Raw genomic sequence first — 115,343 nt, forward strand, 5'->3', positions numbered from 1 at the left:
AGCCCTCGGTCACCGGCGCCTCGGCTGAGGACGACCTCGTCGGTGGCCTTGAGCGCTTCGGCGCCGGCGTTCCCGGCCTGGCCCGCGGTCAGGTCGAGCAGGCGGATCGGCGGGCCGAGCTGGACCAGCGTCGGGACGTATTCGGCTTTGTCGACCTTCCAGCGTTCGCCGTCCCGCACGAACCGGAACCGCGCGGCCGCGCCCTGTTCGGTCGACCCCCTCGGCTCCGAATGGCGGGCGACGCTGTTGCCGAGGCCGTAGGCCACCCACTTGCCGTTGATCTGCTCGAAGGGCTGCACGACGTGCGCGTGGTGGCCGATGATCAGGTCGATCGAGTCTTCGGCGAGCAGTTTCTTCGCCAGTGAGCGCTGTTCGGCGGTCGGGTCGTGCTGGTATTCGGTGCCCCAGTGCAGGCTCGCGAGGACGACCTGCGCGCCCGCCTTCCGCGCGGCCTTGGCCTCGGCGATCACGTCTTCGGCGTCGATCTGGTTGACCAGCCAGGGTTTGCCCGCGGGCACCTTGATGCCGTTGAAGCCGTAGGAGAAGGAGATCTGGGCGACCTTGACGCCGTTGACGTCGACGATCAGCGGTTTCTTCGCCTCTTCCGCCGAACGCGCCGAACCGGTGTGCTTGATCCCGGCCTCGTCGAGTTCGTCGAGTGTCCTGGTCGCGCCGTCGACCCCCTGGTCGATCGTGTGGTTGGACGCGGTCGAGCAGGTGTCGTACCCGGTGTCCTTGAGCGCGGCGGCGATTTCGGGCGGCGCGCTGAACGACGGATAGCCGCTGTACGGACCGCCCTTCGGCGCAAGCGGGGTCTCGAGATGGCAGATGCCGAGGTCGGCCCCGGAGATCAGCGGTTTGATCCCGGCCAGCAGGGGCCGGTAGTCGATCTTGCCGCCGCCGTCCTCCTTCGCCTGCTCGGTCAGCGCGGGGTGGATCAGCACGTCACCGGTCGCGACCACGGTGAACGACCCGTCCGGCGCCTGGCTCGCCGTCGGCGCCTCGGCCGGGGCGGGCGGCGGCTGCTGTTCCGGAGCGCTGCTACACCCCGCGAGCAGGAGGGCGGCGCCGAGGAGGGCGGTGGTCTGACGGGCGCGGGAGCTGAACATCGGTTCCCTCGATCGGGTGAAGGTCTCTCCATCCTGCCTTACGGCCGGTCACTGGACAGCGTCACGCCCGATCGCGGACCATCGCTGCCATGACCGCGCGCCCCCGGTTCGGCCTGATCGCCTTCGTCGTCGCCGTGTTCTGGCTGACCGCGGCCTGCGGATCGTCGCCCGGCAGAACGACGGCGGACGGCGCCGCCGGGGCGATCGCGAACGCGATGACCGACGGCGACAATCCCGCTTTGCTGGCCTTGACCTGCCCGCGCACCCCGGACAAGCCCGCCGCTCCCGACGAGCTGGTCTCCGGCGAAACGCCGGTCGGCGTCGGCAGCGTGGACCAGAAGGGACAGGCCGCGATGGCGGTCCTGAACGACCAGCGGAACGAGAAACGCGCGTACGGCGCGCTGCTGATCGAAGGCGACGACGGGAACTGGTGCATCTTCGGCTTCCGCAACTGCCCGCGCGACGTGAAGGTGACCAGCGCGAACTTCGTGACGGTCTGCCGCGGCTGAGCCGGGACGATCTCCCGTGATCAGACGGACGACACGCGTGATCAGGCGGACGACACGTGTGATTGGACGGACGACTCGCGAGTTCGCCGTCTGATCACGGGAGCCTCAGGCCAGGCAGTCGCCGGGCTCGCCCCGGCGCAGCGCCGGATCGTCCTGCGGAAAGGTCCGCGCCACCCCCGGCCCGCTGGTGCGCGTCTCGAACCGGACCGTCACCCGCCCGTGCCCGGCGCCCTGCACCCATCCGGTTCCGTACGTGTCGTGCACGACGTCGTCCCCGGGCCGCCAGCTCGACGACACCGCGGCCACCGGCGCGGGCGCTCGCTCGACAACGGGTGCCTCGGCGGCGGCCGGCACGGAAAGGGTGAACAGCGGATCCTGATGCGGCACCGAAAGCCCGGAGAACGCGACCCCGGCCAGCCGCACCCCGCCGAACTCGGCCGGATCGATCAGCAGTCGTTCCGCCATCGAGGCGAGCTGGTCGAATTCGTCGGTGGGCGAGGCCATCGTCTCCGAACGCGTCACGGTGCTGAAGTCGGTGTGCCGCAGCTTCACCACCACGGTCCGCGCGACGCGTTCGGCGTTGACGAGGCGCCGGTGCGCGTGCACGGCGAGGTCGCGGACCTCGCGCCGCAGGCTCGTCAGTTCGATCAGGTCCCGGTCGAAGGTCGTTTCGGCGCTGACCTGCTTGAGTTCCGCGCGATCGGACACCGGCCGGTCGTCGACGCCGGTGGCCAGCCGCCGCAGGTCCCGGCCGACCACACTGCCCAAAGTGGACACCGCGTCGGCGTCGGAGAGCGCGGTGAGCTGACCGAGCGTCCGGACGCCGATCGCCCGCAGTTTCCCCTCCGCCACCGGGCCGATCCCCCACAGCACCCTGGTCGGCAGCGGCGCGAGGAAGTCGCGTTCGGTGCCCTGGCCGACGACGAGCAGCCCGTCCGGTTTCGCCAGATCCGACGCGACCTTCGCGACCTGCTTCCCCGACGCCGCCCCGATCGACGCCACCAGGCCGATTTCCGACCGGATGTGCTCCCGCAGGCGCGCACCGAACGCCCGCACCTCGTCCGAGGAGGCACCGGCGAGTGACGGCGGTTCCGCGAAGGCCTCGTCGAGGGAGATCCGTTCCAGCACGGGCGCGTACGTGGCGACGAGGTCGAAAACCTGGGTGCTCAGCAGTTCGTACAGTGTGAACCGCGGCGGCAGGATCACCCCGTTGGGCGGCAACAGCCGCCGGGCCTGCGACATCGGCATCGCGGATTTGATCCCGTGTTCGCGCGCCTGATAGCTCGCCCCGGCGACCACGCCGCGCGGCCCCGCGCCACCGACCAGTACCGGACGCCGCGCCAGGGTCGGCCGGGTGAGCTGTTCACAGGAGGCGTAGAACGCGTCCATGTCGAGGTGGATGACCCACCGGTCATGCCCGCCCATCGCCCGGCACCTCGAGAAGACGATGCAGGGCCTTCGTGTACTCCTCGAACGCGGCCCGGCCACGGGTGGTCAGCTCGACGAGGGTCACCGGCGTGCGGTGCTCGAACGCCTTCGTGATCTCGACGTAGCCGGCGTCCTCGAGTTTGCGCAGATGGGTCGACAGGTTGCCCGGTGTCATGTCCAGCAGTTGCTGCAGCCTCGGGAAAGTGATGCTGTCCCCCGGCCCCAGGCTCGACAGCGCCACAGTGACCCGCAGCCGGGCCTGCGCGTGGATCACCGGGTCGAGCTGGGGCAACCCGTCTTCGCTCATCGCGCCCGCACCAGGAAGACCAGCGACGCCACCAGGAAGCCACCGCCACCCGCGAGGCTCAGCACGAGGAAGTTGTGCGGTCCGCCGGCCAGCACGCTCGCCGCGCCGCACGCGATGATCCACACGCCGAGGCCGTACTGCAGTCTGCTCTGCCACAGCATCCCGCCGGCGAGGTACATCAGGCCGGTCAGCATGAGCGAGGTGCCGGACCACAGCAACGGGATCAGCTCGGTGTCGAGGCCGAGGCGGATCAGCGCGGTGTTCACCACCGTCAGCCCGCCGAACGCGATCAGCCAGCTCCACCCGTACATCGCCCCGACGAGCCGGGACGGCCCGCGCACGCCGCGACCGGCCCGGATGCCGTAGATCGCCGAATACACCATGGCCCCGGCGAACGCGGCGACGGTGATCGCCCCGGCGGCCCACAGCGGCATCAGCGCGGTCGGCGGGGCGGAGAGGTAGATCAGCCCGAAACCGAACAGCCACACCAATCCCCAGACGGCGAGCAGTACCGCCGGATTCGGCCCGATCTCGCGCCGGGTCTTCTCCGACTGCGTGGCGATGAGCGCGAGCGACTCCTCGGGCGTCATCGGCCGCTCGTCGCCGTCCCGTTCATCCTCCACCACCTCGGAAAACTAACACGGGTTCACAGTCTCGCCGTGTCGAGCCGGAACCTCGCCATCACCACGAGCGCGGGGACCACGAGCCACGCCGCGAGCACCGCGACGGCGGTCAGCGTGCCCGAACCGCCGAGCACCGGCGCGCGGCCGATCTCCCCGAGCCAATACGTCGGCATGAGCTGCCCGGCGGTGTTCATCCAGCCGGGCAGGACCTGCAGCGGGATCCACAGCCCGCCGAACATGCCCAGCGGCAGCATCAGCGCGCCGGTCACGGCCTGGACGGTGTCACCCTTGCCGAACAGGCCGATCATCAGGCCCAGCACCGCGAAGGGCAGCGCCCCGAGCCAGAGCGCGCCGAAGATCGTCAGCCACTGGCCGGTTTCGAGCCGGATGCCGCGGATCATCCCGGCCGCGAAGATCACCAGCAGCACGGGCAACGCGACGAACAAACCCGCCGACACCTTGACCATCAGGTATCCCGGCGCCCGCATCGGTGTCAGTCGCAAGGTGCGCTGCCAGCCGTCGGTGCGCTCGGTGGCGACGCGGGTGCCGGTGAACAGCGCGGCGGTCATGGCGCCGTACGCGGCCATGTTCACCATGGTCACGGTCGCGGTCGAGACCCCCGGAGCGATGTCCCGGGCGCCGAAGATCCCGCCGAACAACAGGAACATCGCCAAGGGCATGCCGATGGTGAACAGCGCGAACTGCGGGCTGCGGACGATGCGCTTGATCTCCAGCGTCAGGTAGTTCAGGTTCATCTCACGGCTCCTTCGGCCTCGTCGGCGGTCAGCGCGATGAAGGCTTCTTCCAGTCCCACAGCGGTGATTTCGATGTTCGAGGCGAGCGGGAACTCGCGCAGCAGGCCGCGGATGGCGGCGTCGGAATCGGCACAGTGCAGTTCCGCGTGCCCGGCGCGCAGCACCGCGCGCGACACCCCGGGCAGCGCGGCCAGCTCGGTTTCGGTGGCCTGCGGGACAACGGCACGCAGCACGCGTCCGGCGACCGCGGCCCGGACCTCGCCGACCGGACCGTCCGCGACGACCCTGCCGTGCCGCATGAGCACGACGCGGTCCGCGTAGTCCTCGGCCTCGGCGAGGTAGTGCGTCGCGAAGAGGACCGTGCGGCCCGTCTCGGTGTACTCGCGCATCGACGCCCAGAACCGGCGCCGCCCGTCGACGTCCATGGCCGCGGTGGGTTCGTCGAGCACCAGCAGGTCCGGATCGCCGACCAGCGCGAGCGCGAACCGCACCCGCTGCTGCTCGCCACCGGAAAGCTTTCCGCAGCGGCGATTCGCGTACTCGGTGACGCCTGCCCGCTTGAGCACCTCGCGGACCGGCAGCGGATTCCGGTGCAGCGAAGCGAACAGGCCGACGAGTTCGGTGACCGTGGCGTCCCGCAGCAGCGTCCCGTTCTGCGCCATCGCGCCGACCATCCCCCGGTCCATCGCCTCGCTCGCGCCGAGCCCGGCGACCCGGACCTGGCCGGCGTCCGGTCTGCTCAGGCCCAGCAGCATGTCGATGGTGGTCGATTTGCCCGCACCGTTCGGCCCGAGCAGCGCCACCACCTCCCCCGGCGCGGCCCGCACACTGACGTCGTCGACGGCCAGGACGTCGCCGAAGCGCTTGACCAGCCCTTGGAGGCTGAATGCGTCCGCCATGACTTTCCCCCTTCGAGCACTCTGAACCACAAAGCTCACCCGCACTTTGTAACACAAAGTCCCCTGTCACGAAAACCCCAGAAGTCCGTGAAGGCCTCCTTCCCTACGCTCAAGGTAGGGAAGGAGGCCTTCACGGACTGGCGTTAGGCGGGTACCTGGGAGGTAGCCGCGTCAGGGGCCGAAGCGGCAGCGGCGGGCGCCGGAGGCGGCACCGGGAGCGGCAGCGGCGCGCATTCGACGTCGGCCGTCCGCCCGGGTTTGCGCTCGGGCAGTGCCCCGGTCGCCAGGTAGTCGGCGATCCGGTTGTCGACGCAAGCGTTTCCGCGCGGGGTGATGGCGTGGCTCGTGCCGCCCGGTTCACCGATCAGGCGAGCGCCAGGGAACCGGCTGCGCACTTCGAGGCTTCCTTCGTACGGCGTCGCCGCGTCGAGGGTCTCGCCGATCATCAGCACACTTGGCACCTTCGAGCCGTCGACCTTCACCGGCTTGGCGGGCTTCACGGGCCAGTACAGGCAAGGCCCGTTGAACCAGGCGTTCTGCCACGTGAAGTACGGCGCCTTCTCATACGTACGCCAGTTGTCGCGCTTCCACTGCTGCCAGCTCGGCGGCCACTTGACATCCGTGCACTGGACGGCGAGGTAGACGGCGTACCCGTTGTCGTCACCGCGGCCGCCGAAGGCCTCGAACAGCCCCTTCATCGTCTGCCAGTCGCCCTTGTTGACGAACTTGGCGAGCGCGTCACCGAGCAGCGTCCAGCGCAACTGGTAGTACGACGCCTGCTGGAAGACGTCGAGGAACTCGTCCGGCCCGATGTAGCCGCCTGCCGGAACCGCCGCCAGCTTCTTCAGCTGCTCGTCGAAGACCTGCTTCACCGCGGCCTGCGTCTTGCCGAGGTGATAGACATCGTCGTGCGACGCGACCCAGCCGAACCAGATGTTGAGGTTGACGTCGAAGGCCACGTCCTGGTTCAGGTTGGCCTGGTACCAGACGTTACGTGGGTCCACAGTGGAATCGAGGACCATCCGGCGGACGTGCTGCGGGAACAGCGTCCCGTAGACCTGGCCGAGATAAGTGCCATAGGAGTACCCGTAGAAATTCAGCTGCTCCACGCGGAGCGCCTTGCGGATACTTTCCATGTCCTTGACCGTGTCGGTCGTCTTCATGTTCTCCAGCAGCGCGCGGCTGTTCTTCGCCACGCACGCGTCGGCGTAGGACTTCGAACGCCGCAGCCAGGTCTTCTCCAGCTGCCGCGTCGTCGGCACGTAGTTCGGCCGGTTGTAGTCCATGTAGTCCGGGATGCACGAAAGCGCGGGCTTGCTGGAGCCGACCCCGCGCGGGTCGAACCCGACCCAGTCGTAGGCGTCGCCCGCGTGGTTCGGCACCCGCGTCCCGCGGGTGGCGAGCAGCAGCCCGGAACCGCCGGGCCCGCCCGGGTTGGTGAGCATGACGCCCTGGTACTGCGCGTCGGGTGTCTTGTGCTTGACGCGGCTGAGCGCGAGCTGGATCTTCTCGCCGCGCGGCCGCGAGTAGTCGAGCGGAACGGGCAGATAGCCGCATTCCGCGCCGGCGTTGATCAAAGTCTGGTCGGTACAGGCGCCCCAGGTGATCGTCTCCGCGGGTTGCGTCTCTTCCGCGGCGACGGCGGGCGCGGTCACCGCGACCGACGCGAGCGTGGCGACGGCCAGCGCGGTGGTGAGCAGACGTCTCAAGGTTTTTCCCTTTCCCTCCAAAGGTGAAAGCCCCGAAACCCTATCCACGTCAATGACCTGCGGAAGCCTTCCGGCGAAGGTCCCTACCAACGGCGGGTCCCGATCGCGGCAAACCGGGCAACCGGTTAATCGGTTGGGCGGTCTCGCGGGGCAAGCTAGGATCTCGATCATGATCTGTCACATCCGTATGCGCACCGCCTGAGACGGCGTGACCGCCGGGCCACCCGCGATCGGGAGGCCCCTTTTCTGCGCGCCGTCTGACGTCCCTTCACGGATTCGGACTTCGACATCATGCAGAACAAGCACATCGCCATGATCGGCAGCACCGCGCCGAGCCACATCTATCCGTCGCTCGCGATCATCCGTGAGCTGGTCGCTCGCGGGCACCGGGTCAGTTACGCCGTGGGCGAGCCGCTCACCGGGTTGATCGAGCCGACCGGGGCCGAGGTCGTCTCGCATCCGTCGATCCTCCCGCTCGGTGAGCAGGCGGCGTGGCCGGAGGATCCGGCGTCGCAGATGCGGGTCTTCCTCGACGAGGGCATCCAGGCGATGCCGGTGCTCACCGATTTCTACGACGACAACCGCCCGGACCTGTTGCTCTACGACATCGGCGGCCTCCCGGCTCCGCTGCTGGCCAGGCGCTACGACGTTCCGGCGGTGCAGCTTTCCCCGACGTACGTCGCTTGGGAAGGCTACGAAGAGGACATGGGCGAGATCCTGACCTCGATCCGGACCTCACCGTCCGGAAAGGACTATTTCGCCACGTTCACCCGCTGGCTGAACGAGAACGGCATCGAAGCCGACGCCTGGGACTGGATCTCCCATCCGCCCCAGGTGCTCGCGCTCCTGCCGAAGGCGATGCAGCCGAACGTCGAACGCGTGCCGTCGTCGGTCCGGTTCGTCGGCCCGGCGCTGGACCCGGAGCGCCTCGCCGACCGGAGCTGGACCCCGCCGTCGAGCGGCAGGAAGGTCCTGCTGATGTCGCTCGGCACGGCGTTCACCGACCAGCTCGACCTGTTCCGCGCCTGCGTGGACGGGTTCCGCGACTCGGACTGGCACGTGGTCGTCTCGATCGGCCAGACCGATCCGGCCGAACTCGGGCCGCTGCCGGAGCACATCGAGGTCCACCAGTTCGTGCCGCAACTCGCGGTGCTGGAGGCCGCGTCGGCGTTCATCACGCACGCCGGCATGGGCGGTAGCACGGAATCGCTGTGGTACGGCGTGCCGACCGTCGCGATCCCGCTGGCCACCGACGGTTTCGGCAACGCCGCGAAACTGGCCGAACTCGGTGTCGGTGAGCAGCTCGCGGCCGGCGAGGTGACGGCTTCTTCGCTGCGGGCCGCGGTCGAGCGGGTCGCCGGGTCGCCCGAGGTGGCCGCGCGGCTTGCCGAGGTCCAGGCTGAGACGCGCGGGAACGGCGGCATCGACAAGGCCGCCGACGCCGTGGAGTCCTTCCTCCGCTAGGCCCTCGTGAGTGGTAAGGACGGTTAGAACCGTCCTTACCACTCACGAGACGATCAGCCCCGGATCTCGTTCAGGTAGTTGTAGATCGTGTACCGCGTGACGTCGAGTTCCCCGGCGAGGTGGTCCACCGAATCCTTGATGAGGAAGAACCCCGCCTCGTCCAGTTCCCGGACGACGGCCGCCTTGTGCCGTTTCTTCATCAGGTCCACCGGGATCCCGGCCTTCGCCACGGCGCGCCCGACCAGGAACCGCTGCAGGCTGTCGACGTCCGGGGGGAACGTCTCGGGTTCGTGACCGTTGGCCTTCGGCGCGCCGTCGGACAGCCGGTTGACGCACAGGCAGCCGATCGCGACGCCGTCGGCGTCCCGCAGGAACAGCGTCGACGAGCGGATCGCCCGGCCGTCGGGGCCGTGGGTCTCGTAGTTCGTCAGGTCCTGCGTTGTGCCGCGACGGACCAGACCCAGCAGCAGATCCGTCATCGGCCCGCCGACCGTCCGGCCGGTGAGGTCACCCGCGATGGCGACGATCGAGTCCGGCAGCCTGCTCAGATCGTGCAGCAGGACTTCGTTGCCCGGCCCCAGCATCGCCGCGAGCGCGTGCACCGCCGGGACGAGCGCGGTGAGCAGATCGCCCGAGGCCGCCGACGTGACGACCGGCGCTTCGACCACCGTGACCGGCTTCTTCAGCCGTTCCAAGGCTGAACGCACCTGTTCCGCCGCGCTCGCCGGAGTCGACGCGTGCGGCGACAGCCGGACATGTTCGGGCCGCACGGTCGCGGCGATCCCGGCGTTCGCCAGCGCGGAACCCACTTGTTCGGCCGCGTGTCCCGGCAGTGTGAAGGCGAGGATGCCCGCCCGCCGGTCGACGGCCGAAACCACGTGCCCACCAACGGATTTCACGACTTCTTCGAGTTCGCCGACCCGTTCGGCGATCCGTCCGGCGATGGCTCCGACGCCCGCTTCCTCGACCAGCTCCAGCGCGGCCGCGAACGCACCCGAGGTGATCGGGCTCAGATTCGAGATCGACCAAGCGGCCGCGGTGTCGTCGGCCGGATGGATCTCGTCGTCGAACAGGCCGGGATCGCGGGCGCCGGTCCAGCCGGACAGGATCGGCTCCATCCGTTCCAGCGCGCGGTCGGACAGCACGGCGAACCCGGTGCCCCAGCCCGCCCGCAACCATTTCTGCCCGCCGACGACGAGCACGTCCGCGACCTCCCACGGCGCCTCGGTCACCCCGAAGCCCTGGATCCCGTCGACCACGAGCAGCCGGTCCCCCACCACCTCACGGAGCGCCGCGAGGTCCGCGCGGTACCCGGTCCGGAAGTCGACCGCGCTCACGCTGACCAGCGACGTCGCCGGTGTCAGCGCCGCCTTGACCGCGTCCGCGGTGACGTTCCCCAGCGGCAGCCGCCGCACGGTCAGCCGTCCCGCCTGTTCGGCCCGCGCCCACGGGTAGGTGTTGGCCGGGAACTCCGCCGCCGACACCAGTGCCTCGCCGCCGGGGGCGTTGAACGCCGCCTGGAACAACCCGAGACTGGTGTGCGGCAGCAGCACGGTGTGGTCGGTGTCGCTGCCCGAAAGCCGCGCCGCGGCGGCTTTGGCCCTGGTCTCCTGCCGCATCAGGTCGTCCACAGTGGATGGACCCGCTTTGGTCGAGGCGTCGAGCAGGCTCGCCGTCGTGTCGAGCACGGCGTGCGACGGCGGACCGAACCGCGCGAAGTCGAGGTACCCGGCCGGTTCGTCGAACTGCAGCAGGTACCGCGGGGAGATCCGCGTCATGCGAGGACCCGTGCCAGGAACTGCTTGGTCCGCTCGTGCTTCGGCGAACTCAGGATCTCCCCCGGCGGCCCGGTCTCGACGACCATGCCGTCGGCCATGAACACCACCTCGTCCGCGGCCTCGGCCGCGAACCCCATCTCGTGCGTCACCACGACCATCGTCATCCCCTCCGCGGCCAACGTACCCATCACCGCCAGCACCTCGCCCACGAGTTCCGGGTCGAGCGCCGACGTCGGCTCGTCGAACAGCATCAGCTTCGGTTTCATCGCCAGCGACCGGGCGATCGCGACCCGCTGCTGCTGCCCGCCCGACAGCTGCGCCGGGTAGGCGTCCGCGCGGTGCGCGAGGCCGACCCTGTCGAGCAGTTCGAGCGCCTGTTCCTTGGCTTCGTCCATGGGGACACCGAGCACCCGCACCGGCCCTTCGACGACGTTCTGCAGCGCCGTCCGGTGGCCGAACAGGTTGAACCGCTGGAACACCATGCCGATGTCGCGCCGCTGCCGGGCGACCTCGCGTTCCTTCAGCTCGTACAGTTTGCCGTCGCGCAGCCGGAACCCGATCGGTTCGCCGTCCACCCAGACCTGACCGGCGTCGATCGTCTCCAGATGGTTGACACAGCGGAGGAAGGTGCTCTTCCCCGCACCCGACGGACCGAGCAGGCAGACCACCTGTCCTTTGTGGACTTCGAGGTCGATACCGCCCAAGACCTCGGTGTGGCCGTAGCTCTTGCGGACGCCGACGGCTTTGAGCAGCGGCTCAGACACGTTCACTCCTCACCAGCGGCGCGGTGCGCAAAGCCTTGGCTGCGCGGGAGAACGGACTCTTCGACCGGTCCTCGGCGTCGAAGGCGCGCTCCAGATAGTGCTGCCCGACCCCGGCGACGGTCACCACGACCATGTACCAGACCGCGGCGGCCAGCAGGGTCTCCATCACCAGCAGGTTGTTGGACGAGATGTTGTTGGCGGCATGGATCAGTTCGGTCACGCCGATCACCGACGCCATCGACGTCCCCTTGAGCATGTTGATGAAGTCGTTGCCCGTCGGCGGGATGATCACCCGCATCGCCTGGGGCAGCACCACGCGGCGCAGTGTCGCGCCCGGTGACATCCCGATCGACTTCGCCGCCTCGGTCTGTCCACTGTCGACACTGTTCAGCCCGGCGCGGACGATCTCCGCCATGTACGCGCTTTCGTTGAGCGCCAAGCCGAGCAGGGCCGCGGTGAACGCGGTGATCAGCACGTTGGTCTGCTCGTGCAGCAGGTAGCCGCCGAACGGCAACGGGATCGAGATGAATTCGAAGACCAGCGCCAGGTTGTACCAGATCAGGATCTGCAGCAGCACCGGAAGCCCGCGGAACAGCCAGATGTAGCCCGCCGCGAACCAGCGCGCCACCGGATTCGCCGACCGGCGCATCAGGGCGATCACGATCCCGATGACGATCGCCGAACCCTGCGCGATCACCGCGAGCAGCACGGTGTTGAGCAGACCGACCGCCATCACCCGGTACCACAGGAATTCCGGCACGGAGTCCCACTGGATCTGCGCGTTCGCGAGCGCGATCCCCAGCAGCACCAGCAACGCGAGGATGACGACGGCGCTGACCCAGCGGCCCCAGTGCCTCAGCCGGACGATCGGCAGCGGCTCAGCTTCCGCCATTGAGCTTCGCCTCCTTGACCGCGCCCTGCTCGACGCCCCAGGCCTGGAGGATCTTGCCGTAGCCGCCATCGGCGATCAGGGACTGCAACGCCTTCTGGATCGACTCCGCGAGCGGCTTGTTCTCCTTGTTGACGCCGATTCCGTACGGTCCGCCGTTGATCGGCTCGCCGGGGACGACCTCGAAGAACTTGCCTTCGCCCGCGGTCCGCGAGATGTACACCGCGCTGGGCAGGTCGTTGAGGATGGCGGCGACCCGGCCGGTGCGGAGCTGGTTCTGGTTCTGGGTGTCGGAATCGGTCGCGGTCACGGTCAGCGCCGGTTTGCCAGCCTGCGCGCACTTGCCGTTCTGCTCTTCGGCGAACTTCTGGTGGCTCGTCCCCTGCACGACCGCGACGTTCTTGCCGCACAACGTGTCCGGGCCGGAGATCTGGTCGGGATTGCCCTTGCGGACCATGATCGTGATACCCGAGGAGAAGTAGTCGACGAAATCGATCTGCGCCTGGCGGGTCTTGGTGTCGTTCATCGCGGCCATCGTGAGGTCGACGCGGCCTGACTGGAGGCTGGTGATCAGCGAACCGAACGCCATGTCCTGGTGGTGCACGGTGACGCCCAGCTTCTTGCCGATGGCCTTGGCGAGGTCGACCTCGTAGCCGATCGGGGTCTTGCCGTCGGCGGCGTAGAAGTTGTTGGGCGCGGACTGCAGGTTCGAGGCCAGGTGCAGCATTCCGGCCTGCGCGTACTTCGCGGGCAGGGTGCCGGCGACGGCGGTGTCCTTCTGGACGGACTCGATCAGCGCCGTCGTGTCCGGGATCGCGGCGGGAGCGCCCGGAGCAGCGGGTTCCTGGCCGCCGGCTCCGTCGGGCCCGCCTCCGCAGGCCGCGGTGACGAGCGCGGCCAGGCCGGTGAGCACGGCCAGGCGCCAGGTTCGGGTCAGGGTGAGCGGCGTCGACGGCATGACGGACCTCCACGGGGGCTTCAGGTGGTCGCCGACGTTACAACTGGCTGTTGAAGGGGTCAACTCACAGTTGAAATCCTGTCCGGTGGATGTCCGTTTCGCACGTGAAGGCCCCCTTCACGCGGCTGAGCCGAGGGAAGGGGGCCTTCACGCGAGTCAGGTCAGACCGCGATGTAGTTCCCCGAGAGGATGAGCAGGACCTGCAGGGTGATGCCGGTGCCGTAGTAGTCCTTGGCGTTCGGCGTCCAGGTCGTGATCGAGGTCCACAGCTTGTCGAGCCAGGCCTGGCTGCCCGGGTCGTTCATCGCCGCGATGGCGAACGACGCGGTGAAGCAGGGGTGCTGCCCCGTCTGCCCCGGGATCTTGGCACCCGACAACAGATAGCCGGTGGTGATCTTGGCCGGGTCGCCGCCGGTGTTCTGCTGGATCCAGGTGTTCATCTTCCGCACCTGCCCCTGCGCGGGGCTGCCCGAGACGGTGATCCCGTCGACACCGAGCCGCCACGGGTCGCGGCAGGCGTTGTAGCTGTATTTGTCGTCCTTGCCCTCGAGGAAGTCGAAGGGTGCGGGCTTCGGCGTGGAGTTCGTGTTGACCACGAAGTCCGGGATCAGGCCGGTCTTCGGCGCGTACTGCTGCTGCAGCTGCGTGACCGCCTTCTCCTGCCGGGTCCGGACCTGACCCCAGAACGAGTCCCCGGTGACCTTTTCGAACGCGCGAAGGTGACCCGGCATCCAGTCCGAGGAACGCGAGCTGTTGATGTACTTGCCGCTGTCGGCCCAGTCCGCCAGCCGCATGAACTTGGTGGTGGGGTGCACTTCGCTGCGTTTGATCGCCTTGATGATCCGCAGCGCCTCGGCCTTGTAGTTCACCGAACCGCCGCTGCCCCAGACCTTGTCGGCGAGGAGCAGGCCGTACGCGATTTCGAGGTCCCCATCGGTCGCCGAGTCGACACCGTTGACACTCGTGCAGCTCTCGTTCTGCTCGGCGGCGTGCAGGTCCTTGTCGATCGACGAAGGGTGCGCCTTCACGAACTTCAGGATGCCGTCGAAGACCGTGCGCGCCTGGGGGTCCTTGCCCGCCATCATGGCCGCGATGGTCATGCCGTAACCCTGGCCTTCGGCCACGAAGGCGTGGTCGGCGTCCGGCGCCTTGACCGCGTAGGTACCCGCCCCGCACTTGGTGGTCAGGAAGTTCTTCTTCCAGTAGTCGTAGTACTTGGCGAGCGCCGCGTCCTGCGCCGACTGGGACACGGACGGGCGCAGAACGCCCGGCAGGTAAGGGGTCCCCTGAGTGGTCACCGCGGTGGCGGGGGCGGTCGTGGCGACCAGCCCGGCGGTCAGCGCGGCCGCGGCCAGCACGGTCCGAACGGTCTTTCTCATCGGCTCCTCCGGAAACGTCGTTGATGGCGGCGGCGCGTTTCGAGAGTGACACCAGGGTCGGCCAAAAACAAGAGAGTTAAGAAAGTTTCCTTACTATTACCTCAAAAGTCGTCTTGGTGAACGGTGGCCTAGCGTAGGCCGCATGACGATCGACCTGAGCGCGCGCGGCGAGTCCTTCCGGGACTTCTGGACCGAACGGCATCTCGCCACCCTGACCACGGTCCGTCCCGACGGCACCCCGCACGTCGTCGCGGTGGGGGTCACGGTGGACTTCGAGGCCGGGATCGCCAGGGTGATCACTTTCCGCTCGTCCAAGAAGGCCCGCCTGATCAAGGAAGCGGGCGAACAGGGCATTCCGGTCGCCGCCTGCCAGATCGACGGGCCCCGCTGGTCCACTTTGGAGGGACGCGCCGTGCTGCGCGAAGACCCGGAGTCGGTACGCGACGCCGAGAACCGCTACGCCGCCCGCTACCGGCAGCCCAAGCCGAACCCGGAGCGCGTGGTCGTCGAGATCACCGTGACGCGGGTGCTCGGCAACGCCTAACCCGCGAGCACGAGCCGGGTGTATTCGTCGAGGATGTCGCCGAGATCGGTGAAGCCGCCCGCCGAGGCCACCTGCTGGTACCCGACCAGCATCGCCAGCCCGAGCGAGGTCACGACCTCGGCGCGGCGCCGGTCGGGGATCAGCTCGGCCACCACCTTCCCGACCGTCTTGACCCGGGCGTCGTCGACGCGTTTCTGCGCCACGCGAACGGTTTCGTCGTTCGCCGCCCAGGCGCGGATGGCCGCCTCCGCGCGATGCCGGAGGCCGCGCGTCAGGCTCATCAGCGCGGCGAAATCCGCCTCGGGGCCACCGGAACCGAAGTCCAGTTCCCGCAGGATCCGCACCTGCCGTTGCGCCCAGAATTCGAGCAGCGCGCCGACGAAACCGGGCCAGCCGCCGAAATGGTGGTAGAAGGATCCGCTGGTCACGCCGAGGCGTTTGCCGAGCGTGCCGACGTTGAGCCCGGCGAACCCCGACTCGGCGAGGATGTCCAGCGCCGCGTCGAAGTACTTCTCGCGGCTGACGATCGACGGCATCAGACGGCGCGCTCCCGCCCCTCCCAGTAGGGGCGCCGCAGGGTGCGTTTGAGGATCTTGCCGGTCGCGTTGCGCGGCAGCGCCTCCACGATCTCGACCGTCCGCGGGCATTTGTAGTGCGCCAGGCGTTCCCGGCAGTACTCGACGAGTTCGACGGCGTCGACCTCCCGCCCTGGCGCGGGCGCGACGACCGCCTTGATCTGTTCTCCCCAGCGCTCGTCGGGGATACCGATCACGGCGACCTCGCCGATCGCGGGATGTTCGGCGATGATCCGTTCCACTTCGGGTGAGTAGACGTTCTCGCCGCCGGTGATGATCATGTCCTTGACCCGATCCTCGATGAAGACGAATCCGCCGTCGTCGACCCTGCCGACGTCACCGCTGCGGACCCAGCCGTCGACGATCGTTTCGGCGGTCGCCTCGGGTTTGCCCAGATAGCCCGCCATCGCCTGATCGGTGCGGAACCACAGCTCACCAGCGGTCCCCGGTTCGGCGTCTTCGAGGGTCGCCGGGTCGACGACGCGCATCTCCACCCCGGGCAGCACCGTACCCGCCGACGCCAGCCGCTCCGGCCGGGCCGGGTCACGATGCGCCTCCGGATCGAGCGCCGTCACCACCCCCGAGAGTTCGGTCATGCCGTACACCTGCACGAACCGGGTGTCCGGCCAGGCCGCGAGCGACTTCCGCAGCAACGGGAGCGGCATCGGCGACGCACCGTAGCCGAGGTACTTCAGCCGCGAGAACGCGGCGACGGCCTGCTCCCCCGCCTGCATGATCCCGGCGACCACGGCGGGCACCAGGAACGCGTGCGTGACCCCTTCGGCCAGCGCGCCCAGCAGCGACTTGCCGTCGGGCTCGCGGGTCATCGTCGTCGGTTGCCCGTAGTGGAAACCGATGATCGCGTAACAACTCCCGCCGACGTGGAACAGCGGCATCGCGACCAGATTGCGGTCGCCTTCCCCCATCGGGAACTGCGCCCCGGCGTTCCTGCTGTGCGCCAGCAGGTTCCGGTGGGTCAGCACCGCACCCTTGGGAAAGCCGGTGGTACCGCTGGTGTAGATGATCAGCGCACCGTCGTGTTCGCCGACCTCGGGTGCCACTCCGGCGGGGGCCGCACCGGCCAGGAAGCCCTCGTACTGGTCTTCTTCGCCCCCGACGACGATCACGCGCTCGACCGACGGCAGCCGATCGCGCAGCGCCTCGACGGCGGGCAGTGATTCCGGGCCGGCGAAAACGATCCGCGCGCCGCTGTCGGCGAGGACGTACGCGAGTTCCTCCGGGGCGAGGCGCCAGTTGACGACCGCGTTCGCCGCCCCGAGCGAGGACGCGCCGAAGGTCACTTCCAGGCAGGCGGGCGTGTTCTTGTCGACGAAGGCGACCCTGTCGCCCCTGCCGATCCCGGCGGCCGCCAGCGCGCCGGTGACCCGCCTCGCCCGCTCGTCGAGCTGGGCCCAGGTGAGCTTCCGTCCCTGGAACGAGAGGGCTTCCCGCTCGGGGATCGTCTTCGCCCAGTGCGCGAAAAGTTCACCGAGAAGCCGTACATCCGGACGCGCGTCGTCGGGCATACCGGACCCCTTTCGCCTGGTCAGAGCCACCATAGAGAGGTCTATGGTGACTCGGTGACCGGCAGGCGTCAAGCCACGAACAGGCTGAGCAGTCCTTCGACCGACCGCACGATCACGCGGGCGGCCGCGCGTTCGGCATGCGCGGCGTCGGCCCGTTCCGCCTCGTGCCGCCAGCGGACGAGCGCGCTTTCCGCGGCCGCGTGGATCTCGGCCGGATCCGCGTCGGGTTCGAGACCGAGCCGCTCGGTGGGCGCCGGCCCCTGCGCGCCGAGCAACCGGACGGCCTCCTCGGCGAGCTCTCCGGACAACGCCGTGCGGCCGCCGCGGATACCGGCGATGAGCCGTAGCTCCCGGAAGTCGTGCGCCGCCGCGGCGAAACGCTCCACGCGCGCGGCGAGCCGGTCGCCGTGCGGAAGCGGTTCCGCGGCGAGAAGACCTTCCAACCGCACTACCGCCGTGCGCGCTTTCAACGCCTCGGCCCGCGCGACGAAGCAGCCCGCCAGCGTGTCCCTCAGGTCGCCGAGACCGCTGCGGTGCACGAGTTCCGCCGAGAGTTTCAGCCTGCTGTCGCAACCCGTGCGGATCAGGGTGATCGCCAGCCGGACCCCGTAGAGCCCGAACCGCGCCACCAGATGCTTCCTCGATTCCGCCGGGACCCCCACCGGGAATGGATCGTCCACAAAGGAATCGACGGACAGGAGGTACCGCTCGAGCTCCGGCCGGGAGACCGACGCCAGCGCGCGGAGCACCTCGAATTCGTCGTCCCGCAGCGCCCGCCCCGCGTAGCCGAGTTGGCCGGCGACCGCGATGACTCCTTGGAATCCCGCGCAATCCGGGTTCTCGCGCCAGGCCCGCCGCGCCAGCTGTTTCGCGGTGAGCAAGGCGTCGATCCGGCCCGCGCCGACCTCGTCCGCCCTGCCCAGCACCAGTACGGAGTTCACCGCCGTCTGCCGGGCGAACGCCGAACCGCCCACCGGCCGCGTGCCCGCGAGTTCGTCGGGTTCGAGATGACGCACCAGGCGCACCGTCGCGTCGACGTGCTCGGCGGGCGACGGGGTGTCGAACAACTCGATTTCACGCAAGGACCGCGTCGGCCATTCCGCGAGCGCGGAGACCAAAGTGGACTTTCCGGTTCCCGGCGTTCCGGTGAAACCGACGCGCAGTGGTTCTTCCAGCCGCTCCAGGCATTCCCGCAGCATCGACACCGCGTGCGGGCGTTCCCGGTAGTGCGCCAGGGCTTCGTTCAGGAGTTCCCGGACGTCCAAGGCGGTGCTCACGCCGAAAGCTCCCGGCGCGGGGTGGCGCCGGTGCCGAGCGTCCCCGCCTTCCGGTGCAGGGCGGCCAGCCGGTCGATCTCCTTCTTGACCCGCTGGGTGCGCCGGTCCCGTTCGGCGGAGCCGGCGATGATCAGTTCCCGTTGCCGCGTCAGCTCTTCGGAGAGCTGGTCGGAGACCGCGGCGAAATGGTCACGCAGGCGGCGCTGCACCTGACGGACCTCGTCCTTGACCTCCTTGCTGAACCGGATGAACACGTCGTCGACGTGGCGCTGCGCGGCGGCCTTCGCCAGCGCCTGACGTCGCTGCAACCGCGTCCCGCCTTCGTCCCGCACGCTCTTGGTCGCGAACGCGACACCGGCGCCGAGCGACACCGGGTTGATCAGCGGCAGCCCGGCGAGACTGGTGACCAGGCCGAACATCAGCACGCCACCGTAGGAACCGCGCAATCCGGTGAAGAGTTTCTGCCCGATCTTGAACCGCTCGATCTTGGGCGCGCCGACCTCGGGAATCGAGTCCACGCCGGACCCGGTCAGCGGCAGGTCGGGCGCATGGCCGTAGTGCGGCCCGAAGGTCGAAGCCACGGCTTGGGCGATCCACTCCGACCGGTCGGACACCCAGTTGTAGTTCGTCTCGACGGCCTCGGCGAGGTTCTCTTCCAGCCAGGTCTGGAAATCCGGCCAGATCTGCACGGGATCGCCTTCGTCGAAGGTGCGGTCGATATGCCGCACGATCATCCGCGTCCGCTCGCGCAGGTCGTACTCGGCGTCGGAGATCAGGTCGGTGATCTCGTCCGACAACATGTTCTGCCAGCGGACGTTCTGCCGTCGCAGTTCCTCGGCGCGCCGTTGTGCCTGGTGCAGCAGGGTGACCTGGTCGACCCCGTTGTCCTGCGAGACCGCGTTGAGCCGCGTCTGGAGTGTCTCGACCAGTTCGACCGCCGCCGCGCGCACGCTCACCGCGGCGGCGAGCGCACGGGTGCGCTCGATCGGGCGCGCGGCCTGCTCCCCCACCCAGTTCAGCAGTTCCGGGAAACCGGACCGTCCGTTGAGGACGGTGTCGCCGGCTTTCGCAGCGGCCTGGCGCACCGTCGCGGACACCGGGAAGACGTCGGCGACGACCCCGGTCTCGGAGAGCGCCGCGCGATCGCGGGCGGCGAGTTCCCGCCAGTCCGGGCTCACGTCGATCTTGGTCAGCGCCAGCACCAGCGCGGGGCACCAGGTGCGGATATGCCGTGCCAGCGCGAGTTCCGCGGGCTGGAGTTCCTGTGTCGCGTCGGAGACGAGGATCACCGCGTGCGCGTCGGCGAGGACGTCGAGGGTGGCCGCCGTGCGCGGGGACCGGGGATCCCCGATCGCCGGGGTGTCCACCAGCACCAGCCCCGTGCCGAGCAGTTCGCGCGGCAGGCCGACTTCCACCCGGCGCAGGGAGCCGGGCGGCCGGACCTCGAGTTCCTTGGCCAGGTCACCGACCGGCACGCTTTCCCTGGCATGCCCGACCAGGGTCGCGGCGGGATCGGCGGCGTAGCCGATCTCCGTGGGAACGGCGGGCGTACTCGCGTCCCCGACCGCGCAGACCGGCGCGTTCAACAGCGCGTTGAGCAGGTAACCCTTGCCCTGCTTGGGAAAACCGACCACCGCGATCCGGGTGCCCGGCGCTCGCTCGTCTCGTCTGCGCCGGAGTCTTTCGGCCAGGTCGGCGCGGCCGTGGGCGGCACAGGCGTCCAAGGTCTCGTTGAGCACGTCGAGCCAGGCGGGGGCTGTCACGGGGATGCAGTGTTCCCTTAACCAAGCGCGGAATCAATGTGGCATGGGCCAACATGCCGTGCGGGCCCCGCGACCTGGTGCGGTCGCGGGGCCCTGACACAGAGCTGAAAAATGTTCGTATCAGCCGATGTGGATGTCGTTGTTCGACGCGATGTCGCCGGTACCGATGGTGACGTCACCGATGTTGCCGATGGTGCCGGTGACGTCGGAAACGGTGTCGTGGACCTCGGAGACGCCCGCGTGGTTCGCGACGTTGGCGACCTCGTTGGCCACGTTGCCCGAGACCGCGCCGGTCACGTCGCCGTGGTTGTTGGCGACGTCACCGTAGTTGTTCGCGATGTCGTGCACCTTGGTGGTGACGTCGGCGACGTCGACGTGACCGATGGTGCTGGTCAGGTCGCCCACCTCGGACAGGAAGTCCGGGGCACCGCCCGCGACACCGTCGGCGCGCGGCAGGTCACCGGTCAGGTCGCCGACGGCCGGGACCGAGTCGACGGCCGGAACCTGGACGGCGTCCACGGCCGGGACCTCGGGGGCCAGGCCGGTCGCGGTGTCGACGGCGCCGGTGGCGAGGTCGCCGGCCTGGCCGACGGGCGCGGCGTCGAGGCCACGGGAAAGGTCGTCGGTCAGGCCGAAGCTGCCGACGGTGTTCTGCGCGAGGGCGGTCACGCCGGCGGCGGCGTTCGACACGTCGGTCACGTCGGAGACGGCCGGGACGGCGGGCAGGCCCGGGACGTCGACCGGCAGGTCGCCGACGGCGGGCACGGCGGGCAGGCCCAGCTCCGGCAGACCCGGCACGGCCGGGAGACCGGTCTCGGGCAGGGCCGGGAGGGCGTCGGCACCGGGGATGGCGACCGGCAGGCCGGCGGTCAGCGCGGTGAGCTGGTCGATCGCGCCCTGGACGCCGTCGGCGCATTCGCCGTCGGTGCCGTCGACGGCGTTCGTGACGCCGCCGAAGCCGGCCAGGTTGTCGGCGGTGGCCGCGGTGTTCCCGGTGAGGTCGGTGACGGTGCCGACCGGCACGAAGTCGAGCACCAGCGGGACGACCTCGTGCACGTCGGCGGCGTTGATGTCACCGAGGCCGGCGTCGGCCAGCACCTGCTGCGGGTCGTTGGCGAACGCCGCGCGAGCCGCGGTGTCGTTCAGCAGGTTCAGCGTGAAGTCGTGCAGGGTCTGGACGGAACCCATGAAAGGACTCTCCTGGAGGTCTAGTCGGTGGGGAAGGCACAGCGGCCGGAGGGCACGGCTGAGCGCAGGTCACCGAAGCTAGTGACCCGGTGCCTCCGGGCACATCGGGGATCACTCCTGGTCGTCACTCACTCAGCCAATAGGGGATCGGTATGACATCGTTAGGGCGTTAGGGGCTTAACCGAGACGCACTCGGTTGGGTTTAATGCCAACCCTCACCCGGATGGGTCAAGCCGTTCAGGTGAGTGGCCCTATTTGGTCCTTAGGGGCTGGTCACGCGAAGGAGGATGCTCGTTGCCCTACGTCCTCGGCATCGATATCGCCTCGACCCGCACCACCGCCGCCACCTGCGTGGACTCCGGCGACGGCTGGGGCGTGCCCGAGCCGTCGTGGCTCGGCGCGCGCGGCCCGGCGGCGGCGTCGGCGGTGTTCCTCGACGACGACGGCTACCTGCTCACCGGGGACGCCGCGGTCGAGGCGGGCCGGTCCGCGCCCGCCCGCCTGCTCACCGGATTCCACGAACGGGTCGGCGACGACGTCCCCGTGATCGTCGGCGGGGAGCGGTTCCCGCCCGAATCCCTCAGCGCGGTCCTCGTGGACGCCGCGGTGGATCAAGCGGCCGAACGCTTCGGCGAGAAACCGCGCCACCTCGTGCTCACGCACCCCGTCGGCTGGGGTTCGTTCCGCCGGGACCTGCTGCGCCGGGCACTGGCCGAGGCCGGATTCCCCCGTGCCGCGCTGGTGGCGGCGCCGGTCGCCGCCCTGCACGCGTACCTCGCCCCGCACGGTGACGCCACCGCCGGTGTCTGCGAATTCGGCCCGGACGGCGCGGTGGTCACGATCGCCGCCGCCGGGATCAACGGCTGGCAGCCGGTCAAAACGGTGGAAGGCGTCGAGCCCGGCGAGGCCGTCGGCAAGGTCTTCGAGCTCGCGCACGGCGCCGGGATCCCGCCGCGATCCCTGGCAGGCATCGTGCTCTGCGGCGAGGCTCCGCCGGTTCCCGGCCGGACACCGTGCCCCCTCTTCGCTTCGAGCGACCCGGTGCTGACGGTGGCGATCGGGGCGGCCAACATCGCCGCGCGACGTGACCTTCCTCAACCCGGCGGGGCGGGATCGAACGCCGTCGCGGCCATCGAAACCACCCTGCTCCCCCGGGTCGACGTGCCAGAAGAGCTCACCGAGCGACCCGAACGGCCGCCGGTCGACATCACCCCCTTCCCCTTGCCAGAACGCACCGGGGCGGCGAAACTGCTCAGCCGGCGCAAGCCCCTCGTCGCCGGAGCCGCGGTCGTGGTGCTGGCCGCGACCACCCTGCTGCTCACCCTGACCACCCGAGAAGCCACCGCGGACAAGGGTCCCGAAGCCACTCCCACCACTTCGAGCTCGTGCGCGCCGGCCACTCCCGGTGCCACCCCGTCCACCCCCGAAGGTCGCTGTTGAACGCACTGCTCGACAAGCCCGGCATCATCCATCCGGGTGCCCGGAGCCTGCTCGACGAGGTGGCCACCGCCCCGGAACTCCCGGTGCGGGTCACCGTCGTCGCCCCCGGCGGGCACGGCAAGACCCATCTGCTCGGCCGGCTCGGACGTCACTACGCGGAGGCGGGGGTCGAAGCGCTGCTGGTCGACGACGCCGACCAGCTCGACGACGACGAGATCGCGAAGATCAAGGCCCAGGCCGAAGAAACCACGGCACCCGTGGTGCTGGCGTTCCGGCCGGCGGCGCGGACGACGACCCTGCGCGTACTCGCCGACTCCTTCGGCCGGTCGGTGACTCTGGGCGCGTTCGGCGTCGACGACGTCCGCCGGCTCGTCGAGCACGCCGGCGGTGACGTGGCCACGGCGGAAGACGTCCACGCCAGGACCGGCGGTGTCCCGGGATTCGTGCTCCGCGCGGTCACCGGCAGGCTCGCGGACTTCCGCGGTGAGCTGGAGCAGCTGGACGACGACGTGCACCGCTATCTGATCGCGGCGGAGGCGGGCGCGGGCCGGAATCTCGATCTCCTGGCGGCGTTGCTGAACCGCGATCGCGAAGGGCTGCCCGAGGTCTTCGACAGTGCCAGGGCGACCGGTCTGCTCGGCGAGGACGACGCGCTGCTGCCGATCGCCGCCGAAGCCATCCGGACCTGGGGTTCACCGGGGCGGCGGCTGACGGTGCTGCAGCGGCTGGTGGAACTCCAGCTGCGGGACGGGCTTCCGGTGCTGGAGCTCGCCCGTTCCCTGCTGGGCACGGGAAGTTCGGGCGCGAGCGCGGCGGCGGCCTTCGAGGCGGCCGCCCGTGAGGCGATGTCCGACGACACGAAACTCGCGGCGCGGTTCTACGAAGCGGCGTCCGAGGCCGGTGGGCGCGGCGCGGCGCTCACCGTCGGCTGGGCGCATGCCGCCGCGCTGGCCGGGGACCTCGACACGGCGCTCCGGCTCGGCGACGGCATGCTCGGCGGCACGTCGGACACGGACGCCCGGGCAGCGGGCGCCGAAGTGGCCGCGACCGTGCTGGCGCATCGCGGCGAACTCGCGCACAGCGCGGAGCTGTATCAATGGTCCGGCCGGGCGGGCTCGAAGGCGTTCGCCGCGATCGCGTTGCTGGGCACCGGAAAACTCGACGCCGCCCGAGGCGTGCTGGAGACTCCCGAAGTCCCGACCCTGTTCGCCGGCGCCGCTTCACGGATGGCGCGGGCGATCACCGACTCGGTGTCCGGCTGCGGCGCGGAGACGCTGTCGGCCCTGCTGGGCGCGGCTTCGATGCTGGAATCGGCGGGGGCGCCGGCGCCGCTCCCGGACAGCCCGGCGGCCCTCGCGGCGTTGGTGGGCCTGCATTCCGGCGAACTCGCGCTGGCCGAGTCGGTGTTGAGACGCGCGGTGGACGGGCGGATCGGCGGCGACCTGCTCGCGAAACGGCACCGGCTGCTGCTCGGCTGGGTCGCGATGACCGCGGGCGACCTGAAGACGGCCGCCGAGGCCTTGATGCCGCCGGACGGCCTCGAAGCACGCGACGAACTCTTCGCCGCCACCCTGCAGCTGGGGCTGGCGCGGCGGGCCAGCGACCTTCCCGGCCTGCAACGCTCCTGGGACCGGGCGTACCAGGCGTCGATGCGGCAGCAACCGGACCTGTATTCGTTGCTGCCGCTGGGAGAACTCGCGATCGCGGCCGCACGGGGCGGCGCGGGCGCCAAACTGGCGGGCAGGCTGGAGCGGGCGCACTCCGTACTCGACGCGCTCGGCAACCCTCCACTGTGGACAGCCACCCTGCGCTGGCACGAACTGCACGCCGCCATCACCGTCGAAGATCACGCGTCGGCGGGCGAACATCTGGCCGCCCTCGACGACTTCGCTTCCTGCGGCCGCTATCCGGCCGCCCTCGCCGCCGCCGCGACCGGCTGGCTCGCCGTCCTGACCGGAACCGTCGATCCCGAGGCGATCACCGCGTCCTCTTCGGAACTGCACGAACTCGGGCTCTGCTGGGACGCTTCCCGGCTGGCCGGGCAGGCGGCGATCCGGACCTCGGACCGGAAGGCGATGGTCCAGCTGCTCGAAGCGGCGCGGCAGTTCCAAGGACGGGCACCGGAACCCGCCGCGGCCACCGGGCTGAGCGCGCTGAGCGAACGGGAACTGGAGGTCGCCCGGCTGGTCGTCGACGGGCTGACCTACAAGCAGGCCGGGAGCAAACTGTTCATCTCGGGGAAGACCGTGGAGCACCACATGGCGCGGATCCGGGGGAAACTCGGCGCCGGGGACCGGCGGGAGCTGCTGGCCATGCTGCGGGAGTTGCTCCCCGCGAGCGAGGGCTGAGGCCGGCTACCGCTCCGCGAGGTAGGCGTCCTCCGCGGCGTAGTCGAACATCGGCGAGAAATAGTCGTGGTCGAAGCCTGCCGGGAGCCGCTCGGTGGAGCACAGCCAGTCCAGCTCTGCGCGTACGGTGGTGGCGTAGTCGCCGACCGGCCGGTAGCCCAGTCGCCCGGCCGCGGTCATGTCCAGCCGGATCCCCGGCAGGCGGTCCCAGGGGTGCAGGCCGAGTCCGGCGGGGGCGTGGTCGTCGAGGAGCACTTCCTCCCACCGATGGCCGAGGTGGTCCGCGACGGTTCTCGCAATGGCCAGCGCGTCGGGCGCGTCCGGGTCGGCGCAGTTGAGGACACGCCTGCCGGGGTTTTCCGCGACGGTTTCGATCAGCGCGGCGATGTTCCCGGCGGCACTCGGGTGGTCGACGCCGCGGCCACCGCGGGCCAGGAGAAGGACTTCGCGCCGGTCGGCCACGCGTTTGACGAACACCCATTCGCAGGGCTTGGCCGCCCCCTCTCCATGGACTTTGGACGGCCGCAGGACGGTGACCGGGTGTCCGCTGTCGAGCAGGACACGTTCCGCGGCCACCTTGTTGGCGCCGTAGCCGTCGCGAGTGCGGTAGCCGACGTCCCCGCGTGGGGCCATGGTGGGCTGCGACTCGCGGATCGGCCCGTCGAAAACCGGCGCGACGGCCGAGTTCACGTGGTTGCCCGCCGCGTCGACGTACACGGCCTTGCTGGAGATCATCACCGTGGACCCCACATCGTCCAGCAATGGCAGCAGATCACGGGCGTGTGCGGCGGTGAAGCACAGACAGTCGACCACCAGATCGGCTCCCGCGCCGAGCGCCGTCGCGAGTCCGCCGGATTCGCCGCGGTCCGCGGTGACGAACCGGCCACCCGCGACCGCGATGTCGTCGGGCATACGCGAGGAATCCCGGCCGACGACGGTCACGTCCCAACCGGCGGCCAGCAACCGGCGTGCCGTGGCGCGACCGATCAGACCGGTCCCACCGAGAACGACCGCGCGCGACATCGATCGACCATAGCGCCCTCCGGCCGCCGCGGGTTGGTAGACAGGACGGGTGAACGCCTTCTACCACCTGTGCTTCGTCGTTCGGGACATCGGACAGGCGACCGAGGATCTCACGCGCGCTCTCGGCGTGGCCTGGAGTCCGGTCCGTGCGGGCACCCTCGGGGATTGGGACTACGACATCGTGTTCTCGACCGGCGGGCCACCGTTCTTCGAAGTGATCCACGGACCCGCCGGCAGCCCGTGGGACGCGACCGACGGCTCCCGCTTCGACCACATCGGCTACTGGTCCAAGGACGTCGCGACGGACAAACAGCGCCTGGCGGATCGAGGCGCGCCGATCGAATTCGACTCCTGCCCCTACGGCCGCTCCTTCACCTACCACCGGCTCGACAGCATCGGGGCCAGGATCGAACTGGTCGATCTCGCGGCCCAGCCGGGATTTCGCGACACCTGGGCCCCGGACACACCGGCGATGCCTCCACTCGACCTCGACGATCCGTAACCGCTCAGCCCAGCACCGTCCCCGAGTTCGCGGCGTTTCGGTCGCGCTTGCGAGAGAACGCACCCAGGTCGATCTCCAAGCCGGTGCGCGGGGCCCGGAAACGGACGGGCGACGCGTCGTGGTCCGCGCCGTTCTCCACCCGGTCGATCAGCTCCGTCATCAGCTGCCCCACGACCGGCGCGTTCTTGAACTGGTTGCCGCTCGTTCCGATCGCGAGGTAGAAGCCCTCGAGTTCGGTGCGGTCGTAGATCGGAGTCCAATCGTCGGTGACGTCATAGACGCCCACCACGCCGCGCGCCCGGTTGGGCACCGTCAGGTCGGGCAACCGCCGCGCGGCCCGCGTCACCTGAGCCTCGAAGACCGCGGCCGTCGGGTGGATGTCGACGGCGTCCGGGTCGTCGGTCCAGTGCAGCGGATCGCACTCCGGTTCCGTTCCTCCGACGAGCAGGCCTCCTCCCTCACCGCGGAAGTAGGTGCCCAGATCCATGTCCGCCACCACGGGCCCGTCATAGCCCGCCGGGACCGGCACGTGCGCTACCTCCTGCCTCATCGGGCGCACGCCGACCGTGAAATCGGAACCCACGCCGGCCAATCGATTCACCGCGCCCGACCACGGACCGGCCGCGTTGACCACGACGGCACAGGGAATCCGGGTGCCGTCCGACAGTCGCACCGACGTCACGCGCCCGCCTGCCTTCTCCACCGCTGTCACCGTGCTGCGGAAGCGGAACTCCGCCCCGTGTGCCGAGGCCGCGGAGGCGAGGTTCACGGCGGCGAGGCCCGGGTCCGAGACGTAACCGGCGTCCGGGGTGTACACGCCACCGAGCGAGTGTTTCGCGTCCTCCCAGAATTCCTCGTCGTCGAGCCGCTTCGGCGGCCAATGGCGGCCGGGGTCGAGACCCGGAACGCGCTCGGCCAGCGTCGCGCTGTCCCATTCCTCGTAGGGAACACCGATCTCGTCGAACAACGGAAGCCACGACGCACGCGGAGCCGCCTCGACGTCCAACATGACGAGCCCGCTCTTACGGAACATCGCGAGGTCGCCGACATCGTGGCCGAGGTGGCCTGCCCAGTCGAGCCAGCCGAAACGCGCCTCCCACGCCGTCGCCACCCCGGCGGTGGTGGAGAAGTTGAACCGGACGATCGCACTCGATGCCGAGGTCGACCCCTGCCCGGCACCCGCCGCCCGATCGAGTGCGATGACCCGATACCCCGACCGGGCAAGCTCGAGGGCGATCGACGAACCGATCACCCCCGCCCCGATCACGACCACATCGGCACTCGGGCGCTTACCGGGCACGGCAGGTCCTGAGGTAGCTGAGGAACGAAGCCTGCAGCCCGGTCACGTGCGTTTCGCGCAGGACCGCGCTGGTGACGGCTCCGCCACGCGAGGAGAGGCGGTGCAGGACGGTGGCCGCGTTCTTCGTGAGGTTTTGGTAGATGGCCAAGTCCCCGAGCAGTTCTCGCTCGTTGATGGTCACGTGCAGCTTGGCGGCCTGGTGCCGGTCATCCAGCTCTTGGAGTTGGGCGAAGATCTGGCTGTCTTCGCCGGCGACGCCGGGGCTGCCCGCTCCGATGCTCTCGAAGAGCGTGTTGCCGGTGAGCCAGGTGTAGAGGCTGAACAGGCCGCCGTAGGAGTAGCCGAAAAGCCCGTGACCGCTCGTGGCCGTGCCGTAGTCGCGTTCGATCCGCGGGTGCAGTTCCGCGGTGAGGAAGCTCAGGAACGCGTCGGCGTGGGTGTCGCGCAGTTCGGCGAGGTAGGCATCGGATTCCTCGCGAGTCCTCGCGCCCATTCGGACTCCCATCTCCACGGCGTCGACGAGTTCCTTGGCGATGGGCTCGCCGGGTGGCACGAGATCCCTGTTGCGCAGCCGATCCCAGTGTTGTGCTTCCTCGCCCGCGTAGCCGACACTGACCTGGATGTAGGGCTGGATCCGCTGCATGGGATCCGCCTGGGTGACGATGAGCGGAGCCGTCATGCCCACGGCCCAATTGCCGTCGAGCACGTAGACGGCGGGCGCTCGCGTCGTCGCGGGGTCGTAACCCGGTGGTGTGGTGACCCAGACGCCGTAGTCGTGCCCACCACTGGAGCGGGTCTCGAAATAGTCGGTGTCGGCGAGGCAGCCGTGCCACATGGTGCTCATCGAAGGTCCTTCACGATTCGGCCGGCCTTGAGGACGAGGACGGCATTGGCGGGATCAGCGAACAGCTCCGGGTCTTCGACCGGGTTGCCGTTCCACAACACGAGGTCTGCCTGCGCGCCGGGGGCGATGACACCGACCTGGCCGGACAGGCCGAGAATCTCGGCGTTGGTCTTGGTGGCCGCCACGAGGGCTTCCATCGGTGTTTCGAGCTTCGCGCGCAGCCTGAGCTCCTCGCCTCGACGGTGCTGAGCCGGACCGATGAGATCGGAACCCAGCCCGATCCGTACTCCGGCCTCCTTGGCGACGGCGAGCGCCTCGGTCATCCGCTCGCGAACACCCAGCACACGGTCGCGGGTCGACTCGTCGAGGCCGGCGCCGGCGGTGTCGTGCAGCAGTTGCTCGACGACCGCGAACGTGGGCACGAGGGCGACCTCGCGAGTGGCCATCAGGGTGGCCGTGGACTCGTCGAGGTCGGTGCCGTGCTCGACACAGCGCGCCCCGGCCTCGACCGCGTTCCGGATGCCGTCGTTGTTGTGGGCGTGAACGGTCACGTAGGTGCCCCGCGCCGCGGCTTCCTGGACGGCGACGGCGATCTCGTCGACGGTGAATTGGGTGTCGGTCAGCCGGTCGTGGGCCCCGACCACGCCGCCGGTCACGCAGAGTTTCAGGAAGGAGGCTCCGCGACGGAAGGCCTCGCGCACGTTGTGCCGCAGCTCGTCCGCGTTGCCCGACATCATGGACAGGGCGCACAGACCCGGAACGTGATGGCTGCTCCACAGCTCGGTGGGTTCCCAGTCGGCTCCGTAGTAGCCGTGCCCGCCGATCTGGCACTGAACCGGTCCGCAGGACAGGACGCGTGGCCCTCTGACCTTGCCCTTGGCGATCGTGGTGACGACACCGCCGTCGATCCCGCCGGTGTCCCGAACGGTGGTGAAGCCGGAATCGAGCGCCGCGCCGGCCGTCGCGAAGATGTCCGCCGCGAGCTCGGCGGCGCTCATCCGGAACGAGAACTGCGGCTGGATCGGGCTCGACAAGCCCAAGTGGACGTGAGCGTCGATCAGGCCGGGCGTCATCGTCAGACCTCCGGCCTCCAGGCGCTCGCCGGGTGCGCCGGAGGCACCGACCTGGGTGATATGCCCGTCTTCGATGCCGACGTCGACGGTGACCGGGTCGCGACCCGACCCGTCGACGACCGTCGCGCCGACCACCTGAACACGTCCCACGAGTCGTTCCCTTCGCCGTTGCGAGCCGGCTGCGACCATGTGTGACGCGACACGGCACCGTCAGCGCTTCTTTTCCAATGGATAAACTGTGGGAGTGATCTTGTCAAGCGCGGAACACAAAGGCGACGCACGCGAGCGTCTCCTGGCTCGGCTTCTCGACGCCTTCGAAGAGGCGCTTCCCGCGCCGGAGGTGTCGCTCCGCGAGATCGCCGCCCGGGCCGGGACCAGCCACGCCCTCCTGCGCTACCACTTCGGGTCACTCCCGGGCGTGTTGGCGGCGATGCTCAAGGCGCAGCGCTCCCGGGACAACGAGGCGCTTTTCGAGACCGCCCGGCAGGGCACCTTCGACGACTTCGTCATGGCGATCTGGCGGGCATACACCCGTCCCGAGCAGCTGTCGCGTGTCCGCGGCTTCTTTCACGTCGTAGGTCTGGCCGCGTACAGCCCCGAGGACTTTCGCGAGTTCATCGACTCGCTCGACGACCTGACCAAGATGCTGGCCTCACTCGCGGAACACGAAGGGCTCGACGCCGAGGAAGCGCTGACGTTGGCCACGGTCACCATTGCCGCGATGCGCGGCCTGCTCCTCCAGGAGGTGCTGACTCCGACGGGCCACTCGGAGGCCGCGGTCGCTTTGATCCTGCGCATGAACAAGGGCTGAGCCGGTCCACGGACATGCCAGGGGCCTTGAGCAGCGTGGCGTCGCCCCAGTCGGGAAATGCTTACGCGACAACCGGCACACTCTGGCGGTGACCGATTTTCCGGCGGACGTGGAGACGCACTACCGACGTCTGGCAGCACAACGGCACTGGCCACTGGAGACCGAAGCCGCGTTCCGGGCGAGCGTCGCGTGGTACCGGGCGTTGGACGAGGGCTCCGAGCCTCGCCAGTACTACGAGTACGTGGACCACGAAGGCTTGGTCGACGAAGGAGCCCGCTGGCTGTGGGAGGCGATCGTGGTCGACCACGAGATGGTGGCCATCAAGCAGATCGAGCAGGATTCGTCCGGGGCCGTTCGCCGCTACTGGTGGCGGCACATCGAGGATGACGCCGGCGGGCTCACCGACCAGCCACTCGACCCCGGCCTCACACCTGTTTCCCGAGCTACGTTCTACGCGCTCTGGGACAGCGCCACCGGCAGGTGAGCCCACCGGTTCACCGCAGGCGCGGAAGTGGCCGGGAGCGGGACACGCTCCCGGCCACCGATCCGCTACTCGGGCAGGCTGTCGGTCCACTCGGCGTCGATCCTGGCGCCGGCGGGGTCGGCCACCTTGTACACCGCCCCTTCCATGGTGACGAAGACCGACGTCCCGTTCACCCGTCCGGTCGCCGGATCCACGACGAGCCGCTCGCCCGTGGGCAGCGACAGGCCCTGCCCGCCCGGCACAGTGCCGAGGTTCTCGACACCTGGATAGCCGGCGATCGCACGCAACGCCGTGGCCCGGACCTCCGGCGTGGCAGGCAGGGTGGACACCAGCGAGATCAACGACTGGAAGCCGGCTTGTTCCCGGTCGCTCGCGGTGAGCTCACCCGCGCTCGTCCTGGCGTCGCTGCGCTCCAGGGCCTCGGCGATCCATGCCTTCAACGCGCCCGGGTCCGTCGGCAGGGCACGCAACTGCTCGAGGGTCAGATCGACGGCGACCAGTGAGAACGGGGTGGCCGAAAGCGCTTTCACCGGTGTGACCTTGCCTCCCGTCTTCGCACCCCGCATCCACGACTGACCGTCCGGCTTGATCCAGTACTCATACCCACTCGAAGCAGCCGTCACCTTCACGTGCCAGTACGTGCCGGCCCCCTCGGGGGAACGCTCAGCGGCGGTGGCGGCCGCGAGCAGGACCTCCTGCCCACTGACCGTTCGCACCGGCGGACCGTCGACCGGCGCGGCCGGCATGGCCGCGATCGCCACGACGGCAGCGGCGGCCGCCGCGAGCCCCGCCCCCGCGATCAGCCATCGGCTCCGCCGCGCGGAGGCCCGGCCACCGCGGATCCGGTTCTGGAGCCGATGACGGCTGCGGTCGATCACGTCCTGGGACGGCTCGTCCGGGGTCAGCGCGGCGCGCAGCGTCTGCAGGTCATTCATCGAGTGCCTCCGGGGTGAGGATGAAGTTGAGCTTCTTGCGGGCACGGTTGAGCCGGGAGCCCACCGTGCCGGAGGAGATACCGAGCGCCGCGGCCACTTCCTCGTACCCGAGCTGGCCGAGCGCCACGAGCAGCAGCACGTCCCGTTCCCCGGCGGACAGCCGCGACAACGCGTCCGCGAGCTGAGGAAGGAGCCGCCGGGCGGCCACCGACGCGACCACCCTGCTCTCGTGCCCCTCGACCGCCGGTGCGACGTTCACCCGTGCCAGCGCCCGATAGTGGCGAGCCTCCCGGCGGCGGTGCCTGGCCACAAGATTCGTGGCGATACCGAACAACCAGACCCGCACCTCACCGCGTTCGGCGTCGAACGTGCCGCGCCGATCGAACGCGACGAGGAACGTCTCCGCGGCGATGTCCTCGGCAGTCTGCGCGTCCAGCCGCCCGGCCACATACCGGTAGATGGCCGCGAAGTAGCGATCGTGCACTTCGGTGAACAGTTCCGGGTCCTGCGGCAACCGGGCGGCCAGGTCGGCGTCGCTCACCTGCTCGCCCGTTCCCGCCGTCATGTGTCCGCCTCTGACATGTGGGTCCTTCCCGTCGACAGTCAGCTTTCACCACCACTTCGCCGTCGGGCGGTTTCTTCTTCCCCCGGCCCAGCCGCAGCGACGAGCGGGGTGGTGGCGACAGGAGTGCGCCTGATCGCGCTATACGGGAATTCCGTCCTAGTGTCGGCGTCCGAAACTCGTCGCGAATCGCCCCGAGAGATCAAGGTACTGGCTCCTGACGGTTTCCTGGAACGGCCCAGTGGACGGCGGATCATGTGCGCCCGGAGTTGGCGACCCGTGGCCGCTTCTTCCCCTGCCGCCCGGGTTCCAGCTGACGACGTAGCCGGGACTCGAACATGTCCATGGCGTTGGCCGTATACCGGTCACCGTCGAGGTCCGGTAGCGCGGCCGTGGTCCCTCGTAACCGTCGAGGCAGCCGCGTTGTCGTCGCTCGGTGCCCCGCGCGCCATCGGCATTCTCGGTCTTCCGGCCGTCCTCGCACACTTACTTTCCCCAGCAGGCGAGCCGGGATCTCCGCAGGGTTCCGCATGAGCGAGAGTCCCGTTCACTCTCCGCGTAAATTCGATCACGCTCTCGATCGCATTCGAACGTCAGTTCGAGTATGATCATGGGCATGACCACAACTCTCCCTTATAACCCGAAAGCCGCTCGCTTTCTCGACACCGCGTTCGACGAAGAGATTTCGCTTCGTCGAACACAGGCACGTCAGGCACGAGCGTTAGCCGACTTCGCCGCTCGTGGTGGATCACGAAGATCCGTGACCGAGGAGGTCGCCTTGCGCTTCTCGGTCACCCGCAATCACGCGTACCTGCTTGTCGAGACCTCTTGCGCTCTTGTGGCTCGCCTGCCGAACACACTGGCGGCGTTGGAGCGCGGCGATATCGACCTGTACAAGGCTTCCAAGGTCATGCAATTGACACGGGAAGTATCGGACGAAGTCGCGGCGCAGGTCGACGCCTGGCTGATCGGACGTCTCGCCGATCGCGATCCTGGCGCGATCCGGGGCTCGGTGAGCCACGCCGTGCAGAAATTCGATCCCGATGGCTATCGCGAACGAGCCGCCAAGAAACGCGCGTTGCGGCATATCTCGTTGGAACACCACGACGAGACCATGTCCACGCTCTCCGGCCATCTTCCCACGGAAGTCGCCAGTTCCGTTTACGCGTCGCTGAGCCGAGCCGCGCGAGCCCGGCGGAACAAGGACAAATCCCGCACCCTCGAGCAGCATCGTGCCGATATTTTCGCCGAACGCCTGCTGGCCGAGGACGGACACGGTAAGCCACGTGCGCACATCCACGTCTATGTCGATTTCTTGACACTCGTCGGCGCGCGCGACGACCCCGCGACACTCGCCGGGTACGGGCCCATCCCCGGTTGGCTGGTCCGCGAGATCGCCTCCGACCCCGGCTCGACCTGGTCACGGCTGATCACCGACTCCGCCACGGGCCAGCTGCTGGAAGCCTGCGCCGGCACATACCGATCACCGGCGTCCTTGGCACGGTTGATCAAGGCGCGGGATCGCGAGTGCACGCAACCGGGCTGTCACCGGCCCGCCGAATTCTCCGAGATCGACCACATCACCTCTTGGGCTCGCGACGGCAGGACCAACCAGCACAACTGCCACATTTACTGCAAAGGTCACAACCTGCTCCGAGAGGAACCCGGGTGGTCGGCCGTGCCCACCGGCGACGGCGGCATGATCATCACCACGCCGAGCGGTCATACCTACGAGACGGCGCCAGAGCCGTTCCACGAACCACGCACGGATCCCGATGACGACGAACCTCAAGACTGAGCACGGAAACGGATGGCCACGGAGGCTTCCTGCACGCCCATCCGAGGCATTCCCGGCGCGCCATGTCCGACGACCTGGGCCGGGCCGCAACGAACATCAAGCCCGTGTCTTCAACGCCTTCAACACCGCCCTGACCACCCGTCGCGAAGGATCCTCGACCATCGGCCTCACCGAATCGACCGGAACGGCATCCAGAATCCGAAGCGCCCCAACGGCTTGGGCCCGCACCCTGGCCGCAGGGTGCCTCAGCAACGGATACAGCAGCTGCCCGTCCTCTTCCCGCCCCGACTCGGCGAGCCCCGCGATGGCGCCGAGAGAAGGGTTCGCACCGGAAACGGCCGACCGGTACCAGCCGACGGCGTCGACACCCGTACGCCGGGCGGCATCCCTTGCGAGCGCACGGATCAGCGTGGAACGGTCGTCCAGCAGACCGGCGATCTCCTCCCAGTGGCCGAGACGCGCGAGTCCGGTCAGCGCGCTGATCCGCACTTCACCGTGGCGGCAGGCGGCCAGCTTGCGCAGGACGTCCACGCGACCTGTCCAGACGGCGTCGCGGGCGGCGGCCTCACCGGCTCGGGCGCGGACGCCCTTGTCGGAATTCGTCACGGCAAGCCGAACCAGCTCGTCGAGTCTGAGATCGCCACGCCGTGTTCTGACCTCGAGCGCGAACCTGCGCACCGCGGAGTTCATCGAGCACATCAGCTGCTCGAGCACTGCCACGGGAGCGTCGTAAGCAGCCGCGTACAACTGTTGAACGCCGAAGCCCCCGCGACGACGGCGTCGCAGGTGAAGCATCGTTTCGGCCGCGGGCCGCAAATACGTCGACGGATCATCGTGCAGCAGCCGGACGACCCCCATGCGGGCGACGTCTCGGATCGGAGACGCCCAGTCCGTCATACGCAACAGCAGGAACGGAAGTATCTCCGGGCGCGGGTTCGCCAGTATCCTCGTGACCGCCAGCTCCCGGATCCGACCGTTGCGGTGAGAAGCCGCGATAGCGGTTGTCAGCAGTCCCGCCTTGCCGGTCCTGAGTGACAGGGCGACGTCATCCAGCGCCCGCTCGTAACGCCAGTACTCGTCGAGAGCCACGACGAGCGCCGGTGTCTCGGTGATCGTCGCGAAGGCAGCCGTGATTTCGGCGGCGTCGCCGGACTTGTCGACGCGCACGAGCGCATCGACGAGCACGCCGCCACGGTGTCCCCGGCTTTCCAGAGTTTCCTGGACTGCCTCGGCCACGGACTTCCTTCTCCCGAAGATCACTTGGCCATCCTCTCCCACTACCCGCCCACCGCGCTCATCCTTTTCGCGGGTAGACGCCCGAACACGAGGCGCGTAGGAACAAGAGAATGGCTGAGGAAAGGTCCAGACGAGTTTTCCTGTCCACCTCGGCGGCACTCTCGGCGGCCGCCCTGTCTTCTACTGCCCTGTCATCTACTGCCCTGTCTTCCACTGCCCTGTCATCTACTGCCCTGTCTTCCACCGCCCAAGCCGGTGTCCCGGCCGGCGCCGAAGAACCGGAAGTCCGAGGCCCAGGCGAACGTCTCGCACCGCAACGTCCCGACGCGGAGCTCCGGGCGATCCTCCGGGAGATAGACGAACACCGCATCGAGGCCACCGTGCGCAGGCTCGCCGCCTTCGGAACCCGGCACACGTTGTCCTCGCAGACCGATCCCGTCCGCGGCATCGGTGCCGCCCGCGACTGGATCTTCGCGGAGATGACGAAATCCGCGCAGCGGTCGGGCGGCCGGATGACGGTCGAGCTGCAGTCGTATCTCCAGCAGCCCGCCCCACCCCGGATCCCGGTCGCCACCACGATCACCAACGTCGTCGCCACGTTGCGCGGCTCCACCACCCCCGAGCGGGTCTACGTCGTGTCGGGCCATTACGACTCTCGGTGTTCGGATCCGCTCGACGCGACGAAGGACGCGCCGGGCGCCGACGACGACGCTTCCGGAGTGGCCGTCGCGATGGAGCTCGCCCGGGTGCTCGCCACTCGCCGCCCGGCGGCGACCATCGTCTTCGCGGCGGTCGCGGGCGAGGAGCAAGGCCTGTTCGGCGCGCGGCACATGGCGGCGCTCTTCAAGACAGCGCGGTACAACACAGCGGGCACGAACGTGCAGGCGATGTTCACCAACGACATCGTCGGTTCGAGCCGGGCGGACGACGGAACAAGGGATCCGCGCACGATCCGGTTGTTCGCCGAGGGCGTGCCGACGTCGGAAACCCCGGCGCAGGCCGACATCCGGCGCGCGGTCGGCGGCGAGAACGATTCGCCGTCCCGCCAGCTGGCCCGGTTCGTGCGGTCGGTCGCGGAGAACGACGCGACCGGCATGACCGTCCGGGTGATCCACCGGCGAGACCGCTACCTCCGGGGTGGCGACCACATCCCGTTCCTCGAACAGGGCTATCCGGCCGCGCGGTTCACCGAACCGCACGAGGACTACACGCACCAGCACCAGGACGTCCGGGTGGAGAACGGCAAACGGTTCGGCGATCTTCCGGAGTTCTGCGACTTCCCGTTCATCGCCAGGGTCGCGCGGGTGAACGCCGCCACGATGTGGTCACTGGCGACCGCGCCCGGCACCCCCGAGGACGTCCGGATCCGGACCGACCAGCTGACGAACGACACGGATCTGGTGTGGCGCCGCGGGACGGACCCGGATCTCGCCGGTTACGAAGTCGTCTGGCGGGAGACGACGGCGACCGACTGGACGCACGCGATCGAGGTCGGCGACAGGAGCGAGGCTAAAGTGGATCTGTCGAAGGACAACGTGTTCTTCGGTGTGCGCGCGGTCGGGAAGAACGGCCGCCGCGGTCCGGTCGCGTTCCCGACACCCTTGCGTTAAGTGCACCCGCGTTGAGAGCACCGCGTTGAGGTCACCGAGTCGAGAGCGCCGAGTCGAGGTCAGCGAGCTGATGCCACGATGACAGTCACCCCCGGCGACCTCGACGCGGCGATCGCGAGCGTGACGGACAGCCTGCGCGAGGCGTCGGGCCGTGACTGGTCGGCGGCACCGGGCACCGGCGAACTGAACGCCTGGCGAACCGCCGAGCATCTCGGCGATTGCCTCATCTCCTACGCCGGCCTGCTGATCGCGCGGCCGCCGACACCTCGGTTCGTCTGCTTCGAAGCCGTCGCCGACCGGGCCGCGACTCCGTCGGAGATGCTGGAGTTCGTCACGGTGGGCGGCGGATTCCTGAGCGCCATCCTCCGCACGGTGGCCCCGGACGTCCGCGCGTATCACCCGAGCGGCCGCGCCGACCTCGAAGGATTCGCCGGAATGGGCTGCGTCGAGGTCCTGGTCCACGGCGAGGACATGGCCCGCGGACTCGACGTCACCCTCGACCCACCGCGCGACGTCTGCTCACGGGTCCTCGCGCGGATGTTCCCGGAGATCGACACCGCCGGCGTCGATCCATGGACGGCGTTGCTGTGGGCGACGGACCGGACGGAGTTACCGGGCCGTCCGTCGCGAGCCGGCTGGCAATGGCGCGGCGCACCGCTCGACGAGTGACCGAACGCTTCAGCGAGGCCTGAAAGCCACCACGGCGGCCTGAACCCCGTCCCGCCAGGCCACAACGGGCTCCTCGACCGGGCCGGCCCCCAAGGCACGCAGATGCCAAGCGGCAGGCGGATGCCATTCGGCCGAAGACGAATCGCCGAACAGCCGGGCCCGTTCCGTCACCGCGGGGCCGAGTACCGGATCCGCCGCGGCCCGCTCCCACCAAGCACTCCAGGGAGTTCCACCGTCGTCACTCGCGGACACCACCGCGTCGGCGTCCGGCATGTCGTCCATATTGGCCACGAATCCGCCCGCCCGCACGAGCCCGGCGAGTTCGGCGTACAGCTCGGTCAGCCGGCCGGGCGGCAGGTAATGCAACGCCATCACCGCCAGAACGGCGTCGTAGCGGCCATCCGGCAGCCGCGCGACCCAATCCGGGTCACGCAGGTCGGCCCGGACCACCTCCACCGACGACGGCAGGGACGCACCGGCGATCGTCAGCATCACCGGATCCAGATCGACCAGCGTGACCTCCGCCCTGGGAAGGCGCTCGAGCAGACGGGAACAGAGCGTGCCCGTGCCGCCACCCACGTCCAGCACCCGCGGCGCCGCACCAGCACAGCGCGACGCGACCAGGTCGATCATCCGCTCGATCGCCCGCTCCCGTCCTGGCTGGTACTTCGCCATGAGGCGCTCCCAGCTGTCGTTCCAGTCCCCAAGTGTCATACTGGCAATGATAATCGATATCACCAAAGCGGCGTTCCGTCACCAGCCGCCTCCAAGCAGTGGGCGAGGTACGGCCGATCGGCGCAACTTGCCCGCTGAAGCGTTTGCCAGGTCGGAACCCGGGAACTTTTCCGGTATGTCCAGATGGCGAACCACCAGCAGGAGCAACACCGCCGTACGGGTCATCACCGGCATCGGCGCGCTGTTCGCTTTCATCGAGTTGCTGTACATGGTGATGGTGCTCGCGGGAGCCAACGCGGGCAACGGATTCTTCATCTTCATCCAGGCACTGGCCAAACCGCTGGCGTTGTTCTGGCCGGGGCTCTTCCCGGTGAGTGACCCGAATCTCGCGGTCATCCTCGACTACGGTCTGGCCGCGGCGTTCTGGGTGATCCTGGCGGGTGTGATCGCCCGTTTCGCGGCCCGCTGACCCCCTGCGGCGGCGATCGGCGTCCCGTTCGGCGACACTGGACGGATGAGCGACGGCAGATGGTTCGACCTGAACCCGCTTCCCGAGCTGTTCGGCCTGGCCGCCGCCGGGCGGGCGCTGCTGCCCAACGTGCCCGTGACCCCGGCCGCGATCCTGAAGACCGTCACCGAACAGCTGGTCGGGCGGCGGCTGACGGCCAAGGTGGACGGGCACGACGTCGGGCTCACCCTGACGGGGCTCGACTACCAGGCCGACAGCCTCAGCCTGGCCGCGACCGGCAAGGTCGGCGACGTCCGCATCGTCGTCGAGGACGTCGACTGGCCGGAGACTCCGCTCGAACGCATCACCGTGCTGGCGTCGAACGTCCGGCTCCGCTCGCTCCCGTCCCCGGCCGCCATTCCCGAGCAGGTGAAGATGGCGATCCGGGTGTCACCGGAAGTCCTCCAGGCGCGCGTCGCCGAGGTCCGGCCGGGCATCATCGTGACCCCCGGCGACGACGGGCATTTCCACGTCCGCTGGGAAAAGCGGCCCCGCTGGGGGCATCTCGCCCTTGAGTCCACTGTGGAGGACGACGCCGTCGTCCTCCGGCCGATGGCCGTCCACATCGGACGCCGCCGGTTCGGCCCGCCGTCCCGCCTCAAACCGATCGTCCTGCCGCTGCCCGAACTCCCGCAAGGGATCCGGCTCACCGCGGTCGAGGCACACGACGGTCACCTCGTCCTGCACGCACTGGCGGAGGAATGGCCCGAGAAGCTGTCCACCATCCCGCTCGGTGACCTGCTGAGCTGGGTGACGACGGCGGTGGCCACGCTGACCCTGCCGGGACTCGGCGGCCGCTGATCGCCCGCGGCCGCCGAGCCGTATCACCGGGCTAGCTGTGCAGCGGTCCCTGCGCGACGCGCACCGCGGGCGCGACAGGCTTCGAGGAAGCGCTTTCCGCCTGCGGAACGGCGGGCGACCGCACGAGACCGGCCGACTTCCCGCACACCTTCTTCTTCTCGTCCGACGTCATCTTCTTGCCGACCGTCCTGGTCTGGCCGACCACACCGGGCGCCGGGCCTTCACCGCTGAAGTTCCAGACGTACCACTGGTGGTGGCCCCATCGGCGCTTGTCGTACCACATGTCGTACGAGCCGAAGCCCACGCGCATCACCGGAGAGCGGTCCAGACCCGCCCAATAGCCCGGATTCACCTCGATCCGGGTCTCGACGTTCTCGCTGGTCTCCCAGCCCCATTCCTGGCCCCACGTGCGCTTGTAGGCGACCGTCCACTGGACGAGGAACTCGAAGCCCGCGCTCACGCTGAGCTCGTTCGACACCGTGTTCTTCCCGCTGCGGGTGTCGCGTTTCCCGATCACCTGGGTGATCTTGTTGGCGCTGCAGTTGTAGACCGTGTCCACCCGGCTCCAGTTGCCGTAGAAGTCCTGACCACGCTGGTCGACGTGGGCGTTGCAGGTCTTGGTGGCGTGCCCGCAGTCCCTGAGCAGTTCGACGCGGGACGGCCCGCGCGAGTACACGACGGAGCTGCCGCGGTCGTTCATGTTCGACCCGTAGTTGGCGCTGTCGTTGGCGTACCACTCCTGGCTGGCACCCTGGTAGTCGGCGTGCTCGTACATCGTGATGTAGCAGTTGCCGAAGGTCTTGAACGAGGAGACCTTGTCGTTCCAGTCACCGAGAAAGCCCAGGTTCTGATTGGTCCCCTCGACACACGGCGATCCGGTGACGGCAAGGCTCGCGCCGCCGAAGTTCGCGTGTTCGTAGAGCACGCTGATCACCATCGCGGACGCGCCGACCTCGCCCCGCGACGCCGCGGCGAGGGACTCTCCGGCACTGTCGAAACAGCGGAACACTCCGGTGGCCGTGTCGGCGACGCAGTGTTCGTCGCGCTGTCCGGCGTTCGCCGGGACGCCGCCGGCGAGACACATCACCACCGCGGCCAGGAAGGCCGTCCCGAGTCTGTACTTGTGCACGTCTGAACTCCCTGAGGAAGACGGAATACCGACCATGACCGGATCGGCTTCACAAGTCCACCACGGGGAAACGGGTTTGCCTATGCGGAACGGCAGGTAGACTGTTTTTCGCTTACCACTGACCGGGACGGTCAGGTCGTTTCGCCGCGCTCGCGCAGATATCGCGTGTGGTCGGCCTGCTGGTGGACGTCGCCGGCATAGAAACGTTCCGCTAGGCGGTGCGCTTCGGTTTCCAGCAGCTCCAGCTGCGCGAGGAGTTCCTCGGACGCGCTCGGCTCACCACCGGCCCGGCGTTTGGCGGCGAACCACCACGGCAGATTCAGGTAGGTCTCCACCGAAAGCGGCAGATCGGTTCGCGCCAGCCGGGTGACGGCGTGTTGGACGTCCGGGTTGGCCGCCCACCGCTCCGGCCGCGAGAGCAGGTCGTCGAGCACCTCCGCGATCCGCCGCACACCGTCCACAGAGGACTCCGGCATCCGCTGCGCCCGCGCGGTCACCTTGTCCACCAACGAGTCGAGATCCCCGCGCAGCTGCCCCGCCTCGGCGACGGCGTCCACTGAGACCAGCCGGACCCGCTCAGGTGGCGCGAGCAGGGCGAACACCGCGTACAACCCCGCGACGACCAGCGGCCACAGTCCGCCGACGACGCCGGTCAGGTAGAGCGCCAGCCCGATCAGCCCGCCGACGCAGCCGGCGAGGTTCTTCGTGGAGCCGAGGTACCCGATCACTGGTACCCGCGGATTTCCTGGAACACCTTGGGCAGCACGTCGCCTCGCGCGTCGAATACGTTGCCGCCGGTGCGTTTCGCGACCTCGCCGAGTTCGGCGGAGTCGCCTTCGCCGAAGATCACGGTGAACACCGGGATCTGCCGCATCGCTTCCGGCAACGACGGGAACCTCAGCTGGAAATCCGAGAACTTCGCACCGTTCGCGTTCTGCCCGTCGGTCATCAGCACGATCGAGGTGAACCGATCCGGGTCACGCGCGACCAAAGGACCCATGATGTCGTACGCGCGTTGAAGGCTGTCGTAGATCGCCGTACCGCCGTTCGCGTCGAGGCCCTCGGCGAACCGCTTGATCTTGTCCAGCGCGGGTTGCGGGTCGCCTTCCGGCACGGTGAACGTCTCCGGGCTGCCGGGCACGGTGTCGAACGGCAGCATCGTGACCTCTTCGCGGCTGCGGAACCGGCGGTACCGGCCGGTCAGCGAACCGTCGGCGCCGGTCAGCCCGATCAGTGCGGTGCGGAGCGACTCGATCCGGTCGCCCGCCATGGAACCGGAGGTGTCGAGCACGTACAGCGTCCGCGACGGCCGCCGGATCTTGTCGAAGTAGGCGCCCAGCAACGCGTCGACCGCCTGCTGCGTCGCGGGGAACGGCAGCTCGACGAGGTCCTTCTGGGCGAACTGCCGTCCGAGCTGGACACCCGGCACGACCGGGCGGCGCTGCGTGGTCTCCATGATCTTGCGCTGGGTGTCCGGCGTCCGCAGCCGCTCGGCGAGCTTGCGGTGCGCGTCCCGCGCATCGGAATTCGCGCTCTGCACCAACGTCAGCGGGTAGTCCGCGGTGACGACGCCGTCGGACGGGTACACCAGCGTCAGCGGCTCGGGGAGCTTCCCGCTCGCGTTCATCGACAGCAGGACGGACTCGTAGTTGATCAGGCCGTCGACCTTCTTGCCGGGATCCACGCCGGTCGCCCTTCGTTGGTAGGCCTCGGAAAGCCAGCCGGACGAGCCCGCGGACATCGCCTGCGCGCTGAAGAATTCGGTCAGTTTCGGGGTGACGGAAGCGATCTGCCGCGCGTCGATCGCGTTGCCCGCCCCCGCGAGCGCCGACGCCACCCCGACCAGTGCCGAGAAACCGGAGTTCGACGCCGACGGATCGGTCATGCCGTAGGTGAAGGCCTTCTTCCCTGCCTGCTCGGCGATCTCACCCCAGCCCACCGGCCTGCCGGTCCAGCCGAGCCGCTGCGCCGACGACGCGGACAGGCCGAGCACCACCGGCGAGCTCATGATCTTCACCTGCTCGCCGAGCCGTTTCGCGGCCTCCGGAACCGCCGCCGGATAGCGGTTCGACGAGAACCAGACGGCGTCGTACTGACCGTCCACCTTGCCGTTCGCCAGCGACTCGGTGCCTTCCAGTGTGCCGGTGAACTGGAACTTCACCTTGACCCCGGTCGCAGCCGCCTCCTGTTCCAGCAACGGCTGCAAGTCGGCCAATTCGCTGCCCGCGAGCACCCGCAACGTGCCCGCTTCGGCCTCCCCCAGGTTCTGCGTCCCGCCTTCGCTCGAATCGCACGAAACCAGTGACAGTGCGCAAACCGCGCCGACCGCCAAGACCGCCCAGCGTTTCACGATGCCCCCTCGGCCGTCGCCGTCTCGTGAGACCGGCGCAGATGGTCTTCGGCCCGCCGGATCTCCCCCGACAGCGCCTCCACGGTCGCCGCCATCGTCGAGACGGCCCCCGCCTTGAACTCGTCGATCGCGTCGATGCTCCGGTAGATCCGCTCGAACGACTCGCGGATCGTCTCCACCGCCACCGCGGGATCACTGCCCGCGCGCTGGATCTCGGCGCCGCGCAGTTCCAGCACTTCCGCGTTGGCCCTGATCAGCCCGTCGGTGGTGGCCTGCACGGCCCGCACCTCGTCGAGGACGTCGCGCTGACCGGCGAGCGCCCCGCTCACCAGCAGCGCGACCCGCAGCGCCGCGACCGTGGTCGACACCGCCCGCTCGATCCCGCGGATCAGCTCGTCGTTGTTGCGCCGCACCAGGTCCAGCGCCAGATAGCCCTGCGCGCTCACCGCGAGCTGGGTCAGCAGATCCTGATGCCGTCTCCGGATCGGATGCAGCGCGTCGGCCCGCAGCGACTTGGCCCGCGCGGGGTCGGTGAAGTCGAAGATCCCGGCCTGGCGTTCGACGGCCGTGTCGACGGCTTCGGCGAACGCGGCCGCTTCCGATAGCTTGCCGAGCGTCGCCCACAGACGCTCTCGTTCACCCTTGAGCGCGGTGTTGTCCCGCCGCAGGACGTCCTGCCGCGCACGCAACTCCAGTACCAGCGCGTTCACCGGCTCGTTGGCCGCGCGATAGCGGTCCAGCGCCTTCTTCGCGCTGCCCGCGACCGGGATCAGCCCCATCAGTTTGCGGCCGGTGATCGGCAGTTTCGCCGGGTCGATCTCCGCCACGGTCCGCCGGAGACCGGCCAGGCTGACCGTCGCCTGCTGTTGCGGTGACCCGATTTCCGCGAGCGCCCGCGTCGACCGGTCCAGCAGCGCACCCGCGACGGTCGCCGCCGCGCGCATGTCGGACTCGCCGACCGCGAGCAGTTCGTCCAGGACGCGCGTGAAGTCCGGCGATCGGACGTCGAGCGCTTCGAGGCGCCGGGCGAATTCTTCCGCGCGCTTCGCGACTTCGGCGTGGACCTCCGGCGCGAGAGTGACCAGGCCGGCGGCCCGCTCGGCCGGGATCGCCTCCACCGGATCGGGTGGAGTGAGCGTGAAATCGTCCATCAGTACTGCTTCTTCACGGCGTCGAGCAGCCGCTCCAGCGTTTCGAACGACGGCGGCTCGACGGCGTCCACCAGATCCGCGGGCACCGGCGCCTTGGCCGCGGCGACGACGTCGGCGAACAACCGCGGGTCACCGGTACGGAAACCGAAGGTGGCGGCGAGTTTCCCCAGCTCCGGATCGGTCGCCAGCAGCCTGCCCACCTGGTCGCCATTCGGTTTCAACGGGACCAGCGTGTGCTTCGAGTACACCGTCGGCGCCGTGTAGAGCAGGCGCATGTCCGGCCGGATCGAACCGTCGGCGCGGACCAGCCTGTCGACGAACTGCGACTCGTAGATCAGCGCCATCGGTGTCTTGCCCATACCCGCGGCGAGGTAGTCCTCGAACGGGCCTTCGGTGCTGTTCTGCGTGTAGCCCTGGTCGATGAACAGCTTCGACACCGCGGGCAGCACCTTCGCCTCGGCCTCCGGCGTGCTGACCACGTTGTTGCCGTTGGCGACGAAGGAAACGATCGACAGGTACATCGCCGCCGAATTCGATTCACGCGGGTCCGTGGTCGTGACCAGCACGTTCTTGCGGGCGGGGAACGCGGTGTTGCCGGGAAGCTGGTCCCAGCGCGTGCCGTTGCGCGCGAGTTCGAGGTACTTCGCGATGTCGAGCACCTGGTACTCGCCGGCGCCCTTGCGCACGATCCCGTTGGCGCTCAGGAGGTTCACGATCGGCTCGAAGGTCGCGACCGCCATCGGCGACTGGAACGGCGTGTGCACGCCGGTCACCTTGTGATCGCGCTGGATCCGCTGCGCGGCAGGCGACGAGGACGGGAACGCGAACTCGTACTTCCCGAGGTCCATACTCGCGATCTGCCGCGAACCGGCGGTGTCGGCCTCGACCTTCAGGCCGTGCTTGGCGAACGCGTCCGCCACCCTCTTGTCGGAGAAGAAGGCGAGCTTCTCCGAACCGATGACCCCGCGCACGGCGGTCAGATCCGTGCCCTGCGCGGTGTTCTCGTCACCGTCCCGGCCCCAGACGATCACCGCGGCCACGGCCAGCAGCAGCACCACGGCCAGGCCGATCGACAGACGGCGTTTCACCCGCGCACCCCCTCGTTCACGGGCTCGATCTTTCAGCCCGTTCGACTCTTTTGACGCGCGGGCGAGCCATTTCGCAGTGAACGATCGATGAACGGAAGAAGTCGTCAGTTTCTGGCGAAACGTTGGGGTAGAAGGAAAATCAGATCACGGACTGCTCCGAGACCGGCAGGCACACGGTGAACCGGGTGTCACCGGGGGCCGAGTCGACCCGGAGGTCGCCCTGATGCCGTTCGACGACGATGCGCCAGGAGATGTCCAGACCGAGGCCGGTCCCCTGCCCCACCGGTTTGGTGGTGAAGAAGGGCTCGAAGATCCGCTGCCGGATCTCCGCCGGGATACCGGGCCCGGTATCGCCGATCTCGACGTGCACGTGATCGTTCACCCTGGACGTCCGCAGGGTCAGCGTGCCCTCGCCGCCCATGGCGCCGAGCGCGTTGTCGATGACGTTCGTCCACACCTGGTTCAGCTCGCCCGCGTACGCCGGGATCCTGGGGATCGCTTCGTCGTACTCCTTCACGACGCGGATCCCCGGCGCGATCTTGCCCGCCAGCATGACGAGGGTGGAGTCGAGTCCTTCGTGGACGTCGATCCACTGGTGCGGCGCGCGGTCCATCTGCGAGTACTGCTTGGCCTTGCCGACCAGCACCGAGATCCGGGTGGTCGAATCCTCGATCTCGCCCATCAGCATCTCGGTCTCGAGCGCGTACGCGAGCCAGCGCACGGCACCGTCGAGGAAGGTCTCGCCGACCGAGTCGAGTAGCCGGTCGAGATCCGGCACCGTCAGGCCCGCGCGGACGTAGATGTCGGCGAGATCCCAGCCCTGGTCGATACCGTGGCCGTCGAACCAGTCGCCGATCTCGTCCTCGCGGTCGGCCTGCTGCATCGCGGTCAGCTTCGGGGCCGAGGCGACCTGTTTGACCAGCTGCTCCTGGATGTCGAGCAACTGCTCCAGCAGCGTCGGGTCGACGTTCTTCTTCGCCAGCATCGCGAGCTTGTGCCGCATCCCGGCGACCCGCTCCCGCAGCGACGCGGTCGCGCGGACGGCGGCGGCCGCCGGATTGTTGAGTTCGTGGGTCAACCCGGCGGAAAGCTCGCCGAGCGCCAGCAGGCGGCGCCGCGAACCGATCACGGTGTCGCTGTTGCGCCAGCCGAGGTACATGCCCTCCAGCAGATGCGTCGCCATCGGGAACCAGCGGCGGAACTCGGTGGCGAACTCGGCCGCGGGCAGGGTCAGGAAGGTGAGGTCGCTGACCGCGTGCACCGAAGCGCCGTAGGTGTGTTCGGTCTCCTGATGCACGAAGAACTGCGTCGCGCCGCAATAGGCGCCGCGCTGATCGGACCGGATCGTCTCGACCTCGGTGCCGCCGACGAGCCGCGTCATCCGCAGCGCGCCCGACAGCAGGAGATAGAAGCAGGTGGCCGGTTCACCCTCGCGCATGACCGTGGTGCCGCCGGTGTACTGCTCCAGCACCGCGTGCTCGTCGATCCAGTCGAGCTGCTCCTCGCTGAGGTGCTCGAAGAGGAAGAGCCCGCGCAGTTCCTCCCTGGGCAGAACGCTCATTGCTCCTCCAAGTACCGGTGGACCAGGGTGACCGCCATGGCGCCTTCGCCGACGGCCGACGCGACACGCTTCACCGACGCGGCCCGGACGTCGCCCGCCACGAAAACGCCCGGGATGGACGACTCCAGGTAGTGCGGGTCGCGGTCCAGCGGCCAGCCCGGTGGCGGGCCGCCGTCGGTGAGCAGATCGGGCCCGGTGCGCACGAAACCGTGGTCGTCGCGCTGGATTTCATTGCCGAGCCAGTCGGTGCGCGGGGCGGCGCCGATGAAGATGAAGAGGTGACCGGTGGGCACGCTCTCGGTGGCGCCGCCGTTCTCGCACAGGGTCAGCCGTTCGAGGTGATCGTCGCCGTGCGCCTCGACCACCGTGGTGCGGGTGCGGACGTGGATGTTCGGTATCCCGGCGATCTGCTCGATCAGGTAGTGCGACATCGACGCTTCGAGCGACTGGCCGCGGACGAGGATGGTGACGTCGGCGGCGTGCTTGGAGAAGAACACCGCCGCCTGGCCCGCGGAGTTCGCGCCGCCGACGATGTAGACGTGCTCGCCCTTGCACTCGGGCGCTTCCGTCGCGGCCGAGCCGTAGTACACGCCCCGGCCGGCGAGCTCGGCGACACCGGGAGCCTCCAGCGCCCGGTAGGTGACGCCGCTGGCCAGCACCACGGAATGCGCCGAGATCTCGGTCCCGTCGCCGAACATGACCACCCGCGCCGAGCCGCGGGCCTCCAGGCCCACGACGTCACGGGCGGTGAGTACCTCGGCGCCGAACTTGAGCGCCTGGCGCCGCGCGCGGTCGGTGAGCTGGGCGCCGGAAACGCCGTCCGGGAAGCCGAGGTAGTTCTCGATGCGGGAGCTGGTGCCCGCCTGCCCGCCGGTCGCCTTGCGCTCGACGATGACGGTGCGCAGCCCCTCCGACGCGCCGTACACGGCCGCCCCGAGCCCGGCGGGCCCGCCGCCGATCACGATCAGGTCGTAGAACTCCTGCGCCGGGCGTGTGGACAGGCCGACGGCGTCGGCGAGCTCCGGCCCGGACGGCTGGCGCAGCACCGTGCCGTCCGGGGTGACCAGCACCGGGATGTCCTGCGGCGCCGCGTCCGCCGCCTCGAGGATCCGGCGGCCCTCGTCGTCGTCGACGGAGTACCAGCGGTACGGCACGGCGTTGCGGGCCAGGAAGTCGCGCAGGTGGAACGAGGGCGAGGAGTACCGGTGGCCGATGAGCTTGATCTCGTCGACCGGCCGCTCCCCCACCGTGCGCCAGGTCTCCACGAGCGCGTCGACGACCGGGTAGAGCTTCTCCTCCGGCGGGTCCCACGGCTTGAGGAGGTAGTGGTCGACGTCGACGACGTTGATCGCCTGGATCGCGGCGTCGGTGTCGGCGTAGGCGGTCAGCAGCGCGCGACGGGCGTTCGGGAACAGGTCCATCGCCTTCTCGAGGAAGACGATGCCGTCCATCTGCGGCATCCGGTAGTCGGCGAGGATCGCGGCCACGGCGTCGCCGCGCAGCTTGATCTCGCGCAACGCGTCGAGGGCGTCGGCACCGGAATCGGCCCGGATGATCCGGTAGTCCTTTCCGTACCTTCGGCGCAGGTCGCGGGCGACCGAGCGGGATACGGCGGGATCGTCGTCGACGGTCAACAGGATCGGCTGGCTCACCGGATCAGCCTATTACGTTACGGGCATGCTGACCGAAGCCGAAGAAGTGATCCACGCCCGTACCGCCGTCGCTTGCGAGGCGGCCACCGCGGCGGGGCTTCCCGGCCGTTTCGCGGCATGGCGTGAAGACGGCCTGCTGGCGGTCCTGGCCACGGCGCCGGACCTGCGATTCCTGCGCACGATCTCCGGGGTCACCGAGGAGAACCTGCCGCGAGCTGTCCGGCTGGCCGGGGCGTCGTGCTGGGACGGCGACCCGCCGACGCTGGTGCTCCCGGAGGGCTTGCTCCCCCGCGGCACCGGTCTCGTGCCCGCCGGTGTCCGTCCGATCGCGACTCTTCCGCTCGCCGGCCTCGCGCTCACGGACGCCGACATCGACGACTCGCCCGACGTCGACGTCTTCCTCCGCGTCCTGCTCGAAGGCTACGAAGCCGACGACGTCGTGACGGCGTTCATGGCCGCCGAGCACGCTGACCCGCGAATCCGGCGATCGTTGCTGGTCGAGGGCGGGGTGCCGATCTCCGCAGCGGCCCTGAGTTCGCATGGGCCCGGCGTCCTCCTCGGCGGCTCGGCCACTCCACGAGCGTACCGCGGCAAGGGTGCGCAGGCTCGGCTGCTCCTCCACGGCCTGGCCGCGGCCGCTCGCGACGGCCACCGGTTCGCCGTCGCGACCGCGGTGGAAGGTTCGCCGAGCCTGTCGAACCTGCGCCGCTCCGGAGCGCGGGTCCATCTCCGGCGGGCTTTCAGGCTTGGGTGAGCTTCCGCAGGCGGAAGGCCAGCACGAGCAGCATCACGCCGTACAGCAGGGCGTAGATCCCGACCAGCAGGGCGATCCCGAACGCGCCGGCGATCGGGTTGACCACGATCACGATGCCCGCGATCAGGGACAGCGCGCCCGCCGCGATGAGGAACGCCTCCCCTTCGATCTGCTTGCGCAGCCGGATCGCGGCGACGATCTCGACGATGCCGGTGAAGATCGCCCAGAAGCCGACCAGCAGCGCCAGCACGAGCACCGTGATCCCCGGCCAGATCAGGACCAGGACACCGGCGATGATCCCGAACGCGCCGAGCACTCCGTACGCGGCGCGATGGGCGGCGTCACCCGGCCGGAAGGCCTGCATGATGCCGCCGATGCCGTCGAAGATGGCGTAGATGCCGTAAAGGATCGCGAGCACCAGGACGGTCGTTCCCGGCCAGATCAACGCGAGAATGCCGAACAGGATGGCGAAAACCCCGCGCAGGGCGGCGAGCGGCCAGGCCAGACGGGGTTCGACGACGGTGAGACCGGCGAGAGGCATGGCCCGAGTATCGGAGCGACTGTGCGTCCGCGCGCGGCACGCCACCCGTTGGGGTGAGGCCGGTGCGCGCCGCGACCGCCATCGCGGCGCGCACCGGGGTCATCAGGGATAGGCGACGAGATTGGCCACATTCGATCCCGAGTTGGCAGGCCCGCCACGGTCGTTGATCACCCGGGCGATGGTCCCGTTCCCGCCGAGGGAGACGGCGACCATGCTGCGGAACCGGACGTTCGGGTTGTTCGGCACTTCGATCGCGCGATCCGCCACCACACTCGGATTCACGTTGAAGAAGCAGTAACTGCCGAGCCCGTAGGCCTCGTGGTTCGTCACCGAGTTCGCCACCTTGTAGGCCGCGTAGCCCCGCGTCGAGCCGTTCATCCAGGAGGCCTGATTCGGTGGGTCGTAAGGCATCTCGTTCTGGTAGAAGTACGTCCTGCCGCGTTCGCCGTTCCAGATCGTCTGGTACTTCTGGTAATGCTCGACGAACAGGCCGTACATCGTGATGTCGTCACCGTTGACGATCAGGCCGGTGTCGGCGGTGTTGGTGCTCCACCCGACGCCGTTGCCGTGGTCGGCACGCCAGATCCACAGATGGTCGCCGATGACGTCGTCGCTGTTGACCACCAGGCTGTTCGTGGCCTTGCCGACGCCCGCCCCGCCGACGCGGAAGAAGACGTCGTGCAGCGAGGTCGGGTTGGCCGCGTGGTCCTGGGCGGAGTTCGCCGGGCCGACCTCCATCAGCGTGTTCGAGTTGGTCGTGCCCGCGTCGATCAGCACGCCGGCGATCTTGACGCCGTCGACGTCCGCCACCGTCATCGCGGTGATGCCGTTGTCCGGGATCAGCGTCGCCAGGCCGAGGCCGAGCACGACGGTGTCCGGCCGGGTGACGCGCAGCGTCTCGTTGAGGTGGTAGACGCCGGGCGTGATCAGGAGGTCTTTGCCCTCGGCGAGGGCCGCGTTGAGCTGCGACGCCGTCGTTCCGGGCTTCGCGATGAAGAACCGGCTGATCGGCAACGACGATCCCGGCTGGCCGGCGCCCCACGTGACGCCGGAGGCGTTGGTGCGCTTGGCAGGCACGAAAACCTGGTACGCGCCCGCGCCGTCGACGTAGAGGAACGGCTTCTCCCGCACGACCGGCGTCGTGTTCACCGTGGTGTACGGCGGATTCGGGAAACTGGTCGGCGGCGCGCCGTCGACGCCCGCGAACACCATGTTCCAGTTGGAGCCGCTCCAGCTCCCGAACTGCGAGTTGCGCGAGATCCACTGCTGCTGCGAACCGGACCGCACCTGGCCGTCGACCTTCACGTCGGACATCCACCCGCCGCTGGACCAGCCGCCGTCGTCGAGCTGCAGGTTGCCGCGGACATGCATGCGGCGATACGGCGCGGCCTGCGAAACGGCCCATCGGTCGGTGCCGCCGCTGGGGTTGACGGACAGGTTTTCCGCGCCACGCCAGAAGTTCTGTGTCGCGTTGCCCTGGAACCAGTCGGCCTCCGCGTGCACCGCGCCGTTGATCGTCACGTTGTCCGGGGAAAGGCCGAGCCCGAGCACCTGCGTGTAGAACCCGACATTGACGTCGACGTCGTACGAACCCGGCTTGAACAGCAACGCCTTGCGATTCGAACCGAACTGACTGGTCTCCTGCTGCGAGAACACGCCGTTCACCTGGGACTGGATCGCCGACTGCGACATGCCGGGGTCGAAGACCAGCACGTTCGGCCCGAGGTCGGGGTTCGCGGTGCCGGAGACCGGGGTGAGCCGGAAGGACTGGGCGCCCGTGCCGTTGCAGGCGTACTGCTGGAGCTGCGTGCTGTCCTGGGTCGAAAGACCGGGGATGTCCAGGCACTTGCCACTGTTGCGGCTCACGAAGTGATACGCCCCACCCGATTCCTCGACCGGCTGCCACTGCTGGTTGTTCCCGCCGCCGTAGGCCCACAGGTGGATCAGCCCGCCGTCGGCCGTCGACACCTCGGCGACGTCCCACACCTGGGCCGGGTTGTTGCGGGTGTTGACCCGGTAGTAGCCGCCCGAGGTGGGCTGGAACTGCCACTGCTGGGAATAGGTCTGGTTGCAGGCGTACTGCTGGACGACCGTGCCGTTCGCCGTTCCGGCGGCCCGCGCGTCCACGCACTTCCCGCCGGTGGTCGACACCGTGTACCAGGTGTCGGGAACGATGGCGGCCTGTGCCGCCGGAGCCACCACCATCAACGCTCCGACCAGCGAAAACAGTGCTATCAGAGCTGCTCTGGCCCTCATCGGGACCTCCTCCGCGTCATTCGGGCAGGGCGAGCTGAGGCGGAGCCCAGTGGAGACGCGGCGTAGCGGGCGGGGACCTCGGCGTCACGATGGTCGAAAACGTAACGGCGGTCACACGCAGAGTCAATACACGTCTAAAAATAAGTCGCAAAGATGCTGGTCAGGGCGATTTGAGGCGGCCAGAGGTGCATAGAGTGACCCCCGCGTGAACGGCCATCGCGGGCGGTGTAATGTATGGACACACGAGATGCGGAGAACAACGCCGCTCCGGGGCTATGGCGCAGCTGGTAGCGCACCTCACTGGCAGTGAGGGGGTCAGGGGTTCGAGTCCCCTTAGCTCCACAGCACGAAATACCGCCCACCTGGCAGTCCCGCCGAGGTAGGGCGGTTTTTTCGCTTCGTCACACTTTGAGAATTGGCGCGACGAACTTCAGTTACTGTTCAGTAGCTGGAGCAAATCTGGAGCACCACGTCCCACGGATGCCAAGTAAGTCCTATCGTCTGCTCCAGTGACGTAGTCCGATCGGTAGTTCCAGCCGGGAACGACACAGCATGCGGACCACCAGTCGATGAGCTGCGGATTCCCTCGGATTACAAGTCCCCTCCGCCGCGATGTCAACCAACGTCGCACAGCGCCGAATTTTGACCAACTATGCAGGTCAACGCAGGCCTAGCACCGTGCCCGGGTGTCGCGCCGTGTCATGGCGTGTCCGGCTCTACTTCGGCACCGGAGCCCAATCGGAGACGGCGCTGGCCCACATTCAAGTGCCAGACCAGGCCGTATCGCTCTCTGGAACTGTAACGGCTGACTTCGTCCGGCAATCATGAATAGCGTGAGGAGTGCACCGCTTGAGGACCCTGGTGTCAACTCTGGTCGTTCGCCGGAGATCGAAATCCAAAGCCGCATGCCTGAGGTGAAGTAGCTTTCGAGCCATCTTGCAGAGCTGGAAGGAAGGCAGAGATGGCTGTAAATCCGGAATTTGGGGAGTCAGTGCCCTGGGCTGGCAAGCGTTGAGCACGATCATCGCGGTAGGTGCGTTCATCGTCGCGTTGGGAGTCGGCTCTTTTCAGTTGCGCGCCTAGCCTGGGCCTTCGCCGCCGGCGGGATCGTCGCCGCGTCCAACACAAACCTACCGTCCAGATCGTGGCAGGCCAGGCGGTCACGGCAGGCGCAGCGGAGCGCCTGCGCTTCTCCCGCGCCAACGCGCGACACATCGGCGCCGCCTTCGACACCGTCCTCACCGATCCCGCCTACCGAACCAGGGCACGCCACATCCGAGACCCATTCCGGGGTGCCGGTGGCGCCACCGCGGCCGCAGACCTCCTCTGCCGGCTGCTCCCCGCGACACCACACTCTCCATGCTGACCGGAACCCGGCCGAACTCGCGGCGGCCGTACACAGCCCTCATCCGCCCCGGCGACATGACGGCTCCCGCCATCTCGGTGAGGAGCGCGCATCTCCAGCGATTTCGCGACAGCGATGACTCAGCGTCCCGCGGCTCCGCGGGGACCGCGCTTGGAGCCCGTGCGCCACACTGTTGTCCGTGAGCGGTCAGAGGGGCGGGCACGGTGGAATTTCAGGTGTTGGGTCCGATGCTGGTCCGACGCGACGGGCGGGCCGAGGCGCCGGCGGGACGGTTGCAGGGCATCCTGCTCGGGGTGCTGCTCGCGCGAGCGAACCAGCCGGTGGCGGTGGACGTCCTGACCGGCGCGTTGTGGGGCGAACGGCGGGATCCGCGGTACGGGCAGCGGCTGCAGCTACACGTTCATCGGCTTCGGGGTGTGCTCGCGGAGCCGGATCGGCTGTCGTTCGACGCGGCGGGCTACCGGCTGCGGGTGCTGCCGGGAGAGTTGGACTCGGAGCGGTTCGTATCGCTGTTCGAGGAGGCGCGAGACGTCGCGGACGAGGATCCACAGCGGGCGGTCGACCTCCTGCGCGGGGCGTTGGGCCTGTGGCACGGCGACCCGTTCCGGGACGTGGACGTCCCGCTGCTCGCCGACTGGGCACAGCGGCTCGGCGAGCTGAGGTCGGTCGCGCTGGAGACGCTCTATGAGGCCGAGCTGGCCTGCGGACTGAACGCGGCGATCATCGGCGAACTGACGGATCTGGTGCACCGGTATCCGGTTCGTGAGCGGCTGCACGGCCTGCTCATGACCGCCCTGTACCGCGCTGGACGGCAGGCGGAAGCGTTGCGGGCGTATCGCACGGCACGGGACACGCTCGTCGAAGAACTCGGCGTGGACCCGGGGCCCGAGTTGCGTGATCTGCACCAGCGCATGCTCGCGGGAGAGACACTGGGGCCGGACGAGAAGGTCCCGCACGTGCGTGTTCCCGCTCAGTTGCCGGTGGATGTGCGCGGATTTGTCGGCAGGGACGCCGAGCTCGCGGAGCTCGACGGCCTCCTCGCCACCGGGGAGCCCGCGCTGGTCTCGACTGTCGCCGGAACCGCCGGAGTGGGCAAGACGGCGCTGGCCGTGCGATGGGCGCACCGGGTGCGGGATCGGTTCCCCGACGGCCAGCTGTACGTCGACCTGCGTGGATATGGCCCAGACCAGCCGGTCTCACCGGAAGACGCGCTGGCGGGCTTCCTGCGCACGCTGGACTTGGACGGCGCGGCGATTCCGCAGGACCTCGCCGAACGCGCCGCACGGTTTCGCACCCTCGTCGCGCGGCGCCGGATGTTGATCGTGCTGGACAACGCCCGCACGGTCGAGCAGGTGCGTCCCCTGTTGCCCGGTAGCTCGTCGTGTTTCGTGATGGCGACCAGCCGGGACGCGTTGGCCGGCCTCGTCGCCCGCGAGGGCGCCCACCGGCTCGATCTCGATCGGCTGCCGAGCGGGGACGCCCGCGTTCTGCTCCGCGAACTGCTCACCGACCGGGTGGACGCCGAGCCGGAAGCGGCGAGCGCGCTGGTGGAACGGTGCGCTCGGCTGCCCTTGGCCTTGCGGATCGCCGCCGAGCTGATCCGATCACGGCCCGCTCGCGGCCTCGGCGAATTCGTCGACGAGCTTTCCGGCCAGCAGGACGCGCTCGATCTGTTGGACGTCGACGGCGATCCGCAGACCGCCGTGCGCGCCGTGTTCTCGTGGTCCTACCAGAAACTGGACGCGGTGGCGGCCAGGCTGTTCCGGCTGCTCGGATTGCATCCTGGACACGACACGGACGACCACGCGGCGGCGGCCCTCGCCGGCATCGGGCCACGGGAGACACGCCGCGCGTTGGACGTGCTGCGGCGGGCCCATCTCGTCGATCAGTCTTCCGACGGCCGCTACCGTTCCCACGATCTGCTGCGGGCGTACGCCGCCGAACTCGCCGAATCCACCGACAGCGCCGACCAACGCGCAGCCGCGCTGAGCAGGCTGCTCGACCACTACCTGTTCACGGCTTCGGCCGCGATGGACGTCATCGCGCGAGACGACTACGCCCCAAGGCCGAAGACGCCGGCACCCCACGGGGAAGCACCGCTGTTCTCGACCTACGACCACGCGCGGCGCTGGCTCGACGCCGAGCGGGCCAACCTGCTGGAGGTCTGCGGGCAAGGCGGACCGGCAGCCGTGATCCACCTGTCGGAGACCGTGTGGCGTTACCTCGACACCGGCGGCTACTACGACGATGCCGTGGCCCTGCACACTCGCGCGGTCGACGCCGCCCGTGCCCTGAATGACGAACGCACGGAAGCGAAGGCGCGACGCGCACTCGGTGTCACGATGTCCCGCCGGGGCCGGGACCGCGAAGCGATCGACCATCTCGAGTCGGCAATGGTCGCGTTCCAACGCACCGGGGATGAAGGATTCCAGGCCGCGACACTGAGCTTTCTCGGCTGTGTGTACGGGAAGAAGGGCGAGCTGGAAGAGGCCCGGCGCAGGTTCGAGCGAGCACTCACACTGACCGACCCGGACGAAAGCTGGTATCTGCACTGCGCGGTCAGGATCAACCACTCCCAGAACCTGCTGAGCCTCGGCCTTCCCGAAGAAGCCAGACATCACCTCGATGTGACTTTCGCCCTGTGCCAAGAGAACCACGACGAACACATCGAATGCAACGCGGTCAATCTCCTGGCCAAGATGTATCTCCACATCGGACACGACGACGACGCCTTCGACCAGGCCCAGCGCTGTCTGCGCCTCGCCAGGGCGGCGGGTTTCCGCACCCAGGAAGCGGATTGCCTGAGGGTTCTTGGGGTGGTGTACCGGCGACGAGGCGACGGCGAACAGGCCTTGCGCCACCACGAGGAAGCGGCGACACTCGCCCGTGCCATCGGTGACACGGAACTGATCACCGAGACACTCAACGCGCTCGGCGCCACCCACACGTCCGCGGGACGCCACGCCGAGGCCCTCCGCTGTTACGGCGACGCACTGGCCGTCGCTACCGAGGCCGGCCACCGCGAGCAACTGGCGCACGCCCACGCCGGCATCGGCGACGTCCACACCGAACTGGGCGAGCACGACAAGGCCCGCCGGCACTGGCTACGAGTACTCGCCTTCTACCACGACCTCGACGTCCCCCAAGCCGCCGAAATCCGGGCGAAGCTCGAACGCCTGGGCGCCAATGGTCCCGGCCAAGGCCACCGAGCTTGAGTCGACCATGAACCGCGGGTGGCCCGTCGGCCCGGCCCTTTCGCCGCCCACCGGGATCTCGCAGTCCTCGGTCAGCCCTTAAGCACCACCTTGCCGACGACGACGGCGGCCAGCTCGGTCAGCCTGCTCTGGACCTGAACGCCCTCGGTCTTGTTGAGGTAGTCGAGGAGGTAGACGACGTTGCGGTAGCGCACCGCGACCTTCGCCTGGTTGCCGTTCTTCGCAAGGGCGACCAGCCGGGCGTCTTCGGCGCCCTGCACACCCACCTCGGTCCCGTTCGGCACCCGGCGTTTCAAGTGCTCCTTCGCGGCGTCCACTCCCGACTTCTCGCGGGTGGCGTGGAAGACGTAGCTGGTGACGATCACGAACGCCGCATTGACCCTGTCCTTGATGTAGTGGTCGTTGTTGTTCCAACTGCACTGGCCCTGCTCGGACCTGTCCGACGAGGTGCTGCCCGATAGCGGCTTGAAGTTCATCCGGCCGGGGATGTACGGCGCCACCTCGGCCTCGGCGAGCACCGCGCACCCGCCCGGCGCCTTCTCCAGGTCCTGGGAGGCGTCCACTCCCGGAGACGCCTTGCCGGAATCGCTCAGTCCGAGGTACAGCAAGACCCCGCCGCCACCGACGACGACCATCAGCACGATGGCCAGCACCACGATCAGTGGGCCGGTCTTCCGCTTGCGCGGAGGCAGAGGTGGCTGCTGCCCCCAGCCGGCGCCCTGCTGGTGAAAGTACTGCTGCAGGTACGGCTGATGCCCAGGTCGGGTGAATGCCCCCGGAGGGCCGGGCTGAGTCATCGAACTCCTTGAGTCATCCATCTCTGCCGCTTCGCACCCTGGCGACATGAACACGCGTGGACTACCGGCGCCGCCGAGGGCCCGGATCCTCGTCCCAGTCCGGCTCGAAATCGAACTCCCGAGGCCGTCGTGAACTCGGTGGTGCGAAGGCGTCGCAGCGGTCCTCCGCCCTGCGCCGGATCGCGGCGACGCGCTTGCGCCAGCGTTGCGTCAAGGCCGCGGTCTTCTCCGCGCCGGCCTTCTCCGCCGCGTAGCACCGCTCGGCCCTGGCCGCGATCCGGTGCCGGTTGCCGTCGATCCGGTCCGCGACCCGCGCGCGCATCCGCTCGACGCGCTCCTCCTCGATCATCGCGGCATCACCCCCCGCCGCTCGCCGGAACCGGCCCGCGCGCCCTGTTCGAGCATCTCCCGCAGCACGCCGAGGATCTCCTCGAAGCCCTCGTCGGTGGCGTCGCAGACGTCCCAGAATGCCTCGACCCTCGTCTCCACCACCGGCACCAGGTTGCCGTCGCACCACTCGGCCGCCGACTGCCGGACTTCGGCCTTGACGTCGTCGCTGATGTTCAGGCACTCCTGATCGGCCGGTATGCCGAACTGCGAGGCCACGTAAAGGATGTCCTCGTCGCTCGCCCCGCCCTTGGCGACCGTGATCAGCCGGTCGACGATATCCGGCCCGATCCCGTTGATGTTCGACGAGAACAGGCCGTTCACGGTCTGCGCCTTGGTCACGCACATCTGCTCCAGCGCGCCGCGGACCTCGATCAGCACCTTGCCGGCGTCGGCCAGCTCCTTCATCAGGGCCCTGGCCCGGCCCACCGCGTCGTCGTAGCGCGACGACGCGGTGTCCGCGGCCTCCCCCTCCCAATCGGCGAACAGGTCGCCCTGGGCCGTGATGAGCTCGTCGACGTGACGCTGGAGACGGCCGACGGCCTGTGCGTACTGGTCGGCCTGGAGACTGATGCGCTTGAACACCACCTCACGCTGCTCGTTGTACCGGGCCTTGAAGATCCACTTGTCGGCGAACGGGTTACCGGTCAAGGACGTGCCGCCGCCATTGCCCGAACCACGGGCGCCCACCCGGGATCCGCCGCTGGCGTACCGGCAGTACCTCCCCCAGAACAGTTTGAAGAAGTCCAGCCCGATCTCGCCGGAGTCGAAGATCTCCTCCGAGCTCGCGGCGCCGGTGCTGCCGGTGGCCCTCAAGTTGTCCGCGTAGGACTGAAGCTGCCGGGCGTCCTCGCGCTGCTCTACCAGGTCGTCCGCGTACCTGCGGTCGTTCTCCGCCTGGTCGATCGCGGCCTGCATGTCCGCGCCGGGGTTGCCGGACCCGGGCAGCGCACCGGGGCCCCCGGGGTGCTCCTCGGCGTACGTCGCGATGGTCGCGGCGTCGTTGACCGCCTGACTCAACGCGCCGTTGTTGATGGCGTTCGCGGCGTAGTTGTCCACGTACTCCTGGGCGTCGTACTCCTCGACGTACTCCTTGACCTCGTCCGGCACGTTGTCCGGGTCGTACCCGGTCCGTTCCTGGGTGATGATGTCGCCCCAGATGTAGCCCGTCGCGTAGTCGTAGCTCCACGCGGCGATGAGCTCCCGCTTCGTCTCGTCGGAGACGTCGGGGTCATCGAGGATCGCCCTGATCTCCTCGTCGCTCGGGCTGACCTGCCCGTTCGGACCCGCCGGCCGGTACCTCGCCTTGGCCTCGTCCCACCAAGCCATCAGTCGCCCCCTTCGCGCAGGCCATCGAGCCGTGACGCGAAGTCCACCTCGGTCTCGTCGTAGACACCGGCGGATTCCCGCAGCAGGCTGGAAAACTCGTCGACCTCATGGACCAGCCGGCCGGCCAGACCCGCCAGCTCCCCACTCGCGTCGAGGTACACGGCGCCGTAGTCCTGGTACCGGTCACCGCCGAAGTCCAGCTGGGTCACTACGGCGTGCGCCACCTGCCCGCTCACCGACCGAAGCCCGGTGTTGATCCTCCCGATCTCGTCACTCACCTCCAGCAACTTTGCTGGATCGACTTCGAAGCCCACCCGGATCCCCTCTCGTCCCCTGCCTCCACCATGGAAGGCTAGGAACGCGGCTTTCACGCGGCTTTCATCCGCATGAAAGCGCCAATCGGACACCAGGCGACGCCGTCCGCAGTGCGCACCGGGAAACTGATTCGCAGGGTCCTCGCGTTTCGTCCTTCGCCCGAGCGAGGCCAGAACGTTCTGGGCCTGGCGCTCACTGACGCAGTGCAACCGCCTCATCCACCTAGCGCTCGAACGGGACGGCCAGTAATTCCCGAGCCATCCACTCGTCGAATACGTAGCCAAACGACTCGAATTCGCCCAGACCGGCACTCTGCCCGACAACGGCCGCTGAGGACACCACTATGGGGACAGTCCGGGAAAGCCTTCAGGCTCCGGCCTCAGGGGACGCGGTAGCGGATGAGGCGGGAGCTGTTGCCGACGACGGCGACGGAGGAGGCTTTGTGGAGGATCGCGGCCACCACCGGGGCGAGCGCCGCTGGCGGAGACGAGCAGTCCGGCGGTGTTGACCGCGATCGACATCCCGTAGTTCTGCCGGATCGTCCTGATCGTGCGCCGCCCGAGGTCTCGGAGGTCGAGCAGGGCACGCAGGTCGTCGGCGGCAAGCGCGACGTCCGCGGTCTACACGGCCACGTCGGTCCCCGAGACACCCATCGCGATGCCGATGTCGGCGAGCGCAAGCGCCGGTGCGTCGTTGGTGCCGTCCCCGACCACCGCGACCACGAACCCTTCGGCCTGCAGTTGCTTGACGACGTCCTGCTTGTCCTCGGGCATCACGCGTGCGCGGAACTCGTCGATCCTCAGCTCCGCGGCCACCGCGGCGGCCGTGTCCGGGCTGTCCCCGGTGAGCAGCACCATGCGGCGAACACCGTCCGCACGCAACGCGTCGAGGACCTCACGGGATTCGGGCCGGACGCTGTCGCGCAGTGACACCAGGCCGATCAGTTTCCCGTCCACCGCCCGGTTCTACTGGAACAGTCCCGGCTTAGCGCTCCCCCATGGGAGATGGCGCCCCGGACCACTCAAGCGTGGCGGCAGCCTGTGCCTGCGATCACTACGACAACTGTTGAAAACAGATTCTGAATCTGTTTTCATATTTTGGATACAGGGTCGGCCGCCTCATCAGACTCGAGGAGTTGGCATGAAGACCACCGAAGCCGTCGCGGCGACGTTCGGACTGAAGAATCAGGAGGCGTGGAAGCGGCACGCGAATCCGTGGAGTGTCTGGACCCGGATGGCCGGCCTGGTGCCGATCCTCGCGCCGGTCTTCTTCCGGGAGACCCTGGGATGGTGGGCCCTGGCGATCATCGCGCCGGGGATCGCGTGGATGTGGCTCAATCCACGCGCGTTCAAGCCCGTCCACCACCCGGTGAGGTGGGCGGAAAAGGGTATCTACGGCGAAAAACTGTGGTCCGCGGGCAAGTCCACGGCCCTTGCCAGGCATAAGACGGCGATGCGCCTGTTGCTCCTGCTGGCGGCGGCCGGTGCTGGGCTTCTGGTCTACGGCATGGTGGTCATCGAGGCATGGCCGACGATCTTCGGGGTGACCCCTCGTCCTGCTGAGCCAGCTATGGCAGATCGACCGGTTCGCTGCCGTCTACGACGAAAGCGCGGCCGTCGACCAGCGTTGATCTGCCGAATCAGACCGACGTTCCCTTGTTCTCGGGGCCCGCCAGGGTCCCGAGGTCACCTTCTCCCGCGGAGAAACCCATGCACACACCCGGAACCTCGCACCCACGGCGCTGGTGGATCCTCGGCGCGCTCTGCTTGAGCTTGCTGGTGCTGACCATCGACAACACCGTGGTGAACCTGGCGATCCCCGTGCTGATGCGCGACCTCGGCGCCGGCCCGGCGGATATCCAGTGGATCATCAGCGCCGGGGCCTGCAACCCGAGAACACCGACGCCACTCGGAAGCGCAGCGAACCGTGACCGAACGGGAAGCCGTCCAGCTAGTCCTCTCCGGGTCGGTCGTGCCGACGCCCATGGCGAGAATTCCCGGCGCAGGCCGGGCTGGTCCCGAAGTCCGGGCACTGGAGACCTTCCGCCGGAGTCCTCCCCGCTCAGGCGGACCTGGCACGTGGACCAGATCGACGTACAGGTGGAGACGATCCTCGTCCCTGCGCACGCGGGAATCCCCTTCCCTTCCCCGGGGCGCGGTGGCGAGTGAGGGAGGCTCACCCCTTTTGCCTGCGCTCGCGCAGCACGGTGAACGCGATGACCGCGGTGACGACGGCGCAGGCGATGCCGATGACGTTGAGCCCACTGATGTACGCCTCGCCGGCGGCGGCCATCAAGCCGTCGGCGGCCTGGGCGGACAGGCCCTGGGCGATCACCACCGCGTTCTCCATACTCGCTCCTGCCTCGGTAGACGGCGGCGCCGAGTCTTCCGAGCGTGGCCACCCCGAGCGCGTTGCCCAGGTCACCGCTGATGGAGGAAAGGCTGCTGCGGAGCCCGCCCGTGCGGGCGGAACGGAGCCGACGACGAGATTGGTGCCCAGGGCGCCGAAGGTGCCAACGCCGATGAACACGAATCCGGCCATGAGCACAGGCATTCCGCCGACTGAGCCGACGAAACCGAGCAGCAGGTAGCCACTGGTACCGGTGAGCAGCGCGACCCCGGGCAGCACGCGCACCTGACGATCACCTTGCGGTTTCCCGTCACCCTGTGGCGTCGCCGAAGCATCCATGTCTCGACCCCGCTCCGGGTGGCCGAACCACGCTCAGCCGATCACCGCCAGACGAGACGAGCTTCACGACGGAGCACACGCCTCGCTCCGCCGTCCGGATCCACAGCGCAGGGGCACTCGAACGTCGTGAAGGCGAAGCTAATGATCCACATCAGAAGTCCACACAACAGATACTGTCTCGCGACGACATCCTGGTCGCGATGTGACAGGCGTCCGCGGGGCCGGCGCGCTTCCTCCCCCTCGACGTGCCGGCTCCACCATCTCCGACGACCTACCCGAATCACTCTCGCCCGCCGTGACCAAACGCGCGATGCAGACCGCGGCGACAGGCCCCAGCCCTCGACTACTCGGCGCTCGGGACCGGGCTCAGCTCGTCACGATCGACTACGAAACCGGTCTGATCCCTCCTGGGGTAGCCACGACCACCGGGATTGACGGGCCGGACACGTCCGCCGGCCTCAACAGCGTCGTCGTCCTGCGCGGCCGCGATGTGCCCGACGGCGGCGCAAGTGGTCGTGCCGACTCCGACGGGGCGGCAGAGGCTGGGCCAATTCAGCCTCTCGCAGCTTGGGAATCAGCGATGCTTGGAGCACCGGAAGAAAGGTCCTCAATGGACTGTTTTCGATGGGACGCAAACTTCTGGCCGAGTCCGGCCAGCCGCCATATTCTCTTGTGCGGCCGCGGCCATCAAGGCGTCGGCCACCATAGAGACCGCGAGAATGGGCCAGTGTTACCAGTTCTCGCGGTCTCAATCAAGCAGTGACGCTCCCGCTCACAATCCGGGCGGTAGAGCTGAGGCCTGCGGCAGCACGACCCGAGCTAACCGACGGAAGGAAGTCAAAGTGAAAACGTTTCTCAGCAGGGTTGCACTGCGAGTATTTGCAGTTGCAGCCATCCTGATCACTCCCCTGGCTATCGGCCAGACACCGGCACAGGCAGATACCGGCTGCCGGGATAGTTTCCAGCGCCCGTACCCGAGCGACAAGGGCGGCAAGAACGCCACCGTGTGGATCACCCGCGAGGCTGAGTGCGGAGAGCTCAAGAACGCGCAACTTTGGGCCGTATTCCACGCTTACGATGAGCTTCTCGTCATCTACAATTACCCCGTCGCGGGCAAGGTCTATGTCAACGTGGAGGTACTCGACCGCTACGGGAACGTCTTGGACAAGGACAGGATCACGGGGACCGAAAAGACGCACGAACTCGGCACTCCGGACGGAAGCCGCAACATCACCGAAGGCCGTGTCGTCCGCATACAGGTATGCGGCACGATGATCCACTCGAACAAGAAAGAATGCAGTGCGTGGGGTACAGGCGTCGCCTGATAGGTCCACTCTTGTAGCTGTTCAACGAGGACGCCGAGTGGTCCCAATGGCCTGGGGCGCGAGGGTTCGTCGCCGGTGAACTCGGCATGTATGCCAAGGAGGCCGCTTCTTGCGCTCGCGCTCGACGAGCACGGCAGATCACCTGCGCGTGAAGAAGGCGATGCCGATGTTGCGGAGAATCGGTCCGAGTGCTGCGCCTAGCTGGGTAGCCCCAGTTTGTCGAAGAACGCCCGGTTCCGCTCCGTGGCCGAGTTGACCAGCCCGTCGAAGCTCATGACCTCGATGTAGGCCTTGGCGGAGTCATTGAAGCCAAAATATCCGAGGCCGTCGTGTGTCGGCCGCAGGTTTGAGATCTCGCACCGCTCGATCATCTTCGCCGTGAGATCGGCGATGATGTAGCAGAAGGCTGGCGGCTCGTGCGTCGGCGGGATTGGCCTTCCCGTCGCGGTCATCACGCCGCCTGCGCGGATCCTCTTGACATAGTCGAGGCACTGCTGGATCGGATTCTTGTCCTCGGTGGCGTCCTTGCGCATCGGACGTTTGATCTCGACCACGACGATCGATGGCAGCGGCAGCTTCTGCCCCTCCGCTGCCAGCACCGGCGAGTCATTGAGACGCGTCGCGAGTATGTCGGGTTCTTTGGTGGAAACGGACCCCGTGATCGGCATGCTCTTCAGAGTCTTGTCGGACGCGAGGTAGTCGTGAAAAGCAAGCCTCTCGTCGATGATCCACAGGTTTGATCCCTCGGAAGAGACCTCATTGGAGTCTGTCCGCATGGGAACGATCAACGTGTGGATCGCGTCCTCTCGGCTGTAGTTTCCGTCCTTGTCCGCACGGATCAGGCGCTCGAGCAGATCCAGCACCGTTCGGCGGCGCGCCACGTAGGCGGCCAGGTCTGATTGGTTGATCTCGCTGACGGTGCTGAGGTACGTCGCGAGCCGCTCCGCGTAGTCCTCCGCCGACTCCGAATCGGCTTCCGCAAAGATCGCCTGTCCTTGAAGTAACGCCTCGGATTCGATCTTCTGCAGGTGCCGATGAAGCAGGAGCTCAAGGTCCTGGTCCTTGACCGATGGATCGACCGTGATCCCACGCTCCTCGATCTTGGCCAGGACCGGTCGGTACCGCGGAGCATGCTTGCTCACGAAGTCGTGAAGGCGCTGCTTGCCCTGCTCGCGCGCCGACTTGAGCGGCTCTTCCAGGATCTTTCCGACTTCTTCGTAGACGACGTCCCGGATGTCGTCCAGCGAGAGGTCGTCGACGAGCGTCTCCCCAGCGGTGTGCTCGCTGATGTCGAACGCCGTCCGATCGGACCGGACACGGTCGTCAAGGTAATCCGATGTCAGATAGCACGCGTAGACGAACTCACCGGACTTCTGGTCCTTGAGCTTGCCGTGGAGTCCCGGCACTTTCCCGCTCAGGTTCTCCTCGATGACGACGCGGCTCGCCGCGCACCAGTGGAGGCGGGGGACGGAGTTGCGTGTCGATGACCTGAGCCGAAGGTTCAGCATGTCGAACTTCTTGCCCCTGACCTCGATCACCGTAGGCAACATCTCCGAGTCGACGAACTCGTCCATCAGGTCGGTCAGCGTCACCGACTCGTCGTCGTCCGTGATCGTCACACCAGGCGCGCCACCGGGCCGGAGGAAGTACCAGATGCAGTGCTCGAACACCTCGCGCGCGATGGCGTCGACGCCTTTCGGCGCGTGCTGCTGGAACGACTTCTTGAAACCGTCGAGGCTTACCACCGCGCCAGTGCCCGTGAACCCGTCCGCGTCGCCGTCGTGCTCGACCTCGCGATCGACCGAGAACCTGAACTGGCGTCCCTGCAGCTGCCCGCCCTCGTCCTCGTACGCACTGCGTACCGACACCCTGTCAAAGGCCTTGAGCCACAGCAGCCGGCCGACGCCGCGACAGCCAAGATCAGCCTTGTAGCCACTGTCCAACGTCTCGAACGAGGACATGTTCTCAGCCGTGAACCCCACACCGTTGTCCTCGACTGTGAAGCCGACGATCGGCTTCACAGGGACACGCCCAGGGCCCGATGGACCGAAGTCGAACTCGGCCTGCGCGTCGCGATGCACCCGCACATCAATCCGACCGGGCACCGCGGAGTACTCGTATCGCGCCTCAATCGACTGGATACCGTTGACGATCGCCTCGAGGAGCGGCAGGAGCGCGTGGCTCTTAGGCAGGCTCGTGTTGCGAACTCGGCCCGCCAGAGAGGTCGTCAGCGCCATGATCCATCCCTTCGCCGCAGACAGGGTGACCATACCGAAGAGCACCGACGACGGCCGTGAACAGATCCACTCGCAGCTACAGTCGTCGTCCCTAATCTCAACCTTGCCCAGCACCTGAGCGATCCTGGCAATGGTCGCGGTCGCAACGTCATTCTCCGCCTCGGCGCGAGCGATGGCCGGACGGGCCAGGCCCGACTTCTCGTCGAGCTCCCCTGCGATCACCCCACCTTCTTCCTGCCTTCGCGCATGAGCGAGACGGAGCCTGCCTGCTCCGTCTCGTTCCTGCTGCTGCACCGCTCTGTCTCGGAGCTAGCATCCGAGACAGAGCGGTGCGGGCCTGGAGAACGTCCGTAGCAATCCCTCTCTGTAGTAACGACATCTACCCACCACCTCTACCGTCAATCTGGCCTCTCACACCAATTTCCTGGAGCAGTTCTGGAGCACGACGTCGGTTGCGGCTGCACCCAAACAACACCGAACCGCATCGACCGGAGCACGACTGCTCCAGTCGACCAGCGGGCTCTCGATAATCGCAGGTCAGAGCCCTGCCAGAACCTGCCTGGCAGTGAGGGGGGAGGGGTTCGTGCCCCCTAGCTCCACAGTACGAAAACCCTCCCGAATCAGCGGAAACTTCCGCAGGTCAGGGAGGGTTTTTTCGCTTTACGGCGGATCGATTCAGGCCCCTCTGCTGGAGGATCGATCTCGCTGCGCTGCCTGCTCGATGATCAGCAGCAGGCGCCAGGCCGAGGGCTCGCGGTGAAGCGAGGCAGGGAAACGTCTCAGCTACTCCGATTTTCACCGCTGCTTTCCCGCCACCGTGGCGCAGTGGGGGTCAAGAGGCTTCGCGCAGATCCAGCCGGCTGTGGCGCATCCGGTCGGCCAACACCCGTGTGCTTTGCGCCAGCGGCGCTCGAGACAGCGGAGCGAGCGTCGCTCGACTTCAGGACGACGTGGCTATAAGTCTCGACGATGCGGTTGTCGAGTTGCGGCACTGGTCGGCCGGATCGGGACCGCCGGCGCCGGTGCCGAGGGACAGACCCTCCTGCTGACACAGAACTGCGACATGGCGTGGACGTATCGACGACAGTCGTGATGGAGTCTCGACATCGAGCACCAACGCGAAAGTGGTCGCAAGTCTCATTAGCGTGTCCCGCGACGAGGCGGTCGGACACGAATGGATCCGACTTCGCTCCACATGTCCGGGCAATGCCCTCGGCAATGACGATTTTCTTCATGCTCGGCCCTTGTATCGCTGACGGCGGGCATCGGGACAGCGATTGGTCATACCGCAACAACGCACGGCCGCCGAAGGAGGAATCAGTATGAACGTAAACACGTTGACAGCGAAGGATCTTGGGCGTGTGCATGTCGTCGGATGCGGCGGAGTCGGGATGAGCGGTCTCACGGAGATACTGCTGCGCAGAGGTTTCCCTGTGTCCGGCAGCGAGTGGGGCGACCGGCCGTCGGTGGCGCGTCTGCGCGCGTTGGGCTGCGCCGTGCGTTCGAATCATGGTGAGTCCGCAGTGGACGATGCGGACACCGTGGTGTACTCCACGGCCATTCCCGACGATCATGTGGAACTTGTCGCCGCCAAGCGGCGCGGCTTGCGCGTACTGCACCGCGCCGAGGCGCTCGCGGCCATCATGGCCGGCTATCGGAGCGTGGCCGTCACGGGGACGCACGGCAAGACCAGCACTACCGGCATGTTGGTCACCGCGCTGCGCCACAGCGGGTTCGATCCGTCCTTTGTGCTCGGTGGCGACTTGATCGGATTCGGGTCGGCCGCGCACGGGCGAGGCGATCTGTTCGTGGCCGAAGCCGACGAAAGCGATCGGTCGTTTCGCCACTACGACCCACGATTCGCGGTCGTCACCAATATCGACACCGATCATCTGGACACCTATGGTGACATGGCCGGTCTGCGGGCCGCGTTCCTCCAGTTCTGCGGTCAGGTCCAGCCGGGCGGTTTCGTGGTTACCAGTGCCGACAATCCCCATTGCCGCGCGCTCGCCGTGCACGCGCGGGGGCGGGGGATGGCCGTGTACACCTACGGACAGCGTGAGGACGCGGACCTGCGGGTGTCGGGTCTGTCCTCATCGGCGACCAGGACTCGCTATCACGCACATCTCGACGGCACACCACTCGGCGAGGTCACCGTGCCGGTTCCCGGCGCGCATCTCGGGCTCAACTCGGCTGCCGCGTTGTTGACCGCCACCCGCTTGGGCGTCTCCGCGGAGAAAGCGATGGAGGGCTTAGGGACCTACCCGGGTGTGGGCAGGAGATTCGAGCTCAAGGGATTCGCCGGTGGTGTGCGGGTTTACGACGATTACGCGGGCCACCACACGGCGCTGGCCGCCTCCCTGCGGACACTGCGTCACGTGGCGGGCGGTGGCCGTCTCATCGCCGTGTGCCAGCCCTGTGGCACCTTCCGGACCCGGCGTTTCCGAACCGAAGCGGCGGCGGCGCTCGCCCTCGCCGACCAGGCGATCGTCATGGAGGTGTTCGACCGCACCGCGGCAGGCGAACGAGGTCACCACGGAGCTGAACTGGCACAAGCGATCCCCTTGGCGGCCGGAGCGAAGGCATTCACGGGCGGCTGGTCCGAAACGATCGAAGAAGTGGTCCGCCGGGCGCGCCCCGGCGACCTGGTCGTCACGCTCGGAGCGGCCCCGATGTCGGCCATGGCCGAACAAGTGCTCACCGCTCTTCGCGTTCGTCCGGCGGACGGCCACCGATGACGCGCTCGTGGCACAGAACCGGACAGGCGAGGACTCTCGCCGCCGGCGCGAAACCTGTCCGGGACTTTCCCAACGCCTGCCGATCGGGTCCCACCCCTGTGGTGTGCGAAGTACGGCGTCCGGATCAGGCGATGCGCTCTGTCCGCAGAGGCTGTGCCGCGGTCAGCGTGGTGACCGAGAAGCGTTGGCAGCATGGCGGCCGCGAGGAACTCGCCGCGGTCCGCGCCGCGGTGGAGGCGCCGGTTCTCCTACGGAACCCGGTCTTCTCCGAGCGCCGGCTGTGGGAAGCCAAGGCCTGCGGCGCCGACGCGATCTCACTGGTGCAGGCGGCCCTGACCCCCGAACGGCTCGCCGAACTGTACGGGGTGGCCCTGCGGTCGAGCATGACGCCGCTGGTGGAAGTAGCCGATGAACATGGCGTGCGGCTCGCCGCGGAACTGGGCGCGCGGGCGGTGTATCTCGACTTCACCGAGCGAGCGGCCCAGGCCAGGGCAGCGGCGCTGCTGCCTCCGACGACGGTCACCCTGGCCGAGGCGGGGGCCGAGGTGATCTTGCTCGGTGGAAGCGCGATCGGTGATTTCGTAGGGAGCGAGCCATGAAGCCCGCGGACGCCTTCAAGGCAGAGGAGCGGGCGGTTTTGGTGGCCGGTGCGGGCATCACCGGCCGTGCGGTCGCCCGTGTCCTGAGCGCGGCCGGTGCCCAGGTCACCGTCACCGACGATGATGCCGGCCGGCTCACCGCCCTCGCGGACATCCCTGGTCTCACACTGTCCGTCGGGCTCACCGAACCGCCGGAGGATATCGACTTGGTGATCACCAGCACGGGCTGGTGGCTCGACAGTCCGCTTTTCGTCGCTGCCGCCGAGCGCGGAATCGAAACGATCGGTGAGATCGAACTGGCCTGGCGCATGGCGGCCGAACTGACCGACCCGCCGACCTGGTTGGTGGTCACCGGTACCAACGGTAAGACCACCACCGTAGGCATGCTGGAGTCGATCCTGCGGGCGGCCGGCGTCGACGCGATCGCCTGCGGCAATATCGGACTGCCGGTGGTGGAGGTGCTCGACTCCGGCCATCGGGTACTGGCCGTGGAACTGTCCAGTCACCAGTTGCATTGGTCGCCCTCGGTGCGGCCGTCGGTCGGTGCGCTGCTCAACCTTGCCGAGGATCACCTGGATTGGCACGGTGACATGGCCGCCTACCGCGCGGCCAAAGCTCGTGCGCTGACCGGCGCCATCGCCGTCGGCGGAGTCGACGACAACGCGGTGGCGGGTCTGCTGGCCCGGGCTCCCGCCGGCCGGAAGGTCGGGTTCACGCTCACGGAGCCCGCACCGGGTCAGCTCGGTGTCCGCGACGGCGTGCTGGTGGACCGTGCCTTTGGCGTGGCTGAGCGACTCGTCGAGACCGCCGAGATCCACCCGGCCGGCCCGGCCGGATGGGCCGACGCGCTCGCCGCCGGCGCGGTCGCCCGCGCCTATGGCGTGCCGGCCAAGGCGGTACGGGACGGCCTGGTCCGGTTCCGGCCGGCCGCGCACCGCGCGGAAACGATCGCCGAGGTCGACGGCGTGCGATACATCGACGACTCCAAGGCGACCAATCCGCACGCGGCGTCGATCTCTCTGCAAGCTCACGAACACGTGGTCTGGCTCGCCGGCGGTCAACTCAAAGGCGCTTCGGTGGACTCCCTCGTCGCCCAGACCGCCCACAGGCTCCGCGGAGCGGTGCTGATCGGCGCGGATCGCGACCTGTTCGCCACCGCCCTGGCCCGGCACGCACCCGAGACGCCGGTGCGGATATTCGACGCGGGAAACGACACGGACATGACTGCCGCGGTGCGAGCGGCGAGCATGCTCGCGCGCCCCGGTGACGTGGTGCTGTTGGCACCCGCGGCGGCGTCGCGGGACATGTTCGCGGACTATGCGCAGCGCGGCAAGGTGTTTCAAGCGGCCGTCAGCGCGTTGACCGGCTGAGGCCAAAGCCGACGTGGGCGCGGACGGATGGGCAGGTGGGCCGAAGAGGCCCTCCGTGGCGTGCTTCGGGCTTTTCGAGGGGCAGTCTCCGCGGCCCCGCCGATGTGTTGCGAAAGCCACTTTCGCAACCTTGAAGGTTGCGAAAGTGGCTTTCGCAACACGCTACTTCTGCCTTACCCGCTCGGGGCTGCCGGGGTGGCGGTCGAGCACGACCGGGTCACGGCAGTTTCGGAGCGGGGACAACGGTCATGATCACCTTGTGCACCAGCCATTCCAGTGGTCCGCGCCGGACCCAGCGCCGCCAGAGTACCGATGCCACGAGCGTCACCACCACTATCGCGCAGAAGTACCCGAACGAGTAGGCCTTCGGCTGGCCGATCGCCGACTGGTAGAGGAAATGCCCCGCGTACCACGTCATCGTCATGCCGCCTGCCGCCGCGAGCGGCCACAGGAGCCGTTGCCAGATCCGCCGGTCCGTCAGCATCAGGAAACCGCCGAGCAAGGCCAGCGCCACACCGATCATGAAAACGATCCCGACGATGCTGGTGGCATACACGGAATTGGGGCCCGGCATCACGAGCACCTCTTGCCAGACCAGATCACCCGGCGACCGCCCGTTGAGCAGCTCGTCGACACCGAAGAGCTTCGCTGCCGCAAGGTGGAGGACGACGGCACCGAGCGCGACGCACGACCCCGTGACCAGCATCTTGATCCGGACCGCCCGGCCGTGCAGGTCGAGCCTGCCGATGGCCAGCCCCGCCAGGACGAGCGGAATTCCGTAGCTGAATTGGAAACCGCTTCCGACTGACAAGAGCGTGACGAAGTATTCGCCCCAGCTTTCCGGATGGGCCAGCAACGCGAGACCGTCCGGAGTATCGGTCCGCATCCAGTCCATATGCGTCGAAAGCACCCACATCGCATACGAAGTGACAAGGGGGATGGAAATGGCGGAGAGGATGAACAGCGTCCGCGGCCGCAGGCGCGTGAAGGGCAGCAGGAACACCAGCAGTACCGCGTAGACGGCGATGACGGACGGAGCGAACTCGTCGATGCAGAGGCTGATCAACCAGAGCGTCACCGCGCGGACGACCACCCGCAGTACGGTCGTGCGCGTCCTCTTCCCTTGATAGGGGCGGGATCCTCCCGTCATCAGCGCCAGCGAAACCCCGGCGAGGAGGACGAACAGGCTCATCGCCCGCGAGGAGGTTTCGACGTTCACCCAGTACAGCAGCGCCGGGCCGGTGTCGTGAACCGGTCCCGCCCGGAACCATCCGTTCATCCGAAAGTGCTCGATGAACACACCGATGAGCGCCAGTGCGCGAACGACGTCGATTCCGGGCAGGCGCCCCCTCGGCACCCGGTGTCCGTGGTCGGCCGTGTGCACTGTGGACGCTGCGGGAGTAGTGGGAATCATGGCTGTCACGCTGCGGGCCGGACGTCCGAGGACAGTGGAAAACGTGTCGCAGTTCTGTCGCAGAAATCCGTCGGCGGTCGCCGCGCGTCGGCTGCGTATCCATAATGGACAGATGGTGTCGATTGTGCTGATCGAGGACGACCCGCTGGTCAGACGCGGTCTTCAGCTGGCGCTGATCAGGCACGGGCATGACGTGCGCGTCGCGGAGACCGGTGAGAAGGGGCTCGCGGAGCTCCGCGCCTCCTCCCCCGATCTGGTGGTACTCGACGTGATGCTGCCCGGTATCGACGGATTCGAGGTGTGCCGCCGGATCCGGGCGGACGGCCAGGTGCCAGTCATCATGCTCACCGCCCGCGGCGATGATTTCGACGTCGTCACCGGGCTGGCGGTCGGCGCGGACGACTATGTCGTCAAGCCGGCGCGGCCGGCGGTGCTCGACGCACGGATCCGTGCGGTGCTGCGGCGCGGCACAAGTGCCGACGACGACGTACGGGTGCACGACGACCTGCGTATCGACGCCGCCGCGCTGACCGTGACCGTGCGTGGGGACCCGCTGCGGCTGACCCCGACCGAACTGCGTCTGCTGCTGACCCTGTCGCGCACGCCCGGCCGGGTCTTCACCCGCACGCAGCTGCTGGAGGAGGTCTGGGAACACGACTACCTGGGCGACTCGCGGCTGGTCGACAACTGTGTGCAGAGGCTGCGGGCGAAGATCGAGGCGGATCCGTCCACCCCCGTCTACGTCCAGACGGTGCGTGGGTTCGGCTACCGGTTCGGGCCGTTGTGACCGCGCGGCGGCTGTGGCCACGCGGGCTGCGGGGGCGGCTGCTCCTCGCCTTCGTGCTGACCACGGTGCTGGTGGCCGCGGCGGCGGGCGCGGCGAGTGCCGGATCGGCGAGCAGCTCACTGGTCGACGCCGCCCAGCAGCGGCTCACCAAGACCGTCACCGATCAGCTCGGCGCGCTCACGTCCCAGCTGGACTATCCACCGGACCAGGACGCACTCGACCGGCTGCGGTCGGCTTTGGGTCCGGACACCCTGGTGACCTACGCGGCCCTGCGGTCCGAAAACGGGGCCGCCTCTCGCCTGGCCACCGAGGCGTTGCACGCCGAGGTCCGGTTGCGCCGGCAGCTCATCACCCAGCGGCTGAGCGTGGACGGCGTCCCGTGGCTGGTGATCGGTACCCCCGTCATGATCACCGCGCTGGACGGAACCCGCACCCCGTCGGGGATCGAGGTCTACTCCGCCCACGACCTCACCAGTGTGCGGCAGCAAACCGACGCACTGACCAGGGCGGCCGCGATCGCCGCCGCGGCCACGCTCCCGCTGTCGATCCTGCTCGCCCTGCTGGCCGCGGGCGGGGTCCTGCGCCCGGTCCGGCAGCTTCGCGACACCGCGCGCAGGCTGGCCCGCGGCGACCTCGGGGCGCGCACCGAACCGAAGGGCGCCGACGAACTGGCCGAACTCACCATGACCGTCAACGACATGGCCGAGTCCGTGCAGACGTCGATGGCCACGATGGAGCGGATGCGCAATGACGCCAAGAGGTTCGCCGCGGACGTCTCCCACGAATTGCGTACCCCGCTGAGCACCCTCACCGCGGTGGTGGAAGTGCTCGCGACCACCACGGACGGGATGGAGCCCGATGCCAGGGAATCCGCGCAACTGGCCATCACCGAAACCCACCGGCTCGTGAACCTCGTCGAAGACCTGATGGGGATCTCCCAGTTCGACGCCGGAACGGCTCAGCTACGGCTGGAGGAATTCGACGTCGCCGACGCCGTGTACCGCTGCCTGCGTGCTCGCGCCTGGCTCGAGGAGGTCGAACTCGAAGCACCGGACGGAATCCGCCTGCTCGCCGACCGTCGCCGCTTCGACGTCATCGTCGCCAACCTCGTCGGCAATGCCCTGCGCCACGGCGCGCGACCCGTCCGCGTGCGTGTCTCCACGTCCGCCGCCAAGGTGTACGTCGAGGTGACCGACCACGGCCCCGGGCTCTCCGAAGAGGTCTTGCCCCACGTATTCGATCGCTTCTACAAGGCCGACACCGGGCGCGCCCGTACCCCCGGCAACGGGCTCGGCTTGGCGATCGCCAAGGAGAACGCCCGTGCGCACGGCGGCGACCTCGACGCGTACGACATCACGGGCGCCGGCGCCCGCTTCGTCCTCGAGCTGCCCCGGAATCCGGAGGCCAGGTGAAACTTCTTCGAGCATTGGCCGCTTGCTTGCTGCTCGCGGGCTGCGGCGTGAGCCCGGACGGGCCGGCACCCGGCGGTGACGCCCCGACCGGAGTCGCGCCCGGCGTGACGCTGTACTTCGTCGACGCGCAGCAGCGATTGCAGCCTGATGAGCGCAGGAGCGGCAGACTGGGTTCGATCGCCGACGCGCTCGCGCTACTGTTCAGCGGAGCCGCTCCCGGCCAGGGCCTGCACACCGAAATCGCGCTGTCCGCGCTCCCCCGGGTCAGGGTGACGACCGAACTCGAACTCATCCAGCTCAACCTTCCCCTGGCGCGCAGAGAGGTGTCGCCGCTGGGGATCGATCAGATCGTCTGCACCGCGCTCGGCGTCCATGTGCAGGGGGGCGGTGCGCGCACAGCGAAAGTGCGGCTCGGATTCACCATCGGGACCACCGAAGCGGACGCGTCGCGGACGTGCCCCTTGATCAAGTAAACCGACCGAGCGGGCAAGAGATCGCGACCACCCGACGGGCGCGACCCACACGACAGAACCCGGCATCCGCGAGCCCGAGACACGCCCGAGAGGTCTGAAACGATCCGATACCTGCGACACTCCTCGACCAGACGAAAAGGGCTTGTTCGGCATCACTGCCCCTTCGGCGGAACGAGGGCCTGTCTCTGCGCACGCCAGCGCGCCCAAGCCGCCCCGAAGGATTCACCCGCCCGGTCCATTCGCGTAGAGAAAGCATAAAAAATCCACCGAGAAGGCATGCGCGTCGACCCAACGCCCCTAGCGTGAAACGCCAGCTATCGACGGCGACGAGGGGCAGGAAAGCGGCTATGTCGGCACCGATCTCCATCGTGCTTCTCTTCGCCTGCATCGGGAACCTGGCCCCTCGACCACGCTGAACGCGCGCTCGTCACCTGACGACCTGATCACCCAGCCAGGACGCCGACTCGGCAACGACGCCGCGGAACCAGAGGACGCGAGATGAAACTGATCCGGCTGTCCGAAATCGATTCTTCGATGATCGACCTGGTGGGCGGGAAGGCCGCCGGCCTCGGAGAGATGATCAAAGCGGGCGAGCGTGTCCCGGACGGCTTCTGCTTGACCGTGGAGGCGTATCTCTCGCGAGAGATCCCCGAGAAGGAAGTGACCGCCGCTTACGAGCGGCTCGGCGGCGGACGGGTCTCCGTGCGGTCCAGCGCCACCGCCGAAGATCTGCCGGATGCCAGCTTCGCCGGTCAGCAGGACACCTTTCTCGACATCGACGGGACGGCCTCGCTCGTCGAGGCCGTCCGCAAATGCTGGAACTCCTTGCATTCCGATCGGGCGGTGGCCTATCGCGCCTCGGTCGGTATCGACGACGCCGCCATGGCGGTGGTGATCCAGCGGATGATCGATCCCGCGGCGGCGGGCGTTCTGTTCACCGCCAACCCGATCACCGGTTGCCGCACCGAGATGATCATCGACGCCGCTCCCGGTCTGGGAACGGCGATCGTCGACGGTACCGTCGTTCCCGATCACTACGTCCTCGACCACCATGCGCGGACCGTGCCCGAACTCGCCGGAGGTTGTCTCGGCACACAGGCGCTCGGACAACTCCGGGACGCCGGCCTGCGCCTGCAACGACATTTCGGCTCTCCCCAGGACATCGAGTGGGCGATCGACTCCGACGGCGTGCTGTGGCTGCTGCAGTCACGGCCGATCACCACCCTGTTCCCGTCGCCGCCGGACACGGGCGAGACCCGGCTGTACCTCGAGTTCGGGCACATCCAGGGGATGCTCCGCCCCTGCACGCCCATGGGAGTGTCCTTGCTCAAGGTCGGGTCGGCGCTGTGGTTCCAAGCGCACGGTGTCCGGGGCGACGCGCGGGATCCGCTGCCCCGGCTGGTGCCCATCGGTCGACGACTCTATTTCGATCTGACCGACTTCGTCCGCCACAAGGCCATGCGTAAGCGATTGTCGACGTCCCTGCAGGTGTACGGACCGCGAGTGCAAGGCGCGGTCGAGCACATGATGACCGATCCACGCTTCGCCCCACGGCGTGGTTTTCCGTTCCGGTTGAGCAACATGCTCAGGGCGACCGCGTCGCTGGCACCGAGCGTGGTCACCGGAATCGTGTCCAGTCTGGCCCGCCCGGACGTGGCCCGTGTCCGCGCGTACCGTGCGGTCGAGGAGATGCGGCGCCTGATCGTGCCGCCCCCGGACTCGGCCACCTCGGTGGAAAGACTGAGGTGGGTGGTCGAGGATTCCCACCGGGCGATCATGGGTCACGGCATGCTGGGGCTCACGGGGCCCTTGATGGCCGGGATCCTCCTCAGCGTCGCACCATCCGGCCTTCTGAAGGGCGTGGCCTCGAACGAGGAACTGGACACCGTCCTCGGCGGAATGCCGCACAACGTGACCACCGAGATGGACCTCCTCCTCTGGAACCTCGCGGTGAACGCGCGGCAGCACCGCGAGGTCTTCCTCGGCACCCCACCCGACGAACTGGCGGCGCGGTACCGGGCCGGGAAGCTGCCCGACATCGGGATGGCGGAGTTCCTGGAGAAATACGGTATGCGCGCGGCCGCGGAGATCGACGTCGGCATGCCCCGCTGGGAAGAGGAGCCGGCGCCGCTGTTCGCCACGATCGCCAACTACCTCCGGGTCGACGACCCCGAACAGTCCCCGGACCGGCGATTCCACCAAGCCGCGCGAAAAGCCGAAGCGATGATCGAGACGCTGTCCCGCCGAGCACGACGCCGCCGGCCGGTCCGCGGCCGGATCGCGACCTTCCTCATGCGCCGGTCGCGCAAGCTCACCGGGCTGCGCGAGATCGGAAAGTTCGCTTGGCTGCCCGCGATTCAAGCCTCCAGACGGCAACTCCTCCTCATCGGCGACGACCTGGTGTCGCGCGGCCTGCTGGAATCCCGTGACGACATCATGTTCCTCACACTCGACGAAGTACGCGCGGCCGTCCACGACGCCACCGACCACCGGCACCTGGTCGCCTCGCGCCGCGCGGACCACCGACGGGAGCTCCGGCGGTCCGCTGTCCCTGGCGCCTTGCTCTCCGACGGAACCGACGTGGAAGCACTTGTCCCGCCGGGGCCCGCCGAAGACGGCGTGCTGACCGGAATGGCCGGTGCGGCGGGCCAGGCGACCGGGAAGGCGCGGGTGATCCGGGATCCCGCCGGCGCGTACATCGAGCCGGGCGAAATCCTCGTGGCACCGACCACCGACCCCGGATGGACCCCGCTGTTCCTGACCACGGCGGGTCTGGTCACCGAAACCGGCTCACCGGTCGCGCACGGCCCGACGGTCGCCAGGGAATACGGCATCCCGGCCGTCATCTGCGTCCGCAACGCCACCCACGAGATCACCACCGGCCAGCTGATCACCATCGACGGAACCGCGGGCACGGTGCGGATAATGGACGAAGACTGACACCGCCCGCGCCCGACCGTGACCGAACGGGAAGCCGTCCGGCCTCGCGTTCCACCATCGTGCTGGTGCACGTGACGGCGACTCGACCTCGGACATCCCGTCGCGTGGGCCGTTCTCTAACGAGCGTCGAACCGTGCCCAGTCACGCTCCCAGTACCGGTCACGGACCTGATTCACGATCCGATGAGTCACCGAGCAGGCCAGGCCCAGCGCACCGCCGAACAACAGCCACGACAGGACACCACCGGAGACCGCCGCGGCAGCGACGTCAGCGGGCTCCCTCGGCGTGGTGGCAAGACTGCCGTCCTCGTGAAGCCAGATCGGAATCTCCGTGCCGGCGACGGTTCCATAGAGGACGGACACCGTGCCCCGGCGCGGTTCGCCCGCCGGGCCGGGCCACTGGACTTCGACGTTCGCGGAGGTCACTTGCGGAGCAGCACGGAGCGCGACGACGTTCGGATACGGGGCGTCGGCCAGCGTGGTGGCGAGCACTTCCCGCCGAGAGGCCCGTTCCTCCGCGAGGCCCCGGATCTCGGCCGCGTAGCCGTCCTGCGCCACGGAGATCGTGACCGGAACGGCGGCGAGACCGAGACATACCGAGATCAGGACGATCACGCCTTCGAGGCGATCGCAGGGCCGCGTCAACGGCCCATGGCCGAGATAGACCCGCCGGAACCGGGTCACCCACGAAACCTGTCGCGCGCTCACCACCGACCTCCGTCCACCCGATTGGGACGAAACAGTCCAAACCCCCACGATAAGCAGGTGGCGCCTCGATGAGAAGCCGAACGTCGGGCGAGCTGGCGGCTCCGTGGCTCAGGACCGTGGGGAGGTGAGTGCCAGTTGCAGCAGGCGTGACGCCGAGATCACGCCGAGCAGGGTCTTGGCCTCCATGACGGCCACGAGCGGACAACGGAGTCTGGCCATGATCGCGGCGACCTCGATGATGGTGTCGTCCGCGTTCACGCGGGGCAGTTCCGCGGGCTCACCGGGCAGCAGGGAACGGACCTTCTTGCCACCGAGTTTGCTCGCGACGCTGTCCGCCATGGATTCGTTCAGCACGCCGGCGAGCGACGGGTCGTCCTGAACGTAGGTCGGGACCAGGAAGCGCACGACCTGGGACGCGGGCAGCACGGACTGCGGGCAGCCGCCGCTGTCGGTCACCACGATGCCCGGCAACCGGTGTTCGGCCAGTAAACGGGCCGCGTCGAGCGCGTCGGAGTCCAGGTCCACGACCGGGAACTCCTCCGCCATCTCACTGGCATGCATCACGCCAGCCTACGACCACCATGGCCGCCACGCCGGACTCATCCGGTACTTCTGTCGCGTTCTTTATGACCCGTCGGCAGGTTGTCCGGCGGTTCGAAGCTGAGCGCCTTCGCCACCGGCACGTCGGTCGAGGAATGCAGCACGATCGACAGTGCGATCGTGACCGCCACGAGGTCGAACACCAGCTCGTTGTCCGGGATCCCGGACTGGAGCGCGAGCAAGCCGTAGACCACGGAAGCGAATCCCTTGGGCCCGAACCAGGCCGCCGCTGAACGTTCTCGCCGGGTCATCGGTGTCCGGAGCAACGACAGCATCATCGCGGCCGGGCGCACCAGCACGATCGTGACGACCGCGAGGATCCATCCGCCGACGGTCAGGTGCGAAAGCCGGTCGGGCGTGATCAACGCACCGAACACGAGCAGAGCGGCGAATTTGGTGATCTCCGACAGCAGGTCGCCAAATGGTTCGAAATGCTCGGCCGCGACCCGGTCCATCGTCGCCAACGTCGCGCCGGCGGCGAAGGCCGCCAGATACGGGTTCGCGTGCGTGAGGTGGCAGGCGGCGAAGACCATGACCGCGATCGCGAGCGGCCCGAGCGCCTGCAGCCGAGGCTCCGCGGTCAGCACCTTCAGCCGCCACGCCAGCGTGACCAGGGCCGGGATCACGATCCCGATCACCAGGCCGAGCACCAGCTCGAGCCCGACTTCCCCCAGGTCGGACGTGGTGTGGGACGCGGTCGCGAGGAAGATCAACACGAACGGCAGCGCCAGCCCGTCGTTGAGCCCCGATTCGACGTTGAGAAGCCGTCGCAGCCGCAGCGGCACGTCCGAACGACCCACGATCGCCGCGGCGAACACCGGGTCGGTCGGCGACAGGATCGCGCCCAGCAGCAGGGCCGTCGGCCAGTCGACCCCGACCAGGAAATGCGCCGGCACGGCGATCCCGATCATGGTCAAGGGCATGCCGAGCCCCAACGCGCGGCCGGACAGCTTCCAGCCTTCCTTCAGCGCCGGGAGGCTGGCCCGCTGACCGTCGGTGAAGAGCACGGTGAACAACGCGATGTCGGCCAACGCGGTCACCAGCGGATCGCCGGGATTGATCTGGACCAGGCCGAAGCCGCCTTGCCCGATCAGCGCACCGGCGAGCAGGAACAACAATGCCGTCGACAGGATCGTACGAGCGGCGACGCCGGACAGCGACACGCTGACCAGGAGCACCACGCCGAAGGCGAGCACCAGTGCCATGAAAAACCGTCCCCAGAATCGGTGACTCCACCCCGACGTCCGGGGCGAAGTGCCGACCAGGCTTCCCGGCGCTCCGCGCGTAAAGATGCCGCAAACGTCGGACGCTGGCAAATCAGCCGGGCCACCGATCTGGAATCGTGATCCCGCACCAGAGTCAGGGGGACGCTCAGTGAGCTCAGGAGCCGATCAGACCGCGTTCGGACCGATGATCATCGTCGCGACCGATCAGTACGAGACCGCGCCGCTGGTCGAGGACAGCTGGGCGCGCCGTCTCCTTCCCGCGGGCGGGCGCCTGGCCGTCTCACTGGCGAAGTACCGGCCGGTGCGGCGCTTGCTGATCTCCGCGACCGAGAAGCAGGCCCACGGCTTGTGGGCGAGCATGCTCTGCCGCAAGCGCTACATCGACGACCAGCTCGTCGAAGCCGTCGAGTCGGGCATCGACGCGGTCGTCATCCTGGGCGCGGGCTTCGACACCCGCGCCTACCGGTTGGCCCAGCTGGCCACGCTGCCGGTCTTCGAAGTCGACCTTCCCGCCAACATCGCTCGCAAGCGGTCGAGACTGGAAAAGAATCTCGGCACCGTCCCCCGGGAACGTCACCCTCGTGCCCGTCGACTTCGAAACCGCCGACCTGCGCGAAGAGCTGACCCGGAACGGCTTTCTCCCCGGCTTCCGGACCTTCTTCATCTGGGAGGCGGTGACCCAGTACCTCACCGAGGACGGCGTTCGCCGCACCTTCGAGTTCCTCGCCGACGCGGAGGCCGGTAGCCGGCTGGTCTTCACCTACCTCCGCCAGAACTTTCTGGACGGAACCACCACGTATGGCGCCGAGAAGGCTTATGCCCAGTTCGTCCGTAAGCGGAAACTCTGGCACTTCGGGACGACGCCGGACCAGGTCGCTGGATTCCTCGCGGAATACGACTGGCAGGAAGCCGAGCAGGTCGGACCGGCGGAATTCACCGCCCGCTACCTTCGCCCCCACGGCCGCGACATACCGGTGTCGGCGATCGAACGCTCGGTCTACGCGGAGAAGCCGGAGCCGCGGAGGAAGTCTTCGTAGATCGCGGTCCAGACGTCGATCCGGCAAGCCGGAGCGCGAGCGCCCTCGCCGTGCGAACGACCTCACCTGGTGATTTCAGGGTTCTCTTATGAGATCAGCGCCGGTCCTGCCGCTGATGCATCACCCTGAGCAGGGCGACGAGGGCTCCGAAGGCGAGGATGAGGCCGATGGGAGCGAGAAGGTGCGACATGTTCACTCACCCCAGTGTCGACGTGACGGCTGTCACTTTTTCACCAGTGTAGCCCACGTGCCGCCGGGCTCTGACGGCACGTGCAGCAATCTTGCAGGACCGCCGAGGTCGAAACGTTCGCCGACCTGAGCTGAGCACGACCGGCGGCACACTCGCGCCCCGGGTTTGCCCCGCCGCGGCGATTACGGCATCTTTACGCGAGGTGCGCCGGGAAGTCTGGTCGGCAAGCCCGCTCCCCTCCGGGACTGGGCCGTACTGACGACGGCAGGAGCGCTGGTGCGGATACCCGGTGACGTGCGTTCGCACGAGCGCGCGGGAGGGTGTCCGTCATGAACACCGTGATCGCCGTCGCCGTCTTCGTCGTGGCCTACCTGTTCATCGCCACCGAGAAGATCCCCAAGATGGTCGCGGCGCTCGCCGGGGCCGGGATCGTGCTCGCGCTCGGCGTGGTCGGCGCCGAGGACGCGTTCTACTCCCATGAGACCGGCGTCGACTGGGACGTCGTCTTCCTGCTGCTCGGGATGATGATCATCGTCGGGGTGCTCCGGAAGACCGGCGTTTTCGAGTTCACCGCGATCTGGGCGGCGAAACGCGCCAAGGGATCGCCCCTGCGTGTGATGATCCTCTTGGTCCTCATCACCGCGGTCGCGTCGGCCTTCCTCGACAACGTCACGACCGTGTTGTTGATGGCGCCGGTGACGCTCCTGGTCTGTGACCGGCTCGACGTCAAGCCGGTCCCGTTCCTCATCGCCGAGGTCCTCGCCTCGAACATCGGCGGCGCCGCGACCCTGATCGGGGACCCGCCCAACATCATCATCGGCAGCCGCGCGGGCCTGACCTTCAACGACTTCCTGGTCAACATGGCCCCGATCGTCGCGATCGAGCTGCTCGTGTTCACCCTGGTGCTGCCCCGCCTTTTCCGCGGCTCGTTCACCGTCGACCCGGCGCGCGTCGCCGACGTCATGGCGCTCAACGAACGCGAAGCCATCCGCGACAAACGCCTGCTGATCAAATGCGGCATCGTGCTGGCCGCCGTCTTCACCGCGTTCATCGGTCATTCGGTGTTCCACATCGAGCCCTCGGTCGTGGCGCTGCTCGGCGCGGGGGTGCTCGTCCTGATCTCCAAGGTGAAGACCAGCGACTACCTCGCCGGCGTCGAATGGGAAACGCTGTTGTTCTTCGCCGGGCTGTTCATCATGATCGGCGCGCTCGTGAAGACCGGCGTCATCGAAGACCTCGCGAAACTCGCCGCCGACGCCACCGGCGGCAACGCGCTCCTCGCGGTGATGCTCATCCTCGTCGTCTCGGCTCTGTTGTCCGGGATCATCGACAACATTCCCTATGTCGCAACGATGAGCCCGCTCGTGCTCGCGCTCACCGCCGACATCCCCGACCCCACCCATTCGGAAGCGCTGTGGTGGTCGCTCGCGCTCGGCGCAGACTTCGGCGGCAACATGACCGCCATCGGCGCCAGCGCCAACGTCGTCGTCCTCGGCATCGCCGCCCGAGCCGGCAGCCCGATCTCGTTCTGGGAGTTCACCCGCAAGGGCGTGATCATCACGCTGATCACCGTCGCGGTCGCCGCGCCGTACCTGTGGCTGCGGTACTTCGTACTCGCCTGAGCGACCACAAGCGCTCGTGCCGCCACCCTCGTGGCAACGGCCCCGATCGATGTCAGTCCGCGGGTGGCAACGCGCGGGCGGGCCAGTCGAGCAGCCGTGCGCCCAGCACAGCGGCTTCCAGGGTGAATCGCTGCGCGGAGTCTCGTGGGTCGTACCCGGTGCGTTCCTTGACCCGGTCGAGCCGATAGCTGACGGCCCGGACGCTCAGGAACAACACGCGAGCCGTTTCGGCGGTCACTCCACCCGTCGCGAAATAGGCCGAGAGGGTGTCGAGCAAAGGCCGCGCGCCCCCGCGTGTGCGGTCCAACGGCCCCAGGACATGTTCCACCAGCTCGATGATCGCGGACCTGTCCCGGAACAGCACCTGGTACACCAGCAGGTCGCTCGCGTCGAGGACGGAAGCCGTGAGACCGAGGGACGTCGCCAGTTCCAACGCTCCCCGGGCCTCCTCGTAGGACCGCAGGATCCCGGTGGGCCCCGCATGCGCCCGTCCGATGCCGACCTGGGCACGCTGGCCGGTCGGCAGCATGGTTTCGACATGGCGGGCGAACTCCGAGATGACGTCGGCCCGGGCGCCTGGGACGACGCACAGGAGTAGCCCGTCCTTGGTCGTGACCAGGACGTCGCGGGAGTCGAACCGTCCGGCCAGCGCGGCCTCGATGCGGCGGGTCGTGCTGTCGCTGTCGGTGAAGGCCTGGTTCGCGCGCGAGGCCGCCACGACGTAGCTGGCCGCGAGGCGCAGGCCGAAGCGCTCGGCCCGCTCGGCCAGCCGCCCCAGATCGCTGCGGCCGTAGAGCAGGTCGTCGATGAATTCCCGCCGCTCCGCGCCCTCCTTCCGCATGACCAGCCGTTGCGCGCTGTCGTAGCCGTCGGCGAGCGCCACGATGGCGTCGTCCGCGGCGCGCAGGACCGCTTCGGCGATCGCGCTGACCTGATCCTTGCCGCTCGCCGCCGCAACCGCCGGAAGCTCCCGCCAGGACAGCCAGTTCGCGCTGAGGTAGAGGTCGACCAGCGCTCGCAGCGGCACGCTCTGCTCGGCGGCACCCGCGCCGAGTGCGCGCCGGGAGTCGAGCTCGGCACGCGTCAGCCTGCGTCCGGTGCCGCTGACCCCCTCGAGCATCTCGAGGTATCCACCGAGGAATGCCGACGACACGCCACCGGCGTCCTGTGCCGCGCGCTCGGCGAGCGCGGCGACGTCGAGTTCCCCGTGTTCGCTTCCGGTCATCGCAGTCCGTTCCGTGTCTTGGCCGCACCCTTGCCAGCGTCCGGCAAAAGTGACTTCAGGTCGCCGTTCGCGCGAATCCGTGGATACGGCCGTGGGCTACCAGCTCCGGCCCCCGGACATCACGGTTTCACAACCGGCCGGCCGCTGCCACAACTTGCCGGTTTCCGGCAACCGGAGAGGAAGGAATGTCGCCGGGCGCAGGCCTAGTCGCACCGGCGCCTGGCCGAACAGGATGAAGAGAACAGTTCGGGAGGTCCCGGCATGATCGACTGGCAGATCTGGCTGATCCTCGCGGCGGTGCTCGGTATCGCCGAGATCTTCACCCTCACGGCGGCTCTCGGCCTGCTCGGCGGCGCCGCGTTGATCACGGCGGGCACCGCGACCTTGGGCTTGCCGCCGTCGCTGCAGCTGCTCGTCTTCGCCGTCACCGCCACCGTCGGCCTGCTCCTGCTGCGGCCTGTGGTCCAGCGGCACATGCTCCGGCCGCAGCTGGAGCGATTCGGCGTGGACGCGCTCATCGGCAAGCCCGCGTACGTCGTGCGCGAAGTGACCGGTCTGGAAGGCCTCGTCCGCATCGGCGGCGAGGAATGGACCGCCCGCTCCTACGACGACACCATCGTGATCCCCCGTGGGGCGGTCGTCGACGTCATGGAGATCCGCGGCAGCACCGCACTCGTCTACCCCCGGGAGTAACGATGGAAATCTCCGCCATGCTGGTCGTCGCCGTCATCCTCGCGCTCTTCGCCGTCATGACCGTGCTGCGCGCCGTCCGGATCGTGCCGCAGGCCCGCGCCCGCAACGTCGAACGGCTCGGCCGCTACAACCGCACGCTGCAGCCCGGTCTCAACTTCGTGATCCCCTACATCGACCGGGTCTACCCGGCCATAGACCTCCGCGAGCAAGTCGTCTCGTTCCAGCCGCAACCGGTCATCACCGAAGACAACCTCGTCGTCGAGATCGACACCGTGCTCTACTTCCAGGTCACCGACCCGCGCGCCGCCGCCTACGAGATCGCCAGCTTCCTCCAGGCGGTCGAACAGCTCACCGTCACCACCCTGCGCAACGTCGTCGGCTCGATGGACCTCGAAAAGACACTCACCTCGCGCGACACGATCAACAGCCAGCTTCGCGGTGTCCTGGACGAAGCCACCGGAAAGTGGGGCCTGCGGGTCAACCGGGTCGAGATCAAGGCGATCGACCCGCCGAACACGATCAAGGAGGCGATGGAGAAGCAGATGCGCGCGGAACGGGACAAGCGTGCCGCCATCCTGAGCGCCGAAGGTCAGCGACAGTCCCAGATCCTCACCGCCGAAGGCGACAAGCAGGCCGCGGTCCTGCGCGCCGAAGGCAACCGTGCGGCGGACATCCTGAAGGCGGAGGGCCAGTCCCGGGCCATCGATCAGGTCTTCCAGGCCGTCCACCGCAACGACCCCGACCCCAAACTCCTCGCTTACCAATACCTGCAAATGCTTCCGGAACTCTCGAAGGGACCGGGCAACACCTTCTGGGTCATTCCCAGCGAAGTCACCTCGGCACTGCAGAGCGTGTCCACCGCCTTCTCCGAGGCACTGCCGAAGTCGCCCGCCACGCGCGCCACCACACCGGCCGACCCCGTGGCCGAAGACGCCACCCTCGATGCGGCGCGGGCCGCGGAAGCCGCGGCCCAGGCGGCGACCGAGGCGTCCGAACCCGTCGGTACGCCTTCGGCGGCCAGCGTGAATCACGCCGGCGAAGCACCACGTCCCGCCTGACCGGGAAGCATCGTGGCGACAAGATCCCTCGGCATGGCCGAGTCGTCTCCTGATGGCATGCCGGGCGGGGGTCTCGCCATCGTGACTTCGCTGCCCTCCCACCGCGCCGCGGCGCGGACACCGGTATGACCACCATCCTCGTGGTCGATGACGAGCCACGGATCCGCAGCACACTTCGGATCTCCCTCTCCGCCCGCGGCTACGACGTCCAGACCGCCGATGACGGGCGAGCGGCGCTCACGGCCGCCGCGGAGGGGAACCCGGATGCCGTGATGCTCGACCTCGGCCTGCCCGACATCGACGGCACCGACGCCATCTCGGCGCTGCGCGAGCGGACGACCGTACCGATCATCGTCCTGTCCGGCCGTACCGGCCCCGACAGCAAGATCGCGGCACTGGACGCGGGCGCCGACGACTACGTCGGCAAACCGTTCGGCATGGACGAGCTGCTCGCGAGGCTGCGCGCGGCACTCCGCCGGGCGCGTACCAGGACCTCCGTGTCGCCGATCCTGACGACGTCCACCCTGACCATCGACCTCGCCTCCCGGTACGTGCGCCACCAGGGTTCCGAAGTCCATCTGACCCCCACCGAATGGAGAGTCCTGGCGATTCTCCTGCGCAACAGCGGAAAGCTGGTGCGCCACGAGGATCTGCTTCACGAGGTTTGGGGGCCTGCCTCCACGGCGAAGATCCACTACCTACGCCTGTACCTGACGCAGCTCCGCCACAAACTCGAAGCCGATCCCTCACGGCCTCGCCATCTCATCACCGCACAGGGAATGGGATACCGGTTCGAGCCGTAGCCCGGCCTAGGACGCGGAATCGGCAGGGGCCAGTGCCAGCGCCAGCAGCCGCGACGCGGTGATCACCCCGATCAGCGTGCCGCCGCGCATCACCGCGGCCAGCGGGCAGCGCAGCCGGGCCATGATCGCCGCGGCCTCGACGAGAGTGTCATCGTGGTCGACGACGGCCAGCTCCGGGCTTCCGGCGGGCAGGAGCTCACGGACCGTCTTGTCCCCCAGCTTGTCCGCGACCCGGTCGGCCATGGATTCGGACAGCACTCCGGCCAGCGAAGGGTCCTCTTGGACGTAGGCGGGCACCAGGAACTTGACCACTTCGGAAGCGGGAAGAACCGAGTGCGGACGACCATCGGCATCGGTGACCACGATGCCGGGCAGCCGGTGCCCGGCCATGAGCTGAGCAGCTTCCAGGGCGAGGGAGTCCAACCCCACGATGGGGAACTCCTCGGCCATGTCGTCGGCACGCATCACCACAGAGTACGGCAAACCCGACATTTCCTACTAAAATGAGCAGCTCCCTGACCTGCCACTACAGATCCTTTACGCGGACTTTACTGGCCTTTACGACATCTTTACTCAAGGAGTGCCGGGAAGTCTGGTCGGCGGCTCGGCTCACAGGGGGTCGGGGACACGAGGCATGCCGTAGGGCGGAGGCCGATGTTCCAGCGAGTCGCCAAAGAACTTCTTTCGGGATTGACAGTGGCGATCGTGGCGCTGCCACTCGCGATCGCCTTCGGGATCACCGCGACCGGGACGTCCGAGGGCGCGCTCGTGGGCCTCTACGGCGCGATCTTCGCGGGATTCTTCGCCGCGGTCTTCGGGGGTACGCCTGGCCAGGTAACGGGGCCGACAGGTCCGATCACCGTGGTCGCCACCGGCGTGATCGCGGCACACGGACTCGAGGGCGCGTTCCTCGCCTTCGCCATGGCGGGGGTACTGCAGATCCTGTTCGGCGTGTGCAGGCTCGGATCGCTCATCCGCTACATCCCCCACCCGGTCGTGTCGGGCTTCATGGGTGGAATCGCGCTGATCATCCTCATCGGCGAACTGGACCAGGTGCGAAGAAGCTTCCTGGTCGTGGCGGTCACGATCGTGCTCATGCTCGCGTCCGCACGGGTGATCAAGTCGATACCGGCGAGCCTGGTCGCGCTCGTGATCATCACCGCGCTGCTCCCGCTCGCCGGCCCGCTGCTGCACGACGTGCGCGTCGGGCCGGTCTCGCTCAACGCCGCGGTCGATTACATCGGCAAGATCCCGGAGTCGATCCCGTCGATCGCCGTTCCCGAGTTCAGCGGGTCGTTGTTCCTCACTCTCCTGTTGCCCGCGCTCAGCATCGCCCTGCTCGGCTCGATCGACTCGCTGCTGACCTCGGTCGTCATGGACAACATCACCGGTGGCAGGCATCGCAGCAACAAGGAACTCGTCGGCCAGGGCCTCGGGAACATCGCCAGCGGACTGTTCGGCGGTATGGCCGCCGCCGGCGCGACCGTCAGGTCCGTGGTCAACATCCGGAGCGGCGGCCGGACCGCCCTGTCGGCCGCCACGCACAGCGTCATCCTCCTCGCGCTGGTGGCCGGACTCGGAGCCGTCGTCCAATACATTCCCCTCGCCGTGCTGTCGGGAATCCTGATCCTGACCGCGATCGGCATGTTCGACTGGGAGAGCCTGCGCAAGGTACACGTGTCGCCGCGCGGGGACATCGTCGTGATGTTCGCGACGATGCTCATCACCGTCCTCGTCGATCTGACCGTGGCGGTCGGTGTCGGCGTCGTGCTGGCACTGATCTTCCATGCCGTGCAGTCACGCCGTCGCAAAGCCTCGATCGTCCACGACGAAGCCGGCACACACCACATCGACGGACCGCTGTCCTTCCTGACCACCGACCGCGTCTTCACCGCCTTGCGCAATGGCGAGTCGAGCCTCACGGTGAACATGGCGAAGGTGAGCTACATGGACCTGTCAGGGGCGAGGGGCTTGCTGACTTTCCTCGATCACTCGCACATGTCCGGTGTCGACGTCGGCATCGAGGAGATACCTCCGCACCTCGAGCACAAGCTGACCGTGCTGGCGAACGACGAACAACGCGAGAAGTTGAAGAGTGCTGTCAGAAGCGGGTCGCCTGCGCCGGCAGGCGAAAGTCCCGCAACCGCTCAAGATCCGGAATAGCGGTGCCCTCCACTCACGGCAGGAGTTTCATGACCGCGATCGACGTACTGCTCAAGCGGAACCGCGAACTCGGCGATGTCGCGCCGGGCGATCGGCGCTCTCCGCAACCATCTCTGCGAGTGGCGGTTTTGACGTGCATGGACGCTCGTGTGCGAGTCTTCGAAATCTTCGGTCTCATCCAAGGCGAGTCGCATGTGCTACGCAACGCGGGCGGCGTGGTGACCGACGACATGATCCGCTCTCTCGCCCTCAGCCAGCGAAAACTGGGCACCCGCGAAGTGATGATCGTCCAGCACACCGACTGCGGGCTGTCGCTGGTCACCGAGGACGATTTCAAGGACGAACTCGAGGCCGACACGGGGCTCCGGCCGACGTGGGCGGTCGAAGCCTTCCGTGAGGTGTCCGACAGCGTCCGCCGGTCGATGCAACGAGTGAAGCGCTGCGATTTCCTTCCCCACACCGACAATGTTCGCGGCTTCGTCTACGACGTCAAGACCGGCGAGCTGACAGAGGTCGAGTAGAGCCTGCCCACCTCAGGGCCCCGGTAGCCGGTGCCTGATGACGCGGGAACGCGAAGAGGAACAGCGGCGAAATGATTCCGTCGTTGTAGCCGCTTTCCACGTTGAGCACGCTGCGCACCCGTGAGGGCAGGCCGCGATCACGCACGACGCGTTCGGCCGGGGCGAAGTCGATGGGCACGACCACTCCGGCGAGGAGCAGCAGCACCGGCCACGGCAGGTTCGGGAACAGCAGCCAGCCGAGCAGCATCGCCGCGACGAGGCTGACCGGCATCGCGATGAGCAGCACGGCGAGGACGATCTCCGCGACGTACAGCATGGCCTCGGTATTGAGCGCGATCGCGATCGAACTTTCGTACACGAGGCCGATCACGACACCCGCGGCGACCATGACGACCGGTGCACCGAGGTTCCACCGGTCCAGCCGTGACGCCAGGACCGAACGGACCGCGATGGCGATCGCGATCATGAGCAAGAGCGAGTTCATGTGACCGTGCTTCGGATCGATTTCGATGTCGGCGGAAGCCTGCTCGTCGGCACTGACCACTGTGGACTCCCCAGGCTCGTCCAGAGTGGCTCTCAGGTGTCCGATCGGCTGGCTGTCGCGGGATCACGGTGCCGGCGGCTCGGGCAGGACGGCGGTCATCGCGCCGTCCACGGTGACGGTCTCACCGGAGACGAACCTGGCCTGATCGCCGAGCAGGAAGGCGACCACGCTCGCGACGTCGCCCGGCCCGGCGAGCTCGCCGACCGGCTGCAGCCCGGTCAACGCTTCGCGGGTGGCCGCGTCACGCCAGCGATGCGCGTTACGCGGCACCATGACGAACCCCGGCCGGACGGTGTTGCACCGCAGCCCGCGCGGCCCGAGTTCCACGGCGGCCGCGCGGCCCAGCGCCTCCAACGCGGCCTTGGCCATCGCGTACGGGGCCTGCCCGCCCCACGCCAGGCCCGCGTGGATCGAACTGACCAGCACGGCGGCGCACGGCCTTCCCCCGGCACGGGCGACCAGCTGCTGCAACGGTTCCAGCGCGGACACCGCACCGACGTCCAGTACGGCGCGCAGCGCGTCCGGTGTCTGCTCGGCGAAGGGGGCGCGATGCTCGCTCAGCAGGCAATGCACCAGTCCGGTCACGCCGCCGAGGGTGTCGAACGCCGCACCGATCACGGCCGGATCGGTCGCGTCACCACGGATCCACGGCACGTCGGCGTGTTCCGGCGGCGGTGGCGCGATGTCCACCACTGCCACCGGCCGTCCCTCCGCCAGCAGCGCGCGTACCACGGCCGAGCCGATACCGCCCGCGCCGCCGAGTACCACCACACCACTCATGACCACTCCCCACCGGTGAAGAAGGCGCGCACGACGAGTCCCGCCGCCGCGACGACCAACGGATTGCCCCGTGCCAGTGGCCGGACCAGTGCCCGTGGCGGAGCCGTCTCGACGCGATCGCGCACCGCGTCGAGCCATCGGTCCGACGGCGCGCCGCTGCCACCGAGGAGGATCAGGTCCGGTCGCATCAGTTCGTACACCGCGTCGGCCACCAGAGCCACCTGGGCGCTGCGCGCCTCGAGAAGCCCGGCCGCGGCCGGATCCGTGTCCGCCAGGCGGATCAGCTCGGTCAGCGAGGCCGCCGGCACCCCGGCGGATCGGGCGGCGGCGAGCAACGCCACATCCGTCCCGCACTCGCCGAACGGCCGGTGACCGCCACCGGCGAGCTCCGGTACGAGGAAGCGACCGAAGCCGCCCTGAACGATGCCGTTCGAGCCGGTACCGAGCGGCCGGCTGAGGTACCCCGTCTCCGTGACGTTGCCGATGAACAGGTACGAGACGGCGTGCCTGCCGAGCCCCGCGCCGAAGGTGAGTTCGGCACCCAGCAGGGCGGGCACGTTGCCGTCCACCACGACGTCGAGCCCGGTCCGCTCACGCAACACACCGGCGACCCGGACGTCGGCCCAGCCCAGTACGTCGTTGCGCACGACCCGGCCGGTCGCCCGGTCCACTTCGCCGCCGGCGGTGACCCCGATGCCCAGCACCGGCCCCGGCGCGGCATCCGCCATCCCAGCCGCCAGTTCCGCGGCGTGCCGCAGGGTGGCCGCGCTGTCCGCCGGATCGCGGTTCTCGGAGAACGTCTCGACGCACCGGCCGGAGAGGTCGATCAAGCCGAGTGTGGTTCGTTCGAGGCCGAGATGCACACCGACCGCGTACCGGCTGGCCGAGTCGAGCTCCACCGGCACCCGTGGCCTGCCGACCCGGGCGGCGGTGGACTGCTCGACGAGTTCACGGACGACACCGGCGGACAGCAAGGGTTCGATGATCCGGCTGACGCTGCCGTGGTTGAGGGACAGTTCCTTCGCGATGTCGCCGCGCGCCAGCGGTCCGCTCCGGACGAGCAACTGGAGCACGGCGGCCGTGTTGGCCTGCCGGGCCTCACGCGGCCGGGTTCCGCTGCGGCCCGAGTGGTTCATCGTCATTCCGGCTTCCCGGACTCGACGCTGTTGGTTTCCTCGAGTTCGACACCGGTGGTGGCCAGCCACGGCGACACCAGCACGATCACCGCGCTCACCAGGAACGCGCAGGCGTACCACGCCACGACCGTGATCCCGTGCTTCTGCGCCAGCATGGGTGCCAGGAACACGTTGAGCGCGATCGCGAGCCGGGTCACGCACTGCGCGATACCGGATCCCAGGCCCCGCAACGAGGTGGGGAACGCTTCGGTGCTCCACACCCAGGACAGCACGCCCGGCCCGAACCAGGTCAGCATGGCGTAAACGACCCAGAAGGCCACCAGGCCGACGCCCTCGCCGGTGAACGCTATTCCCAACCCGGCTCCGAACACCCCGAGGCAAGTCCACACGCCCAGCCAGCGCCGGTTCACGCGGTCGATGATCGCGGCACCCCCCACCACGGCGACCAGTCCCACCACGAAGCCCAGCAAGGAAAAGTACAGCGTGTTGGAGACCCCGATGCCGGTACTGCTGATGATCAGCGGTCCGGCGACCGTCGCCACCGCGCCACCGAAGGCCTGGATGGCGAAGAAGGCCGTGACCGTCGCCAGCCGCCGCCAGGCACCACCGGCCAGCAGCATCCGGTAGCTCCGCTTCTCCGAGACCTCGCGCTTCGGCGGCTCCAGCCCGAGTGCGTCGTAAATTCGTCGTGCCTCCTCCACGCGGCCGCGCGCGCTCAGCCAGCGGGGCGACTCCGGCAGGAACTGCCTCGCCACCAGCACCGCGGCCGCGGGCAGCGCGGCCAGCCCGAACAGCCACCGCCAAGTCTCGTCACCGAACACCGGCTGGAGCGCGAGCGCGAGCACCACCGACGTGACGGCACCACTCAGCCACATCATGTTGGGCAGGCTGCCCGCGATCCGGCCCCGGCGGGATTTGGGCGCGATCTCGGTGAGGAAGGCGTGGGAGGTCGGGATGTCCATCCCCACCGCGACACCGAGCACGAACCGGGCCGCGACCAGTTGCCACACGTCCTGGACGAACGCCGCGGCGAGGGAGGCCACCACGAAGACCACCAGGTTGATCATGAAGATCACCCGGCGGCCGAACCGGTCGGACAGATCGCCGAAGACGACCAGGCCGAGCGCCGTGCCCACGAACGCCGCCGCGGTCACGAGGCCGATCTGGGCGGCGGTGAGGTGGAACGACGGCTTGAGGAACAGGATGGCGGCGCCGATGACGAGCAGGTCGTAGCCGTCGATGAACTCGCCGAACGCGACCAGCCTGCCGGTCCAGTTCCGCACGAACCGCGCCCGCCTCGGCGACATCGCCGAGCGGCTCGTCATCCCCGACACCATCAGGATTCCTCCCCCGCTCCCGCTTTTTGTGCGACGAACACCAAATTAGGAGCGGGCTCGCCTCCCCTGCCCGTATCCGGCGTCTTGGGGGACGATCGGCCCGCCGAATCAGGTCGATCGGGCAAGCGCCCTGCCGATCAGCCGTTCCCGGATCCGGTTCTCACGATCCCGGCGCCGGTTTCATGCCGGACCGATGGCCATCAGCACCGTCCGCGGGTCATCGGGGAGGCGACGACCCGGGGTGCACCGAGTCGGCCCGGGCCGGGTCGACTCCTGTCTCAGGAACACGGCGGACTGTACGGCAGCTCAGCCGACACGAACTCGTCCCACATCTCGCGAGTGAGCGTGTTCCCCGTGATGGCGCAGATGCTGCGCATGGCTTGGGGCACGGTCATGTCCCACAGCCGCACGGTGTGGTCATGGCTGCCGGTGGCGAGGGTGGCGCCATCGGGGCTGAACGCCACCGCGTTGACCTCGGCCTGGTGGCCGGTGAGCGGCTGACCCCACTGCGTCCGGTCGGCTGTCCGCCAGAGCCGCACGGTGTTGTCGCCGCCGCCGCTGGCCACTGTCCGCCCATCCGGGCTGAACGCCACCCGGCGTATGTCGTCCTGGTGCCCTTTGAGGGGTCCGGCCAGCAACGTGGGCTTGGCCGGATCGGAAATGTTCCACAACCGCACCGCGACGTCGCTGTATTCGGTGCCCGTCGCCAGGGTTCTTCCGTCCGGGCTGAACGCCACCGCCAAGGCGTTGGCGTCCGGTCCGATCACGATCTGGGCCAGCAGCACGGGTTCGGCCGGGTCGGCGACGTCCCACAACCGCGCGGTGTTCTCGTCCTTCACATCGCCACCGGTGACCAGGATGCGGCCGTCCGGGCTGAACGCCAACGACCGGACACCGTCGGCATGCCCGGTGATCGGCGCGCCGATGGACGCCGGGCGGGCTGGATCGGTGACGTCCCACAGCCGCACGGTCTGGTCGCCGCCGCCGGTGGCCAGCACGCGGCCATCCGGTCTGAACGCCAAGGCGTTGATGTCGTCTTGGTGGCCGGTGAGCGGCCCGCCCAGCTGCCGCCGATCGGCCGGCGCCCACAACCGGACGGTCCGGTCGCCGCCGCCGGTAGCCAGGATGCGCCCGTCAGGCCTGAACGCCAGCGCGTTGACTTCCCTCGTATGTCCAGTTAGGACAGTGTCGGGTATGTTCCACAGTCGTACCGCCCGGTCGCCACTGGCGGTGGCCAGTACGCGGCCGTCCGGGCTGAACGCCATCGACCGGACGCCGTCGGCATGCCCGGTGATCGGCGCGCCGATGGACGCCGGGCGGGCTGGATCGGTGACGTCCCACAGCCGCACGGTGTAGTCGTCGCCGCCGGTGGCCAGCGTCCGCCCGTCAGGCCCGAACGCCAACGACCGGATGGCGCTGGCATGCCCCGTGATCGGCCTGCCCAGCGCCTCGGGGCGAGCCGGGTCGGCGACGTTCCACAGCCGCACCGTCCGGTCGTTGCTCGCACTGGCCAGCATCCGTCCATCGGAACTGAACGCCACCGAATGAACGGCCGCGGTGTGTCCGGTCAACGGTGGCCCGAAGGGTTCGGCCCGGTCCGGCGCGGCGATGTCCCACAGTCGCATCGTCCGGTCATCGCCGCCGGTGACCAGAGTCCGGCCATCGGGACTGAACGCCACGGAGTAGATGGCGTCGGTGTGCCTGGCCATCGGCGGGCCGAGTGCCGTGGGCTGAGCGGGGTCGGTGACGTTCCACAGCCGTACGGTCCGATCGTCGCCCGCGCTGGCCAGCGTCCGCCCGTCAGGACTGAACGCCAACGACCGGATCGTCTTGGTATGCCCCGTGATCGGCGGGCCGAGCACCCCAGGGCGGGCTGGGTCGGTGACGTCCCACAGCCGCACGGTGTTGTCGGCGCCGCCTGTGCCCAGAGTGCGCCCATCCGGGCTGAACGCCAGCGCACGGGTCGCTTCGCCGTGACTGATGATTTCGTTCAGTAACACCGGGCGGGCCGGATCAGCGATGTTCCACAACCGCACGAGCCGGTCACCGCTACCGCTGCCGGTGGCCAGCGTCCGCCCGTCGGGACTCAACGCCACCACGCTGACGTCCTTGGCGCCCGAGGGCAACGTGGCGGACAGCGGCGCGTTCGCGTCGACGATCAAGTGGGTGCCCGTGTCCGGATCGGCCGGGCGCATCCGGTGGGCGACGAGATCGAGCTGGGCCGCCAGCGACACGTCGATGGCCCGTATCCGGTTCGCCTCGGCGGTGACCTTGTTGAAGATCGCGGCGTCACGTTGTTCCTGGGCGATGTCACGTTGCTGGAAGGCGTAGACAGCGGTACTGGACGCGACGAGGCCAAGAACGGCCAGCATGGTGACCGCGGTTCGACGCACTCTGGCCCGCCGGCTTTCGTGCCGGATCGACGCGCCGAGGAAGGCCGCTCCGAGCGGCGTGAAAGCGGCGCGGTGCTCACTCCTGGACTGCCACCCCCTTGCGATGGCCAGCCGATCGCCGCGATACAGCGATCCGACCGGTTTCCCTTCTCGCTCCCACTGTTCGGCGGCCTCGATCAACTGCTGCCGGATGACCTGATCGGTGCGGCCCGTCTCGATCCAGGCGCCGAGCCGCGGCCACGCCCGCAGCAGCACTTCGTGGGAAAGCTCGACGGCGTTGTCGTCCAGCGTGACCAGACGTTTCTCGATCAGCCAGCCGAGAACCGTCTCAGCGGTCCGCGGCGCGTCGAAACCCTCGACGAGGCCGGCCGGATCCACGCGCCGCCTGGCAGGCGGCGCGTCGTGCCGGACCACGACCAAGTGCATGAGGATGTGCTGGAAGATCACGCGCTGCTCGACCGTGGAACAACGCGCGTAGGCCTCGTCCGCGGTAGCCACGATCGCGCCTTGGATCCGCCCGGTCCGGTCGTAATCCGCCAAGGTCAGCTTGTCGCCAGTGCGCCGCTGCCAGGTGACGGCCAAGGCGTGGGCCAGCAGTGGGAGTCCGCCCGCGTCCGTCCCGATCTCGTGCAGGAGGACCTCGACCAGACTCGGCTCGACGTCGACGCCGATCTGCCGGGCCGGCCGCTCGATGGCCGCTCGCAACCCGGCCGGAGTCATCGCCTGGAGGTTGAACTGGCTTGCCGGCAGGAACGTCGCGAGCTGATCGTCAGCGAGGCAATGGTCGTAGAAGTCGCCCCGCACCCCGAGGACCGCACGCATCGCGATCAGTGCGGCGATGAAACGCCGCCGCTCGGCCTCGCCGGCGCACAGGGTGAACACCTCTTCGAACTGATCCACCACGATGACGGTCCCGTCGGGCAGCATGCTCGCCAGCAGGGCAGGATCAGATCCGACCGCTGAGAGCACGCCATCCACGCTGCCGTCGATGAGCTGCGCGACCTGCTGTGCCAGTGTCTCGCAAGGCTCCTTTCCCGGGGTGAGCAACAACCATGGGCGTCCACTGTCGGCCACCGCGGTTGTCACCCCTGCCCGAAGCAACGACGACTTGCCGGCACCGGACGGTGCGACGACGAAGACCGGCCCGCCGCGGTGATCGATCTTGTCCATCAACACCGACAAGGCCGCCTCGCGGCCGAAGAACCACCGCGCTTGGCCGGGTTGAAACGCACGCAGACCCGGATAGGGGCAGACGTCCTCCGGCCACTCCGCCTGGCTGACGTCGGGCGGGTACGGGTCGTCCGGCAGGCAGATCCACCCCAGCGTCTCCGTTTCCTTGACCCGGATTCGTTTGGGCCGATAGCGGGTCTCGTCGGCAGCGCTGTGCCAGACCACTTCACGGAACAACCAGTCGGAGGTGATCACCGCGAGCACGCCGGCGGACCCGGCGAGGGCCTCCTTCAACGGCGACGCGTCGAGCAACCGGAACGTGTGGTTGATCGCGACGCCGGTCGCGCCGTGCGCGTCGAGCAGAACTTCCCCAGCGTGCAACGCCATCCTCAGCCGGATCTGCTCGCCGGTCCCGTGCGCGCGGTTGTGTTCGTTCAACGCTTTCACCAGGCGACCGGGCACCTGCTCGACGAACAGTTGCTTCGGAACATCCGCCGGCGCAAGGAGAAACACACCGTCACCCCGGTCTTCGCGATGACAGGCGCCCCAGTGCGGGCCGAGCGCATGAGCCAACGCCGTATAAACCGCGTTGCGCACATTCCTCTGTTCCGGGTTCTTCCGGCCGCTGAATCGCTCCACGTCCACAACCAGAACAGTGCGATGCAGCGCATCAGGCGACACGCAGCCTCCCCAGATCACGTCACTCCGCCAACGATTCCGCCATGGTCCCCGCAACCGCGCATAGCCTGACGAGCTTTCACTCGTTCGCGTGAAAGCTCGACATTCTGCGGGTCGGCAACGTGCCGATCATGGATCAGAAACCCGGCGCCGAAGCGGGGGCGCGCAGTGTGCCGAGATACGAAGTCGTTCCCCTTGCTCCTGAATTCGCCGACACACAACAGTTGGAGCGTCGGGGTGCACGCGATAAATCGTCAATACGCGCGCTATTCGGTGGGCTGGGAAAACGAAGCGAATAGAGCAGGGCGGAGGGAGGTCGGCTCGGGCGCTGCCTGGGGGTTGTACAACACCCGAGCCGGCCGATGACACCTTCCCCACCGTCCGGGAATCTATTCGACCTGACTCAGAATCTTCTCCATGGCGGCGAACCGGACCTGCAAATCGGCGAGCTGCGCCTTGGTTTCACCGAATTGCTTGTCGACGTTCTCCTGCGCGGCCACCGCACGCTCGGCCAGCGATCGGTACGCCGCCTCACGCGCGATGTTCGCCTTCGCCCTGACGGAGGCGGCGACCTGCCAGATGGCCACCGTGATCACGCAGGTCAGGAGCACGAAGATGCCGATGACACCGACGAGCTCTTGCCAGCCGCGGATACCCATGTCAGTCTTCCCTTCCGTCCGCCGCACCGGCGGGTTCGTGCGCGGGCAGCGTGCGCGCCGCAGCCGCGATGCTTTCCGGCGTGAGGTGGTACGCGAACGGGGTCACCTCGTAGAACTTCATCGCCTTCCCGTCATGCGAGATCTCCAAACGGGCTTCGACCAGGCCCACTGCTTCGAGCTTCCGCAGATGAACCTGCAGGAGGGCCCGGCTGATCCCCAGCTCCCTGGCCAGTCTGCTGACGTAGTTACGCTCGCCGACGAGAGCCGCGATCACGCGCATGCGGTGCGGGTTCGCCAGCGTTGCGAGAACCTGGGCCAGCGCCTCCCCCGTAGGCGGTTCCGTGGTCACGTGGATACCCAGCACATGCCAATAGATACTAGCACATGTTACCCGGAGCTACCCTTTCCTGACGCAGGCCCACCGGCGGAGTCCCGAGACCGGGGAAGCCCGGGAATTCAGCTCGAAACCGTCCGCGCCCGACGAAATACCTACGCCATGGCGCCACCGGCACCGGAATCGATCCGCTCGCGGTCGGATTTCCCCTGCTCGCCCGGCCCGGTGCCCCATACGCATCGCCCGCCTTCGGGTGAAGCGCGTATGCGAACACGGCGGTAACACTGAACGAGTAACAAGTCGGGCGATCAAAATCTCGCGCCGGTCGCTGGCCACACCGGCGCCGATCGACCGGCCCAGCCCTCGGCGCATCCGCAGCCCGGTACGGGCGATCGCCTCGTTGCCGGGTCGTGCGGCCAGTGGTTCGACCAGTATCCGCACCGTCGGCGACCGGTCGCCGTCGAAGGCCACGGACCATTCGACCGGGGAATGGTCATCGGCCACATCGGACAACCAGGCAGGGCCTTCGCCGACCGGCCGGTCGGCGGTGTCACTGAGGAACAGATCCAGCAGTTCCTTCGCCGCGGCATGGGATTCGCGCAAGCCGAGTGCGTCCAGCAGATTCGCGACGGCGGCTTCCGCTTGTGCTACAACGACACCACTTCCCGTTCCCGGGGCTGTGGCCGATCCGCCTTGCCGTCCGGGAGCCAACGCAGCCAGCGAGGCAATGTCCACGCCCGCTCACCCAGCAACGTCAGCGCGGCGGGCACGAGCACCCCGCGTACGACCGTCGCGTCGATCGCGATGGCCACCCCGAGGCCGATCCCGAGCATCTTGTTCTCGATCGAGGTCAACGTGACGAACACGCTGAACACCACGACCATGATCACGGCCGCGCTCGACACCACGCCGGCGCTGTGCCCGATGCCGCCGATGACCGCGTCCTTCGCGCTCGCGCCGGCCGCCCAGCGTTCGCGGACCCGGCTGAGGATGAAGATGTGGTAGTCCATGCTGAGCCCGAACAGCACCACGAACATGAACAGCGGGAGCCAGCCCATCACCCCGCCGTACGAGGTGAAACCGAGCAGGCCGCTGAGGTTGCCGCCTTGGAAGATCCAGGTGACCACGCCGTACGCCGCGCCGATCGAGAGCAGATTCAGCAGGATCGAGACGATCGGGATCGCCAGCGACCGGAAGGCGAACACCAGCAGGATGAACGCCAGCAACAGCACGAACGCGAACACCATCCAGGTGTTCTCCCGCAGCTGCACGGTGAAGTCGTACGCCTGCGCCGTCTTTCCGGTCACCGCCGCTTCGACGCCGGGCACCTGGCCGACGGTCGCGGGAACCGCCTTGCCACGCAGGTATTCCAGCGCACGCTCCGAAGTCTCGTCCGTGCTCGACCCCGCCAGTGGTACCCGGACTACCACCGCCCGGTCGACCCGGTCCACGGTGATGGGTTCCGCCAGCAGTCCGCCGCTGGCCGCGATCTGGCCGTGCAGGCCGTCGATCGCCTGGCGCAAGGCGGGCGAGTCGGCCTGAGCGCCGTCAGGGTTCGAGATCACCACCCGTGCCGGTACCGGAACACCGGGGAACGCTTCCTGCATCCGGATCGCGGCGTCCACAGTGGGCACGTCGCGAGGCAGGCTGTTGATCGCCGCGGCGTCCTGCAGGCGCATGCTGAGCGCCGGCATCGCGACCATCAGCAGCACCAGCACGCCGGCGCCACCCCACAGCAGGGGCCGCTTGGTCACCAGCCGCGCCACTCCGGTCCACACCTTCGACTCCTCGGCCGCGGTCCGGCTGCGCCCGAGCCACGGGATCTTGCCCTTGTCGACGCGGTGGCGCAGCGACGCGAGGATCGCGGGCAGCACGGTCACCGAAGCGATCATCGCCAGCCCGACGACCAGGGACAGGCCGATCGTCCCGCCGACGAACACGCCGAGGCCGGTGAACAGCAGGCCGACCAGGCACAGGATCACGGTGAACCCGGAGAAGAGCACCACATGCCCGGAGGTGCGCGCCGTGGTCTTCAGCGCCGTGGCGTCGTCGCGCCCGGCATGCCGCTCTTCGCGGTAGCGACGCAGGTAGAACAGTGAATAGTCGATGCCGACCGCGACCCCGACCAGCAGAATGATCGCCGAACCGGCGCTGTTGATCGGGATGACCTTGCCGACGACCATGACGAGGCTCAGCGCGCCGACGATACCGGTGATCGTGAGCAGCACCGGGATACCGGCCGCCACCAGCGAGCCGAACACGATCAGCAGGATCAGCAGCACGAAGGGCAGGGAAAGCAGGTGCGAACGCTGGAGATCGTCCTTGACCGCCGTGTCGACGGCCGAGGTCAGGCTGCGGTCGCCCGCCTGCACGACCCGGACGTCCTGGTGGTTCGCCGCGACGGTTTCGACCGCCTTGGTGGCGGTGTCCATGTGCTCGTAGAACTGATCGACGGGCCAGTTCACCACGAACGAGACCAGCCCGGACGAGCCGTCGCGGGAGACGTAGCCCTCGGCGGCCGACTCCAGTGGTGACTTGACCTCACCGACCGCGTCCGGATGCTTTTTGAGCTCGGCGACCAGGTTTTCGGCGGCCGCGACCAGACGCGGGTCGTCTTCGAACCGCCCGCCGCCCGGTTCGAGCGGCTGGATCAGCACATTCTCGTGGTAGCGGATGTACTCGTTCTGCTTGTTCATCGCGGCCTGTGCCCTGCCGCCCTCGCCGGGCTGCAGGTTGACCGCGTCCGGTCCACCGATCGTCATGCTCGCCACCACGGCGAGCAGCACCAGGCCGAGCCAGCCGAAAATGGCCGTCTTGCGGTGCGTCGCGGCCCAGACCGCGATGCGTTCCGCGAACGCTCCTTGCCCCCGGCGCCCCTTGGGCGGCGTCGGCGAACCGTCCCCGTCCGCTCTGTCGCGCGCCGGCTCGCGAATGCCGTCCATGAGCTGTCCTTTCCCCTGAAGACCGCGGAAGGCTAGAGAAGCGAAACTCATCACCTGCAAAGTAACGCTAGCACATGCTCTCTACGCCTATCAGGAGCTCATCGAGAGTGAGGCGCGGCCGGTCCACGCCCCGGGCGATCGCGCACTCGAGGTGGTCCACCCGATGCCCGACCTCGGCCGGGCACTCGCCGAGCCCGCGGAGTTCGCTCTTGACCTGCTCGGCGAGCAGGCGTTCTTTGCGCCGCCAGGCCGCGGCAGCCACCACTCCGCCGACGAGAACGACAGCCCCGAGCAGCTGCCCGAATGTCAACCCGCACCTGGCACTCACTCTTCGACCCCGTTCGTCACTCACCGTCGGAGTGAGCTACAGCTGGCGCAGCGGAACGCGGGGCAGCCCGCTCACGCATCACCGCGGCGATCCGGACGGCATACAGCGAGTTGCCGCCCAACTCGCAGAAGGGGCGAAAGCGGCACCAGCCGACGGTCACGGCCATCGCCGAACACCTGACCGGGCTTCTCGAACCGGCCGCGTGAGCGGATAGCTCGGCTATAGAACGGATATCAAGAAGCCCCGATGATGCTCAGGACAAACGGTTCGAACAACAAGGAGCTCCCGTGACCGACGATCAGGACGACGACCAGCCGGCTTGACATCCACACACCATCGCGATGGACGACGTTGCCGACCATACGCCGGCCCATGCCCGTCCGAACCCTTGTGCCGCAGGGTACTGACCTCGCCGGGCACGGCTGCTCAAGCGAGTCGTACCAGGTATACCTCGACGAGGCTCACCTGTTTTCACGAGCGTCGCCGGGCACGGCGTGCTTCACCACGTCGTGTACCTCGACCACGGTCACGGCTTCGATCTCGAACCTCTCCAGGTCGTCGAAGTATCGAGGATAGTCACCCCGCCTGGTGAAGAATCTTACTGTCGCGCCGTGCGTGAGGTAGTCGTCTTCAATACCGACGGACAGCACGGCGACCAGCGATTTCGAGGCCTCGAAATCACGCGCGGCCAGCATCGCGCCGGTGATGAATCGCCGCGCCCTGGCCACCATGCCGGACAAGAACCGGTCGCGTTCCCGCGGAATCCCTGTCGGAGGTATCCAGACGTCGTTGGTCTCATATTCATGGTCGGCGATCCGATCCGCGGAAACTGGCTCTCGATCCGTGGAATACAGACTGCCGAGCAGCAGCGAACCGGCCGGGCCGATCAGCCAGCCTGCGTCGAGGATATCTTGCAGGTCACGCGGAAACTCGGCATCGTGGACACGCTCCGACTCACTCCAGAGCCGCTCCATCGGCGAATTGTGTCTCACGGCCTTCCCAACCCTAGATATCGGTATGCTCTGGCGATGGCACTCGCCGGAATTTTACGCGCTGCACGCTCGGGTAGGACAGCGCCATTACCAGCCACCCACTTGCCGTCCTCTGGTCGGAAGTAGTACTTGTTCGGATCGGCACCGCGTCCCATGAACTGGAGATGGATACCCGCCCCTGGCCGGCCAGGATTCTGGTTTTCCAGATCCACGCGGAACGAGTTGTCCTTCGCCGTGAAGAGCGTCTTGCTGTTGATGATCGGAGCCGATGCGGCACTGGTCAGCGAACATCCCGTCGGAGGGGCGTTGTGCACCAGCACCGGCAGGTCACCGGCGACGACGTAGTAGGTGTTGATGCCGGCGACGCTCAGGTTGTGCACGGTCTGCGTCACTGTTCGCTTCACGCTCGACGTGATGGCCGCCGATCGGCCGTCGGGTGTTCGCAGGCGTTGGCCGGGTATGAGGACTTCGGCGTCGGTCCAGGTCCGTGAGCTGTCGTTCCAGAACGGGTGGCCGTCGGTGGCCACGATCGTGCCGGTCGCGTCGCCGACGTCCCCGTCGGTGTCGAGGGTGATGTCGACGAGGTCCTTCCGGCCGGAACCGGTGATGAGAGCGGCCACGGACCTGGCGCCCGATGTACCGGTTTCCGGATCGGTCGCGGCGACCAAGTCACCGACCTTGACGGATTCGATCGGTTTACGGCTGCCATCGGCCATCAACACCAGAGTGCCGGGCACGAAACTGTTCGCCGGGCATCGATCCGGCTGCCCGGCCGTGCCGGAATCCTCTTCGGCGTCTCGGTCCGTCGCAGGCTTGCCGCTGGTCCGTTCACCAGACGGCACCGACGGCGTGCCTGCCGATTCGCGGGTGCCTCGCCGGGACGAGCCACCATCTGGCGTCGAGTCCCTCGATGACCGATCGGCCGACCGTCCGGGCCGGGACACGTTCGGCACTTCGGTCACCGGCATCGGAATGACGCCCGGTCCACGGCCGCCACCGCCCTCGGCGCGGCGCGAATCCGTGCCCGGCCGGGCCGGGGTTCGTCCGGCTGACGCGTCCACCGGGGCGGCAAGGGGAGCGGGCGTGGTCGTGTCAGTGGGTTGATCACCGGCGTTCGGCTCCGGTGCCCGCCCGTCTTTCCGGTCGGGGATGGCCGCGTCGATCGCCTTCACCGGTTTGGCGAACTTGCCCGGCCCCACGACGTCGCTCAGGATGCCGCCGATGCCGGAAGCGGGAGCGTCCTTGAAGTCCTCGACCGCCTTCTCGGTGCTTTCGACGGCCCGGTTCCACGTTCCCTGAGGATCGTTCCAGGCATCGGTCGCGGTGTTCGCGATGCCTTCGGCGGCGTCCTGGGCGTACTTCTCGATCTGCCGCTGTGCTTCCTGATCGCCGTCTTTCGCGCGGTTGAGCAGGTCCAGGGCTTCCCCGGCCTGCTGGGCGCCGTCGTGCAAAGACGCGTAGCCGCCGGCCGCGGCACGCCGTCCCAAGGTGAGCCAGTCGGCGTTCTTGTCCTCGGCCGCGCGTTCCCGGGCGATCTCGTCCTGGGCCCAATCCCTGGCCGTGGACAGTGCACCTCCGACCGTGCTCTCGACGGACTCCTCGACCTGCGCCAAGACACTCTTCTCCGGCGGGTGGGGCCGTGCCGTGCTCGACCCGTCACGTGGGGCGGGCTTGTCCGATCGAGGCATCAGCAGCGGAAACCGCTCTTCCCGGTCGCGTGTGGGCGAGGCGGCCAGAACGTCCTTGAGATGCGGCGGAACAGGTTCGCGGTCGGCTTCCCGGACGTCGTGAGCGGCGGGGAACAGCGGATCCCTGCGCTGAGGCTGCTGGCCCCCCATAAAGGAGGTCGCGAAGATGTTCCGGCATCCGCACCGGCGCGGAAGGCTTCTCGTCACCCTGGGGTGGGATCCGCGCCGCCGTGCCAGGGTCGCCAGGCGGGTTCGAGCCGTTGTCACGCGGCCGCGCATGCGGCGATTCGGGATTGGCGTACGCCAGCCGGTTGCGTGCCTGCCTGCGCGACTGTTCCTCACGTTGCCCGGCGGTCGGTTCCGGTGCCGTGGAGCGGACGGTCACGGCGTTCCTGTCGCCGCGTGGCGGTTCGGGGTTGGCGTAGGCGAGCCGGTTTCGCGCCTGTCTGTGTGCTTGTTCCTGGAGTTGCCGAGGGGTCGGCTCGGGCGCGGTCGATCGGACGGTTACGGCGTTCTTGTCGCTGCGCGGCGGTGCGGGATTGGCATACGCCAGCCGGTTGCGTGCCTGCCTGCGCGACTGTTCCTCACGTTGCCCGGCGGTCGGTTCCGGTGCCGTGGAGCGCACGGCCACCGCGTCCTGGCCACGGCGAGGCGACGAAGAACCGCTCGCCGAGTGCGACGAATCGGACTGTCGTCCCCGCTCCCGGTCGGCGGGCCGCGCCCGTGCCTCATCGCCCGATCGCCGTAACGCGGTGTCACGGCCGCCATCCGTGCCACGCCGGTCCTCCGCCTTCTTCTTCTCGGCCTTGGCGATACGCGCCTTCTTGCCACGCTGCTCATTATTGCCAGACGGACCAGCATCGACACGCTTACGATTCTCGACCTGCCGCTTCTCCGCGACCTTCCGGTCCTCCGCCTTCCTCTTCTCGGCCTTGGCGATACGCGCCTTCTTGCCACGCTGCTCATTATTGCCAGACGGACCAGCATCGACACGCTTACGGTTCTCGACCTCCTTCTGCGCCGTGTTCTTCCCGGGCGAAGGCGGCGAGATGGGTCCGGGCGCGGCTTGCGCCTGCTGTGCCGCGGCGAGAACGAAGAAGACGGATATCGCCCCACCCGACACCGTGTACAGAAGCGATCGCTGGAAGGAATCCCGCCTACTGTCCATGCACCCCACCTCATCGGTCCGGTCGGCAAGACCGAAAGCCTGCCCCGAACCGGTTCAGTGGCCATACATTCCCGGTACATTCGCAGCCTGCCGTTCGGCACACCAGACCGCGCGTGACCCGGCGAATTCCCACTTCTCGCCGGGTGAACGCTGCTGCCCACCAGGTCCGCCGCCGAGCCTGGGACCAGCGCGGTCGACGTCTGTCAGATGGGTGCTGGTGGCAGTCGGGATCTGTATGCAAAGAACCCTTGTCGCTGAGTGGCGAGGGTGCGCTGCTGCTGTTCAAGGTCAGCCAGGCCGGAGCCCCGGAGATCGCAACTCGAACTGGTTCACCTGAACCTGACAGGTTTCCCTCGTCAGAACGAACCGTCTGGAGCCCCTGACGGCACTGTCGATGATCCACCGCCGCATCGGCACCATGCAGTTACAGCCATAGCGGCGGTGTCAGCCAGCGGCCGTTCGTTTGACCAATCTCCTGATCTGGGCGCTCCTGGTCCTGTAGGTGAACAAGAATGAGCCGCTGGCTGACAGGGCACCAGTGAGCGTTCGGGGCAGGGACGTCCCGCTCGATGATGACGGTGAGCTTCTCGGCCACCCATCTACCGAGCGCCCTGCCAGGGGTTCAGGCCCTGGACGTAGTCAGGCGGGCGGAAGAGGCCGCCGAGGACGTGCACAAGGCGGGGGCAAGCCGTAGTGTCAGTGGCGTGTCGGCAGGTGGCTGAAAACCAGCGTCGTCGACGGTATCCGCCCCGTCGGCGAACGCGGCGAAGTACCTGCCCACGCGGATCTCGCAAGCAGCTTCAAGCATGGTCTTGACGACCCGCGTGGCACTAGCCATCTTCTTCCAAGTTCAACAAAAGACTCCTCGCGGACGTAATTCCGCTGTTCATTGCTCGGCGCAGGAGTTTCCGAGCTTCGACCTTGTCGCCATCTTCTATTCGCAACTCAGCAATTCTGATCAACGCCCAGTGATCACCCTCTCCTGCTAGGCGCCGCAGAAGATGATCCGCTCCGGTAACATTTCCACGCTTCCGTCGAGCTTTGGCGACCTCGTACCATGCTGAATTGTCCGACTTGACCACAGACGCACGCTCGTATTGCTCGGCAAGCCGCTCCGCCTCAGCGCTATCACCGGCTTCCTCTGACAGCACGGCAAGTCTCACAAGTGCGTATTTCTGCCCAGCCTTCAACAGCCGTCGATAGATTTTGCGCGCGCGCCGTTTTTGCCCCTGTTTCGCGCGAAGATCTCCCAGTTCCATCAACGCCCAGCCGGATCCGGCATTAGAAGCCCGCCACAGCAGACCTATTCCGCGACGCTCATCTCCGTACCTCAAGTGCATCGTACCGGCAACACTCAACGCATTTGGGTTCCCGAATTTCTCCGCCAAATCACAGTAAGCAAGAGTCAGATTCGAGTCCCCGGACGTACTGGCGATGATGATCATCTCAGTGATCGCGCCACGAAATCCAAGTTTCATAGCATGCATCATCACAGCCAATGCACGATCCTTGTCTGCGGATACATACCTCCACGCCAGGCCAGTGAGAGCCTCGTCGTTGCCGTTCAGGAAAGATCTCGTGGCGAGATGCAGAGCGAGATCGTGCTCGTCTTGATCAGCAAGATCCCTGGCCTGATACTCGACAGCCCTTGCCCCTCCAATAGCGAGAGCCTGCTCGTACAGTTGCCCTGCTCGATCGGACTCCCCCAGACGTGTATGGATCGACGCTAACCCGACGATAGCGTGAGGGTTTTCTCCGTCGTCAGCCAAGGTGTACCACGCCTTTGCTGCATCCCATTCGCCCTGGTCTTCGTGCCAAGTACCCATAAGCACCTGGGACCAGGTGTCGCCGTTCTCGGCTGCCCGCCTCCGGTACAACAAAGCAGCTTCACGGCCTTCGGCTTCGCTTATCAAGGAAGCAAACCCTGCTAATCCTGACCCGACACCGCGCACTCCGGCGGCCCGAGCCAGCTGATGAGCGATAGCCGTCCGACCCCGGGTGTAGGCCGCCCTGGCAAGTGCAGCCTGATCCTCACCCGCGACGTCATCACACAGAGCGGCAAGCCAGAATGCGTCTGGCGGACAGATTTCCGACCGCGTCCGCTTGCCATATTGCTCAAGGTAATCAACCAGTCGGTAGCTAGTCTCAAGCTCCGCCGCCGAGTTCTTCCTGACACGAGACAAGGGGCCACGCGCTCCTCGACACAACGGCAGCAAATAGTCGATTGCACAGGAAAACCAGTCATTTGACAAGCCATCCCGTTGCAATTCAGTCAAATATGCCTCCGCGGCATCACCCAGGAACGTCGCGGGCAGAGATGATTTCCAGCCAAACCTGCGCGCGTCCATAGCAGCATGCAAGATGGATTGCGCCGCAGGATCCGCTGTTAAATAGCGTTCAACCTGAGCTGGGCCACCCGCCAGGTATTGCGCAACGTGACCCTCCTCGGCATTGGATTCAGCTTCCGCAAGCCGCGGGTCATTTTCGGCCGCTCCAGCGAGCAGCCGCAACTCAACCTCGGTAAAGGTCTCTGGCACCGGAATGAAGTGTCCAGTGACAAGTCTGCGTACCTGCGGTCGGGTATCGTTCTTGATCTCTGCCGGAGCGAGCCGAAGGCGATACTCATGCCACAGAGTCCCCAGAATCAAGACTGGCGCACGGTCGAGATCCTGGAGTACCGCGATGAGCCACGAGGCGATCGCTTCATCTCGCTGGACGTCGTCGGTATACAGGTATCGATGCAACTCGTTGAGCCACAGCACCGTATGAGGACCAACTTCTGGTAGCTCTGTCAGTAGTTCATCCGCAGAGGTCGGGTGCCACAACCGCCACGGTTCAGGTAGGCGCTGAACCTGTTCCCAGGCCGAGCGTGTCTTGCCAGTTGAAGAATTGCCCAACAGCACGGCGAGGCCACTCTCGCCGGCCAACGCCCGATCGACGACCTTTTCAAGATCACTGTCATGTTGGCGTCGGACATATGTCGGCAACTGCGGCAGCCGGTGGTCGAGTTCAGAAGAACTGATCGCCTCATGCACCTCTAGCGCGTACGGATCCTGAATCTCAGATACCCGCCGGCCCAGCGCGACCTGAGCGTCAGGCCCGGGGGCCCTCGGTGCCGCACAGCGCAGCAGCTCCGACGCTGCCGCAGCATCGAAAGCTTGATGCTGTTTGTCCACGGTTATGGTCCGTGACGCGCGCCGCAGCGGATCAGCGAACTCCGCCTGGATATCGACCCACCACGCTTCACCCTGCTCAGGATGTGACAGGACAAGGATCACCGGAGCATTTCCGCGAAGCCAAGAGTTGAGATCACGCTCGTCACATGTGTACCGGAATGAGGTGTCAGTCTCGGCCGTGAACGGTAAGGTGCTGGCCTTGCTCTGGACAAGCAGTACCAGGTTGAGCACCTCAGCGCTCGACGGGTCAACGAGATCGATGTGACCGTCGATGCCGTGGTCGACCCTGCGCGGATGGAAAAGAAAACCCATCTCGGTGACCCGAGTGTGGATCAACGCAATACCAGCTTCGCCGATGAGCGTCTGGCGACTGACCTTCTTACCTCGGGACACTAGGCAGTCAATCCTTACCGCTCACACAGAGTCCGACGACATGGGTGTTGGGCCAGTGTGCCGCATGAGAACGACACTGCCGGTAACTTGGCAAGGGCACTGTCTACATCCTCCGTCAGCAACTCCCGAACTCCTGGGCGATCAACCAGCTCGGCTGCATCCTCGCGGTAGGCTACCGAAGACCTCGGCGCTGTTGATGGGCTCGGGGTGCCGTACTCGCCGCTAGACGGCACCGCACTCCTGGATCACCGGCAGAGCCTGGCTGGGCGTCAGCGCCACGGCAGCCGGGGCTCGGGTTCTTCTTGGCACAGCTAGCCGGTGCATGAGCGCTGCGTAATCGGAGAGCCGGTCTGTCATGACGACTGAACCAACGCTATGCCGCTCGCCCCGCTTCCAGTCGAGGCCACCTCTGAACCAGCTCGTCGCTCGATACACCTCAGCCATTGTCGTTGCCCGCATCTCTCACACCGAACTTTCCTAGAGCAGTTCTGGAGCACGACGTCGCTTGCAACAGCGCCCAACAAAGCTGAAACCGCGTTCTGGCAATGCGGTGGTCAGGGTTCGAGTCCCCTTCAGCTCACGGTCTCGAAACTTCAGTCATGGCATCCGCCGGAGCGGATCTGGAGCACCAGCCTCGCGGCCGGGCCAAAGCTCCCAGAGCTACGTCAATCTGCTCCCGGCTTTCCTACGTGGGACAGTGATCCACCACCGCGCGCGAGGGCAAGTCATCCATCGTCGTCGGGGAGCCGGTCGAGCGCGGGCCCGATGAAGTACCGCCGGACGGCGGTGGCGATGGCCGTCCGGCCCGCGTCGCACTCTTCGCGGACAGTGTGTCCACGCTACGGTCGGCGCGCGACCGTCCTCCGAGTTGCCGGGCGGCCGCCGCACAGGGATTCTCGACCTATGACTGCCGTGACGATCCCCCGTCCTGTCGCCGGTGACGTCGTCGACCTCATCCTGGACGATCACCGTCTGTTCGAACAGCTCCTCCGTGATCTGCGGGACGCGACCGCGGACCGTGAAGGCACCCGGGCCGCGTTGTCGGCGGCGCTGATCGCGCATGGCGAGGCCGAAGAACAGGATGTCTATCCCGCCCTGCGGCGCAAGGACGCCATCGACAAGCATGAGCAGGAGCACGGCGAGGAAGAACACGCCGAAGGCAACCAGGCGCTGTTGGACCTGCTGGAATGCAAAGGCACCGACACCCAGAAATTCGACGACGCGGTCGAGAAGCTGTCCGAGGCGCTGATGCACCACATCGGCGAAGAAGAGCAGACGATTCTCAACCCGGCGCGCACCGAGGTGAGCGAGAAGGTCCGACAGGATCTGGGCACGGCGTGGGCCTCGCGCCGCAACGCGCTGCTCGACCAGGACTGCGGTTCGATCGAATTCGTCAAGAAGGTGGTGGCCCGAGCCGAGAAGGACGGCTTACTGTCCTCTGACGACGAGTCCTGAGGCCCGCATCGTCGAACCGTGGGGCCGGATCCGCGACGGCTGGCCACCCCCCATCTAGGGTGACCGCATGTCGCTGGTGGGAAGGGACGTCGAGCTGGCGCGGATCCGGCGTCTGCTGACGAACGCGCGCGACGCGCGCAGCGGTGTGCTGTCGCTGCGGGGCGCGGCGGGCATCGGGAAATCGGTCCTGCTCGACCACGCCGTGTCGATCGCCGAAGCCGAGGGCATGCGCGTGGTCCGCGGGGCGGGGATCGAGTCCGACTCCGAGCTGGCGTACGGCGGTCTGCACCAGCTCCTGTTCTCCCATCTGGGCCGGCTCGACGCCCTGCCCGCTCCCCAGGCCACGGCATTGCGGTGCGCTTTCGGCCTGGCCGAGGGAGACGAGGCCAATCGGTTCCTGATCTCCGCCGGCACCCTGTCGTTGCTCGCCGATCTGGCCGAGGACGCCCCGCTGCTGTGCGTGGTCGACGACCTGCAATGGCTCGACCAGGGTTCCGTGGAGGCGCTGCTGTTCGCGGCCCGCCGCTTCGTGGCCGACCCGATCGCGATGCTGTTCGCGGTGCGCGAGACGTCGGCGCCGTTCGAAATCGCGGGCGTCGAGGTCGTGGATCTGTCCGGTCTCGCGGCGCCCGATGCCGCCCGGCTGCTGGACGACCACGCTCCGGAACTGCTCGAACCGGTGCGGGCCCGGGTCCTCGCGGAATCCGTCGGCAATCCACTGGCGATCATCGAACTCGGGGCGTCGCGGCTCGCGGCCCACGACACCGACGAGCCCGACCCGGCCGAGCAGGTCCGTCCTCTGCCGGTGACCCGGCGCGTGCAGGAGACCTTCCGCCGCCAGATCGTCGAGCTTCCCGAACCCACCCAGCGTGCGCTTCTGGCCGCGGCGGCGGACACGGCGGCGCCGCTCGCGACGATCCTGCACGTCATCGAGGCCCTCGGTGGCGCCCCCGGCGATTTGGCGCCGGCCGAACGCGACCGGCTGCTCCGGATCGACAGCCGGATCACGTTCCGTCACCCGCTGGTCCGGGCGGCCGCCTACCAGGACGCGCCGCTGCACCGGCGGATCGAGGTACATCGCGCGTACGCCGACGCGCCCGACGCCGACGCGGATCGCCGGGCGTGGCACCTCGCCGCGGCCGCCACCACGCCCGACGAGGCGGTGGCCGCCGAACTCGAAGCTGCGGCGGAGCGGGCCTGGCACCGAGGCGGCGCGATGGCGGTGTCCGCCGCCTACGACCGCGCCGGCCGGCTCAGTGCCGACCGGGAGCTGAAGGCGCGGCGTATCGCCCTGGCCAGCCAGGCCGCGTTCGACGCCGGCAAGGCCGACCGCGCCGCCCGGCTGGCGGCCGAAGCGCTCTCGCTCACCACCGACACCGGCGTCCGGGCCGACGCCATCTACACGCGCGGCGCGGTGGAGTACGAACGCACGTCCCCGCGGGCCGACGCGGAGTTGGCGATCGGGGCCGCCGAGCTGGTGCGCGACACCGATCCGGAGCGCGCCGCGCTCAACTTCTTCGAGGCCGTTCACGCCGCCCGGCATGGTGCGGCGCACGACCTGCTGGAGCGTGTGGTCGACCTGATGCGCGGGTTCACCCCGCCGGAGCACTGGACGCCGGTCGTCACGGCCCTTTTCGGTTGGGCGGAGCTCTTCGCCGGGCGCCCGGAGGCGGCCGTCGGCCCGATGCGCGAGCTCTACACCACCACGAGCGGCGGCGGGAACGACCTGATGCATCGCGTCACGGCCGGGTTCGGCGGGCTCATGATCGCGGACGACGACGGCGTCGCCGCCGGGACCGAGGACATGCTGGCCCAGGTGCGGGCCACCGGGGCGCTGGGCTGGGTCCCGTACACCCTGAACGTGCTCGCCGTGGCGCGGCTGTTCCGCGGTGAGTTCGCGGACGCCCGCGCGTGCGTGGCGGAAGGCGCGTCCGTGGCCGCCGAGCTCGGGAACACGACCGAACGCCTGGCGCACCGGTCGGTGGAGGTGTGGCTCCACGCCGTCTCGGGTGACGAGCCACGCTGCCGGGCGCTCGCCGAGGAGGTGCTCCCGCGGGCCCGGGCCCGGCACCGGGTCAACGCCGAGATCGCGGAGTGGGGTCTCGGCATGCTCGATCTTTCCGCCAGGCGGTTCAAGGAAGCGCTCGACCGGCTCGAGGCGGTGTGCCGGGGGCCCGCGGGCCGCGACCTTCTGCTGCGGGCGGTGCCGGATCTGGTGGAGGCCGCTGTGCGTGGCGGCGAGCCGGATCGTGCCCACGAACCGCTGGCCGCGTTCCGGCACTGGGCCGAGTACGTCGACCGCCCGGTCGCCACCGGCCTCGCTCTGCGGTGCCAGGCCTTGCTGGCCGACGACGACGCCCTTTACGCCGAGGCATTGCGGCTCCAGGAGCGGCACGGCGGCCCCTACGAGCGAGGCCGGACCCAGCTGGTCTACGGCGAGTGGCTGCGCCGCCAGCGCCGGCGTACCGAGGCCCGCGCCCATCTCGCGGCGGCGGTGTCCGCGTTCGAGGGCCTCGGCGCGGAGCTCTGGGCCGTGCGTGCGCGCGGCGAGCTGGCCGCCTTCGGCGAGCGGGGTGACGAGCCTCGGCGCAGCGGTCCGCTCACCCTGTTGACCCCGCAGGAGCTTCAGGTCGTGAGGCTGGCCGCCACCGGTCACACGAACAAGGAGATCGCCGCACAGCTTTTCCTGAGCCCGCGGACCGTCGGCCACCACCTCTACAAGGCGTATCCGAAACTCGGCGTCACCGGTCGCGCCGCGCTGGCCGGCCTCGTCTGACGGCGGGCGCCGGTCATCGGCTTACCCGATACCGGTCACGATGACCGATGCCTCACCGGGGAGCCCCCGCATAGCGTTTCCGGCATCACCGACGACGAGGAGACGACCATGACGAAGTACTTTCTGAGCCTCCCCCACGACTCCGCCGAGGAGCCGACGATGGAGAACATGGACCCGGCGGAGCTGCAGGAGATCATGGCCGCGGTCGGCGCGTTCAACACCGCCGTCGAGGAGGCGGGCGCGTTCGTGACCGCGGGCGGTCTGCAGCCGCCGTCGACCGCGACGACGGTGGACTACTCCGGTGACAGCCCCGTGCTGACCCCGGGCCCGTTCGTCGAGGCCAAGGAATACCTCGGCGGTTTCTGGATCATCGAGGCCGAGAACGACGATGTCGCGATCGAATGGGCGAAACAGGCCTCGCGTGCGCTGCGAAGCAAGGTCGAGGTGCGGGCCCTCCAGGAGGAACCCGGCGCCTGACGGTTCACGGGTGGGCTCGGCCCAGTTCGGTGTCGATGCGCTGTTCTTCGGCGTCGCGGAGCCTCCGGTAGTGCCCGGTTCTGTTCTCGTCGCCGACCCTGACGGCCGCCGCGGCGGCGCTCCGCAACACCACCAGGGACAGGCCGGGCACGTCGCGAGCCTGACGGTCCGCCTCGGCGAACACCGCCTCGGCCAGCTCACCCTCCGCGGACCGGGCCAGCAAGAACAGTTCCTCCACGTACATCCGGCCCATCCCCACCTCCTGCCACCCGGGCACGCCGTCCAGGGCCCGGCGGCACTCGCGCAGCGCCTCCCAGGCGGCGTGGTGGTCGCCGGCCTGGCGTTCCAGTCCCGCAAGGGTCCGCCACGCCAACGCCGATTCTTGGACGGTGCCGGCGAACGCCAGGCTTTCGCGCTGCGCTCGGGCCGCCTCGGCGAACGCCCCCAAGCCGGCCAGATAGTGGCGGAGCAGGCCCAGTGTTTCCTTGTCCCGCCCGCGGTCGGCCGCCCACCGGTCCAGCTCCCGGCGGATCAGTTCACGATCGCCGGTCAGCCGGGCACGCCTGACCCAGGTGAACGGGTCCTCGGCGGCCGGATCGGCGGGGAATCGAGAGCGCTTGCGCTCCGACCACTCCGCCAGGCCCTCCTCGGATACGCAGGGCCTGCCCTTCTCGTCGAGCAGACGTTCAAGCACGGCGTCACGGTCGGTATGCCCGCTGTCGCGGACGAAGGCGGTGGTGCCCCGTACTCCGGCGGCGAACAGGTGCCTCCTCGTCGTAACCAATCCAGGTGTCGAAGTTCGCCACCTTGATTTCCCAGTGCAGCCACACGTCCTCGACCTGCCGGTATTCGGCGAGCAGGAAACCGGCCAGCTCGGTCTCCTCGCTCAGTCCCTGGAACGGCGCCTCGTGACGGCACACCGCCTCCTGCCCGGCCAGCCACCGCACCAGCGGGAGATCGCCGGGCCGGCGGTCGTATTGCAGCGCCCACAACACCTTCGCCCGCCGCACCGCGTTCGCGTCGCAGTCGTCGCCATCGGCATCCGTGGCGCGCTCGTAGCGCACCTCCTGCCAGGCATCGGACGATCCCCGCATCCGCTCCAGCTCGCGTCTCGCGCTCTCCATCACCGGTCAAG

The 115,343-nt window shown here is 68.1% G+C and carries 97 protein-coding genes, 1 tRNA gene and 1 pseudogene (1 of these 99 only partly in view); 37 read left to right on the top strand and 62 right to left on the bottom strand.

The features are described 5' to 3' along the window. Positions 1-1,109, bottom strand: partial view of a CapA family protein gene (locus tag ACZ3HL_RS17060; RefSeq protein WP_465531920.1) — the 5' portion only. Its footprint begins 19 nt before the window's first position; 1,109 of the gene's 1,128 nt are visible here — the first part of the coding sequence; it begins with the start codon at positions 1,107-1,109; its stop codon lies off the left edge, out of view. Between the two features lie 89 nt (positions 1,110-1,198). Here ACZ3HL_RS17060 and ACZ3HL_RS17065 point away from each other — a divergent pair, with 89 nt between their 5' ends. Continuing rightward, positions 1,199-1,618 (top strand): hypothetical protein, encoded by a 420-nt coding sequence (locus ACZ3HL_RS17065; protein ID WP_465531922.1) that lies wholly within the window; start codon positions 1,199-1,201, stop codon positions 1,616-1,618. 105 nt (positions 1,619-1,723) lie between these two features. Here the strand turns inward: ACZ3HL_RS17065 and ACZ3HL_RS17070 are convergent, their stop codons facing one another. From ACZ3HL_RS17070 to ACZ3HL_RS17095, 6 genes are all read right to left on the bottom strand, one after another. After that, positions 1,724-3,043 (bottom strand): DNA polymerase IV, encoded by a 1,320-nt coding sequence (locus ACZ3HL_RS17070; RefSeq protein WP_465531924.1) that lies wholly within the window; start codon positions 3,041-3,043, stop codon positions 1,724-1,726. Then, positions 3,030-3,353: a transcriptional regulator gene (locus tag ACZ3HL_RS17075; protein ID WP_034320046.1), complete on the bottom strand. Its 324-nt coding sequence runs from the start codon at positions 3,351-3,353 to the stop codon at positions 3,030-3,032. Before ACZ3HL_RS17075 ends, ACZ3HL_RS17070 begins: the two co-directional genes overlap by 14 nt. Then, entirely contained in the window at positions 3,350-3,979 is a 630-nt protein-coding gene (locus tag ACZ3HL_RS17080; RefSeq protein ID WP_465419534.1) for a hypothetical protein, read from the bottom strand. Before ACZ3HL_RS17080 ends, ACZ3HL_RS17075 begins: the two co-directional genes overlap by 4 nt. Positions 3,980-3,999: 20 nt before the next feature. After that, positions 4,000-4,731, bottom strand: coding sequence for an ABC transporter permease (locus ACZ3HL_RS17085; protein WP_465419536.1), 732 nt, complete (start codon positions 4,729-4,731; stop codon positions 4,000-4,002). Next, entirely contained in the window at positions 4,728-5,630 is a 903-nt protein-coding gene (locus tag ACZ3HL_RS17090) for an ABC transporter ATP-binding protein (protein WP_465419538.1), read from the bottom strand. Before ACZ3HL_RS17090 ends, ACZ3HL_RS17085 begins: the two co-directional genes overlap by 4 nt. Before the next feature lie 143 nt (positions 5,631-5,773). Further along, positions 5,774-7,339, bottom strand: a complete 1,566-nt coding sequence (locus ACZ3HL_RS17095; protein WP_465531926.1) for an alpha/beta hydrolase — start codon at positions 7,337-7,339, stop codon at positions 5,774-5,776. A 291-nt stretch (positions 7,340-7,630) separates the two neighbouring features. On the opposite strand from ACZ3HL_RS17095, the gene ACZ3HL_RS17100 reads away from it, so the two are divergent. Further along, positions 7,631-8,803 (top strand): macrolide family glycosyltransferase, encoded by a 1,173-nt coding sequence (locus tag ACZ3HL_RS17100; RefSeq protein WP_465531928.1) that lies wholly within the window; start codon positions 7,631-7,633, stop codon positions 8,801-8,803. Between the two features lie 53 nt (positions 8,804-8,856). On the opposite strand, the gene ACZ3HL_RS17105 is transcribed toward ACZ3HL_RS17100, so the two are convergent. The 5 genes from ACZ3HL_RS17105 to ACZ3HL_RS17125 form a co-directional block, all read right to left on the bottom strand. Then, entirely contained in the window at positions 8,857-10,581 is a 1,725-nt protein-coding gene (locus ACZ3HL_RS17105) for an aminotransferase class V-fold PLP-dependent enzyme (RefSeq protein WP_465531930.1), read from the bottom strand. Next, a complete protein-coding gene (locus tag ACZ3HL_RS17110; RefSeq protein WP_465419546.1) occupies positions 10,578-11,345 on the bottom strand; it encodes an amino acid ABC transporter ATP-binding protein in 768 nt (255 codons plus the stop codon). The genes ACZ3HL_RS17105 and ACZ3HL_RS17110 overlap by 4 nt, the downstream gene beginning before the upstream one ends. Then, entirely contained in the window at positions 11,338-12,237 is a 900-nt protein-coding gene (locus ACZ3HL_RS17115) for an amino acid ABC transporter permease (RefSeq protein WP_465419548.1), read from the bottom strand. Before ACZ3HL_RS17115 ends, ACZ3HL_RS17110 begins: the two co-directional genes overlap by 8 nt. Then, entirely contained in the window at positions 12,224-13,192 is a 969-nt protein-coding gene (locus ACZ3HL_RS17120; protein ID WP_465531932.1) for an ABC transporter substrate-binding protein, read from the bottom strand. Before ACZ3HL_RS17120 ends, ACZ3HL_RS17115 begins: the two co-directional genes overlap by 14 nt. 161 nt (positions 13,193-13,353) lie before the next feature. Continuing rightward, complete coding sequence (locus tag ACZ3HL_RS17125) at positions 13,354-14,571, bottom strand: glycosyl hydrolase family 8 (RefSeq protein ID WP_465419552.1); 1,218 nt, start codon at positions 14,569-14,571, stop codon at positions 13,354-13,356. Positions 14,572-14,713: 142 nt separating this feature from the next. Between ACZ3HL_RS17125 and ACZ3HL_RS17130 the strand changes: the two genes are divergently transcribed. Further along, positions 14,714-15,115 carry a PPOX class F420-dependent oxidoreductase gene (locus ACZ3HL_RS17130; RefSeq protein ID WP_034320079.1) on the top strand — a complete coding sequence of 134 codons (402 nt, stop codon included), beginning with the start codon at positions 14,714-14,716 and terminating at the stop codon, positions 15,113-15,115. Here the strand turns inward: ACZ3HL_RS17130 and ACZ3HL_RS17135 are convergent. The 5 genes from ACZ3HL_RS17135 to ACZ3HL_RS17155 all read right to left on the bottom strand — a co-directional run bounded on the left by ACZ3HL_RS17135 (position 15,112) and on the right by ACZ3HL_RS17155 (position 21,444). Continuing rightward, entirely contained in the window at positions 15,112-15,651 is a 540-nt protein-coding gene (locus ACZ3HL_RS17135) for a TetR/AcrR family transcriptional regulator (RefSeq protein ID WP_465419554.1), read from the bottom strand. The genes ACZ3HL_RS17130 and ACZ3HL_RS17135 overlap by 4 nt on opposite strands. Beyond that, on the bottom strand, positions 15,651-17,216 hold the full coding sequence (locus ACZ3HL_RS17140; protein ID WP_465531934.1) for a long-chain-fatty-acid--CoA ligase: 1,566 nt from the start codon (positions 17,214-17,216) through the stop codon (positions 15,651-15,653). Before ACZ3HL_RS17140 ends, ACZ3HL_RS17135 begins: the two co-directional genes overlap by 1 nt. A gap of 68 nt (positions 17,217-17,284) precedes the next feature. Then, a complete protein-coding gene (locus ACZ3HL_RS17145; RefSeq protein ID WP_465531936.1) occupies positions 17,285-18,493 on the bottom strand; it encodes a GTPase in 1,209 nt (402 codons plus the stop codon). Next, on the bottom strand, positions 18,490-20,256 hold the full coding sequence (locus tag ACZ3HL_RS17150) for a dynamin family protein (protein ID WP_465531938.1): 1,767 nt from the start codon (positions 20,254-20,256) through the stop codon (positions 18,490-18,492). The genes ACZ3HL_RS17145 and ACZ3HL_RS17150 overlap by 4 nt, the downstream gene beginning before the upstream one ends. A gap of 120 nt (positions 20,257-20,376) precedes the next feature. Then, positions 20,377-21,444 carry an IniB N-terminal domain-containing protein gene (locus ACZ3HL_RS17155; protein ID WP_465531943.1) on the bottom strand — a complete coding sequence of 356 codons (1,068 nt, stop codon included), beginning with the start codon at positions 21,442-21,444 and terminating at the stop codon, positions 20,377-20,379. Between the two features lie 294 nt (positions 21,445-21,738). On the opposite strand from ACZ3HL_RS17155, the gene ACZ3HL_RS17160 reads away from it, so the two are divergent. Continuing rightward, positions 21,739-22,884, top strand: coding sequence for a molecular chaperone DnaK (locus ACZ3HL_RS17160; RefSeq protein WP_465531945.1), 1,146 nt, complete (start codon positions 21,739-21,741; stop codon positions 22,882-22,884). Next, complete coding sequence (locus ACZ3HL_RS17165; RefSeq protein WP_465531947.1) at positions 22,881-25,232, top strand: helix-turn-helix transcriptional regulator; 2,352 nt, start codon at positions 22,881-22,883, stop codon at positions 25,230-25,232. The genes ACZ3HL_RS17160 and ACZ3HL_RS17165 overlap by 4 nt, the downstream gene beginning before the upstream one ends. A gap of 6 nt (positions 25,233-25,238) precedes the next feature. On the opposite strand, the gene ACZ3HL_RS17170 is transcribed toward ACZ3HL_RS17165, so the two are convergent. Further along, positions 25,239-26,255 (bottom strand): NAD-dependent epimerase/dehydratase family protein, encoded by a 1,017-nt coding sequence (locus ACZ3HL_RS17170; protein WP_465531949.1) that lies wholly within the window; start codon positions 26,253-26,255, stop codon positions 25,239-25,241. Positions 26,256-26,304: 49 nt separating this feature from the next. Here ACZ3HL_RS17170 and ACZ3HL_RS17175 point away from each other — a divergent pair, with 49 nt between their 5' ends. Further along, positions 26,305-26,757 carry a VOC family protein gene (locus tag ACZ3HL_RS17175; protein WP_465531951.1) on the top strand — a complete coding sequence of 151 codons (453 nt, stop codon included), beginning with the start codon at positions 26,305-26,307 and terminating at the stop codon, positions 26,755-26,757. A 4-nt stretch (positions 26,758-26,761) separates the two neighbouring features. Here ACZ3HL_RS17175 and ACZ3HL_RS17180 read toward each other — a convergent pair whose 3' ends face one another. From ACZ3HL_RS17180 to ACZ3HL_RS17190, 3 genes are read right to left on the bottom strand one after another with little or no spacing between them, the layout of a single operon-like run. Continuing rightward, positions 26,762-28,057 (bottom strand): NAD(P)/FAD-dependent oxidoreductase, encoded by a 1,296-nt coding sequence (locus tag ACZ3HL_RS17180; protein WP_465531953.1) that lies wholly within the window; start codon positions 28,055-28,057, stop codon positions 26,762-26,764. Continuing rightward, positions 28,047-28,901: an alpha/beta hydrolase gene (locus ACZ3HL_RS17185; protein WP_465531955.1), complete on the bottom strand. Its 855-nt coding sequence runs from the start codon at positions 28,899-28,901 to the stop codon at positions 28,047-28,049. Before ACZ3HL_RS17185 ends, ACZ3HL_RS17180 begins: the two co-directional genes overlap by 11 nt. After that, a complete protein-coding gene (locus tag ACZ3HL_RS17190; protein ID WP_465531957.1) occupies positions 28,898-30,124 on the bottom strand; it encodes a metal-dependent hydrolase family protein in 1,227 nt (408 codons plus the stop codon). The genes ACZ3HL_RS17185 and ACZ3HL_RS17190 overlap by 4 nt, the downstream gene beginning before the upstream one ends. A gap of 94 nt (positions 30,125-30,218) precedes the next feature. Here ACZ3HL_RS17190 and ACZ3HL_RS17195 point away from each other — a divergent pair, with 94 nt between their 5' ends. Both ACZ3HL_RS17195 and ACZ3HL_RS17200 read left to right on the top strand, forming a co-directional pair. Next, entirely contained in the window at positions 30,219-30,785 is a 567-nt protein-coding gene (locus ACZ3HL_RS17195) for a TetR/AcrR family transcriptional regulator (RefSeq protein ID WP_465419577.1), read from the top strand. An 88-nt stretch (positions 30,786-30,873) separates the two neighbouring features. Further along, positions 30,874-31,269 carry a hypothetical protein gene (locus ACZ3HL_RS17200; RefSeq protein WP_465531959.1) on the top strand — a complete coding sequence of 132 codons (396 nt, stop codon included), beginning with the start codon at positions 30,874-30,876 and terminating at the stop codon, positions 31,267-31,269. Positions 31,270-31,334: 65 nt separating this feature from the next. On the opposite strand, the gene ACZ3HL_RS17205 is transcribed toward ACZ3HL_RS17200, so the two are convergent. After that, the gene (locus ACZ3HL_RS17205; protein ID WP_465531961.1) at positions 31,335-32,204 is read right to left on the bottom strand and encodes a CU044_5270 family protein; all 870 of its coding nucleotides are present in this window, start codon (positions 32,202-32,204) and stop codon (positions 31,335-31,337) included. Next, positions 32,197-32,769 carry an RNA polymerase sigma factor gene (locus ACZ3HL_RS17210; RefSeq protein ID WP_465419584.1) on the bottom strand — a complete coding sequence of 191 codons (573 nt, stop codon included), beginning with the start codon at positions 32,767-32,769 and terminating at the stop codon, positions 32,197-32,199. Before ACZ3HL_RS17210 ends, ACZ3HL_RS17205 begins: the two co-directional genes overlap by 8 nt. A 613-nt stretch (positions 32,770-33,382) precedes the next feature. Here ACZ3HL_RS17210 and ACZ3HL_RS17215 point away from each other — a divergent pair. Continuing rightward, on the top strand, positions 33,383-34,564 hold the full coding sequence (locus ACZ3HL_RS17215) for an HNH endonuclease signature motif containing protein (RefSeq protein WP_465531963.1): 1,182 nt from the start codon (positions 33,383-33,385) through the stop codon (positions 34,562-34,564). 96 nt (positions 34,565-34,660) lie between these two features. Here ACZ3HL_RS17215 and ACZ3HL_RS17220 read toward each other — a convergent pair whose 3' ends face one another. After that, the gene (locus ACZ3HL_RS17220) at positions 34,661-35,800 is read right to left on the bottom strand and encodes a HEAT repeat domain-containing protein (protein WP_465531965.1); all 1,140 of its coding nucleotides are present in this window, start codon (positions 35,798-35,800) and stop codon (positions 34,661-34,663) included. Between the two features lie 380 nt (positions 35,801-36,180). Here ACZ3HL_RS17220 and ACZ3HL_RS17225 point away from each other — a divergent pair, with 380 nt between their 5' ends. After that, the gene (locus tag ACZ3HL_RS17225; protein WP_465531967.1) at positions 36,181-37,410 is read left to right on the top strand and encodes a M20/M25/M40 family metallo-hydrolase; all 1,230 of its coding nucleotides are present in this window, start codon (positions 36,181-36,183) and stop codon (positions 37,408-37,410) included. 78 nt (positions 37,411-37,488) lie between these two features. Continuing rightward, complete coding sequence (locus tag ACZ3HL_RS17230) at positions 37,489-38,079, top strand: maleylpyruvate isomerase mycothiol-dependent enzyme family protein (RefSeq protein WP_465531969.1); 591 nt, start codon at positions 37,489-37,491, stop codon at positions 38,077-38,079. Positions 38,080-38,088: 9 nt separating this feature from the next. Here the strand turns inward: ACZ3HL_RS17230 and ACZ3HL_RS17235 are convergent, their stop codons facing one another. Continuing rightward, a complete protein-coding gene (locus tag ACZ3HL_RS17235) occupies positions 38,089-38,793 on the bottom strand; it encodes a class I SAM-dependent methyltransferase (protein WP_465531971.1) in 705 nt (234 codons plus the stop codon). Between the two features lie 136 nt (positions 38,794-38,929). Between ACZ3HL_RS17235 and ACZ3HL_RS17240 the strand changes: the two genes are divergently transcribed. Together ACZ3HL_RS17240 and ACZ3HL_RS17245 are read left to right on the top strand one after the other, a co-directional pair. Then, positions 38,930-39,223 carry a hypothetical protein gene (locus ACZ3HL_RS17240; protein WP_321183947.1) on the top strand — a complete coding sequence of 98 codons (294 nt, stop codon included), beginning with the start codon at positions 38,930-38,932 and terminating at the stop codon, positions 39,221-39,223. 45 nt (positions 39,224-39,268) lie between these two features. Further along, the gene (locus tag ACZ3HL_RS17245) at positions 39,269-40,063 is read left to right on the top strand and encodes an LmeA family phospholipid-binding protein (protein WP_465419594.1); all 795 of its coding nucleotides are present in this window, start codon (positions 39,269-39,271) and stop codon (positions 40,061-40,063) included. Between the two features lie 31 nt (positions 40,064-40,094). On the opposite strand, the gene ACZ3HL_RS17250 is transcribed toward ACZ3HL_RS17245, so the two are convergent. The 7 genes from ACZ3HL_RS17250 to ACZ3HL_RS17280 all read right to left on the bottom strand — a co-directional run bounded on the left by ACZ3HL_RS17250 (position 40,095) and on the right by ACZ3HL_RS17280 (position 48,994). Then, positions 40,095-41,192 (bottom strand): peptidase inhibitor family I36 protein, encoded by a 1,098-nt coding sequence (locus ACZ3HL_RS17250; RefSeq protein WP_465531973.1) that lies wholly within the window; start codon positions 41,190-41,192, stop codon positions 40,095-40,097. A 131-nt stretch (positions 41,193-41,323) separates the two neighbouring features. Next, the gene (locus tag ACZ3HL_RS17255; protein ID WP_465531975.1) at positions 41,324-41,920 is read right to left on the bottom strand and encodes a hypothetical protein; all 597 of its coding nucleotides are present in this window, start codon (positions 41,918-41,920) and stop codon (positions 41,324-41,326) included. After that, entirely contained in the window at positions 41,917-43,542 is a 1,626-nt protein-coding gene (locus ACZ3HL_RS17260) for a substrate-binding domain-containing protein (RefSeq protein ID WP_465531977.1), read from the bottom strand. Before ACZ3HL_RS17260 ends, ACZ3HL_RS17255 begins: the two co-directional genes overlap by 4 nt. Next, the gene (locus tag ACZ3HL_RS17265; RefSeq protein ID WP_465531979.1) at positions 43,539-44,693 is read right to left on the bottom strand and encodes a toxic anion resistance protein; all 1,155 of its coding nucleotides are present in this window, start codon (positions 44,691-44,693) and stop codon (positions 43,539-43,541) included. Before ACZ3HL_RS17265 ends, ACZ3HL_RS17260 begins: the two co-directional genes overlap by 4 nt. Beyond that, entirely contained in the window at positions 44,693-45,781 is a 1,089-nt protein-coding gene (locus ACZ3HL_RS17270; RefSeq protein ID WP_465419605.1) for a hypothetical protein, read from the bottom strand. Before ACZ3HL_RS17270 ends, ACZ3HL_RS17265 begins: the two co-directional genes overlap by 1 nt. Positions 45,782-45,920: 139 nt before the next feature. Next, positions 45,921-47,342 carry an ATP-binding protein gene (locus ACZ3HL_RS17275; RefSeq protein WP_465419607.1) on the bottom strand — a complete coding sequence of 474 codons (1,422 nt, stop codon included), beginning with the start codon at positions 47,340-47,342 and terminating at the stop codon, positions 45,921-45,923. After that, positions 47,339-48,994 carry an NAD(P)/FAD-dependent oxidoreductase gene (locus ACZ3HL_RS17280; RefSeq protein ID WP_465531981.1) on the bottom strand — a complete coding sequence of 552 codons (1,656 nt, stop codon included), beginning with the start codon at positions 48,992-48,994 and terminating at the stop codon, positions 47,339-47,341. Before ACZ3HL_RS17280 ends, ACZ3HL_RS17275 begins: the two co-directional genes overlap by 4 nt. A 25-nt stretch (positions 48,995-49,019) precedes the next feature. Between ACZ3HL_RS17280 and ACZ3HL_RS17285 the strand changes: the two genes are divergently transcribed. Then, entirely contained in the window at positions 49,020-49,748 is a 729-nt protein-coding gene (locus ACZ3HL_RS17285) for a hypothetical protein (RefSeq protein WP_465531983.1), read from the top strand. Here ACZ3HL_RS17285 and ACZ3HL_RS17290 read toward each other — a convergent pair. Together ACZ3HL_RS17290 and ACZ3HL_RS17295 are read right to left on the bottom strand one after the other, a co-directional pair. After that, positions 49,735-50,289, bottom strand: a complete 555-nt coding sequence (locus ACZ3HL_RS17290) for an HdeD family acid-resistance protein (protein WP_465531985.1) — start codon at positions 50,287-50,289, stop codon at positions 49,735-49,737. The genes ACZ3HL_RS17285 and ACZ3HL_RS17290 overlap by 14 nt on opposite strands. A gap of 102 nt (positions 50,290-50,391) precedes the next feature. Continuing rightward, a complete protein-coding gene (locus tag ACZ3HL_RS17295) occupies positions 50,392-52,545 on the bottom strand; it encodes an RICIN domain-containing protein (RefSeq protein WP_465531987.1) in 2,154 nt (717 codons plus the stop codon). A gap of 269 nt (positions 52,546-52,814) precedes the next feature. Between ACZ3HL_RS17295 and ACZ3HL_RS17300 the strand changes: the two genes are divergently transcribed. Together ACZ3HL_RS17300 and ACZ3HL_RS17305 are read left to right on the top strand one after the other, a co-directional pair. Beyond that, positions 52,815-52,887, top strand: a tRNA-Ala gene (locus tag ACZ3HL_RS17300). Positions 52,888-54,138: 1,251 nt separating this feature from the next. After that, positions 54,139-57,126 (top strand): AfsR/SARP family transcriptional regulator, encoded by a 2,988-nt coding sequence (locus ACZ3HL_RS17305; RefSeq protein WP_465531989.1) that lies wholly within the window; start codon positions 54,139-54,141, stop codon positions 57,124-57,126. A gap of 71 nt (positions 57,127-57,197) precedes the next feature. On the opposite strand, the gene ACZ3HL_RS17310 is transcribed toward ACZ3HL_RS17305, so the two are convergent. From ACZ3HL_RS17310 to ACZ3HL_RS17330, 5 genes are all read right to left on the bottom strand, one after another. Further along, complete coding sequence (locus tag ACZ3HL_RS17310) at positions 57,198-57,923, bottom strand: hypothetical protein (protein ID WP_465531991.1); 726 nt, start codon at positions 57,921-57,923, stop codon at positions 57,198-57,200. A gap of 61 nt (positions 57,924-57,984) precedes the next feature. Next, positions 57,985-58,272: a hypothetical protein gene (locus tag ACZ3HL_RS17315; RefSeq protein ID WP_465531993.1), complete on the bottom strand. Its 288-nt coding sequence runs from the start codon at positions 58,270-58,272 to the stop codon at positions 57,985-57,987. Further along, a complete protein-coding gene (locus ACZ3HL_RS17320; RefSeq protein ID WP_465531995.1) occupies positions 58,269-59,639 on the bottom strand; it encodes a WXG100 family type VII secretion target in 1,371 nt (456 codons plus the stop codon). Before ACZ3HL_RS17320 ends, ACZ3HL_RS17315 begins: the two co-directional genes overlap by 4 nt. Further along, positions 59,639-59,917 carry a hypothetical protein gene (locus ACZ3HL_RS17325; RefSeq protein WP_465531997.1) on the bottom strand — a complete coding sequence of 93 codons (279 nt, stop codon included), beginning with the start codon at positions 59,915-59,917 and terminating at the stop codon, positions 59,639-59,641. Before ACZ3HL_RS17325 ends, ACZ3HL_RS17320 begins: the two co-directional genes overlap by 1 nt. A gap of 657 nt (positions 59,918-60,574) precedes the next feature. Beyond that, positions 60,575-60,910, bottom strand: coding sequence for an HAD-IC family P-type ATPase (locus tag ACZ3HL_RS17330; RefSeq protein ID WP_465531999.1), 336 nt, complete (start codon positions 60,908-60,910; stop codon positions 60,575-60,577). Between the two features lie 184 nt (positions 60,911-61,094). Between ACZ3HL_RS17330 and ACZ3HL_RS17335 the strand changes: the two genes are divergently transcribed. Then, on the top strand, positions 61,095-61,724 hold the full coding sequence (locus ACZ3HL_RS17335; protein ID WP_465532001.1) for a DUF6653 family protein: 630 nt from the start codon (positions 61,095-61,097) through the stop codon (positions 61,722-61,724). Then, positions 61,664-62,122 (top strand): MFS transporter, encoded by a 459-nt coding sequence (locus tag ACZ3HL_RS17340; RefSeq protein WP_465532245.1) that lies wholly within the window; start codon positions 61,664-61,666, stop codon positions 62,120-62,122. Before ACZ3HL_RS17335 ends, ACZ3HL_RS17340 begins: the two co-directional genes overlap by 61 nt. A gap of 7 nt (positions 62,123-62,129) precedes the next feature. Here ACZ3HL_RS17340 and ACZ3HL_RS17345 read toward each other — a convergent pair whose 3' ends face one another. Further along, positions 62,130-62,588 carry a hypothetical protein gene (locus ACZ3HL_RS17345; RefSeq protein ID WP_465532003.1) on the bottom strand — a complete coding sequence of 153 codons (459 nt, stop codon included), beginning with the start codon at positions 62,586-62,588 and terminating at the stop codon, positions 62,130-62,132. A gap of 896 nt (positions 62,589-63,484) precedes the next feature. Between ACZ3HL_RS17345 and ACZ3HL_RS17350 the strand changes: the two genes are divergently transcribed. Further along, positions 63,485-63,967, top strand: coding sequence for a hypothetical protein (locus ACZ3HL_RS17350; protein ID WP_465532005.1), 483 nt, complete (start codon positions 63,485-63,487; stop codon positions 63,965-63,967). A 197-nt stretch (positions 63,968-64,164) separates the two neighbouring features. Here the strand turns inward: ACZ3HL_RS17350 and ACZ3HL_RS17355 are convergent, their stop codons facing one another. Then, positions 64,165-66,426, bottom strand: coding sequence for an ATP-binding protein (locus tag ACZ3HL_RS17355; RefSeq protein WP_465532007.1), 2,262 nt, complete (start codon positions 66,424-66,426; stop codon positions 64,165-64,167). Positions 66,427-67,526: 1,100 nt separating this feature from the next. On the opposite strand from ACZ3HL_RS17355, the gene murC reads away from it, so the two are divergent. The 3 genes from murC to murD are packed head-to-tail and all read left to right on the top strand — an operon-like array spanning position 67,527 to position 70,911. Next, complete coding sequence (gene murC, locus ACZ3HL_RS17360) at positions 67,527-68,942, top strand: UDP-N-acetylmuramate--L-alanine ligase (RefSeq protein ID WP_465532009.1); 1,416 nt, start codon at positions 67,527-67,529, stop codon at positions 68,940-68,942. Then, positions 68,939-69,541 (top strand): beta/alpha barrel domain-containing protein, encoded by a 603-nt coding sequence (locus tag ACZ3HL_RS17365; RefSeq protein WP_465532011.1) that lies wholly within the window; start codon positions 68,939-68,941, stop codon positions 69,539-69,541. The genes murC and ACZ3HL_RS17365 overlap by 4 nt, the downstream gene beginning before the upstream one ends. After that, positions 69,538-70,911, top strand: a complete 1,374-nt coding sequence (gene murD / locus ACZ3HL_RS17370; protein ID WP_465532013.1) for a UDP-N-acetylmuramoyl-L-alanine--D-glutamate ligase — start codon at positions 69,538-69,540, stop codon at positions 70,909-70,911. Before ACZ3HL_RS17365 ends, murD begins: the two co-directional genes overlap by 4 nt. Before the next feature lie 217 nt (positions 70,912-71,128). Here the strand turns inward: murD and ACZ3HL_RS17375 are convergent, their stop codons facing one another. Further along, positions 71,129-72,268: a DUF418 domain-containing protein gene (locus ACZ3HL_RS17375; protein ID WP_465532015.1), complete on the bottom strand. Its 1,140-nt coding sequence runs from the start codon at positions 72,266-72,268 to the stop codon at positions 71,129-71,131. Between the two features lie 169 nt (positions 72,269-72,437). Between ACZ3HL_RS17375 and ACZ3HL_RS17380 the strand changes: the two genes are divergently transcribed. The 4 genes from ACZ3HL_RS17380 (at position 72,438) to ACZ3HL_RS17395 (ending at position 77,937) form a co-directional block, all read left to right on the top strand. Then, a complete protein-coding gene (locus ACZ3HL_RS17380) occupies positions 72,438-73,112 on the top strand; it encodes a response regulator (RefSeq protein WP_465419650.1) in 675 nt (224 codons plus the stop codon). Continuing rightward, entirely contained in the window at positions 73,109-74,524 is a 1,416-nt protein-coding gene (locus ACZ3HL_RS17385; protein WP_465532017.1) for an ATP-binding protein, read from the top strand. The genes ACZ3HL_RS17380 and ACZ3HL_RS17385 overlap by 4 nt, the downstream gene beginning before the upstream one ends. Then, complete coding sequence (locus ACZ3HL_RS17390) at positions 74,521-74,997, top strand: hypothetical protein (protein ID WP_465419654.1); 477 nt, start codon at positions 74,521-74,523, stop codon at positions 74,995-74,997. Before ACZ3HL_RS17385 ends, ACZ3HL_RS17390 begins: the two co-directional genes overlap by 4 nt. Positions 74,998-75,495: 498 nt before the next feature. Then, positions 75,496-77,937 carry a PEP/pyruvate-binding domain-containing protein gene (locus ACZ3HL_RS17395; RefSeq protein ID WP_465532019.1) on the top strand — a complete coding sequence of 814 codons (2,442 nt, stop codon included), beginning with the start codon at positions 75,496-75,498 and terminating at the stop codon, positions 77,935-77,937. 116 nt (positions 77,938-78,053) lie between these two features. Here ACZ3HL_RS17395 and ACZ3HL_RS17400 read toward each other — a convergent pair whose 3' ends face one another. The 3 genes from ACZ3HL_RS17400 to ACZ3HL_RS17410 all read right to left on the bottom strand — a co-directional run bounded on the left by ACZ3HL_RS17400 (position 78,054) and on the right by ACZ3HL_RS17410 (position 80,449). Then, positions 78,054-78,644 (bottom strand): Rv1733c family protein, encoded by a 591-nt coding sequence (locus ACZ3HL_RS17400; protein WP_465419658.1) that lies wholly within the window; start codon positions 78,642-78,644, stop codon positions 78,054-78,056. 108 nt (positions 78,645-78,752) lie between these two features. Further along, positions 78,753-79,205, bottom strand: coding sequence for a CBS domain-containing protein (locus ACZ3HL_RS17405; protein WP_465419660.1), 453 nt, complete (start codon positions 79,203-79,205; stop codon positions 78,753-78,755). Between the two features lie 38 nt (positions 79,206-79,243). Further along, the gene (locus ACZ3HL_RS17410) at positions 79,244-80,449 is read right to left on the bottom strand and encodes a cation:proton antiporter (protein ID WP_465532021.1); all 1,206 of its coding nucleotides are present in this window, start codon (positions 80,447-80,449) and stop codon (positions 79,244-79,246) included. A gap of 205 nt (positions 80,450-80,654) precedes the next feature. Between ACZ3HL_RS17410 and ACZ3HL_RS17415 the strand changes: the two are divergent. The 3 genes and pseudogenes from ACZ3HL_RS17415 to ACZ3HL_RS17425 all read left to right on the top strand — a co-directional run. Next, positions 80,655-80,954, top strand: a pseudogene (locus ACZ3HL_RS17415) (class I SAM-dependent methyltransferase); the annotation flags it as partial. Between the two features lie 97 nt (positions 80,955-81,051). After that, positions 81,052-81,507, top strand: coding sequence for a class I SAM-dependent methyltransferase (locus tag ACZ3HL_RS17420; RefSeq protein ID WP_465532023.1), 456 nt, complete (start codon positions 81,052-81,054; stop codon positions 81,505-81,507). A gap of 519 nt (positions 81,508-82,026) precedes the next feature. Next, entirely contained in the window at positions 82,027-83,319 is a 1,293-nt protein-coding gene (locus tag ACZ3HL_RS17425; protein ID WP_465419666.1) for an ArsB/NhaD family transporter, read from the top strand. A gap of 52 nt (positions 83,320-83,371) precedes the next feature. Here ACZ3HL_RS17425 and ACZ3HL_RS17430 read toward each other — a convergent pair whose 3' ends face one another. Continuing rightward, positions 83,372-84,544: a PucR family transcriptional regulator gene (locus ACZ3HL_RS17430; protein WP_465419668.1), complete on the bottom strand. Its 1,173-nt coding sequence runs from the start codon at positions 84,542-84,544 to the stop codon at positions 83,372-83,374. Positions 84,545-84,805: 261 nt separating this feature from the next. Here ACZ3HL_RS17430 and ACZ3HL_RS17435 point away from each other — a divergent pair, with 261 nt between their 5' ends. From ACZ3HL_RS17435 to ACZ3HL_RS17445, 3 genes are all read left to right on the top strand, one after another. Next, a complete protein-coding gene (locus tag ACZ3HL_RS17435; RefSeq protein WP_465419670.1) occupies positions 84,806-85,237 on the top strand; it encodes an NfeD family protein in 432 nt (143 codons plus the stop codon). Positions 85,238-85,239: 2 nt separating this feature from the next. Next, a complete protein-coding gene (locus tag ACZ3HL_RS17440) occupies positions 85,240-86,295 on the top strand; it encodes an SPFH domain-containing protein (protein WP_465419672.1) in 1,056 nt (351 codons plus the stop codon). A gap of 125 nt (positions 86,296-86,420) precedes the next feature. After that, positions 86,421-87,098: a response regulator gene (locus ACZ3HL_RS17445; RefSeq protein ID WP_465532025.1), complete on the top strand. Its 678-nt coding sequence runs from the start codon at positions 86,421-86,423 to the stop codon at positions 87,096-87,098. A gap of 6 nt (positions 87,099-87,104) precedes the next feature. On the opposite strand, the gene ACZ3HL_RS17450 is transcribed toward ACZ3HL_RS17445, so the two are convergent. After that, the gene (locus tag ACZ3HL_RS17450; RefSeq protein ID WP_465419676.1) at positions 87,105-87,563 is read right to left on the bottom strand and encodes a CBS domain-containing protein; all 459 of its coding nucleotides are present in this window, start codon (positions 87,561-87,563) and stop codon (positions 87,105-87,107) included. Positions 87,564-87,752: 189 nt separating this feature from the next. Between ACZ3HL_RS17450 and ACZ3HL_RS17455 the strand changes: the two genes are divergently transcribed. Both ACZ3HL_RS17455 and ACZ3HL_RS17460 read left to right on the top strand, forming a co-directional pair. Next, the gene (locus ACZ3HL_RS17455) at positions 87,753-89,261 is read left to right on the top strand and encodes a SulP family inorganic anion transporter (protein ID WP_465532027.1); all 1,509 of its coding nucleotides are present in this window, start codon (positions 87,753-87,755) and stop codon (positions 89,259-89,261) included. A 29-nt stretch (positions 89,262-89,290) separates the two neighbouring features. Beyond that, positions 89,291-89,782, top strand: coding sequence for a beta-class carbonic anhydrase (locus tag ACZ3HL_RS17460; protein WP_465532029.1), 492 nt, complete (start codon positions 89,291-89,293; stop codon positions 89,780-89,782). Here the strand turns inward: ACZ3HL_RS17460 and ACZ3HL_RS17465 are convergent. From ACZ3HL_RS17465 to ACZ3HL_RS17525, 13 genes are all read right to left on the bottom strand, one after another. Beyond that, on the bottom strand, positions 89,751-90,326 hold the full coding sequence (locus ACZ3HL_RS17465) for a hypothetical protein (RefSeq protein WP_465532031.1): 576 nt from the start codon (positions 90,324-90,326) through the stop codon (positions 89,751-89,753). The genes ACZ3HL_RS17460 and ACZ3HL_RS17465 overlap by 32 nt on opposite strands. A gap of 63 nt (positions 90,327-90,389) precedes the next feature. Further along, positions 90,390-91,106 (bottom strand): SDR family NAD(P)-dependent oxidoreductase, encoded by a 717-nt coding sequence (locus ACZ3HL_RS17470; RefSeq protein ID WP_465532033.1) that lies wholly within the window; start codon positions 91,104-91,106, stop codon positions 90,390-90,392. Continuing rightward, positions 91,103-92,248 carry an ROK family protein gene (locus tag ACZ3HL_RS17475; protein WP_465532035.1) on the bottom strand — a complete coding sequence of 382 codons (1,146 nt, stop codon included), beginning with the start codon at positions 92,246-92,248 and terminating at the stop codon, positions 91,103-91,105. The genes ACZ3HL_RS17470 and ACZ3HL_RS17475 overlap by 4 nt, the downstream gene beginning before the upstream one ends. Beyond that, the gene (locus ACZ3HL_RS17480) at positions 92,245-93,567 is read right to left on the bottom strand and encodes an MFS transporter (RefSeq protein ID WP_465532037.1); all 1,323 of its coding nucleotides are present in this window, start codon (positions 93,565-93,567) and stop codon (positions 92,245-92,247) included. Before ACZ3HL_RS17480 ends, ACZ3HL_RS17475 begins: the two co-directional genes overlap by 4 nt. 290 nt (positions 93,568-93,857) lie before the next feature. After that, the gene (locus ACZ3HL_RS17485; protein WP_465532039.1) at positions 93,858-97,655 is read right to left on the bottom strand and encodes a WD40 repeat domain-containing protein; all 3,798 of its coding nucleotides are present in this window, start codon (positions 97,653-97,655) and stop codon (positions 93,858-93,860) included. A gap of 554 nt (positions 97,656-98,209) precedes the next feature. After that, complete coding sequence (locus tag ACZ3HL_RS17490; protein WP_465419722.1) at positions 98,210-98,479, bottom strand: hypothetical protein; 270 nt, start codon at positions 98,477-98,479, stop codon at positions 98,210-98,212. Position 98,480: 1 nt separating this feature from the next. Next, complete coding sequence (locus tag ACZ3HL_RS17495; protein ID WP_465419724.1) at positions 98,481-98,828, bottom strand: ArsR/SmtB family transcription factor; 348 nt, start codon at positions 98,826-98,828, stop codon at positions 98,481-98,483. Positions 98,829-99,460: 632 nt separating this feature from the next. Further along, positions 99,461-101,755, bottom strand: coding sequence for an MMPL family transporter (locus tag ACZ3HL_RS17500; RefSeq protein WP_465532041.1), 2,295 nt, complete (start codon positions 101,753-101,755; stop codon positions 99,461-99,463). 67 nt (positions 101,756-101,822) lie between these two features. Next, positions 101,823-102,065, bottom strand: coding sequence for a hypothetical protein (locus ACZ3HL_RS17505; protein ID WP_465532043.1), 243 nt, complete (start codon positions 102,063-102,065; stop codon positions 101,823-101,825). Between the two features lie 479 nt (positions 102,066-102,544). Continuing rightward, the gene (locus ACZ3HL_RS17510) at positions 102,545-103,057 is read right to left on the bottom strand and encodes a hypothetical protein (protein ID WP_465532045.1); all 513 of its coding nucleotides are present in this window, start codon (positions 103,055-103,057) and stop codon (positions 102,545-102,547) included. A 14-nt stretch (positions 103,058-103,071) separates the two neighbouring features. After that, the gene (locus ACZ3HL_RS17515) at positions 103,072-104,688 is read right to left on the bottom strand and encodes a Hint domain-containing protein (protein WP_465532047.1); all 1,617 of its coding nucleotides are present in this window, start codon (positions 104,686-104,688) and stop codon (positions 103,072-103,074) included. A gap of 43 nt (positions 104,689-104,731) precedes the next feature. Further along, the gene (locus ACZ3HL_RS17520; RefSeq protein ID WP_465532049.1) at positions 104,732-105,931 is read right to left on the bottom strand and encodes a hypothetical protein; all 1,200 of its coding nucleotides are present in this window, start codon (positions 105,929-105,931) and stop codon (positions 104,732-104,734) included. Positions 105,932-106,761: 830 nt separating this feature from the next. Next, entirely contained in the window at positions 106,762-109,500 is a 2,739-nt protein-coding gene (locus ACZ3HL_RS17525; protein ID WP_465532051.1) for a DUF4365 domain-containing protein, read from the bottom strand. 903 nt (positions 109,501-110,403) lie between these two features. On the opposite strand from ACZ3HL_RS17525, the gene ACZ3HL_RS17530 reads away from it, so the two are divergent. From ACZ3HL_RS17530 to ACZ3HL_RS17540, 3 genes are all read left to right on the top strand, one after another. Continuing rightward, positions 110,404-110,955: a hemerythrin domain-containing protein gene (locus tag ACZ3HL_RS17530; protein ID WP_465532053.1), complete on the top strand. Its 552-nt coding sequence runs from the start codon at positions 110,404-110,406 to the stop codon at positions 110,953-110,955. A gap of 67 nt (positions 110,956-111,022) precedes the next feature. Continuing rightward, positions 111,023-113,731 (top strand): helix-turn-helix transcriptional regulator, encoded by a 2,709-nt coding sequence (locus tag ACZ3HL_RS17535; RefSeq protein ID WP_465532055.1) that lies wholly within the window; start codon positions 111,023-111,025, stop codon positions 113,729-113,731. Between the two features lie 108 nt (positions 113,732-113,839). After that, on the top strand, positions 113,840-114,208 hold the full coding sequence (locus tag ACZ3HL_RS17540) for a YciI family protein (RefSeq protein WP_126737700.1): 369 nt from the start codon (positions 113,840-113,842) through the stop codon (positions 114,206-114,208). 4 nt (positions 114,209-114,212) lie between these two features. On the opposite strand, the gene ACZ3HL_RS17545 is transcribed toward ACZ3HL_RS17540, so the two are convergent. Both ACZ3HL_RS17545 and ACZ3HL_RS17550 read right to left on the bottom strand, forming a co-directional pair. Further along, complete coding sequence (locus ACZ3HL_RS17545) at positions 114,213-114,902, bottom strand: hypothetical protein (RefSeq protein WP_465532057.1); 690 nt, start codon at positions 114,900-114,902, stop codon at positions 114,213-114,215. A gap of 4 nt (positions 114,903-114,906) precedes the next feature. Then, entirely contained in the window at positions 114,907-115,332 is a 426-nt protein-coding gene (locus ACZ3HL_RS17550; protein WP_465532059.1) for a hypothetical protein, read from the bottom strand. Positions 115,333-115,343 lie beyond the last annotated feature (11 nt).

Source organism: Amycolatopsis sp. NPDC000009 (assembly GCF_055563465.1).

What these genes read in the sequence shown, in the direction of transcription:
- ACZ3HL_RS17125 (WP_465419552.1), bottom strand. Translation starts at nt 14,571, where the DNA reads ATGAGAAAGACCGTTCGGACCGTGCTGGCCGCGGCCGCGCTGACCGCC.
- ACZ3HL_RS17070 (WP_465531924.1), bottom strand. Translation starts at nt 3,043, where the DNA reads ATGGGCGGGCATGACCGGTGGGTCATCCACCTCGACATGGACGCGTTC.
- ACZ3HL_RS17130 (WP_034320079.1), top strand. Translation starts at nt 14,714, where the DNA reads ATGACGATCGACCTGAGCGCGCGCGGCGAGTCCTTCCGGGACTTCTGG.
- ACZ3HL_RS17510 (WP_465532045.1), bottom strand. Translation starts at nt 103,057, where the DNA reads ATGGAGCGGCTCTGGAGTGAGTCGGAGCGTGTCCACGATGCCGAGTTT.
- ACZ3HL_RS17215 (WP_465531963.1), top strand. Translation starts at nt 33,383, where the DNA reads ATGACCACAACTCTCCCTTATAACCCGAAAGCCGCTCGCTTTCTCGAC.
- ACZ3HL_RS17065 (WP_465531922.1), top strand. Translation starts at nt 1,199, where the DNA reads ATGACCGCGCGCCCCCGGTTCGGCCTGATCGCCTTCGTCGTCGCCGTG.
- murD (WP_465532013.1), top strand. Translation starts at nt 69,538, where the DNA reads ATGAAGCCCGCGGACGCCTTCAAGGCAGAGGAGCGGGCGGTTTTGGTG.
- ACZ3HL_RS17240 (WP_321183947.1), top strand. Translation starts at nt 38,930, where the DNA reads ATGTCCAGATGGCGAACCACCAGCAGGAGCAACACCGCCGTACGGGTC.
- ACZ3HL_RS17310 (WP_465531991.1), bottom strand. Translation starts at nt 57,923, where the DNA reads ATGACTCAGCCCGGCCCTCCGGGGGCATTCACCCGACCTGGGCATCAG.
- ACZ3HL_RS17470 (WP_465532033.1), bottom strand. Translation starts at nt 91,106, where the DNA reads ATGAGTGGTGTGGTGGTACTCGGCGGCGCGGGCGGTATCGGCTCGGCC.
- ACZ3HL_RS17135 (WP_465419554.1), bottom strand. Translation starts at nt 15,651, where the DNA reads ATGCCGTCGATCGTCAGCCGCGAGAAGTACTTCGACGCGGCGCTGGAC.
- ACZ3HL_RS17445 (WP_465532025.1), top strand. Translation starts at nt 86,421, where the DNA reads ATGACCACCATCCTCGTGGTCGATGACGAGCCACGGATCCGCAGCACA.
- ACZ3HL_RS17520 (WP_465532049.1), bottom strand. Translation starts at nt 105,931, where the DNA reads ATGGACAGTAGGCGGGATTCCTTCCAGCGATCGCTTCTGTACACGGTG.
- ACZ3HL_RS17075 (WP_034320046.1), bottom strand. Translation starts at nt 3,353, where the DNA reads ATGAGCGAAGACGGGTTGCCCCAGCTCGACCCGGTGATCCACGCGCAG.
- ACZ3HL_RS17090 (WP_465419538.1), bottom strand. Translation starts at nt 5,630, where the DNA reads ATGGCGGACGCATTCAGCCTCCAAGGGCTGGTCAAGCGCTTCGGCGAC.
- ACZ3HL_RS17085 (WP_465419536.1), bottom strand. Translation starts at nt 4,731, where the DNA reads ATGAACCTGAACTACCTGACGCTGGAGATCAAGCGCATCGTCCGCAGC.
- ACZ3HL_RS17500 (WP_465532041.1), bottom strand. Translation starts at nt 101,755, where the DNA reads ATGGACGGCATTCGCGAGCCGGCGCGCGACAGAGCGGACGGGGACGGT.
- ACZ3HL_RS17430 (WP_465419668.1), bottom strand. Translation starts at nt 84,544, where the DNA reads ATGACCGGAAGCGAACACGGGGAACTCGACGTCGCCGCGCTCGCCGAG.
- ACZ3HL_RS17450 (WP_465419676.1), bottom strand. Translation starts at nt 87,563, where the DNA reads ATGCGTGCCGACGACATGGCCGAGGAGTTCCCCATCGTGGGGTTGGAC.
- ACZ3HL_RS17440 (WP_465419672.1), top strand. Translation starts at nt 85,240, where the DNA reads ATGGAAATCTCCGCCATGCTGGTCGTCGCCGTCATCCTCGCGCTCTTC.
- ACZ3HL_RS17320 (WP_465531995.1), bottom strand. Translation starts at nt 59,639, where the DNA reads ATGGCTTGGTGGGACGAGGCCAAGGCGAGGTACCGGCCGGCGGGTCCG.
- ACZ3HL_RS17315 (WP_465531993.1), bottom strand. Translation starts at nt 58,272, where the DNA reads ATGATCGAGGAGGAGCGCGTCGAGCGGATGCGCGCGCGGGTCGCGGAC.
- ACZ3HL_RS17170 (WP_465531949.1), bottom strand. Translation starts at nt 26,255, where the DNA reads ATGTCGCGCGCGGTCGTTCTCGGTGGGACCGGTCTGATCGGTCGCGCC.
- ACZ3HL_RS17535 (WP_465532055.1), top strand. Translation starts at nt 111,023, where the DNA reads ATGTCGCTGGTGGGAAGGGACGTCGAGCTGGCGCGGATCCGGCGTCTG.
- ACZ3HL_RS17290 (WP_465531985.1), bottom strand. Translation starts at nt 50,289, where the DNA reads ATGCCTCTCGCCGGTCTCACCGTCGTCGAACCCCGTCTGGCCTGGCCG.
- ACZ3HL_RS17210 (WP_465419584.1), bottom strand. Translation starts at nt 32,769, where the DNA reads ATGACGGCGGGAACGGGCGAGCAGGTGAGCGACGCCGACCTGGCCGCC.
- ACZ3HL_RS17245 (WP_465419594.1), top strand. Translation starts at nt 39,269, where the DNA reads ATGAGCGACGGCAGATGGTTCGACCTGAACCCGCTTCCCGAGCTGTTC.
- ACZ3HL_RS17340 (WP_465532245.1), top strand. Translation starts at nt 61,664, where the DNA reads ATGCACACACCCGGAACCTCGCACCCACGGCGCTGGTGGATCCTCGGC.
- ACZ3HL_RS17395 (WP_465532019.1), top strand. Translation starts at nt 75,496, where the DNA reads ATGAAACTGATCCGGCTGTCCGAAATCGATTCTTCGATGATCGACCTG.
- ACZ3HL_RS17265 (WP_465531979.1), bottom strand. Translation starts at nt 44,693, where the DNA reads ATGGACGATTTCACGCTCACTCCACCCGATCCGGTGGAGGCGATCCCG.
- ACZ3HL_RS17185 (WP_465531955.1), bottom strand. Translation starts at nt 28,901, where the DNA reads ATGAGCACCATGTGGCACGGCTGCCTCGCCGACACCGACTATTTCGAG.
- ACZ3HL_RS17380 (WP_465419650.1), top strand. Translation starts at nt 72,438, where the DNA reads ATGGTGTCGATTGTGCTGATCGAGGACGACCCGCTGGTCAGACGCGGT.
- ACZ3HL_RS17230 (WP_465531969.1), top strand. Translation starts at nt 37,489, where the DNA reads ATGACAGTCACCCCCGGCGACCTCGACGCGGCGATCGCGAGCGTGACG.
- ACZ3HL_RS17155 (WP_465531943.1), bottom strand. Translation starts at nt 21,444, where the DNA reads ATGGGTTCCGTCCAGACCCTGCACGACTTCACGCTGAACCTGCTGAAC.
- ACZ3HL_RS17335 (WP_465532001.1), top strand. Translation starts at nt 61,095, where the DNA reads ATGAAGACCACCGAAGCCGTCGCGGCGACGTTCGGACTGAAGAATCAG.
- ACZ3HL_RS17455 (WP_465532027.1), top strand. Translation starts at nt 87,753, where the DNA reads ATGTTCCAGCGAGTCGCCAAAGAACTTCTTTCGGGATTGACAGTGGCG.
- ACZ3HL_RS17405 (WP_465419660.1), bottom strand. Translation starts at nt 79,205, where the DNA reads ATGCATGCCAGTGAGATGGCGGAGGAGTTCCCGGTCGTGGACCTGGAC.
- ACZ3HL_RS17410 (WP_465532021.1), bottom strand. Translation starts at nt 80,449, where the DNA reads ATGGCACTGGTGCTCGCCTTCGGCGTGGTGCTCCTGGTCAGCGTGTCG.
- ACZ3HL_RS17460 (WP_465532029.1), top strand. Translation starts at nt 89,291, where the DNA reads ATGACCGCGATCGACGTACTGCTCAAGCGGAACCGCGAACTCGGCGAT.
- ACZ3HL_RS17425 (WP_465419666.1), top strand. Translation starts at nt 82,027, where the DNA reads ATGAACACCGTGATCGCCGTCGCCGTCTTCGTCGTGGCCTACCTGTTC.
- ACZ3HL_RS17530 (WP_465532053.1), top strand. Translation starts at nt 110,404, where the DNA reads ATGACTGCCGTGACGATCCCCCGTCCTGTCGCCGGTGACGTCGTCGAC.
- ACZ3HL_RS17295 (WP_465531987.1), bottom strand. Translation starts at nt 52,545, where the DNA reads ATGAGGGCCAGAGCAGCTCTGATAGCACTGTTTTCGCTGGTCGGAGCG.
- ACZ3HL_RS17235 (WP_465531971.1), bottom strand. Translation starts at nt 38,793, where the DNA reads ATGACACTTGGGGACTGGAACGACAGCTGGGAGCGCCTCATGGCGAAG.
- ACZ3HL_RS17105 (WP_465531930.1), bottom strand. Translation starts at nt 10,581, where the DNA reads ATGACGCGGATCTCCCCGCGGTACCTGCTGCAGTTCGACGAACCGGCC.
- ACZ3HL_RS17120 (WP_465531932.1), bottom strand. Translation starts at nt 13,192, where the DNA reads ATGCCGTCGACGCCGCTCACCCTGACCCGAACCTGGCGCCTGGCCGTG.
- ACZ3HL_RS17205 (WP_465531961.1), bottom strand. Translation starts at nt 32,204, where the DNA reads ATGAATGACCTGCAGACGCTGCGCGCCGCGCTGACCCCGGACGAGCCG.
- murC (WP_465532009.1), top strand. Translation starts at nt 67,527, where the DNA reads ATGAACGTAAACACGTTGACAGCGAAGGATCTTGGGCGTGTGCATGTC.
- ACZ3HL_RS17305 (WP_465531989.1), top strand. Translation starts at nt 54,139, where the DNA reads ATGCTGGTCCGACGCGACGGGCGGGCCGAGGCGCCGGCGGGACGGTTG.
- ACZ3HL_RS17540 (WP_126737700.1), top strand. Translation starts at nt 113,840, where the DNA reads ATGACGAAGTACTTTCTGAGCCTCCCCCACGACTCCGCCGAGGAGCCG.
- ACZ3HL_RS17435 (WP_465419670.1), top strand. Translation starts at nt 84,806, where the DNA reads ATGATCGACTGGCAGATCTGGCTGATCCTCGCGGCGGTGCTCGGTATC.
- ACZ3HL_RS17365 (WP_465532011.1), top strand. Translation starts at nt 68,939, where the DNA reads ATGACGCGCTCGTGGCACAGAACCGGACAGGCGAGGACTCTCGCCGCC.
- ACZ3HL_RS17550 (WP_465532059.1), bottom strand. Translation starts at nt 115,332, where the DNA reads ATGGAGAGCGCGAGACGCGAGCTGGAGCGGATGCGGGGATCGTCCGAT.
- ACZ3HL_RS17275 (WP_465419607.1), bottom strand. Translation starts at nt 47,342, where the DNA reads ATGAGCGTTCTGCCCAGGGAGGAACTGCGCGGGCTCTTCCTCTTCGAG.
- ACZ3HL_RS17140 (WP_465531934.1), bottom strand. Translation starts at nt 17,216, where the DNA reads ATGCCCGACGACGCGCGTCCGGATGTACGGCTTCTCGGTGAACTTTTC.
- ACZ3HL_RS17475 (WP_465532035.1), bottom strand. Translation starts at nt 92,248, where the DNA reads ATGACGATGAACCACTCGGGCCGCAGCGGAACCCGGCCGCGTGAGGCC.
- ACZ3HL_RS17285 (WP_465531983.1), top strand. Translation starts at nt 49,020, where the DNA reads ATGCTGACCGAAGCCGAAGAAGTGATCCACGCCCGTACCGCCGTCGCT.
- ACZ3HL_RS17100 (WP_465531928.1), top strand. Translation starts at nt 7,631, where the DNA reads ATGCAGAACAAGCACATCGCCATGATCGGCAGCACCGCGCCGAGCCAC.
- ACZ3HL_RS17490 (WP_465419722.1), bottom strand. Translation starts at nt 98,479, where the DNA reads ATGGGTATCCGCGGCTGGCAAGAGCTCGTCGGTGTCATCGGCATCTTC.
- ACZ3HL_RS17480 (WP_465532037.1), bottom strand. Translation starts at nt 93,567, where the DNA reads ATGACGAGCCGCTCGGCGATGTCGCCGAGGCGGGCGCGGTTCGTGCGG.
- ACZ3HL_RS17115 (WP_465419548.1), bottom strand. Translation starts at nt 12,237, where the DNA reads ATGGCGGAAGCTGAGCCGCTGCCGATCGTCCGGCTGAGGCACTGGGGC.